The 112,653-nt window shown below is 72.6% G+C and carries 108 protein-coding genes (1 of these 108 only partly in view); 53 read left to right on the forward strand and 55 right to left on the reverse strand.

Going from position 1 to position 112,653, the window contains the following annotated elements:
* The coding region (locus tag B4915_RS00265) for a hypothetical protein (RefSeq protein ID WP_146119976.1) at window positions 1–308 on the reverse strand (308 nt) is incomplete at its 3' end.
* Window positions 309–645: 337 nt separating this feature from the next.
* Here B4915_RS00265 and B4915_RS00270 point away from each other — a divergent pair.
* The 3 genes from B4915_RS00270 (at window position 646) to B4915_RS00280 (ending at window position 4,523) form a co-directional block, all read left to right on the forward strand.
* Window positions 646–3,171, forward strand: a complete 2,526-nt coding sequence (locus B4915_RS00270) for an ATP-dependent Clp protease ATP-binding subunit (protein ID WP_105803892.1) — start codon at window positions 646–648, stop codon at window positions 3,169–3,171.
* A gap of 177 nt (window positions 3,172–3,348) precedes the next feature.
* The gene (locus B4915_RS00275; protein WP_105803893.1) at window positions 3,349–3,867 is read left to right on the forward strand and encodes an amino-acid N-acetyltransferase; all 519 of its coding nucleotides are present in this window, start codon (window positions 3,349–3,351) and stop codon (window positions 3,865–3,867) included.
* A gap of 26 nt (window positions 3,868–3,893) precedes the next feature.
* A complete protein-coding gene (locus B4915_RS00280; RefSeq protein WP_105803894.1) occupies window positions 3,894–4,523 on the forward strand; it encodes a hypothetical protein in 630 nt (209 codons plus the stop codon).
* 63 nt (window positions 4,524–4,586) lie between these two features.
* Here the strand turns inward: B4915_RS00280 and B4915_RS00285 are convergent, their stop codons facing one another.
* Entirely contained in the window at window positions 4,587–5,375 is a 789-nt protein-coding gene (locus B4915_RS00285; protein WP_105803895.1) for an alpha/beta fold hydrolase, read from the reverse strand.
* Between the two features lie 70 nt (window positions 5,376–5,445).
* On the opposite strand from B4915_RS00285, the gene B4915_RS00290 reads away from it, so the two are divergent.
* Window positions 5,446–5,901 carry a DUF3817 domain-containing protein gene (locus B4915_RS00290; protein WP_105803896.1) on the forward strand — a complete coding sequence of 152 codons (456 nt, stop codon included), beginning with the start codon at window positions 5,446–5,448 and terminating at the stop codon, window positions 5,899–5,901.
* Window positions 5,902–6,017: 116 nt separating this feature from the next.
* Here the strand turns inward: B4915_RS00290 and B4915_RS00295 are convergent, their stop codons facing one another.
* Window positions 6,018–7,577: a PucR family transcriptional regulator ligand-binding domain-containing protein gene (locus B4915_RS00295; protein ID WP_105803897.1), complete on the reverse strand. Its 1,560-nt coding sequence runs from the start codon at window positions 7,575–7,577 to the stop codon at window positions 6,018–6,020.
* A gap of 132 nt (window positions 7,578–7,709) precedes the next feature.
* Here B4915_RS00295 and B4915_RS00300 point away from each other — a divergent pair, with 132 nt between their 5' ends.
* From B4915_RS00300 to B4915_RS00315, 4 genes are all read left to right on the forward strand, one after another.
* A complete protein-coding gene (locus B4915_RS00300; protein ID WP_105803898.1) occupies window positions 7,710–8,912 on the forward strand; it encodes a CaiB/BaiF CoA transferase family protein in 1,203 nt (400 codons plus the stop codon).
* Window positions 8,913–9,019: 107 nt separating this feature from the next.
* Entirely contained in the window at window positions 9,020–10,183 is a 1,164-nt protein-coding gene (locus B4915_RS00305; protein WP_105803899.1) for an acyl-CoA dehydrogenase family protein, read from the forward strand.
* Between the two features lie 210 nt (window positions 10,184–10,393).
* Complete coding sequence (locus B4915_RS00310) at window positions 10,394–10,849, forward strand: GntR family transcriptional regulator (RefSeq protein ID WP_105803900.1); 456 nt, start codon at window positions 10,394–10,396, stop codon at window positions 10,847–10,849.
* Window positions 10,846–11,868, forward strand: a complete 1,023-nt coding sequence (locus B4915_RS00315; protein WP_245907261.1) for a CPBP family intramembrane glutamic endopeptidase — start codon at window positions 10,846–10,848, stop codon at window positions 11,866–11,868. The genes B4915_RS00310 and B4915_RS00315 overlap by 4 nt, the downstream gene beginning before the upstream one ends.
* Here B4915_RS00315 and B4915_RS00320 read toward each other — a convergent pair.
* From B4915_RS00320 to B4915_RS00340, 5 genes are all read right to left on the reverse strand, one after another.
* Window positions 11,823–12,317, reverse strand: coding sequence for a cupin domain-containing protein (locus B4915_RS00320; RefSeq protein WP_105803902.1), 495 nt, complete (start codon window positions 12,315–12,317; stop codon window positions 11,823–11,825). The genes B4915_RS00315 and B4915_RS00320 overlap by 46 nt on opposite strands.
* Complete coding sequence (locus tag B4915_RS00325) at window positions 12,314–13,228, reverse strand: ABC transporter permease (protein ID WP_105803903.1); 915 nt, start codon at window positions 13,226–13,228, stop codon at window positions 12,314–12,316. The genes B4915_RS00320 and B4915_RS00325 overlap by 4 nt, the downstream gene beginning before the upstream one ends.
* Window positions 13,225–14,487, reverse strand: coding sequence for an ABC transporter permease (locus B4915_RS00330; RefSeq protein ID WP_105803904.1), 1,263 nt, complete (start codon window positions 14,485–14,487; stop codon window positions 13,225–13,227). Before B4915_RS00330 ends, B4915_RS00325 begins: the two co-directional genes overlap by 4 nt.
* Window positions 14,484–16,124, reverse strand: a complete 1,641-nt coding sequence (locus B4915_RS00335) for an ABC transporter ATP-binding protein (protein ID WP_105803905.1) — start codon at window positions 16,122–16,124, stop codon at window positions 14,484–14,486. The genes B4915_RS00330 and B4915_RS00335 overlap by 4 nt, the downstream gene beginning before the upstream one ends.
* 128 nt (window positions 16,125–16,252) lie before the next feature.
* Window positions 16,253–17,317, reverse strand: coding sequence for a BMP family ABC transporter substrate-binding protein (locus B4915_RS00340; protein WP_105803906.1), 1,065 nt, complete (start codon window positions 17,315–17,317; stop codon window positions 16,253–16,255).
* Window positions 17,318–17,669: 352 nt separating this feature from the next.
* Here B4915_RS00340 and phoH2 (B4915_RS00345) point away from each other — a divergent pair, with 352 nt between their 5' ends.
* Entirely contained in the window at window positions 17,670–19,085 is a 1,416-nt protein-coding gene (phoH2, locus tag B4915_RS00345; protein WP_245907262.1) for an RNA 5'-3' helicase PhoH2, read from the forward strand.
* Between the two features lie 111 nt (window positions 19,086–19,196).
* Here the strand turns inward: phoH2 (B4915_RS00345) and B4915_RS00350 are convergent, their stop codons facing one another.
* From B4915_RS00350 to B4915_RS00365, 4 genes are all read right to left on the reverse strand, one after another.
* The gene (locus B4915_RS00350) at window positions 19,197–20,600 is read right to left on the reverse strand and encodes a class II fumarate hydratase (protein ID WP_105803907.1); all 1,404 of its coding nucleotides are present in this window, start codon (window positions 20,598–20,600) and stop codon (window positions 19,197–19,199) included.
* 80 nt (window positions 20,601–20,680) lie between these two features.
* Window positions 20,681–21,355, reverse strand: a complete 675-nt coding sequence (locus tag B4915_RS00355; protein ID WP_105803908.1) for a carbonic anhydrase — start codon at window positions 21,353–21,355, stop codon at window positions 20,681–20,683.
* Window positions 21,355–22,035 (reverse strand): DUF4245 family protein, encoded by a 681-nt coding sequence (locus B4915_RS00360; RefSeq protein ID WP_105803909.1) that lies wholly within the window; start codon window positions 22,033–22,035, stop codon window positions 21,355–21,357. Before B4915_RS00360 ends, B4915_RS00355 begins: the two co-directional genes overlap by 1 nt.
* A gap of 3 nt (window positions 22,036–22,038) precedes the next feature.
* The gene (locus tag B4915_RS00365) at window positions 22,039–22,290 is read right to left on the reverse strand and encodes an exodeoxyribonuclease VII small subunit (protein ID WP_105803910.1); all 252 of its coding nucleotides are present in this window, start codon (window positions 22,288–22,290) and stop codon (window positions 22,039–22,041) included.
* Window positions 22,291–22,370: 80 nt separating this feature from the next.
* Here B4915_RS00365 and B4915_RS00370 point away from each other — a divergent pair, with 80 nt between their 5' ends.
* Entirely contained in the window at window positions 22,371–23,549 is a 1,179-nt protein-coding gene (locus B4915_RS00370; RefSeq protein WP_146119977.1) for a hypothetical protein, read from the forward strand.
* Window positions 23,550–23,645: 96 nt separating this feature from the next.
* Here the strand turns inward: B4915_RS00370 and B4915_RS00375 are convergent, their stop codons facing one another.
* The 4 genes from B4915_RS00375 to B4915_RS00385 form a co-directional block, all read right to left on the reverse strand.
* Window positions 23,646–24,668, reverse strand: coding sequence for an ABC transporter permease (locus B4915_RS00375; RefSeq protein WP_105803912.1), 1,023 nt, complete (start codon window positions 24,666–24,668; stop codon window positions 23,646–23,648).
* Between the two features lie 12 nt (window positions 24,669–24,680).
* On the reverse strand, window positions 24,681–25,088 hold the full coding sequence (locus tag B4915_RS14800; RefSeq protein WP_245907263.1) for a sugar ABC transporter ATP-binding protein: 408 nt from the start codon (window positions 25,086–25,088) through the stop codon (window positions 24,681–24,683).
* A gap of 12 nt (window positions 25,089–25,100) precedes the next feature.
* Window positions 25,101–26,153 carry an ATP-binding cassette domain-containing protein gene (locus B4915_RS00380; RefSeq protein WP_245907264.1) on the reverse strand — a complete coding sequence of 351 codons (1,053 nt, stop codon included), beginning with the start codon at window positions 26,151–26,153 and terminating at the stop codon, window positions 25,101–25,103.
* Between the two features lie 72 nt (window positions 26,154–26,225).
* Complete coding sequence (locus B4915_RS00385; RefSeq protein WP_105803913.1) at window positions 26,226–27,212, reverse strand: sugar ABC transporter substrate-binding protein; 987 nt, start codon at window positions 27,210–27,212, stop codon at window positions 26,226–26,228.
* A 253-nt stretch (window positions 27,213–27,465) separates the two neighbouring features.
* Here B4915_RS00385 and B4915_RS00390 point away from each other — a divergent pair, with 253 nt between their 5' ends.
* Window positions 27,466–28,605: a class II histone deacetylase gene (locus tag B4915_RS00390; RefSeq protein WP_105803914.1), complete on the forward strand. Its 1,140-nt coding sequence runs from the start codon at window positions 27,466–27,468 to the stop codon at window positions 28,603–28,605.
* Between the two features lie 118 nt (window positions 28,606–28,723).
* On the opposite strand, the gene B4915_RS00395 is transcribed toward B4915_RS00390, so the two are convergent.
* Complete coding sequence (locus B4915_RS00395; protein ID WP_105803915.1) at window positions 28,724–29,248, reverse strand: Lrp/AsnC family transcriptional regulator; 525 nt, start codon at window positions 29,246–29,248, stop codon at window positions 28,724–28,726.
* Window positions 29,249–29,319: 71 nt separating this feature from the next.
* Window positions 29,320–30,564 (reverse strand): exodeoxyribonuclease VII large subunit, encoded by a 1,245-nt coding sequence (gene xseA, locus B4915_RS00400; RefSeq protein WP_105803916.1) that lies wholly within the window; start codon window positions 30,562–30,564, stop codon window positions 29,320–29,322.
* Between the two features lie 279 nt (window positions 30,565–30,843).
* On the opposite strand from xseA (B4915_RS00400), the gene B4915_RS00405 reads away from it, so the two are divergent.
* Complete coding sequence (locus tag B4915_RS00405) at window positions 30,844–31,878, forward strand: 4-hydroxy-3-methylbut-2-enyl diphosphate reductase (RefSeq protein ID WP_105803958.1); 1,035 nt, start codon at window positions 30,844–30,846, stop codon at window positions 31,876–31,878.
* Window positions 31,879–31,941: 63 nt separating this feature from the next.
* On the opposite strand, the gene B4915_RS00410 is transcribed toward B4915_RS00405, so the two are convergent.
* Window positions 31,942–32,259, reverse strand: a complete 318-nt coding sequence (locus tag B4915_RS00410) for a DUF6264 family protein (protein ID WP_281258175.1) — start codon at window positions 32,257–32,259, stop codon at window positions 31,942–31,944.
* On the opposite strand from B4915_RS00410, the gene B4915_RS00415 reads away from it, so the two are divergent.
* The gene (locus B4915_RS00415; protein ID WP_281258175.1) at window positions 32,260–32,577 is read left to right on the forward strand and encodes a DUF6264 family protein; all 318 of its coding nucleotides are present in this window, start codon (window positions 32,260–32,262) and stop codon (window positions 32,575–32,577) included. It abuts the gene before it with no gap.
* 63 nt (window positions 32,578–32,640) lie between these two features.
* Here the strand turns inward: B4915_RS00415 and B4915_RS00420 are convergent, their stop codons facing one another.
* On the reverse strand, window positions 32,641–33,675 hold the full coding sequence (locus tag B4915_RS00420) for a 4-hydroxy-3-methylbut-2-enyl diphosphate reductase (protein WP_105803958.1): 1,035 nt from the start codon (window positions 33,673–33,675) through the stop codon (window positions 32,641–32,643).
* A 279-nt stretch (window positions 33,676–33,954) separates the two neighbouring features.
* Here B4915_RS00420 and xseA (B4915_RS00425) point away from each other — a divergent pair, with 279 nt between their 5' ends.
* A complete protein-coding gene (gene xseA, locus B4915_RS00425; RefSeq protein ID WP_105803916.1) occupies window positions 33,955–35,199 on the forward strand; it encodes an exodeoxyribonuclease VII large subunit in 1,245 nt (414 codons plus the stop codon).
* Between the two features lie 71 nt (window positions 35,200–35,270).
* Window positions 35,271–35,795, forward strand: a complete 525-nt coding sequence (locus B4915_RS00430; RefSeq protein ID WP_105803915.1) for an Lrp/AsnC family transcriptional regulator — start codon at window positions 35,271–35,273, stop codon at window positions 35,793–35,795.
* Between the two features lie 118 nt (window positions 35,796–35,913).
* On the opposite strand, the gene B4915_RS00435 is transcribed toward B4915_RS00430, so the two are convergent.
* Window positions 35,914–37,053: a class II histone deacetylase gene (locus tag B4915_RS00435; protein ID WP_105803914.1), complete on the reverse strand. Its 1,140-nt coding sequence runs from the start codon at window positions 37,051–37,053 to the stop codon at window positions 35,914–35,916.
* 253 nt (window positions 37,054–37,306) lie between these two features.
* On the opposite strand from B4915_RS00435, the gene B4915_RS00440 reads away from it, so the two are divergent.
* The 4 genes from B4915_RS00440 (at window position 37,307) to B4915_RS00450 (ending at window position 40,873) form a co-directional block, all read left to right on the forward strand.
* Complete coding sequence (locus B4915_RS00440) at window positions 37,307–38,293, forward strand: sugar ABC transporter substrate-binding protein (protein ID WP_105803913.1); 987 nt, start codon at window positions 37,307–37,309, stop codon at window positions 38,291–38,293.
* 72 nt (window positions 38,294–38,365) lie between these two features.
* Entirely contained in the window at window positions 38,366–39,418 is a 1,053-nt protein-coding gene (locus B4915_RS00445; RefSeq protein ID WP_245907264.1) for an ATP-binding cassette domain-containing protein, read from the forward strand.
* A 12-nt stretch (window positions 39,419–39,430) separates the two neighbouring features.
* The gene (locus B4915_RS14805) at window positions 39,431–39,838 is read left to right on the forward strand and encodes a sugar ABC transporter ATP-binding protein (RefSeq protein ID WP_245907263.1); all 408 of its coding nucleotides are present in this window, start codon (window positions 39,431–39,433) and stop codon (window positions 39,836–39,838) included.
* Window positions 39,839–39,850: 12 nt separating this feature from the next.
* Window positions 39,851–40,873, forward strand: coding sequence for an ABC transporter permease (locus tag B4915_RS00450; protein WP_105803912.1), 1,023 nt, complete (start codon window positions 39,851–39,853; stop codon window positions 40,871–40,873).
* Window positions 40,874–40,969: 96 nt separating this feature from the next.
* Here the strand turns inward: B4915_RS00450 and B4915_RS00455 are convergent, their stop codons facing one another.
* The gene (locus B4915_RS00455) at window positions 40,970–42,148 is read right to left on the reverse strand and encodes a hypothetical protein (protein WP_146119977.1); all 1,179 of its coding nucleotides are present in this window, start codon (window positions 42,146–42,148) and stop codon (window positions 40,970–40,972) included.
* Window positions 42,149–42,228: 80 nt separating this feature from the next.
* Between B4915_RS00455 and B4915_RS00460 the strand changes: the two genes are divergently transcribed.
* From B4915_RS00460 to B4915_RS00475, 4 genes are all read left to right on the forward strand, one after another.
* Window positions 42,229–42,480 (forward strand): exodeoxyribonuclease VII small subunit, encoded by a 252-nt coding sequence (locus B4915_RS00460; protein WP_105803910.1) that lies wholly within the window; start codon window positions 42,229–42,231, stop codon window positions 42,478–42,480.
* Window positions 42,481–42,483: 3 nt separating this feature from the next.
* Window positions 42,484–43,164, forward strand: coding sequence for a DUF4245 family protein (locus B4915_RS00465; protein ID WP_105803909.1), 681 nt, complete (start codon window positions 42,484–42,486; stop codon window positions 43,162–43,164).
* Entirely contained in the window at window positions 43,164–43,838 is a 675-nt protein-coding gene (locus tag B4915_RS00470) for a carbonic anhydrase (RefSeq protein ID WP_105803908.1), read from the forward strand. The genes B4915_RS00465 and B4915_RS00470 overlap by 1 nt, the downstream gene beginning before the upstream one ends.
* Before the next feature lie 80 nt (window positions 43,839–43,918).
* Window positions 43,919–45,322: a class II fumarate hydratase gene (locus B4915_RS00475; protein ID WP_105803907.1), complete on the forward strand. Its 1,404-nt coding sequence runs from the start codon at window positions 43,919–43,921 to the stop codon at window positions 45,320–45,322.
* A gap of 111 nt (window positions 45,323–45,433) precedes the next feature.
* Here B4915_RS00475 and phoH2 (B4915_RS00480) read toward each other — a convergent pair whose 3' ends face one another.
* Window positions 45,434–46,849: an RNA 5'-3' helicase PhoH2 gene (phoH2, locus tag B4915_RS00480; protein WP_245907262.1), complete on the reverse strand. Its 1,416-nt coding sequence runs from the start codon at window positions 46,847–46,849 to the stop codon at window positions 45,434–45,436.
* A gap of 352 nt (window positions 46,850–47,201) precedes the next feature.
* Between phoH2 (B4915_RS00480) and B4915_RS00485 the strand changes: the two genes are divergently transcribed.
* The 5 genes from B4915_RS00485 to B4915_RS00505 all read left to right on the forward strand — a co-directional run bounded on the left by B4915_RS00485 (window position 47,202) and on the right by B4915_RS00505 (window position 52,696).
* Window positions 47,202–48,266: a BMP family ABC transporter substrate-binding protein gene (locus tag B4915_RS00485; RefSeq protein ID WP_105803906.1), complete on the forward strand. Its 1,065-nt coding sequence runs from the start codon at window positions 47,202–47,204 to the stop codon at window positions 48,264–48,266.
* 128 nt (window positions 48,267–48,394) lie between these two features.
* Window positions 48,395–50,035 (forward strand): ABC transporter ATP-binding protein, encoded by a 1,641-nt coding sequence (locus B4915_RS00490; protein WP_105803905.1) that lies wholly within the window; start codon window positions 48,395–48,397, stop codon window positions 50,033–50,035.
* Entirely contained in the window at window positions 50,032–51,294 is a 1,263-nt protein-coding gene (locus tag B4915_RS00495) for an ABC transporter permease (RefSeq protein ID WP_105803904.1), read from the forward strand. Before B4915_RS00490 ends, B4915_RS00495 begins: the two co-directional genes overlap by 4 nt.
* On the forward strand, window positions 51,291–52,205 hold the full coding sequence (locus B4915_RS00500) for an ABC transporter permease (protein ID WP_105803903.1): 915 nt from the start codon (window positions 51,291–51,293) through the stop codon (window positions 52,203–52,205). Before B4915_RS00495 ends, B4915_RS00500 begins: the two co-directional genes overlap by 4 nt.
* On the forward strand, window positions 52,202–52,696 hold the full coding sequence (locus B4915_RS00505; RefSeq protein WP_105803902.1) for a cupin domain-containing protein: 495 nt from the start codon (window positions 52,202–52,204) through the stop codon (window positions 52,694–52,696). Before B4915_RS00500 ends, B4915_RS00505 begins: the two co-directional genes overlap by 4 nt.
* On the opposite strand, the gene B4915_RS00510 is transcribed toward B4915_RS00505, so the two are convergent.
* From B4915_RS00510 to B4915_RS00525, 4 genes are all read right to left on the reverse strand, one after another.
* Entirely contained in the window at window positions 52,651–53,673 is a 1,023-nt protein-coding gene (locus B4915_RS00510) for a CPBP family intramembrane glutamic endopeptidase (RefSeq protein ID WP_245907261.1), read from the reverse strand. The genes B4915_RS00505 and B4915_RS00510 overlap by 46 nt on opposite strands.
* Window positions 53,670–54,125 (reverse strand): GntR family transcriptional regulator, encoded by a 456-nt coding sequence (locus B4915_RS00515; protein ID WP_105803900.1) that lies wholly within the window; start codon window positions 54,123–54,125, stop codon window positions 53,670–53,672. The genes B4915_RS00510 and B4915_RS00515 overlap by 4 nt, the downstream gene beginning before the upstream one ends.
* Window positions 54,126–54,335: 210 nt before the next feature.
* Window positions 54,336–55,499, reverse strand: a complete 1,164-nt coding sequence (locus B4915_RS00520) for an acyl-CoA dehydrogenase family protein (RefSeq protein ID WP_105803899.1) — start codon at window positions 55,497–55,499, stop codon at window positions 54,336–54,338.
* A 107-nt stretch (window positions 55,500–55,606) separates the two neighbouring features.
* Entirely contained in the window at window positions 55,607–56,809 is a 1,203-nt protein-coding gene (locus tag B4915_RS00525; protein ID WP_105803898.1) for a CaiB/BaiF CoA transferase family protein, read from the reverse strand.
* A 132-nt stretch (window positions 56,810–56,941) separates the two neighbouring features.
* Between B4915_RS00525 and B4915_RS00530 the strand changes: the two genes are divergently transcribed.
* On the forward strand, window positions 56,942–58,501 hold the full coding sequence (locus tag B4915_RS00530; protein ID WP_105803897.1) for a PucR family transcriptional regulator ligand-binding domain-containing protein: 1,560 nt from the start codon (window positions 56,942–56,944) through the stop codon (window positions 58,499–58,501).
* 116 nt (window positions 58,502–58,617) lie between these two features.
* Here the strand turns inward: B4915_RS00530 and B4915_RS00535 are convergent, their stop codons facing one another.
* Window positions 58,618–59,073: a DUF3817 domain-containing protein gene (locus B4915_RS00535; protein WP_105803896.1), complete on the reverse strand. Its 456-nt coding sequence runs from the start codon at window positions 59,071–59,073 to the stop codon at window positions 58,618–58,620.
* A gap of 70 nt (window positions 59,074–59,143) precedes the next feature.
* Between B4915_RS00535 and B4915_RS00540 the strand changes: the two genes are divergently transcribed.
* Window positions 59,144–59,932: an alpha/beta fold hydrolase gene (locus tag B4915_RS00540; RefSeq protein WP_105803895.1), complete on the forward strand. Its 789-nt coding sequence runs from the start codon at window positions 59,144–59,146 to the stop codon at window positions 59,930–59,932.
* A gap of 63 nt (window positions 59,933–59,995) precedes the next feature.
* Here B4915_RS00540 and B4915_RS00545 read toward each other — a convergent pair whose 3' ends face one another.
* The 3 genes from B4915_RS00545 to B4915_RS00555 all read right to left on the reverse strand — a co-directional run bounded on the left by B4915_RS00545 (window position 59,996) and on the right by B4915_RS00555 (window position 63,873).
* Complete coding sequence (locus tag B4915_RS00545; protein ID WP_105803894.1) at window positions 59,996–60,625, reverse strand: hypothetical protein; 630 nt, start codon at window positions 60,623–60,625, stop codon at window positions 59,996–59,998.
* 26 nt (window positions 60,626–60,651) lie between these two features.
* A complete protein-coding gene (locus B4915_RS00550) occupies window positions 60,652–61,170 on the reverse strand; it encodes an amino-acid N-acetyltransferase (RefSeq protein ID WP_105803893.1) in 519 nt (172 codons plus the stop codon).
* A gap of 177 nt (window positions 61,171–61,347) precedes the next feature.
* Complete coding sequence (locus B4915_RS00555) at window positions 61,348–63,873, reverse strand: ATP-dependent Clp protease ATP-binding subunit (RefSeq protein WP_105803892.1); 2,526 nt, start codon at window positions 63,871–63,873, stop codon at window positions 61,348–61,350.
* Window positions 63,874–64,210: 337 nt separating this feature from the next.
* On the opposite strand from B4915_RS00555, the gene B4915_RS00560 reads away from it, so the two are divergent.
* From B4915_RS00560 to B4915_RS00600, 9 genes are all read left to right on the forward strand, one after another.
* Window positions 64,211–64,549 (forward strand): hypothetical protein, encoded by a 339-nt coding sequence (locus B4915_RS00560; protein WP_105803918.1) that lies wholly within the window; start codon window positions 64,211–64,213, stop codon window positions 64,547–64,549.
* A gap of 71 nt (window positions 64,550–64,620) precedes the next feature.
* Entirely contained in the window at window positions 64,621–65,448 is an 828-nt protein-coding gene (locus tag B4915_RS00565; protein WP_105803919.1) for a MurR/RpiR family transcriptional regulator, read from the forward strand.
* 173 nt (window positions 65,449–65,621) lie between these two features.
* Window positions 65,622–66,368 carry a tyrosine-protein phosphatase gene (locus B4915_RS00570; protein ID WP_105803920.1) on the forward strand — a complete coding sequence of 249 codons (747 nt, stop codon included), beginning with the start codon at window positions 65,622–65,624 and terminating at the stop codon, window positions 66,366–66,368.
* Window positions 66,365–67,192, forward strand: coding sequence for a metallophosphoesterase family protein (locus B4915_RS00575; protein ID WP_105803921.1), 828 nt, complete (start codon window positions 66,365–66,367; stop codon window positions 67,190–67,192). Before B4915_RS00570 ends, B4915_RS00575 begins: the two co-directional genes overlap by 4 nt.
* A complete protein-coding gene (locus B4915_RS00580) occupies window positions 67,182–68,222 on the forward strand; it encodes an ABC transporter substrate-binding protein (RefSeq protein WP_105803922.1) in 1,041 nt (346 codons plus the stop codon). Before B4915_RS00575 ends, B4915_RS00580 begins: the two co-directional genes overlap by 11 nt.
* Window positions 68,206–69,981, forward strand: coding sequence for an ABC transporter permease (locus tag B4915_RS00585; protein ID WP_105803923.1), 1,776 nt, complete (start codon window positions 68,206–68,208; stop codon window positions 69,979–69,981). Before B4915_RS00580 ends, B4915_RS00585 begins: the two co-directional genes overlap by 17 nt.
* 7 nt (window positions 69,982–69,988) lie before the next feature.
* Window positions 69,989–71,221 (forward strand): ABC transporter ATP-binding protein, encoded by a 1,233-nt coding sequence (locus B4915_RS00590; RefSeq protein WP_105803924.1) that lies wholly within the window; start codon window positions 69,989–69,991, stop codon window positions 71,219–71,221.
* Window positions 71,218–71,811, forward strand: coding sequence for a histidine phosphatase family protein (locus B4915_RS00595; RefSeq protein WP_245907265.1), 594 nt, complete (start codon window positions 71,218–71,220; stop codon window positions 71,809–71,811). Before B4915_RS00590 ends, B4915_RS00595 begins: the two co-directional genes overlap by 4 nt.
* A gap of 46 nt (window positions 71,812–71,857) precedes the next feature.
* Entirely contained in the window at window positions 71,858–72,463 is a 606-nt protein-coding gene (locus B4915_RS00600) for a TetR/AcrR family transcriptional regulator (protein ID WP_105803925.1), read from the forward strand.
* On the opposite strand, the gene B4915_RS00605 is transcribed toward B4915_RS00600, so the two are convergent.
* Complete coding sequence (locus tag B4915_RS00605; RefSeq protein WP_105803926.1) at window positions 72,460–73,965, reverse strand: APC family permease; 1,506 nt, start codon at window positions 73,963–73,965, stop codon at window positions 72,460–72,462. The genes B4915_RS00600 and B4915_RS00605 overlap by 4 nt on opposite strands.
* A 107-nt stretch (window positions 73,966–74,072) precedes the next feature.
* Between B4915_RS00605 and B4915_RS00610 the strand changes: the two genes are divergently transcribed.
* Window positions 74,073–75,173, forward strand: a complete 1,101-nt coding sequence (locus tag B4915_RS00610; RefSeq protein ID WP_105803927.1) for a carbon-nitrogen hydrolase family protein — start codon at window positions 74,073–74,075, stop codon at window positions 75,171–75,173.
* Complete coding sequence (locus B4915_RS00615; RefSeq protein ID WP_181158405.1) at window positions 75,170–75,556, forward strand: MFS transporter; 387 nt, start codon at window positions 75,170–75,172, stop codon at window positions 75,554–75,556. The genes B4915_RS00610 and B4915_RS00615 overlap by 4 nt, the downstream gene beginning before the upstream one ends.
* 25 nt (window positions 75,557–75,581) lie before the next feature.
* Here the strand turns inward: B4915_RS00615 and cls are convergent, their stop codons facing one another.
* The 13 genes from cls to tilS all read right to left on the reverse strand — a co-directional run bounded on the left by cls (window position 75,582) and on the right by tilS (window position 89,503).
* Complete coding sequence (gene cls / locus B4915_RS00620; protein WP_105803961.1) at window positions 75,582–77,063, reverse strand: cardiolipin synthase; 1,482 nt, start codon at window positions 77,061–77,063, stop codon at window positions 75,582–75,584.
* Between the two features lie 85 nt (window positions 77,064–77,148).
* Window positions 77,149–77,328, reverse strand: coding sequence for a hypothetical protein (locus tag B4915_RS00625; RefSeq protein WP_105803928.1), 180 nt, complete (start codon window positions 77,326–77,328; stop codon window positions 77,149–77,151).
* Between the two features lie 121 nt (window positions 77,329–77,449).
* The gene (gene lysS, locus B4915_RS00630; protein ID WP_105803929.1) at window positions 77,450–78,988 is read right to left on the reverse strand and encodes a lysine--tRNA ligase; all 1,539 of its coding nucleotides are present in this window, start codon (window positions 78,986–78,988) and stop codon (window positions 77,450–77,452) included.
* A 96-nt stretch (window positions 78,989–79,084) separates the two neighbouring features.
* On the reverse strand, window positions 79,085–79,804 hold the full coding sequence (locus tag B4915_RS00635; protein WP_105803930.1) for a DUF2520 domain-containing protein: 720 nt from the start codon (window positions 79,802–79,804) through the stop codon (window positions 79,085–79,087).
* On the reverse strand, window positions 79,801–81,687 hold the full coding sequence (locus B4915_RS00640) for a PH domain-containing protein (protein WP_245907266.1): 1,887 nt from the start codon (window positions 81,685–81,687) through the stop codon (window positions 79,801–79,803). Before B4915_RS00640 ends, B4915_RS00635 begins: the two co-directional genes overlap by 4 nt.
* Window positions 81,684–82,226, reverse strand: coding sequence for a PH domain-containing protein (locus tag B4915_RS00645; protein WP_105803931.1), 543 nt, complete (start codon window positions 82,224–82,226; stop codon window positions 81,684–81,686). Before B4915_RS00645 ends, B4915_RS00640 begins: the two co-directional genes overlap by 4 nt.
* Window positions 82,227–82,239: 13 nt before the next feature.
* Entirely contained in the window at window positions 82,240–82,878 is a 639-nt protein-coding gene (locus B4915_RS00650) for a DUF3180 domain-containing protein (protein ID WP_105803932.1), read from the reverse strand.
* On the reverse strand, window positions 82,865–83,386 hold the full coding sequence (folK, locus tag B4915_RS00655; protein WP_105803933.1) for a 2-amino-4-hydroxy-6-hydroxymethyldihydropteridine diphosphokinase: 522 nt from the start codon (window positions 83,384–83,386) through the stop codon (window positions 82,865–82,867). Before folK ends, B4915_RS00650 begins: the two co-directional genes overlap by 14 nt.
* Window positions 83,383–84,741 carry a dihydropteroate synthase gene (gene folP, locus B4915_RS00660; RefSeq protein ID WP_245907267.1) on the reverse strand — a complete coding sequence of 453 codons (1,359 nt, stop codon included), beginning with the start codon at window positions 84,739–84,741 and terminating at the stop codon, window positions 83,383–83,385. Before folP ends, folK begins: the two co-directional genes overlap by 4 nt.
* Window positions 84,734–85,330 carry a GTP cyclohydrolase I gene (gene folE, locus B4915_RS00665; protein WP_105803962.1) on the reverse strand — a complete coding sequence of 199 codons (597 nt, stop codon included), beginning with the start codon at window positions 85,328–85,330 and terminating at the stop codon, window positions 84,734–84,736. The genes folP and folE overlap by 8 nt, the downstream gene beginning before the upstream one ends.
* An 18-nt stretch (window positions 85,331–85,348) precedes the next feature.
* Entirely contained in the window at window positions 85,349–87,550 is a 2,202-nt protein-coding gene (ftsH, locus tag B4915_RS00670) for an ATP-dependent zinc metalloprotease FtsH (protein ID WP_105803935.1), read from the reverse strand.
* 193 nt (window positions 87,551–87,743) lie between these two features.
* Entirely contained in the window at window positions 87,744–88,301 is a 558-nt protein-coding gene (gene hpt / locus B4915_RS00675; protein WP_105803936.1) for a hypoxanthine phosphoribosyltransferase, read from the reverse strand.
* A 38-nt stretch (window positions 88,302–88,339) separates the two neighbouring features.
* A complete protein-coding gene (tilS, locus tag B4915_RS00680) occupies window positions 88,340–89,503 on the reverse strand; it encodes a tRNA lysidine(34) synthetase TilS (RefSeq protein WP_105803937.1) in 1,164 nt (387 codons plus the stop codon).
* 282 nt (window positions 89,504–89,785) lie between these two features.
* Between tilS and ppa the strand changes: the two genes are divergently transcribed.
* On the forward strand, window positions 89,786–90,277 hold the full coding sequence (ppa, locus tag B4915_RS00685; RefSeq protein WP_105803938.1) for an inorganic diphosphatase: 492 nt from the start codon (window positions 89,786–89,788) through the stop codon (window positions 90,275–90,277).
* A 189-nt stretch (window positions 90,278–90,466) separates the two neighbouring features.
* Here ppa and B4915_RS14810 read toward each other — a convergent pair whose 3' ends face one another.
* Window positions 90,467–90,781, reverse strand: coding sequence for a M23 family metallopeptidase (locus B4915_RS14810; RefSeq protein WP_245907272.1), 315 nt, complete (start codon window positions 90,779–90,781; stop codon window positions 90,467–90,469).
* Window positions 90,718–91,827 carry a coiled-coil domain-containing protein gene (locus B4915_RS00690; protein ID WP_245907268.1) on the reverse strand — a complete coding sequence of 370 codons (1,110 nt, stop codon included), beginning with the start codon at window positions 91,825–91,827 and terminating at the stop codon, window positions 90,718–90,720. The genes B4915_RS14810 and B4915_RS00690 overlap by 64 nt, the downstream gene beginning before the upstream one ends.
* 220 nt (window positions 91,828–92,047) lie before the next feature.
* On the opposite strand from B4915_RS00690, the gene B4915_RS00695 reads away from it, so the two are divergent.
* Window positions 92,048–92,323, forward strand: a complete 276-nt coding sequence (locus tag B4915_RS00695) for a hypothetical protein (RefSeq protein ID WP_105803939.1) — start codon at window positions 92,048–92,050, stop codon at window positions 92,321–92,323.
* A 122-nt stretch (window positions 92,324–92,445) separates the two neighbouring features.
* Here B4915_RS00695 and B4915_RS00700 read toward each other — a convergent pair whose 3' ends face one another.
* Window positions 92,446–93,621, reverse strand: a complete 1,176-nt coding sequence (locus B4915_RS00700) for an acyl-CoA dehydrogenase family protein (RefSeq protein ID WP_105803940.1) — start codon at window positions 93,619–93,621, stop codon at window positions 92,446–92,448.
* Window positions 93,622–93,962: 341 nt separating this feature from the next.
* Here B4915_RS00700 and B4915_RS00705 point away from each other — a divergent pair, with 341 nt between their 5' ends.
* Both B4915_RS00705 and B4915_RS00710 read left to right on the forward strand, forming a co-directional pair.
* The gene (locus tag B4915_RS00705) at window positions 93,963–95,408 is read left to right on the forward strand and encodes an MFS transporter (RefSeq protein ID WP_105803941.1); all 1,446 of its coding nucleotides are present in this window, start codon (window positions 93,963–93,965) and stop codon (window positions 95,406–95,408) included.
* A 3-nt stretch (window positions 95,409–95,411) separates the two neighbouring features.
* Complete coding sequence (locus B4915_RS00710) at window positions 95,412–96,851, forward strand: MFS transporter (RefSeq protein ID WP_105803942.1); 1,440 nt, start codon at window positions 95,412–95,414, stop codon at window positions 96,849–96,851.
* Here the strand turns inward: B4915_RS00710 and B4915_RS00715 are convergent.
* The gene (locus B4915_RS00715) at window positions 96,812–98,452 is read right to left on the reverse strand and encodes a YibE/F family protein (RefSeq protein WP_105803943.1); all 1,641 of its coding nucleotides are present in this window, start codon (window positions 98,450–98,452) and stop codon (window positions 96,812–96,814) included. The genes B4915_RS00710 and B4915_RS00715 overlap by 40 nt on opposite strands.
* Window positions 98,453–98,602: 150 nt before the next feature.
* Between B4915_RS00715 and B4915_RS00720 the strand changes: the two genes are divergently transcribed.
* Window positions 98,603–99,016, forward strand: coding sequence for an Hsp20/alpha crystallin family protein (locus B4915_RS00720; RefSeq protein WP_105803944.1), 414 nt, complete (start codon window positions 98,603–98,605; stop codon window positions 99,014–99,016).
* Window positions 99,017–99,158: 142 nt separating this feature from the next.
* Here the strand turns inward: B4915_RS00720 and B4915_RS00725 are convergent, their stop codons facing one another.
* A complete protein-coding gene (locus B4915_RS00725) occupies window positions 99,159–100,205 on the reverse strand; it encodes a hemolysin family protein (RefSeq protein WP_105803945.1) in 1,047 nt (348 codons plus the stop codon).
* Window positions 100,202–101,569, reverse strand: a complete 1,368-nt coding sequence (locus tag B4915_RS00730) for a hemolysin family protein (RefSeq protein WP_105803946.1) — start codon at window positions 101,567–101,569, stop codon at window positions 100,202–100,204. The genes B4915_RS00725 and B4915_RS00730 overlap by 4 nt, the downstream gene beginning before the upstream one ends.
* A 176-nt stretch (window positions 101,570–101,745) precedes the next feature.
* Between B4915_RS00730 and B4915_RS00735 the strand changes: the two genes are divergently transcribed.
* Complete coding sequence (locus B4915_RS00735; protein ID WP_146119978.1) at window positions 101,746–102,171, forward strand: hypothetical protein; 426 nt, start codon at window positions 101,746–101,748, stop codon at window positions 102,169–102,171.
* A 234-nt stretch (window positions 102,172–102,405) separates the two neighbouring features.
* Here B4915_RS00735 and B4915_RS00740 read toward each other — a convergent pair whose 3' ends face one another.
* Window positions 102,406–103,794: an aspartate aminotransferase family protein gene (locus B4915_RS00740; protein WP_105803948.1), complete on the reverse strand. Its 1,389-nt coding sequence runs from the start codon at window positions 103,792–103,794 to the stop codon at window positions 102,406–102,408.
* A 19-nt stretch (window positions 103,795–103,813) separates the two neighbouring features.
* Window positions 103,814–105,298, reverse strand: coding sequence for a CoA-acylating methylmalonate-semialdehyde dehydrogenase (locus B4915_RS00745; RefSeq protein ID WP_105803949.1), 1,485 nt, complete (start codon window positions 105,296–105,298; stop codon window positions 103,814–103,816).
* 133 nt (window positions 105,299–105,431) lie between these two features.
* On the opposite strand from B4915_RS00745, the gene B4915_RS00750 reads away from it, so the two are divergent.
* The gene (locus B4915_RS00750) at window positions 105,432–107,189 is read left to right on the forward strand and encodes a PucR family transcriptional regulator (protein ID WP_245907269.1); all 1,758 of its coding nucleotides are present in this window, start codon (window positions 105,432–105,434) and stop codon (window positions 107,187–107,189) included.
* A gap of 28 nt (window positions 107,190–107,217) precedes the next feature.
* Here the strand turns inward: B4915_RS00750 and B4915_RS00755 are convergent, their stop codons facing one another.
* A complete protein-coding gene (locus tag B4915_RS00755; RefSeq protein WP_105803951.1) occupies window positions 107,218–107,853 on the reverse strand; it encodes a Maf family protein in 636 nt (211 codons plus the stop codon).
* Window positions 107,854–108,095: 242 nt separating this feature from the next.
* On the opposite strand from B4915_RS00755, the gene B4915_RS00760 reads away from it, so the two are divergent.
* The 4 genes from B4915_RS00760 to B4915_RS00775 all read left to right on the forward strand — a co-directional run bounded on the left by B4915_RS00760 (window position 108,096) and on the right by B4915_RS00775 (window position 110,704).
* The gene (locus tag B4915_RS00760) at window positions 108,096–108,419 is read left to right on the forward strand and encodes a DUF7882 family protein (protein WP_105803952.1); all 324 of its coding nucleotides are present in this window, start codon (window positions 108,096–108,098) and stop codon (window positions 108,417–108,419) included.
* Between the two features lie 54 nt (window positions 108,420–108,473).
* On the forward strand, window positions 108,474–108,773 hold the full coding sequence (locus B4915_RS00765) for a DUF7882 family protein (RefSeq protein ID WP_105803953.1): 300 nt from the start codon (window positions 108,474–108,476) through the stop codon (window positions 108,771–108,773).
* A 209-nt stretch (window positions 108,774–108,982) separates the two neighbouring features.
* On the forward strand, window positions 108,983–109,252 hold the full coding sequence (locus tag B4915_RS00770) for a GlsB/YeaQ/YmgE family stress response membrane protein (protein WP_105803954.1): 270 nt from the start codon (window positions 108,983–108,985) through the stop codon (window positions 109,250–109,252).
* 123 nt (window positions 109,253–109,375) lie between these two features.
* Window positions 109,376–110,704: a class I SAM-dependent RNA methyltransferase gene (locus B4915_RS00775; protein ID WP_425436288.1), complete on the forward strand. Its 1,329-nt coding sequence runs from the start codon at window positions 109,376–109,378 to the stop codon at window positions 110,702–110,704.
* 91 nt (window positions 110,705–110,795) lie between these two features.
* Here the strand turns inward: B4915_RS00775 and B4915_RS00780 are convergent, their stop codons facing one another.
* Complete coding sequence (locus tag B4915_RS00780; RefSeq protein ID WP_105803956.1) at window positions 110,796–111,920, reverse strand: alpha/beta hydrolase; 1,125 nt, start codon at window positions 111,918–111,920, stop codon at window positions 110,796–110,798.
* A gap of 357 nt (window positions 111,921–112,277) precedes the next feature.
* Between B4915_RS00780 and B4915_RS00785 the strand changes: the two genes are divergently transcribed.
* Window positions 112,278–112,653, forward strand: the 5' end (the start) of a protein-coding gene (locus tag B4915_RS00785) for an AraC family transcriptional regulator (protein WP_105803957.1). The gene runs 674 nt beyond the window's last position; the window shows 376 of its 1,050 coding nt (coding positions 1–376); its start codon is at window positions 112,278–112,280; its stop codon lies beyond the right edge, outside the window.

Genomic DNA, 112,653 nt, shown 5'->3' on the forward strand with positions numbered 1-112,653 from the left:
GCCGCCTGCAGCACGCCCGCGGCGACCGCGACGCCGGGCAGTCCGCTCACGGTGAGCTCCGCCCGCTGCAGGGCGACGGCGAGCTCGGCTCCGTCGGCGCCGATCGGGGCGGGCAGGGTCGTGCCGGTGAACTCGGCGGCGACGGGCACGTCGACGTTGCGCAGGATCTCCACGATGCGCATGACGCCCCGCACCGCCGTGTACGCGGCGATCGCGACTCCGCCGGCGATGAGGATCCAGACCCCCCAGGTGTCGCCGCGGCTGAGCGCCGCTTCGCGCGGGCTGGTGTCACGAGCTGCAGTGTTCACGGATCCTCCGTTCCGCGAGGCGTCCCCCGCCTCGCTTATCGATCATCGTTATTATCGTTCTTCGATAAGTTACCCGCCTCCGCGCCCCCGGTCAAGCCGCCCGGCCCCTCCGCGCCCCTCCTTCCCGTGAGCGGCGGCGCTTCTCGCGAGCGGCGGCCGTTTCCCCCGCGGAAAGCGCCGCCGCCCGTCCGCACCACCGCCGCTCGAGCGAGGCGCCGCGGGCGGGCCGGGGCCCATTACGCCCAGCACGAACAGCGCCCCGCGATCGGGGATCACGCCGTAGCCTGGATGCATCAGCGGTGTCCCCCCGTCTTCGGAGACCGCAAGGAGGTTAGAGATGTTCGAGAGATTCACCGACCGCGCCCGTCGGGTGGTTGTGCTCGCCCAAGAAGAGGCGAAGATGCTCAACCACAACTACATCGGCACCGAGCACATCCTGCTCGGCCTGATCCACGAGGGCGAGGGCGTCGCCGCGAAGGCGCTCGAGCAGCTCGAGATCTCGCTCGACGCGGTGCGCGCGCAGGTGACCGACATCATCGGCACCGGCCAGCAGCCGCCCTCGGGGCACATCCCCTTCACGCCGCGCGCCAAGAAGGTGCTCGAGCTCAGCCTCCGTGAGGCGCTGCAGCTCGGCCACAACTACATCGGCACCGAGCACATCCTGCTCGGCCTGATCCGCGAGGGCGAGGGCGTCGCCGCCCAGGTGCTCGTGAAGCTGGGCGCCGACCTCAACCGGGTGCGCCAGACCGTGATCCAGCTCCTCTCCGGCTACCAGGCCGGCAAGGAGAGCGCGACCGTGGGCGCTCCCGAGCAGCAGAGCGAGTCGAAGGGCTCGCAGGTGCTCGACAACTTCGGCCGCAACCTCACCCAGGCCGCCCGCGAGGGCAAGCTCGACCCGGTGATCGGCCGCGAGAAGGAGGTCGAGCGGGTCATGCAGATCCTCTCGCGCCGCTCCAAGAACAACCCGGTGCTGATCGGCGAACCGGGCGTCGGCAAGACCGCCGTGGTCGAGGGCCTCGCGCAGGCCATCGTGAAGGGCGAGGTGCCCGAGACGCTTAAGGACAAGCAGGTCTACGTGCTCGACCTCGGCTCCATGATCGCGGGCAGCCGCTACCGCGGCGACTTCGAGGAGCGCCTGAAGAAGGTCACGAAGGAGATCCGCAACCGCGGCGACATCATCATCTTCATCGATGAGATCCACACCCTCGTGGGCGCCGGCGCGGCCGAGGGCGCGATCGACGCGGCCAACATCCTGAAGCCCATGCTGGCCCGCGGCGAGCTGCAGACCATCGGCGCGACCACGCTCGACGAGTACCGCAAGCACTTCGAGAAGGACGCCGCCCTCGAGCGCCGCTTCCAGTCGATCCAGGTCGCGGAGCCCTCGCTGCCGCACTCGATCAACATCCTCAAGGGGCTGCGGGATCGCTACGAGGCGCACCACAAGGTGTCCATCACCGACGGCGCCATCGTGGCCGCGGTGAACCTCGCGGATCGCTACGTGCAGGATCGCTTCCTGCCCGACAAGGCCATCGACCTGATCGACGAGGCGGGCGCGCGCCTGCGGCTGTCGATCCTGTCGAGCCCGCCGGAGCTGCGCGAGTTCGACGAGAAGATCGCGGTGGTGCGCGCCGACAAGGAGCAGGCCATCGAGGCGCAGGACTTCGAGGCCGCGGCGAACAAGCGCGACGAGGAGAAGAAGCTGATCGCCGAGCGGCTGCGGCTGGAGAAGCAGTGGCGCGCGGGAGACGTGGCCACGCAGGCCGAGGTGGACGAGGGGCTCATCGCCGAGGTGCTGGCGCAGGCCACGGGCATTCCCGTGTTCAAGCTCACCGAGGAGGAGACCTCGCGCCTGCGCTTCATGGAGGAGGCCCTGCACCAGCGGGTCATCGGCCAGAACGAGGCGATCTCGGCGCTCGCGAAGACGATCCGCCGTCAGCGCGCCGGGCTGAAGGACCCCAAGCGCCCCTCGGGCTCGTTCATCTTCGCCGGCCCCACGGGCGTCGGCAAGACCGAGCTCGCGAAGGCGCTCGCGGAGTTCCTGTTCGACGACGAGGACGCGCTCATCTCGCTCGACATGAGCGAGTACGGCGAGAAGCACACGGTGTCGCGGCTCTTCGGCGCGCCCCCCGGCTTCGTCGGCTTCGAGGAGGGCGGCCAGCTCACCGAGAAGGTGCGCCGCAAGCCGTTCTCCGTGGTGCTCTTCGACGAGATCGAGAAGGCGCACCCCGACATCTTCAACTCGCTGCTGCAGATTCTTGAAGAGGGCCGTCTCACCGACGGCCAGGGGCGCGTGATCGACTTCAAGAACACCGTCATCATCATGACCACCAACCTGGGGTCCTCCGCGATCGCGGGCGGACCGGTCGGCTTCCAGCTGGAGGGCGACACCTCGGTGGGCTACGACATGATGAAGGGCAAGGTCAACGAGGAGCTCAAGAAGCACTTCAAGCCCGAGTTCCTGAACCGCGTCGACGACACGATCGTGTTCCCGCAGCTCACCAAGGCCGAGCTGCTGCAGATCGTGGACCTCTTCGTGAAGCAGCTCAAGGATCGCCTGCTGGACCGCGACATGCACATCGAGATCTCGCCGGCGGCGCGCGAGCGCCTCGCCGAGATCGGCTACGATCCGACGCTGGGCGCGCGGCCGCTGCGCCGCGCCATGCAGCGGGAGATCGAGGATCGCCTCTCGGAGCGGATCCTCGGCGCCGAGTTGCTGGCGGGGGATCTGGTGCGGGTCGACTTCGCGGACGGCGAGTTCACCTTCGTCACGGATCGTCAGTCCGAGCAGGATCGCGGCGACAGCTCGGCGTCCGCCGCGGCGGCGGTCGCGTCGACCGCTTCGACGCCGGGCGTCGGCGAGTAGCACGCAGGTCGTTTCGCGAGGGCCCCGCTGTTCCGGCAGCGGGGCCCTCGCGCGTCCGCGGTCCGCTGCGTCTCCGGCGGGCTCCGCGGTGCGTCGCCGTGCCGTGCGCGCCGCCCCGTGCCCCGGGGCCGCTCGCCGGTGGCGGTGCGGTGGGGCGTGCGAGAGTAGGCTGGGTGGATGAATTCACGCCCCGACATCCGCATCCGTCCCGCGCGCACCGCCGATGTGCCGCGCATGGTCGAGCTGATGGAGCCGCTCGTGGCGCGACGGATCCTGCTCGGCAAGGACCTCGTCGACCTGTACGCCGCGGTGCCGGAGTTCCTGGTCGCGACCGACGGCGAGGATGCGGTGGTCGGCTACGGTGCCGTGCACGTGATGTGGGATCAGCTCGGGGAGGTGCGCACCCTGGGCGTCTCGGAGGAGTGGCTGGGCCGGGGCGTGGGACACCGGCTGCTGGAGTCGCTGGAGGCGCGGGCTCAGGATCTCGGCCTGACGCAGCTCTTCTGCCTCACCTTCGAGACGGAGTTCTTCTCCCGGCACGGCTTCGAGGAGCTGAGCGAGGACACCGAGCTCGTCGCGGCCGATGTCTACGCCGAGCTGCTGCGCTCGAGCGATGAGGGCGTCGCCGAGTTCCTCGACCTCGCGCGGGTGAAGCCGAACACGCTCGGCAACACGCGCATGTTGAAGCGGCTCTGAGCGCGCTTCCGCGTTAGCCTGGCGCCATGTCGACGCTGAGGGATCCCGTAGGTCCGAAGGGACGCAAGGTCTATATGCGGCGCCGGCTGCTCGTCCTGGCGGGGCTGCTCGCGGTGATCGCGGTGATCGTGCTCGTCTTCCTGAAGCCGGGCTCGAACAGCGCCGCGCCGTCGGCCTCGGAGGTGGAGGTGCCGGGCGATCTGCCGAGCAGCGCGCCGGAGGGGGAGCCGGCTGCCGGGGACGGCGAGCAGCCGCCGGAGTGCGCCGCGGGCCAGCTGACGGTGACCCCGATCACCGACAAGTCCGACTATGCGGCGGGCGAGCAGCCGCAGCTCTCCCTGAGCGTGGAGAACACGGGCGATGCGGCGTGCTCCGCCGAGCTGGGCACGGCGGGCATGGAGTTTGCGATCACGAGCGGCGAGGACGAGGTCTGGCGCTCGAAGGACTGTCAGAAGAACCCCGAGAGCCTCCCGGTGATCCTGGAGCCCGGGAAGCCGCTCGTGAGCGAGTCGATCGCGTGGGATCGCACCCGTTCGAGCCCGGAGACCTGCGACATCACCCGCGATCCGGTGAGCGCGGACGGCGCCTCGTACCATCTGCGGGTGTCCGCGGGCGGCGTCTCGGGCTCGGGCACCGCCCAGTTCCTGCTCTTCTGACGGCAGCGGCGCCGCTCCGCGCGGCCGCTGCCGTGCAGTGCGCTCGCGTCGCCGCGCAGTGCGCTACCGGCCGGTGCCGCCATCCCGGTGCCGCGACTGCTCGGTGGCGTCGAGCTCGTCGGTGAACTCCAGGATCATCGAGGCGACCGGCTCGGGGCTCTTGATGATCGCTTCGTGACCGCGTCCCGGGATCTCGAGCATGCGCCCGTGCGGGAGCGCGGCGGCGATCTCGCCCGTCCAGTCTCGGGGACAGACCCGGTCGGTTTCGCCCCGCAGCACGAGGGCGGGGGTGCCGATGCGGGGGCAGATGTCCTCGAGGCGGTGCGCCAGCATGAATCGCAGCTTGTTGAGGAACCACGCGGGGCTCGTCTTCACGTACTCCGCGAGCCCCGTGAGCAGCACTTTGGGCCCTTCGCCTGCGGTGTCCTGGACCATCCGCAGCGCCTGCCGGATCGCGCTGCGCTCACGGCGGTTGACGGTCGGGGCGATGAGCACGAGCCCGCGCACGAGCTCGGGCTGACGGAGCGCCACCTCGGCCGCGATCTGGGTGCCCATCGAGTGTCCCACGAGCACGACGGGCTCGCGCGCCTCCTCGCGGATGAAGCGGGCGATGAAGCGGGCGCTGTCCTCGAGGCTGGTCCGCGTGCCGGGTTCGGGGGAGTCGCCGAATCCGGGCAGGTCGGGGGCGAGCACGCGGCCTCGCCCGGCCAGCCGCTCACCCACGCCGGAGAACACGACGCGGCCCATGCCGATGCCGTGGATCAGCACGAAGGTGCAGCCACCGGGGCCCGGGGTGTCGGTGAAGGCCATGCGCACGCCGTCCCGCTCGTAGCTGCGATCCCGTCCCGCCATGCCCCCACCCTAGCGCGGGGCGGGGGAGCCGCCCGGCGGGATCGCAGGAGGCGCCCGATACGGTGGAGCCATGACGCCTCGCCGCCTGTTCCGCATCTTCGCCTTCGCCGAACTGCTCACCTGGGCGGGGCTGATCGCCGCGCTGATCCTGCGCGCGAGCGGCGTGAGCGAAGCCTGGGTGACGCCCGCCGGTGGGATCCACGGCTTCGTGTTCCTCAGCTACTGCGTGGTGACGGTGCTGGTGTGGGTGGACGCCCGCTGGCGGTTCTCCTGGGGCGTGCTGGGCCTGGCGAGCGCGGTGGTGCCGTTCGCGACGCTGCCGTTCGAGCTGGTCATCGACCGCCGCGGGATGCTCCCGCGGCGCTGGCGGCTGGGCTCGGGCGGCGAGGCGCCGAGGCGCTTCCCGGAGCGGGTGCTGGCGTGGGTGCTGGGGCATCCCTGGCTCGCGCTGCTCCTCCTCGCGGTCGCGGTGACCGCGGTGTTCATCCTGCTGCTGTGGCTCGGGTCGCCCGTGCCGAAGCGCTGAGCGGCGCGGGCCGCCCCCGCTCGCCGGGCTCGGCCCGCCCCCCGCTCGCGGGGCCGTCGCCGTCTCCCGCTCGCCGGGCTCGCCCCTCGCTCGTCCGGCCGTCCGGCCGCGTGCCGCTACCGGCCCAGCTCCTCGAGCCGCAGCGCCAGCCACAGCTCGGAGCGGTCGTCCGCGCTGCCGAGCGAGCGCCCCGTCAGGCGTTCGATGCGCGAGAGGCGGTCGCGCAGCGTGTTGCGGTGGATCCCGAGCCTCGTGGCCGCGGGGCCGCGCTGACCGTCGGCTTCGAACACGGCCCGCAGCGTCTCGCGCAGGGTCTCGCGTTCCGCCGCCGTGAGGGGCGCGGCCGCGGGCTGCTCGGCCTCCCCATCCGGCTCCGGGATACGCCGGGTCTCCCGCAGCGAGAGCGGCCCCAGCACGGCCGAGCTGAGCGTCGCGCCCTCCGGGACGAGCGCCGCCGGATCCGGCGCGGCCCTCCCCGCCCGCTCCACCGCGAGCAGCGCCTCCAGCAGCGGAGCGTCCCGATCCGCCCACACCGTCTCGGGCACGCGCGGAGCGGCGTAGAGCGGGGCGGTCGTCGACAGCTCGCTGACGCGGGAGGCGGCCGAACGGCGGCTCAGGGGCAGCTCCGCGGGCGTGGCCGGCCTGCCGACCACGACGTCGAGGCCGTGGGCGGCAGCGACAGCGAGCAGGCGCTCCAGCGCCTCTGGCTCATCCGCCGCGAGCTGCCAGGCGCGGGCGAGGCCGGGCGCCGGCGGCTCCTCCTCGGCGGCGATCAGCCGGTCGAGGCCGGTGCGCGGCCGCCGCCGCCACTCGCCGACGTCCTCCGCGGTGCCCTGCACGGCGACCGCGCGCAGGCGCTCGGGCAGGCGCAGCTCGGGGTCCAGGATCGCGACCGCACCGGGCGAGACCTCTCCCCCGAGCAGCGCCGCGGTGAGCCGGCCCCAGCGTCCGCGCTCGCGGGCCGTGTCGGCGTGGTCGCTGCGCAGGCCGAGCCCCAGCACCATCGACCCTGCAGCGATCACCGCGCTGCCCTCGGGCGTGGCCGGGGCCCCTCCCGCGACGGCGAGCCGCAGGGCCCCGGCCGGGTCGAGCTCGATGTACTCGGCGCCGTCGGCGCGCTGCGCCGCCGCGAAGCCGCCGGTGCTCGCGAGGGTGCTGCCGTCGGACCCCACCACCGCGAGCTGCTTCCCCGTGGCCTGGGCGATGCTCGCCAGCACCTCCGCCGGGTCCCGGTCGCTGCGCGCCCCGTCGAGCAGCCGTTGCTGCGCCTGCAGCGCCGCCCGCGCAGCTCGCAGCTCGTCGGAGCGCAGCAGGGCCGCGATCGCCTTCGTCACCGCGATGAACGGCACGGGCAGCGGGATCTCGAAGAGCGCCACCCGGTACTCGCTCGCGGCGCGGCTGAGGGGCGGCGGGATGCGCGCGTGATTGACGCCGATCCCGAAGCCGATCGCGGCGACGCGGGCGCGGCTGAGGCTCGCGACGAAGTCCCGCCAGCGCGGGTCGTCCTCGGCGAGCGCGAGGCCAGTGGTGAGGATGATCTCGCCGCCCTCCAGGTAGGCACCGAGGTCGAGCAGCTCCGTGGTCGAGCTCCAGCTGATCTCGGGGTCGCCCGGCCCGGCCTGCACGAGGCGAAGCCCCAGATCGGGCAGGTTGAGCAGCTGGGAGAGCAAGGCCATAAGCAATTTTTGCACAGGTGCAAGCTTTGCCACTATGCAATCCCGCGAGTGGGGGAGGTCCCCGCGAACGTAGACTGGCGGAGCGGGCGAGCGCGCTGCGGATCGCCCCGGGCACGAGACGAGAGGGGCGCCGTGAACGACCGAGCCGCATCGACCGCGAGCGGCGGAGCCCTGCGCGGGATCCGCGTCGCCGACTTCTCACGGGTGCTGGCCGGGCCGCACGCGACCATGATCCTCGCCGATCTCGGCGCCGATGTGATCAAGATCGAGAGCCCCGAGGGCGACGGCACGCGGCAGTGGTCACCGCCGGTGAACGCCGTGGGGCAGAGCACCTACTTCGCGGGGGTGAACCGCGGCAAGCGCTCCGTCGTCTGCGATCTGCGGACGCCCGAGGGCCTCGCCCGCGCCGCCGAACTCGCCCGCACCGCCGACGTCGTGATCGAGAACTTCAAGCCCGGCACGATGGAGCGCTTCGGCCTCGGCTACGAGACGCTCTCCGCCGAGAACCCCGGAGTCGTGTACTGCTCGATCTCGGGCTTCGGCGACGCTGCCGGCCGCGATCTGCCCGGCTACGACCTGCTCGTGCAGGCGGTCGGCGGGCTGATGAGCATCACGGGCCAGAGCGACGCGGCCGGCGGCGAGCCGACGAAGGTGGGCGTCGCGCTCGTGGACATCCTCACCGGGCTGAACGCGGTGATCGGGATCCAGGCCGCGCTGCGTGCGCGCGACGGCGGCGCGGACATGAGCGGCAGCGGCCGCGGCCAGCACGTCAAGGTCACCCTGCTCGGTTCCCTGCTCTCCGCGCTCGCGAATCAGGCCTCCTCGACCCTGGAGACCGGGGTCGCTCCCGGCCGCATGGGCAACGCGCACCCCTCGATCTCCCCCTACGAGACGCTCGACGCCGCCGACCAGCCGGTCGCGCTCGCCGTCGGCACCGACGGGCAGTTCGCGCGGCTCTGCGAGGTGCTCGGCGTCCCCGGGCTCGCCGCGGACGAGCGCTTCGCCACGAATCCGCAGCGCGTCGCCCACCGCTCCGAGCTGCGCGCGGCCCTGGCGGAGCGGCTGCGGACGCGTCCGGCCGCCGAGTGGATCGAGGCCTTCACCGACGCGAACATCCCCGCCGGCCGCGTCAACACCATCGCCCAGGCGATCGAGCTCGCCGAGACGCTGGGGCTGGAGCCCGTCGCCGAGACCGCGGCGCTCGGCCCCGACGGCGAGCGGCACACGCTGCGCTCGGTCGCGAACCCCGTCTTCCTCTCGGCGACCCCGGCCCGCTACGCGGCCCCGCCGCCGGGCGTGGGCGAGCATCAGGACGCGAGCTGGCTGCCGCGCTGAAGCGCGACGAGCAGCCGCAGCAGCGCCCGAGCCCCGGGCGATCCGGAGCTCGCTCGCACCCCATCCCTCACCCCGAACCCCATCCTCGCCTCCGCGAAAGGACCGCCATGACCACCACCATCGACCGGCTCTTCGACGTCGCCGACTTCGTCACCGAGGAGGAGCGCGAGTGGCAGCTGCGGGCGCGGGAGTTCGCGCAGACGCGCATCCGCCCCGTCATCGACCAGGCCTTCGAGGACCGCCGCCTGCCCGTGGAGCTGCTGCCCGAGGTGGGCGAGTTCGGCGCCTTCGGCATGTACATGCACGGCTACGGCCTGAAGGGGGCCTCGTCCGTCGCCTACGGTCTCGTGGCGATGGAGTTCGAGGCGGTCGACTCGGGCTTCCGCACGGCGCTCTCCGTGCAGGGCTCGCTCGCGATGGGCGCCATCTACAAGTTCGGCTCGGAGGAGCAGAAGCAGCGCTGGCTGCCCGCGATGGGCCGCGGCGAGGCGATCGGCTTCTTCGGCCTCACGGAGCCGCAGGGCGGCTCGGACCCGAACACGATGCTCACAACGGCGCGCCGCGAGGGCGACGAGTGGGTGCTGAACGGCACGAAGCGCTGGATCGGCCTCGCGACGATCGCGCAGCTGGGCGTGATCTGGGCGAAGGACGAGGAGGGGATCGTGCGCGGCTTCGTCGTCCCGACGGAGACTCCCGGCTTCACGGCGACGGCGATCGAGAACAAGCTCTCGATGCGCGCCTCGCTGCAGACCGAGATCGAGCTCGTCGATGTGCGGCTGCCGGCCGACGCGATCCTGCCGGGGGCGAAGGGCCTGTCGGCGCCGTTCAAGTGCCTGAACGAGGCCCGCTACGGCATCGCCTGGGGCGTGATGGGCGCGGCGCGCTCCTGCCTCGAGGTGGCGGTGGAGCGGGCGCAGACGCGCGAGGTCTTCGGCACGCCCATCGGCGGCAAGCAGATCATCCAGGCGAAGCTCGCCGATATGTTCCTCGAGTACGAGAAGGGGCTGCTGCTCGCGCTGCACCTCGGGCGGCAGAAGGACGCGGGGACGCTGACGTACGGCCAGATCTCCGTCGGCAAGCTCAACAACGTGCGCGAGGCGATCAAGATCGCGGGCGCCGCTCGCGCGATCCTCGGCGGCGACGGCATCACCTCCGACTTCCCGGTGATGCGCCACATGGCCAATCTGGAGTCGGTGCGCACCTACGAGGGCACCGACGAGGTGCACCAGCTCGTGATCGGCCGCGAGCTCACCGGCATCGCCGCCTTCTGACCCCCTCTCGGCCCCCGGCCGTCCCCAATCCTCCGGCCCGGACCCCGTTCCGCCGAGTCCGTGCACTTCCGCCGAGCCCGCACTGTTCCGTGCTGCCGAGGAGTGCGGACTCGGCGGGAATGGGCGGACTCAGCGTGTGAAGCGCCCGGCGGGGCCCGGGGCTCTGCCCGGGGTGAGGCGGATAGTTCTAGCTCGTGTAGGGTTATTGACATGCTGGTGCGAGTGGACGGGGCGAGCGAGCGGGCGATCTACGCGCAGATCGCCGATTCGGTGCGGGCCGACATCGCGGCCGGCAGCATCGGCCCGGGAACGGCACTGTCGCCCGCTCGCGAGCTCGCGGCGGGCCTCGGAGTCAATGTGCACACCGTGCTTCGTGCCTACCAGCAGCTGCGGGACGAGGGGCTCGTCGAGTTGAAACGCCGCCGCGGCGCCGTCGTCACCGAGCGGGCCGCCGGGTTCACCGAGCTGCGCGAGGAGGTGTCGCGGCTCGTCGAGCGGGCCGCCGGTCTCGGCATCGGCCCGGCCGCGCTCGCCGCGCTCGTGGGCGGCGGCGCTCCGCCCGTCGCACTCGGACCCACACCAGTGCCCGTCCCCGCGTCGAGCGACGGATCCACCCCGCGGCTCGCGGCCGCCGCCCTGGCCGGCGAGCGGGAGCGTGCCGCGTGAGCGGCGAGCGGCGATTCTGCGTGGCCGGCCGCGCCGATCGGCCCGCCGGAGGCGTGCCCTGGCCGGCGGTGGCGCTGTTCGTGGTGCTCGCCTTCGGCCTTGCCTGGCTGGTGGCGCTGCCGCTGTGGACCATGGATCGCGGCACGCAGAGCTTCACGCTCGTCTTCGGCCTGCTGGCGATGGTGATGATGTGCACGCCCGCGATCGCCGCGCTGGCGGTCACCTTCGTGATGCGGGTGCCGCGGCGCGAGCGCCTGCGCTTCCTCGGCATGTGGCCGCTGCGCCCCGCGAAGCGCGTGGTGTGGTTCACGGTTGCGGCGCTCTTCGCTCCGCTGCTGGTGGGGCTCCTCGCCACGGCGCTCGCCGGCCTCTTCGGCTGGGTGCGGCTCGACGTGGCGGGCCTCTCGGGGTTCGCGCAGGCCAACGCCGCCGCGCTGCCACCCGGGGTCGACGCATCCCTGCTGCCGGATCCCTGGGTGCTCGTCGGCGTCCAGCTCGCCCTCTTCCCCGTGCTCGCCCTGATCCCGAACTCGATCCTCGGCCTCGGCGAGGAGCTCGGCTGGCGCGGGTGGCTGCTGCCCGCCCTGCGGCCGCTGGGGGTGTGGCCGGCGCTGCTGCTCAGCGGCGCGATCTGGGGCCTCTGGCACGCCCCGCTCACGCTGCTCGGCCACAACTACGGACTGACGGACTGGCGCGGTGTCGCGCTCATGACCGTGAACTGCGTGTTCCTGGGCATCGTCTTCGGCTGGCTGCGGCTGCGCTCGGCTTCGGTCTGGCCGGCCGTCGTGGGTCACGGTGCGCTCAATGGCACGGGCGGGATGATCGTGTGGTTCGCGGCGGCGGGAGAGACGATCCGGCCCGAGCTGGTCACGGTCGCGGGCGTGGCCGGCTGGATCGTGATCGGGGCGCTGATCCTGGTGCTCGCGCTGACGGGGCAGTTCGGCCGTGAGCCCGAGCTCGGCCGCAAGCCGGATCAGCCGCGGGTGAGCGCGGCGATGCGTTCCGCGGCCTCGGGATAGCGGGCCTGCAGCGCCGCCCGCTCGCCCAGCTCGAAGCCCTCCCACCGGAACGGCGGCGCCATGGTCGTGCCGAGGAGCGTCCACGCGCCCTGCGGGGAGGAGCCCTGCATCACGCCGGCGGGCACCACGAGCTGCGGGAGCTGTCCGGCGTCCGCGTCCGGGCCGAGCACGCGCTCCTCGGCACGGCCGTCGGGGTGCAGCAGGAGCAGGCGGAGGGGGGACCCCGCGTACCAGTGGTAGACCTCGGCCGCGTCGAGCACGTGCAGCGCGGAGAAGTCGGGGTCGGCGAGCAGGTAGACGATCGCGCTCGAGTGCTCGTCGAGGTGCATGCGGCGGAAGAGCCCGCCCTCGTGCTCCAGGGGTTCGAGTCCGAGGCGCTCGGCCCAGCGCGCCGCCTCCGGGGGCAGCGCCGCCCCTGGCCCGGGGCGCTCGGCTCCCGCGTCCGTCACGCCAGCGCCGCCTCGCGCGTCTTGCGGAAGCGGCGGCTCACGAGGATCAGGACGAGCAGCGTGAGCACGTAGGGTCCGGCGTCGGTGAGCTGCTGGGGCAGGCCGAAGGACTGGAGGCGGAAGCCGATGGCGTCGGCGAAGCCGAAGAGCAGCGCCGCCGCGAGCACGCCGACGGGGTGCGCCCGGGCCAGCATCACCGCGACGACTGCGATCCAGCCGCGGCCGGCCGACATGTTCTCGGTGAACTGCACCACGTTGCCGAGCGCCAGCTGCGCGCCGCCGAGCCCGGCGAGCGCGCCGGAGGCGATGACCGCGCCGAGCTGGGTGCGCTGCGGATTGACGCCCATGGTCGCCGCGGCGAGCGGCCGCTCGCCCACGCCGCGCAGCCGCAGCCCGAGCGGGGTGCGGAAGAGCACGACCCACAGCGCCGGCACGAGCAGCAGGGCCAGGTAGCCGAGGGGGGTCAGCGCGAAGAACGCGCCGATCACGGGGATGTCTGCGAGGACGGGGATCCGCCACACCGGGATCCCGTCGATGCCGGGATCCTGGAACACGCCCTGCACGTTGAAGATCGCCACGAGCAGGAAGCTCGTCATGCCCACCGCGAGGATGTTCATCGCGATCGCCAGCACGATCGGATCGCCCCGGCGATACACCGCCCCGTAGCCGAGGATCAGCGAGAACAGCGCCCCGGAGACGGTGGCGACGAGCACGCCGGCCACCCAGTTGTGGGTGAAGAACGAGGCCGCGACGCCGCAGAAGGCGCCGATGAGGATCATGCCCTCGAGGCCGATGTTGAAGATGCCGACGCGCTCCGCGAGCATGCCGCCGAGGGCGGCGAGCAGGATCGGGATCAGCGAGCGCAGCACCGAGGAGAGCAGATCCTGGTCGAACAGGTCGAGGAAGTTCATCGCCCGGACTCCTTCGGCTCGGCGGCGGTCGCGGACGCGGGGTCGGTCACGCCGGCGCCGAGCGGCTCGGGCGCGTGCGCGGCGGTCAGGGGGGAGTGCTCCACGGGGGGTTCGTCGAGCGGCGGTTCCGCCTCGGCGACTCCGGCAGCCCCGCGACCGCGCCGCCTGAATCGCGGCCAGGCGACCCGGAAGGCGAGCAGGATGATGACGAGCGCCTGGATGACGGCCGCGATCTGCGGCGACAGCCCGAGCTCGCGGCCCAGGGCGTCGCTGCCGACCATGATCGCGGCGAAGAACAGCCCGGCGATCACGATCCCGACGGGCCGGTAGAGCGCCAGCAGGGTGACGAGCAGCGCCGTCCAGGCGTAGTTCGTCTGCACGAAGTAGCCCTCGATGAGGCGCGTGTTGGGGGCGCCGACGGTGAGCAGCAGGCCGAAGAGGCCCGCGATGCCCCCGGAGAGGGTCATGGTGCGCAGTACGAGCGGCCCGGGCTTGACGCCGCCGTATCGCACGAACTCGGCGTTCTGGCCGCTCAGTCCCGACTCGAAGCCGTAGCGGGTGCGGCGGTTCATGAAGACGACCGCGACGAGGATCACGACGAGGACCACGAGCGACCAGTTGACGCTCGTGAGCACCGCGGTCAGCGGGTGCGTGGGGCCGAGGGTCCCGCGCAGCGTGTCCGCGAGCGTCGAGTCGCGGCCCACGAGCATGGAGAGCTGCACCTCGGGCCGGATCTGCGCGCTCGCGACGAGGTCCGAAGTGGGCTCGTCGAGGCGGAAGCGGATCAGCCAGGATGAGAAGTAGCGCGCCGGGTAGTTGAGCAGCAGCGTGGAGAGCAGGATCGGCACGCCGAGCAGGTTCTGCAGCACGGCCGCGATCAGCCCCCAGGCGGCGCCCACCGCGATCGCGGTGACGATCGCGAGCAGGAGGATGAGCGCGGCGGGGCCGGGCACGTAGATCGCGACGATCCCGCCGGCGAGGGCGCCCAGACCGGCCTGCCCCTCGGTGCCGAGGTTGAGCACGCCAGCGCGGAAGGCGATCGCGATGGCGATCCCGATCCCGATGATGGGGATCGCGCGCTGCAGGGTGTTCGCGAGGCCCGGGCCGCTGCCGAAGGAGCCGTTGAGCATGGCGGCGTATCCGCTCAGCGGGTCGACCCCCGCGATGAGCATGAAGCACGCACCGATGAGCAGCGCGAGCACGACCGACACGGGGATCGGTCCGGCGAGCCACCGGCCGAATCTCTGCAGAGCGCTCACCGCGCGACCTCCTTCTGCCCGGAAGCTCCGGGGTCCTGCCTGGCGGCCGGGTCGTTCCCCGCCTCCGTCGCGGCCGCCCCGAGCTCCGCACGCAGCGCCGCGGCGAAGGCACCCGGACGGTGACGCTCCTCGGGCTCGTGCCCGGCCATGTAGAGGCCGAGCAGTGCCTCGTCCGCCTCGTCCCGGGGCACCTCGGCGACGATGCGCCCCTCGAACATCACCAGGATGCGGGAGGAGAGCGACAGGATCTCGCTCAGCTCCGCCGAGATCAGCAGCAGCGCGCCGCCGCCGTCCCGGTACTCGCACAGCTCGCGGTGGATGGACTCGATCGCGCCGATGTCGACGCCGCGCGTGGGCTGCTCGGCGATGAGCAGCGGCGAGTTGTAGTCGAGCTCACGGGCGACGACCACCTTCTGCAGATTGCCACCCGAGAGCGTGCCCACCGGGGTGGCGGGGCTCGCGATCTTCACGCCGAAGCGCGCGATGAGACGCTTCGCGTGCTCGAGCATGGCGCCCCGCGAGAGCAGGCCGCGCTGCAGCAGCGGCGCGTGCCGGTGGTGGCCGAGCGCGAGGTTGTCGACGGCGTCGGCGCTGCCCGCGCTGCCGACCGCGTGGCGGTCCTCGGGAATGTAGGCGATGCCGCCGTCGCGGCGCTGCGCGATCGAGGTGCGGCTGAGATCCCGCCCCCGCACCGAGACGCTGCCGGCGCTGCTGCGGCGCATGCCGATCACGGCCTCGGCGAGCTCGACCTGGCCGTTGCCGGCCACGCCCGCGATCCCGACGACCTCGCCGGAGCGCACGAACAGGCTCGCGGCGGACACCGCGTCGCGGTCGTCCGAGCCGGGCACGCTGAGCCCCCGCACCTCGAGCACCACCTCGCCCGGTTCGCGTGCCGGCGGCGGCGTGGTGAGGTCGACATCGCGGCCGGTCATGTGGCGGGTGATCTCTGCGGGGGAGCTCTCGGCGGTGACGAGGCTCGCGACGTTGCGCCCGTCCCGCAGCACGGTGACCCGGTCCGAGATCGACATGACCTCGTTCAGCTTGTGGGTGATGAGGATGATGGTGCGGCCGTCGGCCTTGAGCGCACGCAGCACCTCGAAGAGGCGCTCGGTCTCCTGCGGCGTGAGCACCGCGGTGGGCTCGTCGAGGATGAGCACCCGGGCGTTGCGGTAGAGCGCCTTCACGATCTCGACGCGCTGGAGCACCCCGACGGGGACGGAATCGACGCGGGCCGTGGGGTCGATCGCGAGGCCGTAGCGCTCGGCGATCTCGGCGACACGGCGATTCGCCTCGCGTCGGTCGATGAGGCCGCGACGGGTCGGTTCACTGCGGAACACGACGTTCTCGGCGATGGTGAGGGAGGGGAAGAGCTTGAAGGACTGGAAGACCATGCCGATGCCGGCGTCGATCGCGTCGAGCGGGGAGGTGAACTCGCGCTGCTCGCCGCGGATGCGGATCTCGCCAGCGTCGGGCCGGTAGACGCCGGCGAGGATCGACATCAGGATCGACTTGCCGGCGCCGTTCTCGCCCATGAGGGCGTGGATCTCGCCGCTCGCCACCTCGAAGTCGACGTCGTCGTCGGCGAGCACCCCGGGGAAGCGTTTCGTGATGCCCCGCATCGAGACCTCTGCGACCATCGTGGCTCCTTCTGTTGGGGTGTGCGGCGGGGCTGGGGTGGGTGCGGCGCGCGCCGCGGCGGAAGCAGCGGGTGTGCGTGGGACGGTGCTCTCGCCCGCCCCGCGCACAGCCGCTGCCGCGTGACCTCTTAGGCGGTCGGGTCGGTGACCTCGATCTTGCCGCTGACGATGTCGTCGCGGGTCTGCTCGACCTTCTCCAGCACATCGGGGTGATCCATGACGGTGCACTGCGAGTCGGCCGCGCCCTCGGTGAGGCTGACGATCGTCATGCCCTCCTCCTTGAGGCCGAAGGAGCTCGTGGCCTCGGCAGAGGTCTTGCCCTCCATGATCTCGCCCACGACGGTCTCCACGACCTTGTCGACCGCCTTGATGGTGCCGTCGACCACGGAGCCGGGAGCCATCGGGCACTGGTTCGCGTCGACGCCGTATGCGGAGAAGCCCTTCTCGGCGGCCGCTTCCATGATGCCGCCGTTCGCGGCGGCGCCCACGGCGAAGACCTGGTCGACGCCGGTGCCGGCGAAGGCGATCGCCTGCTCCTTCGCGCGAGCGGTGTCGGCGAAGGGGTTGTCGCCGCCGATGACCTGCGGCGCGACCGTGTCGACCTCGGGGTTGGCGCTCTTGGCGCCCTCGGCGAAGCCGCCCGAGTACTTCTGGAGCAGCGGGATGTCGAGGGAGATGACCGAGCCGACCTTGTTCGCCTCGGTGAGCATGCCCGCCTCGACGCCGAGCAGGTAGGAGGGCTCCTGCTCGCGGAAGGTCGCCTGGTAGAGGTTCTCGGGGGCGTTCTCGCTGGCGGCGTCGATGAGCAGGAACTTCTGCTGCGGGTTCTGCTCGGCGAGCTCGGCGGCGATGTCCTGGAACTGGAAGCCGAGCATCACGATCACCTCGGGCGCCTTGGAGATCGCGGCCTCGACGTTCTGGCGGCGCTGCGCGTCGTCCTTCGACTCGTAGGTCTCCTGGGTGCCGTCGAACTCCTCGGCGACGTTCTCGATGCCGGTCTTGCCCGACTTGAGGAACTCGTTCTGCCCGATCGGGTCGCTCGTGATGTAGATGAAGTGCGGACCCTCGGCGCTGCCGGAGTCGGTGCCGCCGCCGTTGCCGGATCCGCCGTCCGCGCACGAGGTGAGCAGCAGCGCGGCGGAGGCCACGCCGGCGATCATGGCCGCGCGGGCGCGGCGCTGGGTGAAGAACATCGGGTTCCTTTCGGGTGGGACAGGATGCAGGGGAAAGTGCTGAGGGGCGGGGCGCCGCGAACAGGGCTCGCGAGCGTTCCGCTCCCACCGGGCCGGTGGGGTTCGCGCGCGTGCGGCTCCGCCCTTCCTCCCGAGACTCTAGGATACTGCCCCTTTCCGGGCCACCTCGTCACCGCTCGGTCACGAATCGTTCACACGATCGAGCGCGTGTCGGGGTGCGCGCTCGGCGAAGCCGGGCGTACCGTGTGAGTCACCGGGCAGGGTGCCCGGTCGATAGAGGCCCAGCCGCCTCGCAGCCGCAGGCCTCCGTCGCTGAGCCGGGGCGATCAGCCCCGGGCCAGAAGGAGCCGACGTGGCCGAGATCCAGCACCCCGAAACCGTCCAGCCAGCGGCTCCCGCCGTCGATTCCGGCCTCGCAGACGCCGCCGTCGCCGTCCCGCTCGTCGCGGATCACTGCGCCGCCGATCCGCTCGCAGAGCAGCGCCAGCGCACCTTCGTCCTCGACACCTCGGTCCTGCTGAGCGATCCATCCGCGCTGTTCCGCTTCGCCGAGCACTCGGTCGTGCTGCCCGTGGTGGTGGTCGTCGAGCTGGAGAAGAAGCGTCACGATCCCGAGATCGGCTACTTCGCCCGCCGTGCCCTGCGCATCCTCGACGAGCTGCGCCGCACGCACCTCCGCCTCGACTTCCCGGTTCCGGTGGGCGAGGCCGGCGGCACCGTGCGCGTGGAACTCAACCACAGCAACGCCGAGGTGCTGCCGAGCGGGATGCGGCTCGGCGATAACGACACCCGCATTCTCGCCGTCGCGCAGAACCTCGCCTCCGAGGGCCTCGACGTCGTCGTCGTGTCGAAGGACCTCCCCATGCGGCTGAAGGCCGCCGCTCTGGGACTCGGCTCCGAGGAGTACCGGGCGGAGCAGGCCCACGACGACGCCTACACGGGCACCGCCGGCCTCGATCTCGACGAGGAGCAGATGCGGCTCCTGTGGGAGGAGGAGCGACTCGACGGCGTCGACGCCGTATCGGGGCACCCCCGCGGCACGGGACTCGTGCTCACCTCCCCGCGGGGCTCGGCCCTGGGTCGCGTCGACGGACCGGACTCCCTGCACCTGGTGCGCGGGGACCGCGAGGTGTTCGGCCTGACCGGGCGCAGCGCCGAGCAGCGGCTCGCGATCGATCTGCTGCTCGACCCGCAGGTGGGCATCGTCTCGCTCGGGGGCAGCGCGGGCACCGGCAAGTCGGCGCTCGCGCTCGCGGCCGGGCTGGAGGCCGTGCTCGAACGGCGGCAGCACCGCAAGATCATGGTGTTCCGGCCGCTCTACGCGGTGGGCGGGCAGGAACTCGGCTACCTGCCGGGTGATCGCGACGAGAAGATGGGACCGTGGGCGCAGGCCGTCTTCGACACCCTCGGCTCGATCGTCTCGGAGAACGTGCTCGACGAGGTGATCGCGCGGGATCTCATCGAGGTGCTGCCGCTGACGCACATCCGGGGACGCTCGCTGCACGACGCCTTCGTGATCGTCGACGAGGCGCAGTCGCTGGAGCGCGGCGTGCTGCTCACCATGCTCTCGCGCATCGGCCAGAACTCCCGCGTGGTGCTTACGCACGACGTCGCGCAGCGCGACAATCTGCGGGTGGGCCGCTACGACGGCATCGCCGCGGTCATCGAGAAGCTGAAGGGGCACCGCCTCTTCGGGCACGTCACCCTCACCCGCTCCGAGCGCAGCGAGATCGCGGCGCTCGTCACCGAGCTCCTCGACACCCCGTAGCGGGGGCCGGTGCGACCCGGCCGCAGCGGCAGCCGGGCCGTGCACGCGAACGGGGGCCCGGGATCGCACGATCCCGGGCCCCCGTTCCGCGCTGTCCCGCGCCGGAGCCGCCTACTTCGCGACGCCCGGGTGCGTCATCGAGAGCAGGTCGAGTGCCTGGTCCAGATCCGCCTCGGTGACCTCGCCGCGCTCCACGTAGCCGAGGTCGATCACGGCCTCGCGGACGGTGATGCCCTTGGCGACGGAGTGCTTCGCGATCTTCGCCGCGGCCTCGTAGCCGATGAGGCGGTTGAGCGGGGTGACGGTCGAGGGGCTCATGCCCGCGAGCGCCGCCGCCCGGTCCAGATTCGCCTCGAGCCCGGCGACGGTCTTGTCGGCGAGCACGCGCGAGGCGTTCGCGAGGAGGCGGATCGACTCGAGCAGTGCGGTGCCCATCACCGGGATCTGCACGTTGAGCTCGAAGGAGCCCGAGGCGCCCGCCCACGCGATCGTCGCGTCGTTGCCGATGACGCGCGCGCACACCATCAGCACGGCCTCGGGCACGACCGGGTTGACCTTGCCCGGCATGATCGAAGATCCCGGCTGCAGATCGGGGATGTGCAGCTCGGCGAGACCCGTGTTGGGGCCGGAGCCCATCCAGCGGATGTCGTTGTTGATCTTGGTGAGCGACACGGCGATGGTGCGCAGCGCGCCCGAGGCCTCGACGAGGCCGTCGCGGTTCGCCTGCGCCTCGAAGTGGTTGCGCGCCTCCGTGATGGGCAGGCCGCTCGACGCGGCGATCTCGGCGATGACCTTCTCGGGGAAGCCGATCGGGGTGTTGATCCCGGTGCCGACGGCGGTGCCGCCCTGCGGGACCTCCGCGACGCGGGGCAGCGCCGCCTCGATCCGCTCGATGCCGTAGCGGATCTGCGCGGCGAAGCCGCCGAACTCCTGGCCGAGGGTGACGGGGGTGGCGTCCATGAGGTGCGTGCGGCCCGACTTGACGGCGGTCTTCCACAGCTCGGCCTTCGCCTCGAAGGCCTCGGCGAGGTGCTCCAGTGCGGGCTTCAGCTGCTCGATGAGCGCGCCGGTGACGGCGATGTGCACCGAGGTCGGGAAGACGTCGTTCGAGGACTGCGAGGCGTTCACGTGGTCGTTGGGGTGGACCGGCGCGCCGAGGTGCTTCGTGGCGAGCGTCGCCAGCACCTCGTTCATGTTCATGTTCGAGGAGGTGCCCGAGCCGGTCTGGTAGGTGTCCACCGGGAACTGCTCGTGGTGGTCGCCCCCGATGACCTCGTCCGCGGCTGCCACGATGGCGTCCGCGATCGCGGCGTCGAGGATCCCGAGCTCCTTGTTGGCGATGGCGGCGGCGCGCTTGATGCGGGCCAGCGCGACGATCTGGGCGGGCTCCAGGCCCGTGCCCGAGATCGGGAAGTTCTCGACGGCGCGCTGCGTCTGCGCGGCGTAGAGCGCGTTCTTCGGAACGCGCACCTCACCCATGGTGTCGTGCTCGATGCGGTACTCGATGTCGCTCACAGTCTTCCTTCGTGTCGGGGGTGGATCCGCGGTCGCTCGCAGGCGCGCGTTCGCGGCAGGCTGGGGAGGTTCGGGATCGCTCAGTCGAGCGGGGCGAGCTCGAGCTCGACGGGGCCGACGACGGTGTAGGGCACGGCGCGCCCCTCGGTCAGGCGGTACTGGCAGCCCACGATCGCGAGGCGGCCGGCGTCGACCGCGTCGCTGATCGCGCGCGAGCTGCGCAGCAGCTCGTTGACGGTGGCGGCGAGGTGGATGCGGCCGACGGCGTTCGCGTCGATCCGCGCCGGGTCGGCGTAGGGGGTGTCGGTGTGCTCGCGGAGCCAGAGCTGCTGGACCGCGGGCTGGATCGGGGCCAGCGTGTTGCGCACCGAATCGGTGGTCTGCTGCGGATCGCGGCCGGTCTGGTCGATCGCGGCCGCGACGGCGCCGCACGAGTCGTGTGCGAGCACGACGATGAGCGCCGAGCCGAGCGCGGTCACGGCGTACTCCATCGACGCCACGATCGACTCCGCGACCACGTGCCCCATGTTGCGGGCGATGAACAGGTCGCCGAGGCCGCAGTCGAAGATGATCTCGGCGGCGAGGCGCGAGTCGGAGCAGCCGAACAGGGCCACATCGGGGGACTGCGCATTGACCAGCTCGGATCGTCGTTCCACGTCCTGGTTGGGGTGGGCCGAGGCTCCGGTGACGAATCTCTCGTTGCCGGCCGCGAACGCGTCCCAAGCCTGCTGCGGGGTGATCCGGGGTGCGGTCATCACTGCTCCTTCGTGGCGTCGAGCGAGCCGGCGAGGTGCGTCGCCAGCACGCGGAGGGTTGCGGGGCTGTCGGTGCCGTAGACGAGGATCGTGTCGCCCTCCCACTCGCTCTGCATCCCGAAGAGCATGTTGCTCTCGTCGGGGTTGCGGTCGGGATGGTCGTACACGACCCAGTCGAGCCCGCCGAGCCGCTCGGTCCCCGTGGGCGCCTGCTTCTCGAGCTGCTGCGAGACCCAGGCCTCGGGTACGGGCGAGCCGTCGGCGGTGAAGGCCTGCGCGACCGCCGCATAGGCCTGCGCGCCCGTGGCGGGGTCGACCGTGGTGTAGTTGATCTGCCACCAGGTGACACCGTCGCCCTGGCGGAGCCCCGCGGACTTCGCCTTCCACTCGGCCGGCACCTCGGGTGCGGCGAGCTTGCGCCCCGCGCTCGGCGCCGCCTCGGCGGCGAGCTGCTGCACGTCGACGGAGTGCTCCGAGAAGGTGTCGGTGCCGCGGGGCACGACGAGGACCATGATGAGCACCACCGCGAGGCTCACGAGGAGCGAGAACACGAGGTTGTTGACGGTCTTGCGCTGCCGGTACATGCGGCTGTCGTGCGCCTTGCGCGCTGCGGTCTCGGCCGGGGTCTCGGGCCTGCCGAGCTCGGCGACGACGACCGGTCGCTTCTGCTGCTTCGCCATGGGCTACGCTTCGACCTCGCTCGTCGCGCCTGAGGCCTGATCGGCGGATCCCTGCCGCGCGGCCTCCAGCCGCTGACGCGCCCCGATCAGCCACTCCTCGCATCGCGCGGCGAGGGCCTCGCCGCGCTCCCACAGCTGCAGCGACTCCTCGAGCGTGGTGCCGCCCTGTTCGAGGCGGCCCACCACCTGCACCAGCTCGTCCCGCGCCTGCTCGTAGCTCAGCACGGCGGGGTCGTGGCTGTCCGTTTCTGCCATGGCCCCCAGCTTACCCCGCTGCCCCGGTCCGGCGCCGCCCCCGGGGCGGCGGGGCCGCGCGGCCGCTACACTGCTGGACGATGTTGCGTATCGTCTTCTTCGCTGCCCTGGGAATCGTCTGCGGCGGGATCGTCGCCAACCTGGTGGGGCCTCCGGGCGCTGCCGCGTGGGCCTTTCCCGTGGGGCTCACGCTGGCGATCCTCGCGGGCACCCTCGTGCTGATCGGGCGTTCGACGCGCGGAATGGGCGGCGCCGATCCCGAGGCGGTGCGCGCGGCCGTCGCGGCGGGCCGCACGGGACTCGCGCGTGTCGACGTGCTGCGGCAGACGGGCACCCAGATCAACGAGCAGCCCGTGTGCGAGCTCGAGCTCACCGTGCAGCCCGCCGCCGGGGCGGCGTACCGGCTCGCGCTGCGGCAGATCGTGCCGCTGGTGCAGATTCCCCGCTTCCAGGTGGGGGCGGTGCTGCCGGTCGCGCAGCTCGCGGACGGACAGCCGGACATCGCGCTGCTCGACGAGGCGAACGGAGGGGTCGCGGCCGCGAGGGCCGCCGCAGGCGGGATCCCGCCCGCATCGGAGGCGGGGCCCCTGCTGCGGCCGGAGCCGGGGGCGCTGCGGGCGGATGGGACGCGGCGGAAGCCGCTGCTCGGCGTGGGGCGGCGCGGACGCCCGCTGCGCTTCCTGCTCTTCGCGGTCTGCTTCGCGCTCGCCGCCTCGGCCGTCCTGCTGCCCTATCGTGCGGCGCTCGCCCAGACCATCGCGGCGCTCCCCGAGGGGCGGCTGCACGCGGATCTGCGCGAGGGGGAGGCGCTGGACGAGGCGCTGCGCAGTCTCGCCGCCGAGATCGGGCACGACCGCGTGGTGGACGTGTCCGTCTCGGCCGACTTCGTCCGCGTCGACGCGCCCGTGCAGCCGGGGGCGATCGAGACCGACTCCTGGATGTATCGCCGCGGCGTGGTCGAGCGCGAGGGACCGGCCACGATCCAGCCCCGCACCGAGGGCGAGCAGTTCGCGCTCGGAGAGGTGAACTGGTCCGCGATCTGGCCGGCGCTGCGTTCGGCGGCCGAGGAGGCCGGCGCGGAGGGCGTGGACGACGCGCTCTTCTCGCTCGGGCGCTCCTCCGAGGACGACATCGACAGTCCCGAGTTCGGCGAGGCCGTCGGAGAGGTGGAGGTGATCGCCGGCTTCACCGGTGACTACCGGAGCCTGAGCGTGCGCATGCGCGGCGACGGCACCGGGGTCGAGGTGCTGGCGGGATAGCGGCGACGCCGCGCCGGGGACGCGCCGGAGCCCCGGCGCGCTCACGGTGCTCGGTGCGGTGCGGTGCGGCCCGAGCGGGGCGGGCTCCCGGCAGGGCTACCCGGCCGGCGCGGCCTGCCGCTCGGAGGGGTCCTCGGCGACGGCCTTGCGTCCGAGCCGCGCCCACGAGCTGCGGATCATGCGCTGGATCGAGCTGTCGAGGGCCACCGCGACGATGAGCGTCGCGCCGACGAGGATCGTCTGCAGGAACGGCGAGGCCTGCATGAACACGAGCCCCGCCCGGAGCACGCGGAAGAACAGCAGGCCCGCCACGACGCCGCTGATGCGGCCGACGCCGCCCTCGAAGGCGACGCCGCCGAGCAGCACGACGGTGAGCACTTCGAGTTCGAGCCCGGAGCCGATGTTGGGGTTCGCCGACTGCACCTTCGCCGAGAGGAACAGCCCCGCGAGGGCGGCGAAGCCGCCGGTCGCCACGAAGAGCAGGAAGCGGGAGCGCTGCACGTTCACGCCCATGAGCCGCGCGGCTCGCTCGTTGCCGCCGATCGCCTTCACCGACTTGCCGAAGGTCGTGTGGTTGAGCACGTACCAGCCCAGCGCGATGACGATGAGCAGCGCGACGATCTGGATCGGGACCGGGCCGAGCTTCAGCGTGCCGATCGCGCGGAACGCCTCGGGCAGTTCGGCGCGCGGGATCGTGCGTCCGTCGGAGAGCAGCAAGGCCAGGCCGCCCCACACGCTGAGGGCGCCGAGCGTGACGACGAAGGAGTTGAGCCGCAGATACGCGACGAGGAAGCCGTTGAGCGCACCGGCCACGACGCCGGTGCCGATGGCCACCGCGAAGCCGAGCAGGGTCGATCCGGTGCCGCTCATGGTCAGGCCGCCGGTGATGGCCGCCACCGACGCCACGGAGCCGACGGAGAGGTCGATCGTCCCCGACATGATGAGGAAGGCCGCCGGGATCGCGATGAGGCCGAGCTCCGCAGCCTGCAGCAGGATGCTCTGCCCGTTCGCGAAGGAGAAGAAGTTCGGCCGCAGGATCGAGAAGACGGCGATGAGCACGATGAGGGCGAGGAAGATGCCGTTCTTGGCGGCGAAGATCTTGAGGCGTTCGGTGTTCATGGTGGATTCCGTTCAGGAGTGCGCGGGCTCGGCGAGTCCGAGGAGCGAGGAGAGCAGCTGGGCGTTGAAGGATTCCGAGCGGGGGACCGGCACGAGCCGGTCGCCGAGCACGGTGTATGCGCGATCGCACATGCTCGCGATCTCGTCCGACTCGCTGGACGCGACGATCACGGCGGCGCCGTTCGCGGCAGCCGCGCGCGCAGCCTCGACGATGTCGAGCTTCGCGCCGACGTCGACCCCCTGGGTGGGCTGGGCGAGGACGAGCAGCGTCGGCCGGGCGGGATAGAGCCAGCGGGCGAGGAGATGCTTCTGGCGGTTGCCGCCGGAGAACTGCGACACCTCCGCATCGGCGGAGGGCCCGCGGATGTCGAGACCGGCCCGGGCCCGGGCGTAGCTTCCGGCGCCCGAGCGGGAGGACACCCACCAGCCGCGCTAGGGGCCGGAGGAGTACCAGGGGAGCATGACGTTGTCGAGGGCGGTCTCGGAGGCGATCAGGCCTTCCGTGTCGCGATCCGGGGGCACGAAGAAGACGCCGCGGCGGATCGCCCTTCCCGGCGATGCGAAGCGGACCTCGGAACCGCACAGGCGATACGGCCGGGGCTCGGCGGCGGCGCCCGCGAGCTGCGCGGCGATGCCGAACTGCTCGCCCCCGGCCATGCCGAAGAGCCCGACCACCTCTCCGGCGCGGGCGGTGATCTCACCCCCGGGCAGGGAGTAGGCGACGACCTCGGGCCCCGGCTCGACGTGGGTGAAGTCGAGCGACCGCAGATCGGGGACGAGCGCCTCCGCGAGCCGCGCCGGAGTGAAGTCGCTTGCCGGGCCGTCCACCACCAGGGCGCCGCCGCGCAGCACGACGATCCGGGTGCAGACCTCCATGATGTCGGGCAGCCGGTGCGAGACGTACAGCACCGAGACGCCCTGCGCGGCGAAGCGGCGGATGAGGGCGTGCAGGGCGTCCGTCTCCGCCTTGCCGAGGGCCGCGGTGGGCTCGTCGAGCAGCAGCACTTTCATCGTGCCCGAGAGCATGCCGCGGGCGATGTCGACCAGCTGGCGCTCACCGAGGCCCAGCGCCTCCACCGGCATGTCGAGCGGAAGATCCGCGCCGACCTCGGCGAGCGCCTCGCGCGCGCGGCGCTGCCGCTCGGCCGTGCCCGGCGCGGAGCGGGCGAGGAACAGGTTCTCGAGCACCGTCATGTTCGGGGCGAGCGCGGGTTCCTGGTGGATGACGGTGATGCCGCGCTGCGCCGCCTCGCGAGGGGTGAGGCGGCCGTCCACGCGCTCGCCGTCGACGGCGAAACCGCCTGAGGTTGCGCCGATCACCCCGGTGGTGACGTTGAACAGGGTGCTCTTCCCCGCGCCGTTGTGGCCGAGCAGGCCGACGATCTCGCCGGGTTCGACGGCGAAGGTGATGTCGTCGAGCGCGCGGGTGGCGCCGAAGTCGACGGTGACGCCGTCGAAGCGGAGCCGGGGCTCGGGTGCGGTCATGGGGGGATCCTCTCGGCGGTGAGCGGCTCGGGTCTGGCGGCGGGGCGCTCCGCGGCGGAGCGCCCCGCGGGGTCACTGGTTCGCGAGGAGGAACTGCTCGGCGTTCTCGCTCGTCACCTCGGTGACCGGCACCGTGGTGTCCTCGACGGGCTCGCCCTCGGCGGCGGCGACCAGCATGCGGGCGTTGGCCTCGGCCAGCTCCCGGGCGGGGGCGATGTAGGCATAGCGCCAGAAGGATCCGGGCTCCATGATGATCTCGAGCTCGGCGTCGGTGGCGTCGAGGTTGAGCAGCAGCATGCTCTCGTCCGTGGGTGACACCCCCGAGTCGGTCAGCGCCTGGTAGGCGCCGAGGGCGGGATCGTTGGCGATCGCCAGCCACACCTTCGTGTCCGGCACGGCGTTGAGCTGATTCTGCACGGCCGCGTAGCCGTCGTCGAGGCTGAGGGTCTTGTGCTCGGTGATGTCGAGGTTCAGATCCGCGGCCTTCAGCGCGTCGAGCATGCCCTTGCCGCGCAGCCGTCCGAGGTCGGTGTCGGGCCAGCCGAGGAAGGCGACGTCGACCTGCTCGTCGCCGTAGTTCTCCTCGATCCACTCGGCCGCCTTCTCGCCGGCGAGCTTGCCGTCGGCCTCGTGGTCGAGGGCGACGGCCGCCTGCACGCCGTCCCAGCTGCTGCCGTAGCCGAGGACGGGGATCCCCGCGTCGTTCGCCTGCTGGGTGACCGCGACCATGGCGTCCGACTGCACGGGGTAGCCCATGATCGCCTTGATGTCGCCGCGCACGATCCAGGACTCCCAGTCCTGCACCTGCGTCTGCGCGTTCCACTTCGGGTCGTCGGTCACGAACTCGTATCCGGCCTCGGTGACGATGGTCTCCATGAACGGCAGCATGTCGTTCCAGATCTGGATGTCGAGACCCGCGAAGCTCATGGCGACGGCGCCCTTGGGCTCGCCGCCGTCCGAGCCGGATCCCGATCCGCCGTCGGAGCCGCAGGCGCTCAGTGCGAGTGCCGCGGCGGCTGCGACGGCGATGCCGGCGGAGATGCGTCGGGTGCGTTTCATGATGTGACTCCTTCGTCCGTGGCTCCGGCGCTGAGGCGAGAGCGGTGCTGAGCGGCCCCCACTGGCCCTCTGCGTCACCCATAAGACCACGAGGGCGCTCTATAGTCAACAGACTTTTTATTTCATTAATGTTTCGACAATTGATTTCACGTATTTGTTGTTATTCGCGAATTCTCGACGCTATGGTGTTCCGTGCCGGGGACGGTCACGAGACACGGCAGGCGCGATCCCCGCGACACGGAAGGAAACCGCAATGGAGCGCAAGACCGGCTACGTCTGGCACGAGCAGTACGCATGGCACGACACGGGAACGCACGCAGGGATCTATCCCTCCGGCGGCTACGTGCAGCCCTACCACAACTTCGAGAGCCCCGAGTCGAAGGCGCGCTTCGCCGGGCTCGTCGAGGTCTCCGGGCTGCTGGACCGGCTCGTGCGCATCCCCGCCCGGCACGTCGAGGCGGAGGACCTGCTGCGCGTGCACACCGCCGGCCACGTGGAGCGCATTCGTGAGCAGTCGGCGACCGGAGGCGACGCCGGGGACGGTTTCTCCCCCTTCGGCCGCGGCGGCTACGACCTCGCCCGGCTCGCCGCGGGAGGGACGCTGGCCGCCGCGGAAGCGGTCATGGACGGGGTGGTCGACAACGCCTACGCGCTCGTGCGCCCGCCCGGCCACCACGCCGAACCGGACCAGGGGCGCGGCTACTGCCTCTTCGCCAATGTGCCGGTGGCGATCGAGGCGCTCCGCGCGGCGGGCAAGCTCCGGCGCGTCGCGATCTTCGACTACGACGTGCACCACGGCAACGGCGCCCAGAAGATCTACTGGGAGGATCCCGATGTGCTCACCATCTCCGTGCATCAGGACCGGCTCTTCCCCGTCGACCTCGGCATGGCGGACGAGCGCGGCGCCGGCGCCGGTGCCGGCACCAACATCAATGTGCCGCTGCCCGCGGGCTCCGGGGACGGCGCCTACTGCTCTGTGGTCGAGGAGGTCGCGGGACCCGCGATCCGCGCCTTCCAGCCGGAGCTGATCCTCGTCTCGAGCGGCTTCGACCCCTCCGCCTTCGATCCGCTCGGCCGCATGAGCGTGACCTCGGACGGCTTCCGGGGGATCGCCGACCGGCTCCTCGCCATCGCCGACGAGGTGTGCGAGGGCCGGATCGTCTTCTCGCACGAGGGCGGGTACTCCGCCGTGCACGTCCCGTTCTGCGGACTCGCCGTACTGGAGTCCCTGAGCGGCGTGCGCACCGGCGTCGAGGACCCCTTCAACGTCTCGGTGGGCCAGTCGCCGACCCGCGAGCTGAGCCCCTGGCAGCGTGAGACGATCGCGCACTCGGCCGATCTGGCGCACGCACTCGGCAGGCTCATGGACTCGGGCGAGCCGGGGAAGCCCTAGCAGGACGCGCCCGGCGCCCGCTCGCCCCGTCCGCCCGGTGACCCGGCGGGCGGGGTCGCGTGCGCGCGCGTGGCTCCCCGGCGCCGGCCGCTCCGGCCCGTCTCCGGGCGGCGGCGCGCTACCGGCCGGTGCCGAGCGGGAAGATCGGCCGGTGGGTGTGCACCGAGTCGTAGAGGAAGGTCTCGATGCTGGCGACCCCGGGGATCTCCCGGATCTGGCGGTTGATCAGCGAGAACAGTCCGGAGGGGGAGGTCGCGTAGGCCTCCACGAGGATGCTGAAGCGACCGGAGCCGAGCACCACGTAGCGCACGCCGTCGAACGCCGCGATCCGATCCGCCACCGCGTCGATGTCGCCGCTCACCTCGATCTGCAGGCTCGCGATGCTCTGCAGGCCCACCGCCCGCGGGCTCGTCACGCCGATGACGCGCACCACACCGCGCTCCTGCAGCCGCTTCACACGCGCCCGGGCGCCGCCCGGGGTCAGGCCGACCTCGGTCCCGAGATCCGCGTAGCTCATTCGGCCGTCGCGTTCGAGCAGCAGGATCAGCTGCTCGTCGATCTCATCGAGCACCCACGGCTGCTCGGGCGCCTCCGGATGCGGCCGCGCCGAGTCGTCGTCGCCGGGGATGCGTGCTTTCGCCATGACATGCAGTATTGCACGGGCGGTTCCGTCGCCGTCCGGTCAGCGTCGCCGTCGCCGTCGCCGGTGCGGGATCATCCTTCCGCGGCGGCCGCGGAGGTCACCGCGAGGCGGCCTCCCGCGAGCGAGAGCCTGATCGCGGTGCCCGCCGGGGCATCCGCGGGATCGCGCAGCACCGCGCCCGGGGAGCCGTCTGCGGCGCGCAGCTGCGCGATCGCGTAGCCTCGCTCGAGCGTCGCCCGGGGAGAGAGCGCCGCCAGCCGGGCACGGCTCTCGGCAAGCGCCGCCGTGCGCTCCAGCACCGCCCGCTCGGCCAGTTCCGTGCCGCGGGCCACCCAGCGGACCAGCTCCTCCGCGCGCTCGTCGACGATGCGCTCCGGCATGGCGAGCGCCGGCCTCCCGCGCAGCTGCGCGATCCGATCCGTCTCGTGCGCGAGCAATTGTCCCAGCCGGCCGCTCATGCGGGCCCGCGCCTGATCGATGCCCGCGAGCTCCTCGCTCACGTCCGGCACGATCCGCTTCGCCGCGTCCGTCGGCGTGGAGGCACGCAGATCCGCGACCTCGTCGAGCAGCGGCCGGTCCGCCTCGTGCCCGATCGCGCTCACGAGCGGCGTGGTCGCGCTCGCCGCCGCCCGCACCACCCGCTCGTCGCTGAAGGGCAGCAGGTTCTGGAAGTCGCCGCCGCCGCGCGCCACGACGATCACCTCGACCTCGGGGTCCCGGTCGAGCGCCTCGATGCCGGCCGCCACCTCGCCCGCCGCGCGGTCGCCCTGCACCGCCGCGTAGTGCAGCTTGAAGCGCACCCCCGGCCAGCGCAGCGTCGCGTTGCGGATCACGTCCTTCTCCGCGTCGGAGTCGCGCCCCGTGACGAGCCCGATGAGCCCCGGCAGGAAGGGGAGCGGGCGCTTGCGAGAGGGATCGAAGAGGCCCTCCTGCTGCAGCTGGCGCCGCAGCCGTTCGAGGCGTTCGAGCAGCTCCCCGAGGCCCACGTGCGAGAGCTCGAAGACCTGCACGGTGAGCGTGCCGCCCTTCACCCAGAAGTTCGGCTTGACGAGCGCGACCACCCGGTCGCCCTGCGCGAAGTCGCTCGTGAGCCGCTGCGCCACGGAGCGCCACACCGTGAAGCTCACGGTCGCGTCCTGCCCGAGGTCCTTCAGCTTGCCGTAGACGTGCCCGCCGCGCAGCTGCCACTGGGTGATCTCGCCCTCGATCCAGACCTGGCCCAGGCGGTCGATCCACGCGGCGATCTTCTCGCTCATGAGGCCCACGGGCCAGGGGGTCTCGCGCGTCGCCGGGGTGGGGGATCCTGCCGCTGCCATGCCCCCAGCCTAAGAGGTCGCGCGGATAGGTGCGTCGTTGCGAGGATGTGCCGGGCTGGGCTCTGGCAAGGCGGAGGAGGAGGGCTTCACTGGTGGTGAAGACTCCGACGACAACGCAGCCAGAGCCCAGCCCGGGACACCGCAGGAGACGCGACCTATCCGCGCGACCTCTAGGGCGGATCCGGCTCGCAGGCGGCCGCGGGTAGACTGGCGGCCATGGATACAGCGGAGCGGATCCGGGAGCAGCGCTCCGTGGGCGCACCGGTCGTGAGCCTCGCGATGCCGCGCGTGCGACGCGAATCCGGCCGCCTCAAGGACGTGCCGGTGGCGGGCGAGAAGAAGGTGCTGCTCGCCGCGCCCCGCGGATACTGCGCCGGGGTCGACCGCGCCGTCGTCGCCGTGGAGCGCGCGCTGGAGCGCTACGGAGCGCCCGTCTACGTCCGCAAGCAGATCGTCCACAACCTGCACGTGGTCCGCACCCTCGAGAAGATGGGCGCGACCTTCGTCGACGAGGTCGACGAGGTGCCCGAGGGCGCCCACGTGGTGTTCTCGGCGCACGGCGTTTCGCCCGCGGTGGTCGCGGAAGCGGCGGAGCGCGGCCTGCACGCCATCGACGCCACCTGCCCGCTCGTAACCAAGGTCCACCGCGAGGCGGTGCGCTTCGCCCGGCAGGACATGGAGATCCTCCTCATCGGCCATCGCGACCACGAGGAGGTCGAGGGCACCAGCGGCGAGGCGCCCGCGCACATCACCATCGTCGACTCGCCCGAGGAGGCGGACGTGGTGGAGGTGCGGGACCCCGAGCGGCTCGTGTGGCTCTCGCAGACCACGCTCTCCGTCGACGAGACCATGGAGACCGTGCGCCGCCTGCGCGCTCGCTTCCCCCGGCTCCAGGACCCGCCGAGCGACGACATCTGCTACGCGACCCAGAACCGGCAGGTGGCGGTCAAGCAGATCGCGCCTCAGGCGGATCTCGTGCTCGTGGTGGGATCCGCGAACTCTTCGAACTCGGTGCGGCTCGTGGAGGTCGCGCTTGAATACGGGGCGAAGGCCGCCCACCGGGTCGACTTCGCGAGCGAGGTGCGGCAGGAGTGGCTCGACGGGGTGCGCACCGTCGGCGTGACGAGCGGCGCCTCGGTGCCCGAGGTGCTCGTGCAGGAGCTGCTCGACGATCTGGCCGACGCGGGCTACGTCGAGGTGCAGGCCGCGGTCACCGCCGAGGAGGACCTGGTGTTCTCGCTGCCCAAGGAGCTGCGACGCGAGGCGGGCGGGGCGATGGACGCCCGCGCGCGGGGCGGGCGCGTGCGGGCCTGAGCCCGGGACGGCGTCCCGTGAGCCGGGCCCCGCGGCTCGGCGTCCCGGATCCGAGGCCGGGAACTACTCCATTCCGCCGCTCTGCAGGTACTGCATCATGCGGTCGAGCGAGCCGGAGGGGTCGCTCTCGAGCTGCTGCATGATCTCCGGGGTGCCGGCCAGCGCGATCATCGGAATGACGAGCGCGAGCACCACGGCGATGCCGCCCGCCGCGAGCGGCACCCAGAAGGCGAGCTTGCGGGCGCGCATGCGCTGAATCGACCAGAGCAGGGTGATCGCGAAGAGCAGCAGGATCGCGAGGCCGCTCACCACGCCGAGCGTGCCCACCCACGGTGCGACCTCGGGCGAGTCGATGCCGATCATGTTCGCGGTGAGGCGCAGCTGCGCCTCACCGCGAACATGATCGGCATCGACTCGCCCGAGGTCGCACCGTGGGTGGGCACGCTCGGCGTGGTGAGCGGCCTCGCGATCCTGCTGCTCTTCGCGATCACCCTGCTCTGGTCGATTCAGCGCATGCGCGCCCGCAAGCTCGCCTTCTGGGTGCCGCTCGCGGCGGGCGGCATCGCCGTGGTGCTCGCGCTCGTCATTCCGATGATCGCGCTGGCCGGCACCCCGGAGATCATGCAGCAGCTCGAGAGCGACCCCTCCGGCTCGCTCGACCGCATGATGCAGTACCTGCAGAGCGGCGGAATGGAGTAGTTCCCGGCCTCGGATCCGGGACGCCGAGCCGCGGGGCCCGGCTCACGGGACGCCGTCCCGGGCTCAGGCCCGCACGCGCCCGCCCCGCGCGCGGGCGTCCATCGCCCCGCCCGCCTCGCGTCGCAGCTCCTTGGGCAGCGAGAACACCAGGTCCTCCTCGGCGGTGACCGCGGCCTGCACCTCGACGTAGCCCGCGTCGGCCAGATCGTCGAGCAGCTCCTGCACGAGCACCTCGGGCACCGAGGCGCCGCTCGTCACGCCGACGGTGCGCACCCCGTCGAGCCACTCCTGCCGCACCTCGCTCGCGAAGTCGACCCGGTGGGCGGCCTTCGCCCCGTATTCAAGCGCGACCTCCACGAGCCGCACCGAGTTCGAAGAGTTCGCGGATCCCACCACGAGCACGAGATCCGCCTGAGGCGCGATCTGCTTGACCGCCACCTGCCGGTTCTGGGTCGCGTAGCAGATGTCGTCGCTCGGCGGGTCCTGGAGCCGGGGGAAGCGAGCGCGCAGGCGGCGCACGGTCTCCATGGTCTCGTCGACGGAGAGCGTGGTCTGCGAGAGCCACACGAGCCGCTCGGGGTCCCGCACCTCCACCACGTCCGCCTCCTCGGGCGAGTCGACGATGGTGATGTGCGCGGGCGCCTCGCCGCTGGTGCCCTCGACCTCCTCGTGGTCGCGATGGCCGATGAGGAGGATCTCCATGTCCTGCCGGGCGAAGCGCACCGCCTCGCGGTGGACCTTGGTTACGAGCGGGCAGGTGGCGTCGATGGCGTGCAGGCCGCGCTCCGCCGCTTCCGCGACCACCGCGGGCGAAACGCCGTGCGCCGAGAACACCACGTGGGCGCCCTCGGGCACCTCGTCGACCTCGTCGACGAAGGTCGCGCCCATCTTCTCGAGGGTGCGGACCACGTGCAGGTTGTGGACGATCTGCTTGCGGACGTAGACGGGCGCTCCGTAGCGCTCCAGCGCGCGCTCCACGGCGACGACGGCGCGGTCGACCCCGGCGCAGTATCCGCGGGGCGCGGCGAGCAGCACCTTCTTCTCGCCCGCCACCGGCACGTCCTTGAGGCGGCCGGATTCGCGTCGCACGCGCGGCATCGCGAGGCTCACGACCGGTGCGCCCACGGAGCGCTGCTCCCGGATCCGCTCCGCTGTATCCATGGCCGCCAGTCTACCCGCGGCCGCCTGCGAGCCGGATCCGCCCTAGAGGTCGCGCGGATAGGTCGCGTCTCCTGCGGTGTCCCGGGCTGGGCTCTGGCTGCGTTGTCGTCGGAGTCTTCACCACCAGTGAAGCCCTCCTCCTCCGCCTTGCCAGAGCCCAGCCCGGCACATCCTCGCAACGACGCACCTATCCGCGCGACCTCTTAGGCTGGGGGCATGGCAGCGGCAGGATCCCCCACCCCGGCGACGCGCGAGACCCCCTGGCCCGTGGGCCTCATGAGCGAGAAGATCGCCGCGTGGATCGACCGCCTGGGCCAGGTCTGGATCGAGGGCGAGATCACCCAGTGGCAGCTGCGCGGCGGGCACGTCTACGGCAAGCTGAAGGACCTCGGGCAGGACGCGACCGTGAGCTTCACGGTGTGGCGCTCCGTGGCGCAGCGGCTCACGAGCGACTTCGCGCAGGGCGACCGGGTGGTCGCGCTCGTCAAGCCGAACTTCTGGGTGAAGGGCGGCACGCTCACCGTGCAGGTCTTCGAGCTCTCGCACGTGGGCCTCGGGGAGCTGCTCGAACGCCTCGAACGGCTGCGGCGCCAGCTGCAGCAGGAGGGCCTCTTCGATCCCTCTCGCAAGCGCCCGCTCCCCTTCCTGCCGGGGCTCATCGGGCTCGTCACGGGGCGCGACTCCGACGCGGAGAAGGACGTGATCCGCAACGCGACGCTGCGCTGGCCGGGGGTGCGCTTCAAGCTGCACTACGCGGCGGTGCAGGGCGACCGCGCGGCGGGCGAGGTGGCGGCCGGCATCGAGGCGCTCGACCGGGACCCCGAGGTCGAGGTGATCGTCGTGGCGCGCGGCGGCGGCGACTTCCAGAACCTGCTGCCCTTCAGCGACGAGCGGGTGGTGCGGGCGGCGGCGAGCGCGACCACGCCGCTCGTGAGCGCGATCGGGCACGAGGCGGACCGGCCGCTGCTCGACGAGGTCGCGGATCTGCGTGCCTCCACGCCGACGGACGCGGCGAAGCGGATCGTGCCGGACGTGAGCGAGGAGCTCGCGGGCATCGATCAGGCGCGGGCCCGCATGAGCGGCCGGCTGGGACAATTGCTCGCGCACGAGACGGATCGGATCGCGCAGCTGCGCGGGAGGCCGGCGCTCGCCATGCCGGAGCGCATCGTCGACGAGCGCGCGGAGGAGCTGGTCCGCTGGGTGGCCCGCGGCACGGAACTGGCCGAGCGGGCGGTGCTGGAGCGCACGGCGGCGCTTGCCGAGAGCCGTGCCCGGCTGGCGGCGCTCTCTCCCCGGGCGACGCTCGAGCGAGGCTACGCGATCGCGCAGCTGCGCGCCGCAGACGGCTCCCCGGGCGCGGTGCTGCGCGATCCCGCGGATGCCCCGGCGGGCACCGCGATCAGGCTCTCGCTCGCGGGAGGCCGCCTCGCGGTGACCTCCGCGGCCGCCGCGGAAGGATGATCCCGCACCGGCGACGGCGACGGCGACGCTGACCGGACGGCGACGGAACCGCCCGTGCAATACTGCATGTCATGGCGAAAGCACGCATCCCCGGCGACGACGACTCGGCGCGGCCGCATCCGGAGGCGCCCGAGCAGCCGTGGGTGCTCGATGAGATCGACGAGCAGCTGATCCTGCTGCTCGAACGCGACGGCCGAATGAGCTACGCGGATCTCGGGACCGAGGTCGGCCTGACCCCGGGCGGCGCCCGGGCGCGTGTGAAGCGGCTGCAGGAGCGCGGTGTGGTGCGCGTCATCGGCGTGACGAGCCCGCGGGCGGTGGGCCTGCAGAGCATCGCGAGCCTGCAGATCGAGGTGAGCGGCGACATCGACGCGGTGGCGGATCGGATCGCGGCGTTCGACGGCGTGCGCTACGTGGTGCTCGGCTCCGGTCGCTTCAGCATCCTCGTGGAGGCCTACGCGACCTCCCCCTCCGGACTGTTCTCGCTGATCAACCGCCAGATCCGGGAGATCCCCGGGGTCGCCAGCATCGAGACCTTCCTCTACGACTCGGTGCACACCCACCGGCCGATCTTCCCGCTCGGCACCGGCCGGTAGCGCGCCGCCGCCCGGAGACGGGCCGGAGCGGCCGGCGCCGGGGAGCCACGCGCGCGCACGCGACCCCGCCCGCCGGGTCACCGGGCGGACGGGGCGAGCGGGCGCCGGGCGCGTCCTGCTAGGGCTTCCCCGGCTCGCCCGAGTCCATGAGCCTGCCGAGTGCGTGCGCCAGATCGGCCGAGTGCGCGATCGTCTCACGCTGCCAGGGGCTCAGCTCGCGGGTCGGCGACTGGCCCACCGAGACGTTGAAGGGGTCCTCGACGCCGGTGCGCACGCCGCTCAGGGACTCCAGTACGGCGAGTCCGCAGAACGGGACGTGCACGGCGGAGTACCCGCCCTCGTGCGAGAAGACGATCCGGCCCTCGCACACCTCGTCGGCGATGGCGAGGAGCCGGTCGGCGATCCCCCGGAAGCCGTCCGAGGTCACGCTCATGCGGCCGAGCGGATCGAAGGCGGAGGGGTCGAAGCCGCTCGAGACGAGGATCAGCTCCGGCTGGAAGGCGCGGATCGCGGGTCCCGCGACCTCCTCGACCACAGAGCAGTAGGCGCCGTCCCCGGAGCCCGCGGGCAGCGGCACATTGATGTTGGTGCCGGCACCGGCGCCGGCGCCGCGCTCGTCCGCCATGCCGAGGTCGACGGGGAAGAGCCGGTCCTGATGCACGGAGATGGTGAGCACATCGGGATCCTCCCAGTAGATCTTCTGGGCGCCGTTGCCGTGGTGCACGTCGTAGTCGAAGATCGCGACGCGCCGGAGCTTGCCCGCCGCGCGGAGCGCCTCGATCGCCACCGGCACATTGGCGAAGAGGCAGTAGCCGCGCCCCTGGTCCGGTTCGGCGTGGTGGCCGGGCGGGCGCACGAGCGCGTAGGCGTTGTCGACCACCCCGTCCATGACCGCTTCCGCGGCGGCCAGCGTCCCTCCCGCGGCGAGCCGGGCGAGGTCGTAGCCGCCGCGGCCGAAGGGGGAGAAACCGTCCCCGGCGTCGCCTCCGGTCGCCGACTGCTCACGAATGCGCTCCACGTGGCCGGCGGTGTGCACGCGCAGCAGGTCCTCCGCCTCGACGTGCCGGGCGGGGATGCGCACGAGCCGGTCCAGCAGCCCGGAGACCTCGACGAGCCCGGCGAAGCGCGCCTTCGACTCGGGGCTCTCGAAGTTGTGGTAGGGCTGCACGTAGCCGCCGGAGGGATAGATCCCTGCGTGCGTTCCCGTGTCGTGCCATGCGTACTGCTCGTGCCAGACGTAGCCGGTCTTGCGCTCCATTGCGGTTTCCTTCCGTGTCGCGGGGATCGCGCCTGCCGTGTCTCGTGACCGTCCCCGGCACGGAACACCATAGCGTCGAGAATTCGCGAATAACAACAAATACGTGAAATCAATTGTCGAAACATTAATGAAATAAAAAGTCTGTTGACTATAGAGCGCCCTCGTGGTCTTATGGGTGACGCAGAGGGCCAGTGGGGGCCGCTCAGCACCGCTCTCGCCTCAGCGCCGGAGCCACGGACGAAGGAGTCACATCATGAAACGCACCCGACGCATCTCCGCCGGCATCGCCGTCGCAGCCGCCGCGGCACTCGCACTGAGCGCCTGCGGCTCCGACGGCGGATCGGGATCCGGCTCGGACGGCGGCGAGCCCAAGGGCGCCGTCGCCATGAGCTTCGCGGGTCTCGACATCCAGATCTGGAACGACATGCTGCCGTTCATGGAGACCATCGTCACCGAGGCCGGATACGAGTTCGTGACCGACGACCCGAAGTGGAACGCGCAGACGCAGGTGCAGGACTGGGAGTCCTGGATCGTGCGCGGCGACATCAAGGCGATCATGGGCTACCCCGTGCAGTCGGACGCCATGGTCGCGGTCACCCAGCAGGCGAACGACGCGGGGATCCCCGTCCTCGGCTACGGCAGCAGCTGGGACGGCGTGCAGGCGGCCGTCGCCCTCGACCACGAGGCCGACGGCAAGCTCGCCGGCGAGAAGGCGGCCGAGTGGATCGAGGAGAACTACGGCGACGAGCAGGTCGACGTCGCCTTCCTCGGCTGGCCCGACACCGACCTCGGACGGCTGCGCGGCAAGGGCATGCTCGACGCGCTGAAGGCCGCGGATCTGAACCTCGACATCACCGAGCACAAGACCCTCAGCCTCGACGACGGCTACGCGGCCGTGCAGAATCAGCTCAACGCCGTGCCGGACACGAAGGTGTGGCTGGCGATCGCCAACGATCCCGCCCTCGGCGCCTACCAGGCGCTGACCGACTCGGGGGTGTCACCCACGGACGAGAGCATGCTGCTGCTCAACCTCGACGCCACCGACGCCGAGCTCGAGATCATCATGGAGCCCGGATCCTTCTGGCGCTATGCCTACATCGCCCCCGCCCGGGAGCTGGCCGAGGCCAACGCCCGCATGCTGGTCGCCGCCGCCGAGGGCGAGCCCGTCGAGGACACCACGGTGCCGGTCACCGAGGTGACGAGCGAGAACGCCGAGCAGTTCCTCCTCGCGAACCAGTGACCCCGCGGGGCGCTCCGCCGCGGAGCGCCCCGCCGCCAGACCCGAGCCGCTCACCGCCGAGAGGATCCCCCCATGACCGCACCCGAGCCCCGGCTCCGCTTCGACGGCGTCACCGTCGACTTCGGCGCCACCCGCGCGCTCGACGACATCACCTTCGCCGTCGAACCCGGCGAGATCGTCGGCCTGCTCGGCCACAACGGCGCGGGGAAGAGCACCCTGTTCAACGTCACCACCGGGGTGATCGGCGCAACCTCAGGCGGTTTCGCCGTCGACGGCGAGCGCGTGGACGGCCGCCTCACCCCTCGCGAGGCGGCGCAGCGCGGCATCACCGTCATCCACCAGGAACCCGCGCTCGCCCCGAACATGACGGTGCTCGAGAACCTGTTCCTCGCCCGCTCCGCGCCGGGCACGGCCGAGCGGCAGCGCCGCGCGCGCGAGGCGCTCGCCGAGGTCGGCGCGGATCTTCCGCTCGACATGCCGGTGGAGGCGCTGGGCCTCGGTGAGCGCCAGCTGGTCGACATCGCCCGCGGCATGCTCTCGGGCACGATGAAAGTGCTGCTGCTCGACGAGCCCACCGCGGCCCTCGGCAAGGCGGAGACGGACGCCCTGCACGCCCTCATCCGCCGCTTCGCCGCGCAGGGCGTCTCGGTGCTGTACGTCTCGCACCGGCTGCCCGACATCATGGAGGTCTGCACCCGGATCGTCGTGCTGCGCGGCGGCGCCCTGGTGGTGGACGGCCCGGCAAGCGACTTCACTCCGGCGCGGCTCGCGGAGGCGCTCGTCCCCGATCTGCGGTCGCTCGACTTCACCCACGTCGAGCCGGGGCCCGAGGTCGTCGCCTACTCCCTGCCCGGGGGTGAGATCACCGCCCGCGCCGGAGAGGTGGTCGGGCTCTTCGGCATGGCCGGGGGCGAGCAGTTCGGCATCGCCGCGCAGCTCGCGGGCGCCGCCGCCGAGCCCCGGCCGTATCGCCTGTGCGGTTCCGAGGTCCGCTTCGCATCGCCGGGAAGGGCGATCCGCCGCGGCGTCTTCTTCGTGCCCCCGGATCGCGACACGGAAGGCCTGATCGCCTCCGAGACCGCCCTCGACAACGTCATGCTCCCCTGGTACTCCTCCGGCCCCTAGCGCGGCTGGTGGGTGTCCTCCCGCTCGGGCGCCGGAAGCTACGCCCGGGCCCGGGCCGGTCTCGACATCCGCGGGCCCTCCGCCGATGCGGAGGTGTCGCAGTTCTCCGGCGGCAACCGCCAGAAGCATCTCCTCGCCCGCTGGCTCTATCCCGCCCGGCCGACGCTGCTCGTCCTCGCCCAGCCCACCCAGGGGGTCGACGTCGGCGCGAAGCTCGACATCGTCGAGGCTGCGCGCGCGGCTGCCGCGAACGGCGCCGCCGTGATCGTCGCGTCCAGCGAGTCGGACGAGATCGCGAGCATGTGCGATCGCGCATACACCGTGCTCGGCGACCGGCTCGTGCCGGTCCCCCGCTCGGAATCCTTCAACGCCCAGCTGCTCTCCTCGCTCCTCGGACTCGCCGAGCCCGCGCACTCCTGAACGGAATCCACCATGAACACCGAACGCCTCAAGATCTTCGCCGCCAAGAACGGCATCTTCCTCGCCCTCATCGTGCTCATCGCCGTCTTCTCGATCCTGCGGCCGAACTTCTTCTCCTTCGCGAACGGGCAGAGCATCCTGCTGCAGGCTGCGGAGCTCGGCCTCATCGCGATCCCGGCGGCCTTCCTCATCATGTCGGGGACGATCGACCTCTCCGTCGGCTCCGTGGCGTCGGTGGCGGCCATCACCGGCGGCCTGACCATGAGCGGCACCGGATCGACCCTGCTCGGCTTCGCGGTGGCCATCGGCACCGGCGTCGTGGCCGGTGCGCTCAACGGCTTCCTCGTCGCGTATCTGCGGCTCAACTCCTTCGTCGTCACGCTCGGCGCCCTCAGCGTGTGGGGCGGCCTGGCCTTGCTGCTCTCCGACGGACGCACGATCCCGCGCGCCGAACTGCCCGAGGCGTTCCGCGCGATCGGCACGCTGAAGCTCGGCCCGGTCCCGATCCAGATCGTCGCGCTGCTCATCGTCATCGCGCTGGGCTGGTACGTGCTCAACCACACGACCTTCGGCAAGTCGGTGAAGGCGATCGGCGGCAACGAGCGAGCCGCGCGGCTCATGGGCGTGAACGTGCAGCGCTCCCGCTTCCTGCTCTTCGTGGCGACCGGCGGCTTCGCCGCCCTCGCGGGGCTGTTCCTCTCGGCGAAGGTGCAGTCGGCGAACCCCAACATCGGCTCCGGGCTCGAACTCGAAGTGCTCACCGTCGTGCTGCTCGGCGGCGTCGCCTTCGAGGGCGGCGTCGGCCGCATCAGCGGCGTCGTGGCGGGCCTGCTGTTCTTCCGCGTGCTCCGGGCGGGGCTCGTGTTCATGCAGGCCTCGCCGTTCCTGCAGACGATCCTCGTCGGCGCGACGCTCATCGTCGCGGTGGCCCTCGACAGCTCGATCCAGCGCATGATCCGCAGCTCGTGGGCGCGGCTCGGACGCAAGGCCGTCGCCGAGGACCCCTCCGAGCGGCAGGCCGCGCCGGCCGGGTAGCCCTGCCGGGAGCCCGCCCCGCTCGGGCCGCACCGCACCGCACCGAGCACCGTGAGCGCGCCGGGGCTCCGGCGCGTCCCCGGCGCGGCGTCGCCGCTATCCCGCCAGCACCTCGACCCCGGTGCCGTCGCCGCGCATGCGCACGCTCAGGCTCCGGTAGTCACCGGTGAAGCCGGCGATCACCTCCACCTCTCCGACGGCCTCGCCGAACTCGGGACTGTCGATGTCGTCCTCGGAGGAGCGCCCGAGCGAGAAGAGCGCGTCGTCCACGCCCTCCGCGCCGGCCTCCTCGGCCGCCGAACGCAGCGCCGGCCAGATCGCGGACCAGTTCACCTCTCCGAGCGCGAACTGCTCGCCCTCGGTGCGGGGCTGGATCGTGGCCGGTCCCTCGCGCTCGACCACGCCGCGGCGATACATCCAGGAGTCGGTCTCGATCGCCCCCGGCTGCACGGGCGCGTCGACGCGGACGAAGTCGGCCGAGACGGACACGTCCACCACGCGGTCGTGCCCGATCTCGGCGGCGAGACTGCGCAGCGCCTCGTCCAGCGCCTCCCCCTCGCGCAGATCCGCGTGCAGCCGCCCCTCGGGGAGCGCCGCGATGGTCTGGGCGAGCGCCGCACGATAGGGCAGCAGGACGGCCGAGGCGGCGAGCGCGAAGCAGACCGCGAAGAGCAGGAAGCGCAGCGGGCGTCCGCGCCGCCCCACGCCGAGCAGCGGCTTCCGCCGCGTCCCATCCGCCCGCAGCGCCCCCGGCTCCGGCCGCAGCAGGGGCCCCGCCTCCGATGCGGGCGGGATCCCGCCTGCGGCGGCCCTCGCGGCCGCGACCCCTCCGTTCGCCTCGTCGAGCAGCGCGATGTCCGGCTGTCCGTCCGCGAGCTGCGCGACCGGCAGCACCGCCCCCACCTGGAAGCGGGGAATCTGCACCAGCGGCACGATCTGCCGCAGCGCGAGCCGGTACGCCGCCCCGGCGGCGGGCTGCACGGTGAGCTCGAGCTCGCACACGGGCTGCTCGTTGATCTGGGTGCCCGTCTGCCGCAGCACGTCGACACGCGCGAGTCCCGTGCGGCCCGCCGCGACGGCCGCGCGCACCGCCTCGGGATCGGCGCCGCCCATTCCGCGCGTCGAACGCCCGATCAGCACGAGGGTGCCCGCGAGGATCGCCAGCGTGAGCCCCACGGGAAAGGCCCACGCGGCAGCGCCCGGAGGCCCCACCAGGTTGGCGACGATCCCGCCGCAGACGATTCCCAGGGCAGCGAAGAAGACGATACGCAACATCGTCCAGCAGTGTAGCGGCCGCGCGGCCCCGCCGCCCCGGGGGCGGCGCCGGACCGGGGCAGCGGGGTAAGCTGGGGGCCATGGCAGAAACGGACAGCCACGACCCCGCCGTGCTGAGCTACGAGCAGGCGCGGGACGAGCTGGTGCAGGTGGTGGGCCGCCTCGAACAGGGCGGCACCACGCTCGAGGAGTCGCTGCAGCTGTGGGAGCGCGGCGAGGCCCTCGCCGCGCGATGCGAGGAGTGGCTGATCGGGGCGCGTCAGCGGCTGGAGGCCGCGCGGCAGGGATCCGCCGATCAGGCCTCAGGCGCGACGAGCGAGGTCGAAGCGTAGCCCATGGCGAAGCAGCAGAAGCGACCGGTCGTCGTCGCCGAGCTCGGCAGGCCCGAGACCCCGGCCGAGACCGCAGCGCGCAAGGCGCACGACAGCCGCATGTACCGGCAGCGCAAGACCGTCAACAACCTCGTGTTCTCGCTCCTCGTGAGCCTCGCGGTGGTGCTCATCATGGTCCTCGTCGTGCCCCGCGGCACCGACACCTTCTCGGAGCACTCCGTCGACGTGCAGCAGCTCGCCGCCGAGGCGGCGCCGAGCGCGGGGCGCAAGCTCGCCGCACCCGAGGTGCCGGCCGAGTGGAAGGCGAAGTCCGCGGGGCTCCGCCAGGGCGACGGTGTCACCTGGTGGCAGATCAACTACACCACGGTCGACCCCGCCACGGGCGCGCAGGCCTATGCGGCGGTCGCGCAGGCCTTCACCGCCGACGGCTCGCCCGTACCCGAGGCCTGGGTCTCGCAGCAGCTCGAGAAGCAGGCGCCCACGGGGACCGAGCGGCTCGGCGGGCTCGACTGGGTCGTGTACGACCATCCCGACCGCAACCCCGACGAGAGCAACATGCTCTTCGGGATGCAGAGCGAGTGGGAGGGCGACACGATCCTCGTCTACGGCACCGACAGCCCCGCAACCCTCCGCGTGCTGGCGACGCACCTCGCCGGCTCGCTCGACGCCACGAAGGAGCAGTGATGACCGCACCCCGGATCACCCCGCAGCAGGCTTGGGACGCGTTCGCGGCCGGCAACGAGAGATTCGTCACCGGAGCCTCGGCCCACCCCAACCAGGACGTGGAACGACGATCCGAGCTGGTCAATGCGCAGTCCCCCGATGTGGCCCTGTTCGGCTGCTCCGACTCGCGCCTCGCCGCCGAGATCATCTTCGACTGCGGCCTCGGCGACCTGTTCATCGCCCGCAACATGGGGCACGTGGTCGCGGAGTCGATCGTGGCGTCGATGGAGTACGCCGTGACCGCGCTCGGCTCGGCGCTCATCGTCGTGCTCGCACACGACTCGTGCGGCGCCGTCGCGGCCGCGATCGACCAGACCGGCCGCGATCCGCAGCAGACCACCGATTCGGTGCGCAACACGCTGGCCCCGATCCAGCCCGCGGTCCAGCAGCTCTGGCTCCGCGAGCACACCGACACCCCCTACGCCGACCCGGCGCGGATCGACGCGAACGCCGTCGGCCGCATCCACCTCGCCGCCACCGTCAACGAGCTGCTGCGCAGCTCGCGCGCGATCAGCGACGCGGTCGACGCCGGCCGCCTCGCGATCGTGGGCTGCCAGTACCGCCTGACCGAGGGGCGCGCCGTGCCCTACACCGTCGTCGGCCCCGTCGAGCTCGAGCTCGCCCCGCTCGACTGAGCGATCCCGAACCTCCCCAGCCTGCCGCGAACGCGCGCCTGCGAGCGACCGCGGATCCACCCCCGACACGAAGGAAGACTGTGAGCGACATCGAGTACCGCATCGAGCACGACACCATGGGTGAGGTGCGCGTTCCGAAGAACGCGCTCTACGCCGCGCAGACGCAGCGCGCCGTCGAGAACTTCCCGATCTCGGGCACGGGCCTGGAGCCCGCCCAGATCGTCGCGCTGGCCCGCATCAAGCGCGCCGCCGCCATCGCCAACAAGGAGCTCGGGATCCTCGACGCCGCGATCGCGGACGCCATCGTGGCAGCCGCGGACGAGGTCATCGGGGGCGACCACCACGAGCAGTTCCCGGTGGACACCTACCAGACCGGCTCGGGCACCTCCTCGAACATGAACATGAACGAGGTGCTGGCGACGCTCGCCACGAAGCACCTCGGCGCGCCGGTCCACCCCAACGACCACGTGAACGCCTCGCAGTCCTCGAACGACGTCTTCCCGACCTCGGTGCACATCGCCGTCACCGGCGCGCTCATCGAGCAGCTGAAGCCCGCACTGGAGCACCTCGCCGAGGCCTTCGAGGCGAAGGCCGAGCTGTGGAAGACCGCCGTCAAGTCGGGCCGCACGCACCTCATGGACGCCACCCCCGTCACCCTCGGCCAGGAGTTCGGCGGCTTCGCCGCGCAGATCCGCTACGGCATCGAGCGGATCGAGGCGGCGCTGCCCCGCGTCGCGGAGGTCCCGCAGGGCGGCACCGCCGTCGGCACCGGGATCAACACCCCGATCGGCTTCCCCGAGAAGGTCATCGCCGAGATCGCCGCGTCGAGCGGCCTGCCCATCACGGAGGCGCGCAACCACTTCGAGGCGCAGGCGAACCGCGACGGCCTCGTCGAGGCCTCGGGCGCGCTGCGCACCATCGCCGTGTCGCTCACCAAGATCAACAACGACATCCGCTGGATGGGCTCCGGCCCCAACACGGGTCTCGCCGAGCTGCACATCCCCGATCTGCAGCCGGGATCTTCGATCATGCCGGGCAAGGTCAACCCGGTCGTGCCCGAGGCCGTGCTGATGGTGTGCGCGCGCGTCATCGGCAACGACGCGACGATCGCGTGGGCGGGCGCCTCGGGCTCCTTCGAGCTCAACGTGCAGATCCCGGTGATGGGCACCGCACTGCTCGAGTCGATCCGCCTCCTCGCGAACGCCTCGCGCGTGCTCGCCGACAAGACCGTCGCCGGGCTCGAGGCGAATCTGGACCGGGCGGCGGCGCTCGCGGGCATGAGCCCCTCGACCGTCACCCCGCTCAACCGCCTCATCGGCTACGAGGCCGCGGCGAAGATCGCGAAGCACTCCGTCGCCAAGGGCATCACCGTCCGCGAGGCCGTGATCGACCTCGGCTACGTGGAGCGCGGCGAGGTCACCGAGGCGGATCTGGACCAGGCACTCGACCTGCTCTCGATGACGCACCCGGGCGTCGCGAAGTAGGCGGCTCCGGCGCGGGACAGCGCGGAACGGGGGCCCGGGATCGTGCGATCCCGGGCCCCCGTTCGCGTGCACGGCCCGGCTGCCGCTGCGGCCGGGTCGCACCGGCCCCCGCTACGGGGTGTCGAGGAGCTCGGTGACGAGCGCCGCGATCTCGCTGCGCTCGGAGCGGGTGAGGGTGACGTGCCCGAAGAGGCGGTGCCCCTTCAGCTTCTCGATGACCGCGGCGATGCCGTCGTAGCGGCCCACCCGCAGATTGTCGCGCTGCGCGACGTCGTGCGTAAGCACCACGCGGGAGTTCTGGCCGATGCGCGAGAGCATGGTGAGCAGCACGCCGCGCTCCAGCGACTGCGCCTCGTCGACGATCACGAAGGCGTCGTGCAGCGAGCGTCCCCGGATGTGCGTCAGCGGCAGCACCTCGATGAGATCCCGCGCGATCACCTCGTCGAGCACGTTCTCCGAGACGATCGAGCCGAGGGTGTCGAAGACGGCCTGCGCCCACGGTCCCATCTTCTCGTCGCGATCACCCGGCAGGTAGCCGAGTTCCTGCCCGCCCACCGCGTAGAGCGGCCGGAACACCATGATCTTGCGGTGCTGCCGCCGTTCGAGCACGGCCTCCAGCCCGGCCGCGAGCGCGAGCGCCGACTTGCCGGTGCCCGCGCTGCCCCCGAGCGAGACGATGCCCACCTGCGGGTCGAGCAGCAGATCGATCGCGAGCCGCTGCTCGGCGCTGCGCCCGGTCAGGCCGAACACCTCGCGGTCCCCGCGCACCAGGTGCAGGGAGTCCGGTCCGTCGACGCGACCCAGGGCCGAGCCCCGCGGGGAGGTGAGCACGAGTCCCGTGCCGCGGGGGTGCCCCGATACGGCGTCGACGCCGTCGAGTCGCTCCTCCTCCCACAGGAGCCGCATCTGCTCCTCGTCGAGATCGAGGCCGGCGGTGCCCGTGTAGGCGTCGTCGTGGGCCTGCTCCGCCCGGTACTCCTCGGAGCCGAGTCCCAGAGCGGCGGCCTTCAGCCGCATGGGGAGGTCCTTCGACACGACGACGACGTCGAGGCCCTCGGAGGCGAGGTTCTGCGCGACGGCGAGAATGCGGGTGTCGTTATCGCCGAGCCGCATCCCGCTCGGCAGCACCTCGGCGTTGCTGTGGTTGAGTTCCACGCGCACGGTGCCGCCGGCCTCGCCCACCGGAACCGGGAAGTCGAGGCGGAGGTGCGTGCGGCGCAGCTCGTCGAGGATGCGCAGGGCACGGCGGGCGAAGTAGCCGATCTCGGGATCGTGACGCTTCTTCTCCAGCTCGACGACCACCACCACGGGCAGCACGACCGAGTGCTCGGCGAAGCGGAACAGCGCGGATGGATCGCTCAGCAGGACCGAGGTGTCGAGGACGAAGGTGCGCTGGCGCTGCTCTGCGAGCGGATCGGCGGCGCAGTGATCCGCGACGAGCGGGACGGCGACGGCGGCGTCTGCGAGGCCGGAATCGACGGCGGGAGCCGCTGGCTGGACGGTTTCGGGGTGCTGGATCTCGGCCACGTCGGCTCCTTCTGGCCCGGGGCTGATCGCCCCGGCTCAGCGACGGAGGCCTGCGGCTGCGAGGCGGCTGGGCCTCTATCGACCGGGCACCCTGCCCGGTGACTCACACGGTACGCCCGGCTTCGCCGAGCGCGCACCCCGACACGCGCTCGATCGTGTGAACGATTCGTGACCGAGCGGTGACGAGGTGGCCCGGAAAGGGGCAGTATCCTAGAGTCTCGGGAGGAAGGGCGGAGCCGCACGCGCGCGAACCCCACCGGCCCGGTGGGAGCGGAACGCTCGCGAGCCCTGTTCGCGGCGCCCCGCCCCTCAGCACTTTCCCCTGCATCCTGTCCCACCCGAAAGGAACCCGATGTTCTTCACCCAGCGCCGCGCCCGCGCGGCCATGATCGCCGGCGTGGCCTCCGCCGCGCTGCTGCTCACCTCGTGCGCGGACGGCGGATCCGGCAACGGCGGCGGCACCGACTCCGGCAGCGCCGAGGGTCCGCACTTCATCTACATCACGAGCGACCCGATCGGGCAGAACGAGTTCCTCAAGTCGGGCAAGACCGGCATCGAGAACGTCGCCGAGGAGTTCGACGGCACCCAGGAGACCTACGAGTCGAAGGACGACGCGCAGCGCCGCCAGAACGTCGAGGCCGCGATCTCCAAGGCGCCCGAGGTGATCGTGATGCTCGGCTTCCAGTTCCAGGACATCGCCGCCGAGCTCGCCGAGCAGAACCCGCAGCAGAAGTTCCTGCTCATCGACGCCGCCAGCGAGAACGCCCCCGAGAACCTCTACCAGGCGACCTTCCGCGAGCAGGAGCCCTCCTACCTGCTCGGCGTCGAGGCGGGCATGCTCACCGAGGCGAACAAGGTCGGCTCGGTCATCTCCCTCGACATCCCGCTGCTCCAGAAGTACTCGGGCGGCTTCGCCGAGGGCGCCAAGAGCGCCAACCCCGAGGTCGACACGGTCGCGCCGCAGGTCATCGGCGGCGACAACCCCTTCGCCGACACCGCTCGCGCGAAGGAGCAGGCGATCGCCTTCGCCGGCACCGGCGTCGACCAGGTCTTCGCCGTGGGCGCCGCCGCGAACGGCGGCATCATGGAAGCGGCCGCCGAGAAGGGCTTCTCCGCATACGGCGTCGACGCGAACCAGTGCCCGATGGCTCCCGGCTCCGTGGTCGACGGCACCATCAAGGCGGTCGACAAGGTCGTGGAGACCGTCGTGGGCGAGATCATGGAGGGCAAGACCTCTGCCGAGGCCACGAGCTCCTTCGGCCTCAAGGAGGAGGGCATGACGATCGTCAGCCTCACCGAGGGCGCGGCCGACTCGCAGTGCACCGTCATGGATCACCCCGATGTGCTGGAGAAGGTCGAGCAGACCCGCGACGACATCGTCAGCGGCAAGATCGAGGTCACCGACCCGACCGCCTAAGAGGTCACGCGGCAGCGGCTGTGCGCGGGGCGGGCGAGAGCACCGTCCCACGCACACCCGCTGCTTCCGCCGCGGCGCGCGCCGCACCCACCCCAGCCCCGCCGCACACCCCAACAGAAGGAGCCACGATGGTCGCAGAGGTCTCGATGCGGGGCATCACGAAACGCTTCCCCGGGGTGCTCGCCGACGACGACGTCGACTTCGAGGTGGCGAGCGGCGAGATCCACGCCCTCATGGGCGAGAACGGCGCCGGCAAGTCGATCCTGATGTCGATCCTCGCCGGCGTCTACCGGCCCGACGCTGGCGAGATCCGCATCCGCGGCGAGCAGCGCGAGTTCACCTCCCCGCTCGACGCGATCGACGCCGGCATCGGCATGGTCTTCCAGTCCTTCAAGCTCTTCCCCTCCCTCACCATCGCCGAGAACGTCGTGTTCCGCAGTGAACCGACCCGTCGCGGCCTCATCGACCGACGCGAGGCGAATCGCCGTGTCGCCGAGATCGCCGAGCGCTACGGCCTCGCGATCGACCCCACGGCCCGCGTCGATTCCGTCCCCGTCGGGGTGCTCCAGCGCGTCGAGATCGTGAAGGCGCTCTACCGCAACGCCCGGGTGCTCATCCTCGACGAGCCCACCGCGGTGCTCACGCCGCAGGAGACCGAGCGCCTCTTCGAGGTGCTGCGTGCGCTCAAGGCCGACGGCCGCACCATCATCCTCATCACCCACAAGCTGAACGAGGTCATGTCGATCTCGGACCGGGTCACCGTGCTGCGGGACGGGCGCAACGTCGCGAGCCTCGTCACCGCCGAGAGCTCCCCCGCAGAGATCACCCGCCACATGACCGGCCGCGATGTCGACCTCACCACGCCGCCGCCGGCACGCGAACCGGGCGAGGTGGTGCTCGAGGTGCGGGGGCTCAGCGTGCCCGGCTCGGACGACCGCGACGCGGTGTCCGCCGCGAGCCTGTTCGTGCGCTCCGGCGAGGTCGTCGGGATCGCGGGCGTGGCCGGCAACGGCCAGGTCGAGCTCGCCGAGGCCGTGATCGGCATGCGCCGCAGCAGCGCCGGCAGCGTCTCGGTGCGGGGGCGGGATCTCAGCCGCACCTCGATCGCGCAGCGCCGCGACGGCGGCATCGCCTACATTCCCGAGGACCGCCACGCGGTCGGCAGCGCGGGCAGCGCCGACGCCGTCGACAACCTCGCGCTCGGCCACCACCGGCACGCGCCGCTGCTGCAGCGCGGCCTGCTCTCGCGGGGCGCCATGCTCGAGCACGCGAAGCGTCTCATCGCGCGCTTCGGCGTGAAGATCGCGAGCCCCGCCACCCCGGTGGGCACGCTCTCGGGTGGCAATCTGCAGAAGGTGGTCGTCGCCCGTGAGCTCGACTACAACTCGCCGCTGCTCATCGCCGAGCAGCCCACGCGCGGCGTCGACATCGGCGCGATCGAGTCCATCCACCGCGAGCTGTGCGAGTACCGGGACGGCGGCGGCGCGCTGCTGCTGATCTCGGCGGAGCTGAGCGAGATCCTGTCGCTCTCCTCCCGCATCCTGGTGATGTTCGAGGGGCGCATCGTCGCCGAGGTGCCCCGGGACGAGGCGGACGAGGCACTGCTCGGCCTCTACATGGCCGGGCACGAGCCCGAGGAGCGTCACCGTCCGGGTGCCTTCGCCGCGGCGCTGCGTGCGGAGCTCGGGGCGGCCGCGACGGAGGCGGGGAACGACCCGGCCGCCAGGCAGGACCCCGGAGCTTCCGGGCAGAAGGAGGTCGCGCGGTGAGCGCTCTGCAGAGATTCGGCCGGTGGCTCGCCGGACCGATCCCCGTGTCGGTCGTGCTCGCGCTGCTCATCGGTGCGTGCTTCATGCTCATCGCGGGGGTCGACCCGCTGAGCGGATACGCCGCCATGCTCAACGGCTCCTTCGGCAGCGGCCCGGGCCTCGCGAACACCCTGCAGCGCGCGATCCCCATCATCGGGATCGGGATCGCCATCGCGATCGCCTTCCGCGCTGGCGTGCTCAACCTCGGCACCGAGGGGCAGGCCGGTCTGGGCGCCCTCGCCGGCGGGATCGTCGCGATCTACGTGCCCGGCCCCGCCGCGCTCATCCTCCTGCTCGCGATCGTCACCGCGATCGCGGTGGGCGCCGCCTGGGGGCTGATCGCGGCCGTGCTGCAGAACCTGCTCGGCGTGCCGATCCTGCTCTCCACGCTGCTGCTCAACTACCCGGCGCGCTACTTCTCATCCTGGCTGATCCGCTTCCGCCTCGACGAGCCCACTTCGGACCTCGTCGCGAGCGCGCAGATCCGGCCCGAGGTGCAGCTCTCCATGCTCGTGGGCCGCGACTCGACGCTCGCGGACACGCTGCGCGGGACCCTCGGCCCCACGCACCCGCTGACCGCGGTGCTCACGAGCGTCAACTGGTCGCTCGTGGTCCTCGTCGTGATCCTCGTCGCGGTCGTCTTCATGAACCGCCGCACCCGCTACGGCTTCGAGTCGGGACTGAGCGGCCAGAACGCCGAGTTCGTGCGATACGGCGGCGTCAAGCCCGGGCCGCTCGTACTGCGCACCATGACCCTCTCCGGGGGCATCGCGGGCCTCTTCGGCCTGCTGCTCACCGTCGGCGCCCCCAACACGCGCCTCATCGAGGGCTACTTCGTGCAGACGAACTACGCCTGGACGGCGCTGCTCGTCACCCTGCTGGCGCTCTACCGGCCCGTCGGGATCGTGATCGCCGGGCTGTTCTTCGCCGCGATCATGGTCGGCAGCGACGCCCTGGGCCGCGAGCTCGGGCTGTCGCCGCAGATCGCGGCCGTCATCCAGGCGCTCGTCATCATCCTGCTCGCCTTCCGGGTCGCCTGGCCGCGATTCAGGCGGCGCGGTCGCGGGGCTGCCGGAGTCGCCGAGGCGGAACCGCCGCTCGACGAACCCCCCGTGGAGCACTCCCCCCTGACCGCCGCGCACGCGCCCGAGCCGCTCGGCGCCGGCGTGACCGACCCCGCGTCCGCGACCGCCGCCGAGCCGAAGGAGTCCGGGCGATGAACTTCCTCGACCTGTTCGACCAGGATCTGCTCTCCTCGGTGCTGCGCTCGCTGATCCCGATCCTGCTCGCCGCCCTCGGCGGCATGCTCGCGGAGCGCGTCGGCATCTTCAACATCGGCCTCGAGGGCATGATCCTCATCGGCGCCTTCTGCGGCGTCGCGGCCTCGTTCTTCACCCACAACTGGGTGGCCGGCGTGCTCGTCGCCACCGTCTCCGGGGCGCTGTTCTCGCTGATCCTCGGCTACGGGGCGGTGTATCGCCGGGGCGATCCGATCGTGCTGGCGATCGCGATGAACATCCTCGCGGTGGGCATGACGAGCTTCCTGCTCGTGGCGATCTTCAACGTGCAGGGCGTGTTCCAGGATCCCGGCATCGACGGGATCCCGGTGTGGCGGATCCCCGTCCTCGCAGACATCCCCGTGATCGGCGCGTTCTTCGCGCTGACCCCCCTCGGCTACCTGGCCCTGCTGCTCGTGCCGGCGCTGTGGGTCGTGCTCTTCCGCACCCCGCTCGGGCTGCGGCTGCGCGGCGTGGGCGAGCGGCCGCTCGCCGCGGCGACCATGGGCGTCAATCCGCAGCGCACCCAGCTCGGCGCGGTCATCGCCTCCGGCGCGCTCGCCGGGCTCGGCGGCGCGCAGCTGGCGCTCGGCAACGTGGTGCAGTTCACCGAGAACATGTCGGCCGGCCGCGGCTGGATCGCAGTCGTCGCGGTGATGCTGGCCCGGGCGCACCCCGTCGGCGTGCTCGCGGCGGCGCTGCTCTTCGGCTTCGCCGACGCCATCGGCTTCCGCCTCCAGTCCTTCGGCCTGCCCCAGCAGCTCACCGACGCCGGACCCTACGTGCTCACGCTGCTCGTCCTGATCCTCGTGAGCCGCCGCTTCCGCAAGACGCGCGAGGCGGCGCTGGCGTGACGGACGCGGGAGCCGAGCGCCCCGGGCCAGGGGCGGCGCTGCCCCCGGAGGCGGCGCGCTGGGCCGAGCGCCTCGGACTCGAACCCCTGGAGCACGAGGGCGGGCTCTTCCGCCGCATGCACCTCGACGAGCACTCGAGCGCGATCGTCTACCTGCTCGCCGACCCCGACTTCTCCGCGCTGCACGTGCTCGACGCGGCCGAGGTCTACCACTGGTACGCGGGGTCCCCCCTCCGCCTGCTCCTGCTGCACCCCGACGGCCGTGCCGAGGAGCGCGTGCTCGGCCCGGACGCGGACGCCGGACAGCTCCCGCAGCTCGTGGTGCCCGCCGGCGTGATGCAGGGCTCCTCCCCGCAGGGCGCGTGGACGCTCCTCGGCACGACCATGGCGCCGCCGTTCCGGTGGGAGGGCTTCGAGCTGGGCGAGCGGGCGGCGCTGCAGGCCCGCTATCCCGAGGCCGCGGAACGCATCGCCGCGCTCACCCGCGGCTGATCCGGCTTGCGGCCGAGCTCGGGCTCACGGCCGAACTGCCCCGTCAGCGCGAGCACCAGGATCAGCGCCCCGATCACGATCCAGCCGGCCACGCCCGCGACCGTGACCAGCTCGGGCCGGATCGTCTCTCCCGCCGCCGCGAACCACACGATCATCCCGCCCGTGCCATTGAGCGCACCGTGACCCACGACGGCCGGCCAGACCGAAGCCGAGCGCAGCCGCAGCCAGCCGAAGACGATGCCCAGGAACACGCAGTTCACGGTCATGAGCGCGACACCGCGCCAGTCCGTCAGTCCGTAGTTGTGGCCGAGCAGCGTGAGCGGGGCGTGCCAGAGGCCCCAGATCGCGCCGCTGAGCAGCAGCGCCGGCCACACCCCCAGCGGCCGCAGGGCGGGCAGCAGCCACCCGCGCCAGCCGAGCTCCTCGCCGAGGCCGAGGATCGAGTTCGGGATCAGGGCGAGCACGGGGAAGAGGGCGAGCTGGACGCCGACGAGCACCCAGGGATCCGGCAGCAGGGATGCGTCGACCCCGGGTGGCAGCGCGGCGGCGTTGGCCTGCGCGAACCCCGAGAGGCCCGCCACGTCGAGCCGCACCCAGCCGAAGAGGCCGGCGAGCGCCGTGGCGAGGAGCCCCACCAGCAGCGGAGCGAAGAGCGCCGCAACCGTGAACCACACCACGCGCTTCGCGGGGCGCAGCGGCCACATGCCGAGGAAGCGCAGGCGCTCGCGCCGCGGCACCCGCATCACGAAGGTGACCGCCAGCGCGGCGATCGCGGGCGTGCACATCATCACCATCGCCAGCAGGCCGAAGACGAGCGTGAAGCTCTGCGTGCCGCGATCCATGGTCCACAGCGGCAGCGCCACCAGCCAGGCAAGGCCGAAGGCGAGCACCACGAACAGCGCCACCGCCGGCCAGGGCACGCCTCCGGCGGGCCGATCGGCGCGGCCGGCCACGCAGAATCGCCGCTCGCCGCTCACGCGGCACGCTCCCGCTCGCCGGCCAGGGCGGCGGCCGCGAGCCGCGGGGTGGATCCGTCGCTCGACGCGGGGACGGGCACTGGTGTGGGTCCGAGTGCGACGGGCGGAGCGCCGCCGCCCACGAGCGCGGCGAGCGCGGCCGGGCCGATGCCGAGACCGGCGGCCCGCTCGACGAGCCGCGACACCTCCTCGCGCAGCTCGGTGAACCCGGCGGCCCGCTCGGTGACGACGGCGCCGCGGCGGCGTTTCAACTCGACGAGCCCCTCGTCCCGCAGCTGCTGGTAGGCACGAAGCACGGTGTGCACATTGACTCCGAGGCCCGCCGCGAGCTCGCGAGCGGGCGACAGTGCCGTTCCCGGGCCGATGCTGCCGGCCGCGATGTCGGCCCGCACCGAATCGGCGATCTGCGCGTAGATCGCCCGCTCGCTCGCCCCGTCCACTCGCACCAGCATGTCAATAACCCTACACGAGCTAGAACTATCCGCCTCACCCCGGGCAGAGCCCCGGGCCCCGCCGGGCGCTTCACACGCTGAGTCCGCCCATTCCCGCCGAGTCCGCACTCCTCGGCAGCACGGAACAGTGCGGGCTCGGCGGAAGTGCACGGACTCGGCGGAACGGGGTCCGGGCCGGAGGATTGGGGACGGCCGGGGGCCGAGAGGGGGTCAGAAGGCGGCGATGCCGGTGAGCTCGCGGCCGATCACGAGCTGGTGCACCTCGTCGGTGCCCTCGTAGGTGCGCACCGACTCCAGATTGGCCATGTGGCGCATCACCGGGAAGTCGGAGGTGATGCCGTCGCCGCCGAGGATCGCGCGAGCGGCGCCCGCGATCTTGATCGCCTCGCGCACGTTGTTGAGCTTGCCGACGGAGATCTGGCCGTACGTCAGCGTCCCCGCGTCCTTCTGCCGCCCGAGGTGCAGCGCGAGCAGCAGCCCCTTCTCGTACTCGAGGAACATATCGGCGAGCTTCGCCTGGATGATCTGCTTGCCGCCGATGGGCGTGCCGAAGACCTCGCGCGTCTGCGCCCGCTCCACCGCCACCTCGAGGCAGGAGCGCGCCGCGCCCATCACGCCCCAGGCGATGCCGTAGCGGGCCTCGTTCAGGCACTTGAACGGCGCCGACAGGCCCTTCGCCCCCGGCAGGATCGCGTCGGCCGGCAGCCGCACATCGACGAGCTCGATCTCGGTCTGCAGCGAGGCGCGCATCGAGAGCTTGTTCTCGATCGCCGTCGCCGTGAAGCCGGGAGTCTCCGTCGGGACGACGAAGCCGCGCACGATCCCCTCCTCGTCCTTCGCCCAGATCACGCCCAGCTGCGCGATCGTCGCGAGGCCGATCCAGCGCTTCGTGCCGTTCAGCACCCACTCGTCGCCCTCGCGGCGCGCCGTTGTGAGCATCGTGTTCGGGTCCGAGCCGCCCTGCGGCTCCGTGAGGCCGAAGAAGCCGATCGCCTCGCCGCGGCCCATCGCGGGCAGCCAGCGCTGCTTCTGCTCCTCCGAGCCGAACTTGTAGATGGCGCCCATCGCGAGCGAGCCCTGCACGGAGAGCGCCGTGCGGAAGCCCGAGTCGACCGCCTCGAACTCCATCGCCACGAGACCGTAGGCGACGGACGAGGCCCCCTTCAGGCCGTAGCCGTGCATGTACATGCCGAAGGCGCCGAACTCGCCCACCTCGGGCAGCAGCTCCACGGGCAGGCGGCGGTCCTCGAAGGCCTGGTCGATGACGGGGCGGATGCGCGTCTGCGCGAACTCCCGCGCCCGCAGCTGCCACTCGCGCTCCTCCTCGGTGACGAAGTCGGCGACGTCGAAGAGCCGGTCGATGGTGGTGGTCATGGCGGTCCTTTCGCGGAGGCGAGGATGGGGTTCGGGGTGAGGGATGGGGTGCGAGCGAGCTCCGGATCGCCCGGGGCTCGGGCGCTGCTGCGGCTGCTCGTCGCGCTTCAGCGCGGCAGCCAGCTCGCGTCCTGATGCTCGCCCACGCCCGGCGGCGGGGCCGCGTAGCGGGCCGGGGTCGCCGAGAGGAAGACGGGGTTCGCGACCGAGCGCAGCGTGTGCCGCTCGCCGTCGGGGCCGAGCGCCGCGGTCTCGGCGACGGGCTCCAGCCCCAGCGTCTCGGCGAGCTCGATCGCCTGGGCGATGGTGTTGACGCGGCCGGCGGGGATGTTCGCGTCGGTGAAGGCCTCGATCCACTCGGCGGCCGGACGCGTCCGCAGCCGCTCCGCCAGGGCCGCGCGCAGCTCGGAGCGGTGGGCGACGCGCTGCGGATTCGTGGCGAAGCGCTCGTCCGCGGCGAGCCCGGGGACGCCGAGCACCTCGCAGAGCCGCGCGAACTGCCCGTCGGTGCCGACGGCGAGCGCGACCGGCTGGTCGGCGGCGTCGAGCGTCTCGTAGGGGGAGATCGAGGGGTGCGCGTTGCCCATGCGGCCGGGAGCGACCCCGGTCTCCAGGGTCGAGGAGGCCTGATTCGCGAGCGCGGAGAGCAGGGAACCGAGCAGGGTGACCTTGACGTGCTGGCCGCGGCCGCTGCCGCTCATGTCCGCGCCGCCGTCGCGCGCACGCAGCGCGGCCTGGATCCCGATCACCGCGTTCAGCCCGGTGAGGATGTCCACGAGCGCGACGCCCACCTTCGTCGGCTCGCCGCCGGCCGCGTCGCTCTGGCCCGTGATGCTCATCAGCCCGCCGACCGCCTGCACGAGCAGGTCGTAGCCGGGCAGATCGCGGCCGGCAGCGTCGCCGAAGCCCGAGATCGAGCAGTACACGACTCCGGGGTTCTCGGCGGAGAGCGTCTCGTAGCCGAGGCCGAAGCGCTCCATCGTGCCGGGCTTGAAGTTCTCGATCACGACGTCGGCGGTGCGGGCGAGTTCGGCGGCGCGGGCGAGGCCCTCGGGCGTCCGCAGATCGCAGACGACGGAGCGCTTGCCGCGGTTCACCCCCGCGAAGTAGGTGCTCTGCCCCACGGCGTTCACCGGCGGTGACCACTGCCGCGTGCCGTCGCCCTCGGGGCTCTCGATCTTGATCACATCGGCGCCGAGATCGGCGAGGATCATGGTCGCGTGCGGCCCGGCCAGCACCCGTGAGAAGTCGGCGACGCGGATCCCGCGCAGGGCTCCGCCGCTCGCGGTCGATGCGGCTCGGTCGTTCACGGCGCCCCTCTCGTCTCGTGCCCGGGGCGATCCGCAGCGCGCTCGCCCGCTCCGCCAGTCTACGTTCGCGGGGACCTCCCCCACTCGCGGGATTGCATAGTGGCAAAGCTTGCACCTGTGCAAAAATTGCTTATGGCCTTGCTCTCCCAGCTGCTCAACCTGCCCGATCTGGGGCTTCGCCTCGTGCAGGCCGGGCCGGGCGACCCCGAGATCAGCTGGAGCTCGACCACGGAGCTGCTCGACCTCGGTGCCTACCTGGAGGGCGGCGAGATCATCCTCACCACTGGCCTCGCGCTCGCCGAGGACGACCCGCGCTGGCGGGACTTCGTCGCGAGCCTCAGCCGCGCCCGCGTCGCCGCGATCGGCTTCGGGATCGGCGTCAATCACGCGCGCATCCCGCCGCCCCTCAGCCGCGCCGCGAGCGAGTACCGGGTGGCGCTCTTCGAGATCCCGCTGCCCGTGCCGTTCATCGCGGTGACGAAGGCGATCGCGGCCCTGCTGCGCTCCGACGAGCTGCGAGCTGCGCGGGCGGCGCTGCAGGCGCAGCAACGGCTGCTCGACGGGGCGCGCAGCGACCGGGACCCGGCGGAGGTGCTGGCGAGCATCGCCCAGGCCACGGGGAAGCAGCTCGCGGTGGTGGGGTCCGACGGCAGCACCCTCGCGAGCACCGGCGGCTTCGCGGCGGCGCAGCGCGCCGACGGCGCCGAGTACATCGAGCTCGACCCGGCCGGGGCCCTGCGGCTCGCCGTCGCGGGAGGGGCCCCGGCCACGCCCGAGGGCAGCGCGGTGATCGCTGCAGGGTCGATGGTGCTGGGGCTCGGCCTGCGCAGCGACCACGCCGACACGGCCCGCGAGCGCGGACGCTGGGGCCGGCTCACCGCGGCGCTGCTCGGGGGAGAGGTCTCGCCCGGTGCGGTCGCGATCCTGGACCCCGAGCTGCGCCTGCCCGAGCGCCTGCGCGCGGTCGCCGTGCAGGGCACCGCGGAGGACGTCGGCGAGTGGCGGCGGCGGCCGCGCACCGGCCTCGACCGGCTGATCGCCGCCGAGGAGGAGCCGCCGGCGCCCGGCCTCGCCCGCGCCTGGCAGCTCGCGGCGGATGAGCCAGAGGCGCTGGAGCGCCTGCTCGCTGTCGCTGCCGCCCACGGCCTCGACGTCGTGGTCGGCAGGCCGGCCACGCCCGCGGAGCTGCCCCTGAGCCGCCGTTCGGCCGCCTCCCGCGTCAGCGAGCTGTCGACGACCGCCCCGCTCTACGCCGCTCCGCGCGTGCCCGAGACGGTGTGGGCGGATCGGGACGCTCCGCTGCTGGAGGCGCTGCTCGCGGTGGAGCGGGCGGGGAGGGCCGCGCCGGATCCGGCGGCGCTCGTCCCGGAGGGCGCGACGCTCAGCTCGGCCGTGCTGGGGCCGCTCTCGCTGCGGGAGACCCGGCGTATCCCGGAGCCGGATGGGGAGGCCGAGCAGCCCGCGGCCGCGCCCCTCACGGCGGCGGAACGCGAGACCCTGCGCGAGACGCTGCGGGCCGTGTTCGAAGCCGACGGTCAGCGCGGCCCCGCGGCCACGAGGCTCGGGATCCACCGCAACACGCTGCGCGACCGCCTCTCGCGCATCGAACGCCTGACGGGGCGCTCGCTCGGCAGCGCGGACGACCGCTCCGAGCTGTGGCTGGCGCTGCGGCTCGAGGAGCTGGGCCGGTAGCGGCACGCGGCCGGACGGCCGGACGAGCGAGGGGCGAGCCCGGCGAGCGGGAGACGGCGACGGCCCCGCGAGCGGGGGGCGGGCCGAGCCCGGCGAGCGGGGGCGGCCCGCGCCGCTCAGCGCTTCGGCACGGGCGACCCGAGCCACAGCAGCAGGATGAACACCGCGGTCACCGCGACCGCGAGGAGGAGCAGCGCGAGCCAGGGATGCCCCAGCACCCACGCCAGCACCCGCTCCGGGAAGCGCCTCGGCGCCTCGCCGCCCGAGCCCAGCCGCCAGCGCCGCGGGAGCATCCCGCGGCGGTCGATGACCAGCTCGAACGGCAGCGTCGCGAACGGCACCACCGCGCTCGCCAGGCCCAGCACGCCCCAGGAGAACCGCCAGCGGGCGTCCACCCACACCAGCACCGTCACCACGCAGTAGCTGAGGAACACGAAGCCGTGGATCCCACCGGCGGGCGTCACCCAGGCTTCGCTCACGCCGCTCGCGCGCAGGATCAGCGCGGCGATCAGCCCCGCCCAGGTGAGCAGTTCGGCGAAGGCGAAGATGCGGAACAGGCGGCGAGGCGTCATGGCTCCACCGTATCGGGCGCCTCCTGCGATCCCGCCGGGCGGCTCCCCCGCCCCGCGCTAGGGTGGGGGCATGGCGGGACGGGATCGCAGCTACGAGCGGGACGGCGTGCGCATGGCCTTCACCGACACCCCGGGCCCCGGTGGCTGCACCTTCGTGCTGATCCACGGCATCGGCATGGGCCGCGTCGTGTTCTCCGGCGTGGGTGAGCGGCTGGCCGGGCGAGGCCGCGTGCTCGCCCCCGACCTGCCCGGATTCGGCGACTCCCCCGAACCCGGCACGCGGACCAGCCTCGAGGACAGCGCCCGCTTCATCGCCCGCTTCATCCGCGAGGAGGCGCGCGAGCCCGTCGTGCTCGTGGGACACTCGATGGGCACCCAGATCGCGGCCGAGGTGGCGCTCCGTCAGCCCGAGCTCGTGCGCGGGCTCGTGCTCATCGCCCCGACCGTCAACCGCCGTGAGCGCAGCGCGATCCGGCAGGCGCTGCGGATGGTCCAGGACACCGCAGGCGAAGGGCCCAAAGTGCTGCTCACGGGGCTCGCGGAGTACGTGAAGACGAGCCCCGCGTGGTTCCTCAACAAGCTGCGATTCATGCTGGCGCACCGCCTCGAGGACATCTGCCCCCGCATCGGCACCCCCGCCCTCGTGCTGCGGGGCGAAACCGACCGGGTCTGTCCCCGAGACTGGACGGGCGAGATCGCCGCCGCGCTCCCGCACGGGCGCATGCTCGAGATCCCGGGACGCGGTCACGAAGCGATCATCAAGAGCCCCGAGCCGGTCGCCTCGATGATCCTGGAGTTCACCGACGAGCTCGACGCCACCGAGCAGTCGCGGCACCGGGATGGCGGCACCGGCCGGTAGCGCACTGCGCGGCGACGCGAGCGCACTGCACGGCAGCGGCCGCGCGGAGCGGCGCCGCTGCCGTCAGAAGAGCAGGAACTGGGCGGTGCCCGAGCCCGAGACGCCGCCCGCGGACACCCGCAGATGGTACGAGGCGCCGTCCGCGCTCACCGGATCGCGGGTGATGTCGCAGGTCTCCGGGCTCGAACGGGTGCGATCCCACGCGATCGACTCGCTCACGAGCGGCTTCCCGGGCTCCAGGATCACCGGGAGGCTCTCGGGGTTCTTCTGACAGTCCTTCGAGCGCCAGACCTCGTCCTCGCCGCTCGTGATCGCAAACTCCATGCCCGCCGTGCCCAGCTCGGCGGAGCACGCCGCATCGCCCGTGTTCTCCACGCTCAGGGAGAGCTGCGGCTGCTCGCCCGCCGCATAGTCGGACTTGTCGGTGATCGGGGTCACCGTCAGCTGGCCCGCGGCGCACTCCGGCGGCTGCTCGCCGTCCCCGGCAGCCGGCTCCCCCTCCGGCGCGCTGCTCGGCAGATCGCCCGGCACCTCCACCTCCGAGGCCGACGGCGCGGCGCTGTTCGAGCCCGGCTTCAGGAAGACGAGCACGATCACCGCGATCACCGCGAGCAGCCCCGCCAGGACGAGCAGCCGGCGCCGCATATAGACCTTGCGTCCCTTCGGACCTACGGGATCCCTCAGCGTCGACATGGCGCCAGGCTAACGCGGAAGCGCGCTCAGAGCCGCTTCAACATGCGCGTGTTGCCGAGCGTGTTCGGCTTCACCCGCGCGAGGTCGAGGAACTCGGCGACGCCCTCATCGCTCGAGCGCAGCAGCTCGGCGTAGACATCGGCCGCGACGAGCTCGGTGTCCTCGCTCAGCTCCTCGAAGCCGTGCCGGGAGAAGAACTCCGTCTCGAAGGTGAGGCAGAAGAGCTGCGTCAGGCCGAGATCCTGAGCCCGCGCCTCCAGCGACTCCAGCAGCCGGTGTCCCACGCCCCGGCCCAGCCACTCCTCCGAGACGCCCAGGGTGCGCACCTCCCCGAGCTGATCCCACATCACGTGCACGGCACCGTAGCCGACCACCGCATCCTCGCCGTCGGTCGCGACCAGGAACTCCGGCACCGCGGCGTACAGGTCGACGAGGTCCTTGCCGAGCAGGATCCGTCGCGCCACGAGCGGCTCCATCAGCTCGACCATGCGCGGCACATCGGCGGTGCGCGCGGGACGGATGCGGATGTCGGGGCGTGAATTCATCCACCCAGCCTACTCTCGCACGCCCCACCGCACCGCCACCGGCGAGCGGCCCCGGGGCACGGGGCGGCGCGCACGGCACGGCGACGCACCGCGGAGCCCGCCGGAGACGCAGCGGACCGCGGACGCGCGAGGGCCCCGCTGCCGGAACAGCGGGGCCCTCGCGAAACGACCTGCGTGCTACTCGCCGACGCCCGGCGTCGAAGCGGTCGACGCGACCGCCGCCGCGGCGGACGCCGAGCTGTCGCCGCGATCCTGCTCGGACTGACGATCCGTGACGAAGGTGAACTCGCCGTCCGCGAAGTCGACCCGCACCAGATCCCCCGCCAGCAACTCGGCGCCGAGGATCCGCTCCGAGAGGCGATCCTCGATCTCCCGCTGCATGGCGCGGCGCAGCGGCCGCGCGCCCAGCGTCGGATCGTAGCCGATCTCGGCGAGGCGCTCGCGCGCCGCCGGCGAGATCTCGATGTGCATGTCGCGGTCCAGCAGGCGATCCTTGAGCTGCTTCACGAAGAGGTCCACGATCTGCAGCAGCTCGGCCTTGGTGAGCTGCGGGAACACGATCGTGTCGTCGACGCGGTTCAGGAACTCGGGCTTGAAGTGCTTCTTGAGCTCCTCGTTGACCTTGCCCTTCATCATGTCGTAGCCCACCGAGGTGTCGCCCTCCAGCTGGAAGCCGACCGGTCCGCCCGCGATCGCGGAGGACCCCAGGTTGGTGGTCATGATGATGACGGTGTTCTTGAAGTCGATCACGCGCCCCTGGCCGTCGGTGAGACGGCCCTCTTCAAGAATCTGCAGCAGCGAGTTGAAGATGTCGGGGTGCGCCTTCTCGATCTCGTCGAAGAGCACCACGGAGAACGGCTTGCGGCGCACCTTCTCGGTGAGCTGGCCGCCCTCCTCGAAGCCGACGAAGCCGGGGGGCGCGCCGAAGAGCCGCGACACCGTGTGCTTCTCGCCGTACTCGCTCATGTCGAGCGAGATGAGCGCGTCCTCGTCGTCGAACAGGAACTCCGCGAGCGCCTTCGCGAGCTCGGTCTTGCCGACGCCCGTGGGGCCGGCGAAGATGAACGAGCCCGAGGGGCGCTTGGGGTCCTTCAGCCCGGCGCGCTGACGGCGGATCGTCTTCGCGAGCGCCGAGATCGCCTCGTTCTGGCCGATGACCCGCTGGTGCAGGGCCTCCTCCATGAAGCGCAGGCGCGAGGTCTCCTCCTCGGTGAGCTTGAACACGGGAATGCCCGTGGCCTGCGCCAGCACCTCGGCGATGAGCCCCTCGTCCACCTCGGCCTGCGTGGCCACGTCTCCCGCGCGCCACTGCTTCTCCAGCCGCAGCCGCTCGGCGATCAGCTTCTTCTCCTCGTCGCGCTTGTTCGCCGCGGCCTCGAAGTCCTGCGCCTCGATGGCCTGCTCCTTGTCGGCGCGCACCACCGCGATCTTCTCGTCGAACTCGCGCAGCTCCGGCGGGCTCGACAGGATCGACAGCCGCAGGCGCGCGCCCGCCTCGTCGATCAGGTCGATGGCCTTGTCGGGCAGGAAGCGATCCTGCACGTAGCGATCCGCGAGGTTCACCGCGGCCACGATGGCGCCGTCGGTGATGGACACCTTGTGGTGCGCCTCGTAGCGATCCCGCAGCCCCTTGAGGATGTTGATCGAGTGCGGCAGCGAGGGCTCCGCGACCTGGATCGACTGGAAGCGGCGCTCGAGGGCGGCGTCCTTCTCGAAGTGCTTGCGGTACTCGTCGAGCGTGGTCGCGCCGATGGTCTGCAGCTCGCCGCGGGCCAGCATGGGCTTCAGGATGTTGGCCGCGTCGATCGCGCCCTCGGCCGCGCCGGCGCCCACGAGGGTGTGGATCTCATCGATGAAGATGATGATGTCGCCGCGGTTGCGGATCTCCTTCGTGACCTTCTTCAGGCGCTCCTCGAAGTCGCCGCGGTAGCGGCTGCCCGCGATCATGGAGCCGAGGTCGAGCACGTAGACCTGCTTGTCCTTAAGCGTCTCGGGCACCTCGCCCTTCACGATGGCCTGCGCGAGGCCCTCGACCACGGCGGTCTTGCCGACGCCCGGTTCGCCGATCAGCACCGGGTTGTTCTTGGAGCGGCGCGAGAGGATCTGCATGACCCGCTCGACCTCCTTCTCGCGGCCGATCACCGGGTCGAGCTTGCCCTCGCGGGCGGCCTGGGTGAGGTTGCGGCCGAAGTTGTCGAGCACCTGCGAGCCCTTCGACTCGCTCTGCTGCTCGGGAGCGCCCACGGTCGCGCTCTCCTTGCCGGCCTGGTAGCCGGAGAGGAGCTGGATCACGGTCTGGCGCACCCGGTTGAGGTCGGCGCCCAGCTTCACGAGCACCTGGGCGGCGACGCCCTCGCCCTCGCGGATCAGGCCGAGCAGGATGTGCTCGGTGCCGATGTAGTTGTGGCCGAGCTGCAGCGCCTCACGGAGGCTGAGCTCGAGCACCTTCTTGGCGCGCGGCGTGAAGGGGATGTGCCCCGAGGGCGGCTGCTGGCCGGTGCCGATGATGTCGGTCACCTGCGCGCGCACCGCGTCGAGCGAGATCTCGAGCTGCTCGAGCGCCTTCGCGGCGACGCCCTCGCCCTCGTGGATCAGGCCGAGCAGGATGTGCTCGGTGCCGATGTAGTTGTGGTTGAGCATCTTCGCCTCTTCTTGGGCGAGCACAACCACCCGACGGGCGCGGTCGGTGAATCTCTCGAACATCTCTAACCTCCTTGCGGTCTCCGAAGACGGGGGGACACCGCTGATGCATCCAGGCTACGGCGTGATCCCCGATCGCGGGGCGCTGTTCGTGCTGGGCGTAATGGGCCCCGGCCCGCCCGCGGCGCCTCGCTCGAGCGGCGGTGGTGCGGACGGGCGGCGGCGCTTTCCGCGGGGGAAACGGCCGCCGCTCGCGAGAAGCGCCGCCGCTCACGGGAAGGAGGGGCGCGGAGGGGCCGGGCGGCTTGACCGGGGGCGCGGAGGCGGGTAACTTATCGAAGAACGATAATAACGATGATCGATAAGCGAGGCGGGGGACGCCTCGCGGAACGGAGGATCCGTGAACACTGCAGCTCGTGACACCAGCCCGCGCGAAGCGGCGCTCAGCCGCGGCGACACCTGGGGGGTCTGGATCCTCATCGCCGGCGGAGTCGCGATCGCCGCGTACACGGCGGTGCGGGGCGTCATGCGCATCGTGGAGATCCTGCGCAACGTCGACGTGCCCGTCGCCGCCGAGTTCACCGGCACGACCCTGCCCGCCCCGATCGGCGCCGACGGAGCCGAGCTCGCCGTCGCCCTGCAGCGGGCGGAGCTCACCGTGAGCGGACTGCCCGGCGTCGCGGTCGCCGCGGGCGTGCTGCAGGCGGCACGACCACCGCGCCGTTCTCATCCACGCTGATTCACGTCGGCGGCCCCATATTTGTATTGGAGACAGGGGCGGGGCTCACAGCCGGATCCCCCACAGGACGCGTGCCCGCCGCGGGGTCGGCGCTGGCGCTGATCCGGGCCTACGCCGCGGCCCTCGGCGCCAGCGAGGGCGCGGTGGCTCGGGCGATCCTGGCGCAGCCGGCCGAGATCCCGCAGTGGTCCACCCAGCAGCTCGCGAACGCCGCCGGAACCTCCACCGCAACGGTGATCCGCGCCTGCCAGCGGCTCGGCTTCCGAGGCTTCCAGCACCTGCGCCTCGAACTCGCCCGCGAGAGCGCCCCCGCCGCCGCGGCGCCGGCCGGAGACCGCGTGGACCTCGTCTTCGAGGCGGCGGTCGCCGCGCTGCAGAGCGGGCGGATCGCCGTCGACCGGAACGCACTCGGCCGGGCCGCCGACGCCCTCGCCGGCGCGCGGCGCGTCGTCTGCACCGCCAACGGCTTCTCCGCTCCCCCGCTGCAAGACGCGGCGATGCGGCTTGCCACCGTCGGCCGCCCCGTCGAGGCGCCCGTCGACATCCTCGCCCAGCAGTTCGCCGCGCACACCCTCGGCCCGGGCGACGCCTGCCTGGCGCTCAGCCACTCCGGGGCGAATGCCCACACCCTCGCCGCGGTGCGCGCGGCGAGGCGGCGCGGTGCGCGCATCGTCGCCGTCTGCAGTTACGCGAGCGCGCCGCTGCCCGAGCTCTCGGACATCGCGATCGCCACCGGTGCACTCGGCTCGCCGCACACCGTCGACCCCTTCTTCAGCCGGGTCGGGCACGCCGTGCTGCTGCAGGCGCTCGTCGGCGAGATCGCCGCCCGCGTCGAACCCGCCGACACCTGGGAGATGCGCGAGGTGGTGGCCGGGGCCCTCACGGACGCGGCCGGCTGAGCCGTCGCCGGGGCGGCCCGCCACCGCCCGTGAGCGGATCGCGAATCCTTCCTCCGGCCGTCACGCGGCGGCCCCGCGCCATTCACCGGGGCGTCATCCGGCGCCGGGATGCTCGGTGTGTAACCGCATTTCACGCCCGGTGTAACGGGCAGGGCAGACAGGGGGACGCCGCAGTGCAGCTCATCCGACTCGACGGCAGCTACAACGCGCGCGGCATCGGCGCGCCCGAGCGGCCGTGGCTGGTGCGCAGCGCCGCGCTCGACGGGCTCACGGCGAGCGGCGAGCGGACCCTGCGCGGCCTCGGCGTCGACCTCGTGATCGACCTGCGCGAGCCGCAGGAGCACGGGGCCCGCGCGCACGGGCTCGCGGTGCGCGAGCTGCCCCTCTACGGCGAGGCGCCACCGCGAGCCGGAACCCTCGAAGACGTCTACGCCCGGCTGATCCGGGATCGCGGGGAGCGGCTCGCCGCGGCCGTGGCCGCCATCGCCGAGCATCCGGGCACGGTCGCGGTGCACTGCACGGCGGGCAAGGATCGCACCGGCCTGGTCGTGGCGCTGGCACGGCTCGCCGCGGGAGAGGCCCGCGCCGAGATCCTCGCCGACTACGCGGCCTCGGGCGTCGCCGTGCGCGCCGCGCGGTCGGCGCTCGTCGCGGATCAGATCGCGCCGCTGCGGCTGAGCCGCGAGGCCCGGCGCGAGGCCGAGCGGCTGCACCTCGACAGCCCCGCCGCCGCACTGGGCCTCGCGCTCGAACAGCTGGACGCGCTCGGCGGCGCCGAGCGGTACCTGCTGCGCCACGGCGCGACCCCCGCGCAGCTCGCCGAGCTCGCCGCGCGGGCCGCGGAGGCGGCATCTCACGCGGCACCGGACCGGCCGGTGCCCGCAGCACGGGCGGCCCGGACCGCGGAGCCGGTGCGGTGAGCCGCGAGTCGGGCCGCTTCACGGTGCTGCACCTGAGCGATGTGCACGCGACCGAGAGCGGGCTGCTCTATGACGCGGTCGACGGCATCGGCCGCATGGCCCGGGTCGGCGACTACGCCTCCGCCGCCGGAGTGACGCCGGAGGCGGTCGTCGTCACCGGCGACCTGGTGCAGCGCGGTCACACCGCCGCCTACCCCGCCGTGGCCGATGCGTGCCGCGGACTCGCCGAAGCGATGGGCGCGCCCGTGCTGACCGTGCTCGGCAATCACGACGACCCCGCGGCCGCCCGCGCGCTGCCCGGCCACGGCGAGCGGCACTACGGCAGCAACACGATCGACGGCTTCCGCATCGTCCGGCTCGACTCGCACACGGGCGCCCTCGACGCCGAGCAGACGGAGTGGCTCGCCGCCGAGCTCGCCGCGCCCGCAGAGCACGGGACCGTCATCGCCCTCCACCACGCCCCGCTCGGATCGCCGCTGCCCGCGCTCAGCCGGCAGGGTCTCGCCCATCCCGAGGCGCTGCTCGGCATCCTGGAGCGCTCCGACACCCGCGCCATCCTCGCCGGGCACTTCCATCACCCCCTCACCGCCAGTGTCCGGGGGATCCCGGTGTTCGTCGCCCCCTCCCTCGCCTACCAGCAGGTGATGAACGCCGGGCCGCACGCCGTCGCCGGCCACGACGCACCCATGTTCTCGCTCGTGCAGTTCACGGGCGAGGGCGTCACCTCGACGGCCGTGCCGCTCGCCGCCCCCGATCCGCTCTTCACCCGACCACTCGACCCACCGCTCTTCCATTCCCGACAGAAAGCGAACCATGTCTCGTAACCGCTCCCTCGGCGCGATCTCCGCGCTCTCGCTCACCGCGCTCGCACTCGCCGGCTGTGCCTCGCCGGACGCCGCAGCCACCGACTCGGCCGACGGCGGAGGCACCGCTGGCACCGGGCCGTCGACCATCACGCTCTACACCTCGGAGCCGCAGGAGAAGATCGACGAGCTGGTCGCCGCGTTCGCCGAGCAGCAGCCCGAGATCACCGTCGAGGTGTTCCGCGCCGGCACGGGCGACCTCACCGCGCGCATCGCCGCCGAGGAGAAGTCCGGCGAGATCGGCGCCGACCTGCTGCTCGCCGCCGACGCGGGCACTTTCGAGAACTACGCCGAACGCGATCTGCTGCTCGAGTACCGCTCGCCGGAGGCCGAGGCCATCGATCAGGACCTCGTCGACCCCGAGCACTTCTACGTGGGTACGCGCCTGCTGCCCACGGTGATCGCGATCAACACGAACGTCGTCTCCGACGCCCCGGGGTCTTGGCAGGATCTCACCGATCCCGCCTACTCCGGCAAGATCGCCATGCCGAACCCCGATGTCTCGGGCGCTGCGGCCTACAACGCGGCCGTCTGGCTGTACGAGCCGGCGCTGGGACCGGAGTGGCTGGAGGCCCTCGCCGCCAACGAGCCGCTCATCGCCGAGAGCAACGGGCCCGTCTCGCAGGCGGTGGCGGACGGCAGCCGTCCCGTCGGCATCGTGGTCGACTCGCTCGTGCGCGACCTCGCCGCGGCGGGGTCGCCGATCGCCGCCGTCTACCCCGAGGAGGGCGTGCCCTTCGTCTCGCAGCCGGTGGGCATCTTCGCCGGCACGGACGAGCCCGAGGCGGCGAAGCTGTTCGTGGACTTCCTGATCAGCCAGGAGGGACAGGAGATCGCCGCGAGCCAGTCCTACCTGCCCGTCCGGGACGACGTGGACTCCCCCGCTGGCGCTCCCGCGCTCGCCGACATCACACTGCTGAAGCCCGATCTCCAGACGATCCGGGACTCGCAGGCCGAGGCGGTCGAGACCTTCAATGGCCTCTTCCAGTAGCCTGCTCGCGCCGCCGCGGCCGCGGTCGTCGGCGTCCGCGCCGGCGCCCGCACCCGCGGGGCGGATCACGCCCGATCTGCCCCGCGGGACCGGCGGGACCGGCGGGGCGCCAGGCGGCGGCAGCGCGCCCGCCGCCCGGCGCGCTGCCGCCGCACGCTGGGACGGCCTCACCGCGACGCGGATCGTGCTGTGGGGCGCGGTCGCGGCGCTCGTGCTCGTGCCGCTCGGGGCCATCGTGTCCCTCGCCGTCTCCGGCAGCGGCTGGGCGGAGCTCGCCTCGCCCGAGGTGCTCGCCGCCACCGGCAACTCGCTCGTCTCGGCGGGGGTCTCCGGCGTGCTCGCCGTGCTCGTGGGCACGGGCCTCGCGCTGCTCCTGGAGCGGACGGATCTGCCGGGCCGGCGCGCCCTGCGCCTGCTGGCACTCAGCCCGATGCTCATGCCGCCCTTCGTCGGCGCGATCGCGTGGCTCAGCCTGCTCGGGCCGTCCTCCGGCCTGAACACGCTGTGGACCGGCTGGTTCGGCGCCCCGCTGTGGAATCTCTACGGCGGCGAAGGCGTCGTCTTCCTGCTCACGCTGCACAGCTACCCGGTCGCGATGATGATCGTCACCGCGGCGCTGCGCCGCGTGCCCGCCGATCTGGAGCAGGCCGCCCGCATCGCGGGCTCCTCCGCCCCGCGCGCGCTGTGGGAGGTCACGACGCCGCTGCTGCGGCCCGCGATGCTCTCCGCCTTCGCCCTCGTCGCCGTCTCCAACCTCGCCGACTTCGGCATCCCCTCGATCATCGGCCTGCCCGAGCGCTACACCACGCTCTCCACGCTGGTGTATCGCTTCCTGCAGTCGGGCACGGTCGAGGATCCCCTCGCCGTCGTCTCGGCCATCGGCTTCGTGCTGCTGCTCATCGCACTGCTCGGGGTCGTCCTCGACCTGCTGCGCACCCGCAGCCGCGTCGAGCTCGACGCCCAGGCGGGCGCCCCCGCCCCGCTGCCGCTGGGCCGCGCGCGGGGGCTCGTCGCGGCGCTCACCGCCGCGGCCGTGCTCGCCACGACGCTGCTGCCCCTCGTGACGCTCGCCATGCAGGCGCTGCTGCCCGCGCCGGGCGTGCCGTTCACGCCGGAGACCGTGACGCTCGAGAGCTTCGAGCGCGCGCTCACCGCCTCGGGCACGCTCACGGGCATCGGCAACTCGCTGATGCTCGCCACGCTGGCCGGGGTGATCTGCGGCGTGCTCGGCCTGCTCATCGGCGCGGTCGTGGCCCGCACACGTGCGCGCGGCAACGGTGCGCTGCTGGGCGTCGCGCTGCTGCCCCAGGCGATCCCCGGCCTCGTGATCGCGGTGGCGTGGCTCGTGATCGCGCCGCGCGTGGGACTCGCGAACACGCCCTGGCTGATCCTCTGCGCCTACCTCACCTCCTTCCTCGCGCTGGTCGTGCAGTCGGTGCACGCACCCCTCGCGGGAACGCCGGCCACGGCGGAGGAGGCGGCGCGCGTCTCGGGCGCGTCCCGGCTGCGCGCTCTGTGGGACATCTCCTGCCGCATGGCCGTGCCCGCGGCGATCTCCGGTGCGGTCCTCGTGGGGCTCACCGCGGTCCGCGAGCTGACGCTCTCGGTGCTGCTGCTCTCGCCGGGGTCCCAGACCCTCGGCGTGGTCATCTTCAATCTGCAGCAGGCGGGCGCGTACAACGCCTCCTCTGCGCTGTCGCTCATCGTCGCGGTGGCGGGGCTCGCCGGCCTCGGTCTCACCGCCCGCGCCCAACCTTAGGAGCCCCGTGTCATCGGTCACCCTGTCTTCGCTCAGCCTCGCCTACCCCGGCGGGCACCTCGGCCTCGCCGATGTGGACCTCAGCATCCGGGACGGCGAGTTCGTCGCGCTCGTCGGCCCCTCGGGCTCGGGAAAGACGACGCTGCTGCGCGCGGTCGCCGGCTTCGTCACCCCGACGAGCGGCACCGTGCGGATCGGCGACGCGCTGCTGGCCTCGCCGGGGCACAGCACGGAGCCGGAACGGCGGGGGCTGGGGATGGTGTTCCAGCAGCACGCCGTGTGGCCGCACTGGACGGTCGGCCGCAATGTCGAGTACCCGCTGCGCCGCGCGGGCGTGGAGCGCGCGGAGCGCCGCCGCCGCGTGGCCGAGGCCCTCGAGCTGGTGGGCCTCGGCGGCATGGAGCGGCGCAACCCGGCGACGCTCTCCGGCGGTCAGCGGCAGCGGGTGGCGATTGCGCGGGCCGTGATCGGGCGGCCGCGCGTGCTGCTGCTCGACGAGGCGCTCTCCGCACTGGACGAGCCGCTGCGGGATCGCTTGAGGCTGGAGCTCCGGGCGCTCACCCGCAGCCTCGGACTCACGGTGCTGCACGTCACCCACGACCGCGGCGAGGCGCTGGCGCTGGCCGACCGGGTCGCGGTGCTCGACGGCGGGCGCCTCCAGCAGTTCGGCACTCCGGCGGAGTTGCTGGAGGCGCCGGCCTCGCCGTTCGTGGCGCGCTTCGTCTCCGACGCCGCGCTGGTGCGGGGCAGCATCGACGCGAGCGGTTTCAGGGCCGCGGGACACGCGCTGCGGGTGCCCGCCGGGCGGCTCGTGCACGGCGGGCGGCGCTCGTCCGCGGGCGCGTCTCCGGCGCACGGCGAGGCGGAGATCGCGATCCGGCCCGAGCACCTGCTCGCGCGCCCGGATCCGGCGGGCCCGGGGCTCGTCACCTCCTCGCTCTTCGGCCGGGACGGGGACGAACTGGTGGTCGAGTGGGCGGGGCTCGCCCTGCGCAGCCGCGCGAGCGGCGTGCGCTGCGCAGAGGGAACGCGGGTCTCGCTGAGCGTGGAGCACGCGACGGTCTTCCCCGCGCCCGCGGCTCGCGAGGCCGGGGCCGGGGCCGGCCCGCTCCCGGACGGGGCGCAGGCGGCGGACCCGGATCCCGCCGGAACCGCGGAGCGCGGCGGCAGCGGGCCCGGCGGCGCGGCCGGCGACGGGCCCGCGCGGCACGGTGCGGCGGTCGATACGCTGGAGCGATGACCTCCTCGATGCTGAACGACGCGGCGATCGCGGTGGTGCGCCACGGCGAGACGGACTGGAACATCGGACGGCGGATCCAGGGGCGCACCGAGGTGCCGCTCAACGAGCGGGGCCGGGCGCAGGCGCGCGAGGCGGCGGGGCTGCTCGCGACGGCGGGCGCGTGGCGCGGGATCGTCGCCTCGCCGCTCGGGCGCGCGGCCGAGACGGCGCGGATCATCGCCGCCGAGCTCGGACTCGCCGGCCCCGTGCTCGACCCGGAGCTGCTGGAGCGAGATTTCGGCCCGGCCGAGGGCCTGCTCGTGCCGGAGGCGCACGAGCGCTGGCCCGGGCTGAGGGTGCCCGGCGCGGAGTCGCTCGAGACCCTCGCCGAGCGCGGCTCCCGCGCGCTCCTCCGTCACCTGCGCGAGCAGCCCGACACGATCGTGGTCGCACACGGTGCCCTGATCCGCGCCGCCCTCACCGTCCTCGGCGGGGAGCCCGCGCCGCGCATCCTGAACGGCGAGGCCTGGCTCCTGGAAGCCGCGCCCGGCGCCGCCTCCGAGACCCGGGTGAGCCGGCTGGGTGCGCCCGCCTTCCAGCATCCCGCCTGAGCGCGCCCGGCCGCGGAGCGCGGAGCGCGATCGTTATGCTGAGGGGATGAGTACCGGAGGGCGTGCGGCGCAGGAGGCGCCCGGCACGCGGCAGCGGATCCTGCGCGAGGCGTCCCTGCTCTTCTGGCGTCACGGCTACCGGGGCACCAGCACGCGGCAGATCGCGGACGCCGTGGGCGTGCAGCAGCCGAGCCTGTTCCACTTCTTCCCCTCGAAGCGCGCCATCATGGAGGAGCTGCTCGCGCTCAGCCTCGACGAGACGCTCGTGGGCGCTCGCGCCGCGCGCGCTGCAGACGGGCCGGTCGCGGCCCGCCTGCAGCGCTACGTCTTCGACGATCTGCTCGTCATCCACCGGGGCGAGGTCGTGCTCGCGGGGGCCCACGCCTCCGACGTCGTGCACGAGCCCGGCTTCGAGGCGTGGGCCGCGAAGCTCGAGGAGCTCGCCGCGATCCTGCAGGGGCTTGTGGCCGAGGGCGTCGCCGCGGGCGAGTTCCTGCCCATCGACCCGGTGCTCGCCCAGGAGATGATCGCGGGAGTCACGATCAGTCACATCACCATGACCGCCTCCGGGCGACCGCCGGCGTCGCCCGAGGAGCTCGCGGAGCAGGGCGCTCGCTTCCTGCTGCGCGGGCTCACCGGACGACCCGGCTAGGCTGCGCCGCCCGTCCCGGAGACGGCGCCCTCCTCGGCGAGGGGGCGCAGCCGCCGCTCGGGCCGCGCGGCGAAGATGACGACGAGCGTGATGGCCGCCACGACGCTGAACACGAGCACCACCGCCCACACCTCAAAGACCGTCGCACTCGGGGACGCCATCTCGGGACGCGGCCACGCGATGTTGACGACCTCGAAGAGGAGCCAGGCGAGCGCGATCCCCACCACCGTCCGGAACCAGCGCTCCGCGCGCGGTGAACCGAGCGGACGCCAGCGGCGCGTGAGCATCGCGAAGGCGGTGGCGGCCACCACGAGCAGGAAGGTGATGTAGAGCCCTCCCGTGCCGAAGGTGATCATGGTGCCGATCGCGCTCGGGTTGAGCCCGAGCAGCAGTCCGGCGCCGGATAGCACGGTGACCACGGCCATCGCGCGCACCGGGACGGCGCTGCGCTCGGCGACGCGATCCAGCCCGAGACGGGGTGGCAGCACCCGCTCACGGGCGGCGGCGAAGACGACGCGCCCGAGGTAGGTCTGCATCGACAGCACGCAGGCGATGAAGGTGACGCAGATGAGCAGCAGGAACGGGAGGCGCGCCCACTCCCCGAGGTTGCCGAGCACGGCGTCGAGGATCGGATCGGCGACCTCTCCCGCGGTCACCGCGCTCAGCTCCCGCTGGCTGAGGATCACGGCGACCGCGACGACCATGACGACGAGGCCCACCACGGCGGTGGCGGAGACGATGGCGCGCGGCACGCTGCGCCCGGCGTCGACGGTTTCCTCGGCCACCGAGGCCCCCGCATCGAAGCCGACGAAGGCCCAGCCGCACACGGCGAAGGCTGCGAGGACCGCGCCGACGGTCGCGGCGCCGCCGGTCGCCATCGAGCCCTCGGTGCTGAACAGCGCGCCGAGCTCCTGATTGCGGAAGCCGATGATGAGGACGAGGCCGAGGCCCAGTGAGGCGATGATCTCGCAGACGATGCCGAGGTTGACGAGCGCGCGGGTGACGCGCACCCCGAAGGCGTTGACGATCAGCGCGAGCAGCAGCAGCACGGCTCCCCAGAGCACCTGCTCGCCGCCGGAGACGGCCCGGCCGAGCAGCAGCAGCGAGAGCCACGGCGCCGCGAGGTAGGCGACGGTGGTGAGCGCCGCGGAGACCGCGACGATGTAGATGACGCTGGTGAAGACGGCGTAGCGGGGGCCCACGAGCCGCCTCGTCCACTGCAGCGGCCCGCCGGCGATCGGGTAGCGCCCGGCCAGCACCCCATAGACACCGGCGGTGCAGAGCTGGAGGAGCAGGCACGCGCCCAGCACCCACACCCAGCTCGGCCCCACGGCGCGCGTGCCGAGCGGGACGATGGCGTAGAGCCCGACGACCGGAGCGACGGTGGCGACTCCGATGGAGAAGGTGGACCACAGGCCGAGTCCCCGCCGCAGCACGGGCTGATATCCGAGCCGTTCGAGTCCCTGATCCGCGCTCTCGGTCGTCGTCGACGAGGCTGTCATGATTCGCTCCTTTGCGCGAGTTCGCTGTCGACCTATCGATCGATAGGCTTTTCGAGTAACCTACACACACGTCCCCCCGACCGCAAGCAGGAACCGAGGAATCTCCGATGACCACCCGAATCGCGATCGTGCAGCGCCCGGCGAAGCTGCTCGATCTCCCCGCCTCGCTGGAGCTCGCCGCCGCCCACATCGCCGAGGCGGCCGGCGCCGGAGCCGAACTGATCGTGTTCCCGGAGACCTGGCTCACCGGCTACCCCGGCTGGGCCTTCGCCCACGCCGAGTGGGGCAGCGCCCTGGCGCGCGAGCTCTACGCCGAGCTGCTCGCCGCGAGCCCCGTGCTCCCCGGCGGGATCGGCCAGCTCACGCGGGCCGCGGCAGAGCACCGCGTGTCCGTCGTCATCGGCCTCAACGAGCGGGCGCACCCCGCCGGGGGCACGCTGTACAACTCGCTCGTGACGATCGGGCCGAGCGGTGAGATCCTGAACGTCCACCGCAAGCTCACCCCGACGCACGCGGAGAAGCTCGTCTGGGCGCCCGGCGACGCCGCCGGGCTGCGGGCGGTCGAGCTGCCGGCCGGCCGCGTCGGCGGGCTGATCTGCTGGGAGCACTGGAACCCGCTCGCCCGCGCCGCCATGCACGCCGAGTACGAAGACATTCACGTGGCCGTCTGGCCCGACATGACCGAGGAGCACCTCACCGCCTCGCGCAGCTACGCCTTCGAGGGGCGGTGCTTCGTCATCGCCGCCGGCCTCCTCCTCCGTGAGGCCGACCTCCCCGAGCGCCTGCGCGAAGGCTATCTGGCGGCGATCGGCGACGGCCTGACCGCGCCACCCGAGGGAGGCTACTTCGGCGGGGGCTCTGCGGTGATCGGCCCCGACGGCGAGTGGGTGCTCCCGCCGCAGCACGGCGTCGACCGGATCCTCTACGCCGAGCTCGACACCGAGCGGCGCGCCGGCATGCACCTCGACCTCGACGTCGCGGGCCACTACGCGCGCCCCGAACTGCTGCGCCTGCAGATCGACCGCAGCAGGCCGACCGGCGTCGAGGAGCTCCGGGCGCCCGCACCCGGATCCCCGGGTGCCGCGAGGGCCGCGGCCGTGCCGGGCGCCTCCTCCCGCCCCCGCACCCCAGAGGCGAGCGGCCCGGTCGCCGTCGCCGCGCATGGCACGCCGACGGCGCCCTCCCACGACCGGGGAGCGCAGCCGTGACGGCGGCCTGGCTCGTCGGCATCGGCCTGATCTCCGTCGCCCTCGGCGCGCTCTCGGGTTTCGCCCTGACGGCGGCCGTGGACTTCCCCGACTCGCTGCGACGCTTCCACGTGGTCGACCCGCGCCGGATCCGGCAGGCCCACCTCGACTGGATCATCATGGGCATCATGCTCATCGTCGTCGGCCTCGCGGTGCCCGGGCTGCCGTGGCCGATCACGGCCGCGGTGGCCGTCGGCGGCGTGGTCAACCCCCTCACCTTTGTGCCGATGATCTTCTCGAAGACGGTCATCCAGCGGCGCTGGTTCATGGCGGTCTCCTACGCCTCATTCACCACGCTGACGCTCGGCCTCATCGGGGCGGCGATCTGGCACTTCGCCGCCTAGGACCGGCCTCACCTCGGCGCGGCGGCTACTGCAGCGCCGAGGTGAGGCGGGCGAGACCGTCGAGCAGCTGCGCCGGGAGCGGCTGCTTCAGCCACTCCTCGAGCGTCAGCTCCCGCGAGTTCGCCCGGTAGTAGTCGTTGACGTCGTCGAGCTCGCGCACGAAGCGCTCGCCGTGCACCACCATCGAGATCTCCATGTTCAGGCCGAAGGAGCGCTGGTCCATGTTGGAGGAGCCCACCACCGCGACCTCGTCATCGACCGTGAAGTGCTTGGAGTGCAGGATGTACGGCGGCCGGAACATCCAGATCCGCACCCCGGCCCGCAGCAGCTCCTCGTAGTAGGAGCGCTGCGCGTGGTAGACCACGGCCTGATCGCCGATCTCCGAGACGAACAGCTCCACCTCGACGCCGCGCGCCGTCGCCGCGCGGAGCGCGTTCATGATCGAGCCGTCGGGCACGAAATACGGGCTCGTGATGCTGATGCGCCGCTGCGCCGCGTAGAGCAGCGCGACGAAGACCTGCAGATTGTTCTCGTTCGCGTAGCCGGGGCCGCTCGGGACGATCTGGCAGTCGAGCTCACCCGGCCGCTCCGCCTCGAACTCCGCCTCCGCGAGCTGCGGCAGGTACTCGCCGGTCTCCAGGTACCAGTCCCCCTGGAAGACCGCCTCCAGGCCGAGCACGATCGGCCCTTCCACCCGCACCATGAGGTCCTTCCAGTGCAGGCCGCGCCGCCGGTTCGACGGCTTGTTGTAGCTGGAGTCGACGAGGTTCTGCGAGCCCATGAATCCCACGCGCCCGTCGACCACGAGCAGCTTGCGATGATTGCGCAGATCCGGCCGCTGATACTCACCGCGCCAGGGACGCACGGGCAGCATGTACGCCCAGCTCGCACCCATCCCGGTGAGGCTGCGCGCGGTGCGCCGGGTGCCGGGATTGCGCACCGCGGAGATGTGGTCGAGCAGCACGCGCACCTGCACCCCGCGCGCCACCGCCTCGCGCATCGCGCTGAACAGCTCGTCGGTGGTGCGGTCGTGCACGAGGATGTAGAACTCGACGTGGACGTAGTCCTTCGCATCCCGGATGGCCTCGGCCATGCGCGCGAAGGAGAGCTCGTAGTCGATGGTGATCGTCGCCGTATTGCCGCGCAGCATCGGCTGGGCGCCGAGCGTGCGGCCCAGTTTCACGGCGTTCGCGACCCCCTGGCTCAGACGCGCCTCCGGCGTCACGAGGCTGCGCTCCTCGCGCTCCGCGATCTGCGCCACGAAGTGGTTGATCGCCTCCTGCTTCTGCTCGCGCTTGCGCGGCAGGCGTTTGCTGCCGATGACCAGGAAGAGCAGCAGGCCGGGGACCGGGAACAGGAAGATGGCCATGAGCCAGGCCATCCCGGCCGTCGGACGGCGATTCCGGGGGACGACGAAGAGGGCGACGATGCGGATCACATTGTCGATGATGAGGAAGGACAGCGTCCAGACGTAGGGCCAGTTGACCTGAAGCCAGCCGAGGTCCACGCGCACCCCCTCTTCCGGTCACGAGCGATCGATGCCGCGCAGCGGCTGCACTCACTCTACCGGGAAGCGGGACCCGACCCGGGGCTCACGGCTCCTCGCGCGCGGGAAGCCCCGCCCGCTCGCGCTCCTCGTCCTCGATCCGCTGATACACGCGGCGCTCGGTCCGGTCGGCGCGCAGGATCAGGCGCAGCACCATCCAGAAGAAGAGCCCGATCAGCACGGTCGGCGTCAGCGACCACACCGCGTTCAACCACCAGCTGTCCATAGTGAGGCCAGTCTACCCGTCGCGCCCCGGCCCTTCCTGAGGGCCGGGCGGTACGCGGGCTCCGGCCGGCGCTCCCGTGCGGAAGGCACCGACGGGCGCCGCCCCGCCCAGCGGCGGGCGGCTACTTGACGAGCGGGAAGAGGATGGTCTCGCGGATCCCGAGCCCCGTCAGCGCCATGAGCAGCCGGTCCATCCCCATGCCCATGCCGCCCGAGGGCGGCATGCCGTGCTCCAGGGCCCGCAGGAACTCCTCGTCCACCCCCATCGCCTCGTCGTCCCCGCGCGCCGCCTCGGCGGCCTGCTGCACGAAGCGCTCGCGCTGCACGACCGGGTCGACGAGCTCGGAGTAGCCGGTGGCCAGCTCGAAGCCGCGGACGTAGAGGTCCCACTTCTCCACGACCCCGGGAATGGAACGGTGGTGACGGGTGAGCGGGCTCGTCTCGACCGGGAAGTCCATGACGAAGGTGGGGCGCGTGAGTCCGTCCTTCACGAAGTGCTCCCACAGCTCCTCGACCAGCTTGCCGTGATTGGGCAGCTTCACCTCGACGCCCTCGGCCTCGGCGATGGCCTGCAGCTCGGCGACGGGCGTCTCGGGCGTGATCTCGCGGCCCGCGGCCTCGGAGAGCGTGCCGTACATGGAGATGCGATCCCACTCGCCGCCGAGGTCGAAGAGGGTCCCGTCGGCCCAGCGCACCACGTGAGTGCCTTCGCGCTCGCTGCCCGCGTTCGCGGCGAGCGCGGCGTTCTGCACGAGCGCCTGGGTGAGGTCGGCGATGCCCTGGTAGTCGGTGTACGCCTGGTAGGCCTCGAGCATGGCGAACTCGGGGCTGTGCGTGGAGTCCGCACCCTCGTTGCGGAAGTTGCGGTTGATCTCGAAGACCCGTTCGAGACCTCCCACCGCGGCGCGCTTCAGGTACAGCTCGGGCGCGATCCGCAGGTAGAGCTCGGTGTCGAAGGCGTTGGAGTGGGTGACGAAGGGCCGGGCCGAGGCGCCGCCGTGCATGGTCTGCAGCATAGGGGTCTCGACCTCGATGAAGCCGCGCTCGGCGAAGGTCTGCCGGAGGCTCGCCATGGTGCGGGCGCGGGTGACCACGTTGATGCGCGCCTGCTCGCGCTGGATCAGGTCGAGGTAGCGCTGACGCACGCGCGTCTCCTCGCCCAGCTCGGCGTACATGTTCGGCAGCGGCGCGAGGGCCTTTGCCGCGATCCGCCACTCCCGCACCATGATCGAGAGCTCCCCGCGGCGACTCGACACGACCTCGCCGCTGACGAAGAGGTGGTCGCCGAGGTCGACGAGCTCCTTGTAGCGCGCGAGCGACTCCTCGCCGACCTCGGCGAGGCTCACCATCGCCTGGATGCGGGTGCCGTCGCCGGCCTGCAGCGAGGCGAAGCACAGCTTGCCGGTGTTGCGCTGGAACACCACGCGCCCCGCGACGCCCACCGTCTCCCCCGAAGCGCTGTCGGGCGTCTCCTCCAGGTGCCCCCACGCGGCGCGCACCTCCGGGATGGTGGTGGTGACGGGCACCGCGACGGGGTAGGCGCCCCCGGCGAGGTCGGCGTCGGCGTTCAGCCGCTCGCGCTTCTCCAGGCGCACGCGCTTCTGCTCGAAGATCTCCTCCGCGGAGGTCTCGGGGGCGTCGGCTGCGGTCTGCTCGCTCATGGCTGGGGGTTCCTCACGGTTTCAGGCGTACCGATCCAGTCTACGAGGTCGCACCGGCGGAGCGCGCCCGCGCTCACCGGGGGCGCGTCGCGCAGCTCAGGCGAGCGCGTCGCCCTCCGGGCCCGCCGACGATCCCGCAGCCGCGCTCAGCTCCTCCTCGACGGCGGCGCGCACCACGCCGCCGACGACCCGGTCGGGACGTTCGATCCCGAGCGCACGCAGTCCCTCGGCGGCCTGCCGCACGACCGCGCGCGAGAACTCCGTCGCGGCGGCGAGCGCCTCGGCGTAGGCCGGCCGGTCCGCCTCCGCCACGATCACGGGTTCGGCGCCCATCTCGACGGCGAGCGCCTGCCCGATGGGCAGCACCGGGGCCGGCGCGGTGACGGCGACGGTCGCCCCCGCGAGCCTCCCCAGGTCGAGGCTGGTGCCCGTGAACACGACCGCCGGGTGCAGGGCGAGCGGGATCACGCCCGCGGCGACTGCGGAGCCGAACACGTCCGTACCGTGCTCCGGCGAGGTGTGGATGACGAGCTGACCCGGCTGCCAGGCTCCGGTCGCGGTGAGACCGCCGACGAGCCCGGGAAGCTCCGAGCCGGGGATCGCGAAGAGCACGAGCTCGGAGCGGCGCACCACCTCCGCGGGTTCGAGGATCGGCACACCCGGCAGCATGCTCTCCGCGCGTTCCCGGCTCTCGGAGCTGATCGCGGTGATGCCGGTGAGCGCGTGACCCGCTCCGGCGAGCGCGCGGGCGAGCACCGGCCCGACGCGGCCCGCACCGATCACGCCGACGCCGAGGCGCGACTCGGCCCGGTTCACGGGCCGGCCCCGGGGGACGGCTCGCGGTGGCCGTGGGCGGGCGCCGACGGGCCGGGCACCGCGGGAGCAGGAGCCGAAGAGCCGGGCTCCGACGGGCCGGGCGCCGCGGGAGCTGGAGCCGCGGGAGCTGGAGCCGCGAGGGCAGGAGCCGCCGGAGCAGGATCTGCGTGGCCGCGATCCTGGACCGTCTCGCGCGCCTCGGCCCCCTGCACGCGCAGCACGGTCGCCGTCAGCTCGTCGAAGAAGCGGCGCGCAGCGGACAGCTCGATCCCGCGCATCTGCATGACGACCGGGCCGAGCACCGTGTGCGCCTGGATCGATGCGAGACCGAGGAAGCGGTGCGCGAGGGGGCGGCGCAGTTGCACCGACTGGGCCCGTACGACGGGCATGACGGCGAGCGAGCGGGTGAGCACACCGCGCCGCACCCGCAGGGAGGCGTTCTCGGTCTCGGCGTCCGCGATGCGCACCCCCGCGCGATGACGCCCCCACCACAGCACCCATCCCGCGCGCGGCCCGGCCGCGAGGTAGCCCGTCCCGGCGCCGCTGAGGCCGTCGCGAAGACCGGCGATCTCGTGGGCCTCGTCGCCCGAGCCGGGCAGGAGGGTTCCGAAGACGCGGAGCACATCGGCTTCGACGCCGACGGGCAGGACCACGTTCTGGGTGCTGTTCTGACCGGCCTGCGCGACGGAGTGCCCGGCGGTGGTGACGCGCACCCGCCACCAGCCCAGCGGGCGCCACAGCAGCGGCTGCCGGGCTTCGACCGCGTGGATGCGGCCGAAGGGAATCGACTCGGTCGTGGTGGCCGTCAGGCCCGAGCCGGTGCGGATCGAATCGCGTCCGCCGGAGAGCACGAAGTTGAAGCCCCGGTTGAACTGGCTGAACACGACGCTCACCATGACGATGAGCAGCGGGATGGCGCCGAAGATGAGCGCGGGTTCGAGGATCGCGCCGCAGGTGACGATGCCGACGAGGATGAGTGCGACGATGACGGTCTCCCAGCCGAGGGCGATGCTCCCGATCAGCCTGCCGACGGGGACGCGCACGAGGGCCTGCGCGGCCGCGGCCTCCGGATCGATGTCGATGTCGGCGAAGTCCTGCGCGCGCCGCGACAGCGGATCGCTCGCCTCCGCGTAGGCGCGGCCCGCGAAGTCGGTGGCGGCGGGCGCCGTGACCAGCCCGGGTGCGGTCCCCGACGCTTCGGGATGCTCCGCGGCCTGGGCCGGGCGGCCGGTGCTCCGCTCCTCCCGCCGGCGCGCCGCGCGCCGGATGATCTGCTCCCGGACGAGCTTCGCGTCCCGGTGCCCGAGGAAGGCGAGCTCCACCTTGCCGCCCTGCCCCGCCGTCACCACCTCGATCTTCGTGAGGCCGAGCGCGCGGGCGAGCAGCGAGCGCTGCAGGTTGACGCTCTGGATGCGCTCGAGCGGCGCGCGCCGGTGCGTGCGGAAGAGCACGCCCCGCCGAGCCTCCACCGCCTCGGGTGTGATGCGGTAGGTGGAGAAGCGCCAGGCGATCCACGAGAGCAGCACGATGAGCAGGATCACGGCTGCCGCGATGCCGAGCGCGGCGAGGATCAGTCCTTCCCGGGCGAGGTAGTCGACGAAGTCGACCAGGTCGCCCTCGCGCGAGTACTCGGCGCGCACCCGCGGATCGTCGTGGAGCACGCCTCCGACGAAGAACAGCTCGACGAAGCGGTCGCGGAAGTTCGCGATGACGAAGCCCCCGATGACGAGCAGCACGAGGCCGCCGCGCAGCAGCGGGGACAGCGGATGCAGCTTGCGCCAGCCCTCCGCGTCCGCGGCGCCGGGGAGGGCGGCGTCGGAGGGCGCGGGGAGTGCGGGGTCCGGCGTGCCGGGACGGGCGGGCGCCTCGTCGCGCTCGCTCACAGGCCGGACCTCCGGGTCTCGGCCAGTTCGACGAGGCGGTCGCGCAGGGCCTCGGCGTCCTCGAGCCGCAGCCCGGGCAGCTGCACCCCGGTGGAGGCGGAGGCGGTGACGAACTTCAGCGTGGCGAGCCCGAGGGCGCGCAGCAGCGGGCCCCGGGTCACGTCGACGAGCTGAAGCCGGCCATAGGGTACGGCGACGATGCGCTCGAAGAGGATCCCGCGGCGGAAGAGCAGGTCGTCCTCGCGGAGGATGTAGCCGATGGCCCGCACGCGGCGGAAGGCGAGGAGCGCGTTCACGAGGAGCGCGGCGATGACGACGCCCAGGCCGATGTAGGGCCCGAGCGGCACCTCGCGGCCGCCCACGAGCGTGAGGACGACGAGCGCCGCGGCGGCGACGAGCACGAGGAGCAGGTTGAGGCCCAGATCGGCCCACGCGTAGGAGGGCGAGACGCGGTGCCAGGCGACGCCCCGGTTGGGCCAGCCGGGTTCCCCGCCGCCGTGGGCGGGTGCCGTGGTGTGCTGCGCTGTGGTTTCGTCCATCACGCCGTCCAGCCTAGTCACCCGGCCACGGAGCGGCGATGCGTGCCGGGCCGCGGGCGGGGGCCGGCCCGCACCGGCCCTTATACACCTCTGACGCCGCCGGCGGTAAGCAGGGGGTGGAGCTTCGTGGTGGCCGGCCCAATCTCAGGAATGCGGCCTGGTCGGCCGGTCCCGGCTCGCCCGGGGTTTCCGCGGGCTCTTCGTCGTCGGCGCCCGGCGGGATCCGGCAGCAGCGCTCGGCGAAGACGGCGCAGCCGACGAGCACGGCGCCGCCGAGGAGGGTGAGCGCCATCGGCAGCCAGGTGGCGGGCGGCGGGGCCACCGAGCGGCCGAGCACGGCGAGGGCGAGTCCTCCGCCGAAGCCGCCGAGCCCGGCCCCGACGAGCTGCCCGGCCCGGGAGGCCGCCAGGAGCCGCACGGCGTGGAAGGGGTCGACGGCGCCGGTTCCCCGTTTCAGGGAGCGGCGCAGGCGGATGCCGAGAGCCGCGAGCACGGCGCCGATGAAGATGAGCGAGACGGGCAGCGAGAGGGGCGGCACGAGCGTGGGGGCGCCACGGCCGGAGAGCGCGAGCTGCACCAGGATTCCGAGCGCGGCACCCACGGCGGCCACGGCGAGCGTGACGATCGGGTTGCTGCGCTCAAGCCTGCGCATCGCCGGGCTCCGCGAATGGGGCGGTGGTGTCGCCGATGCGCGCGAGCAGGGCGTCGACGCGGCCGTGCCCCATGAGCACCGCGTCGGGATCGAGCGCGAGCCAGGGGGCGAGCACGAAGTCGCGCTCGTGGGCCCGGGGGTGCGGGATCGTGAGCCGTTCGTCGCGCACGACGCGACCGCCGTAGAGGATGAGATCGATGTCGAGCGTCCGGTCGCCCCAGCGCGCGTCGCGCACCCGCCCGTGGTCGGCTTCGAGGCGCTGCGTGAGGTCGAGGAGCTCGTGCGGGGTGAGCGCCGTCTGCGCGCTGGCGACGCCGTTGAGGTAGCGGGGTGCCTCGGGGTCGGGGCCGCGTTCGGTCAGCGCGATGGTCTCGCGCAGCGGGGAGGCCGAGAAGTCGCGGATGCCGGGCGCGGCCGCGAGCGCGCGCTGCGCCGCACGGATCGTCTCGCCGCGATCGCCGAGGTTGGCCCCGAAGGCGAAGAGCACGGGCACGATCTGCGCGATCACGATTCGCGCCGATCGCCGCGGCGGGGTGGCTCCGTCCGGCCCGCGGGGCGCGGGTCGGGCGCCTCCCGGACCACCGTCACCGAGACGTCCCCGAAAGCGGCCGGGATCGGGGCATCCGGCTTGTGCACCGTGATCGTGGCGCGACGCACCCCCGCAAAGCCGAGGGCGAGCTGGGCGACGCGCTCGGCGACGGTTTCGATGAGGTCGACCGGGTCGCGGCGCACCGCCGCGACGATGGCCTCGGCGAGCTCCCCGTAGTGCACGGTCCGGCTGAGCTGGTCGCCGGCTGCGGCGGCGCGCAGCTCGACCGCCAGCTCGGCGTCGACGAGGAAACGCTGGCCCTGCTCCCGCTCGAAGTCGAAGACGCCGTGATGGGCGAAGACCTCGAGCCCGGTGAGCGTGATGCGGTCGGGGGCTGGGGCTTCCGGGGGCGCGCCGTCTTCCCCGCCTCCGTCATGGACGCGCGCCGACTGGAAGGCCCTGCCGATCGCGAGCGCCTGCACGGTCCCGGCGACGTCGTGAACGCGCACGCCCCAGGCGCCGGCTCCCGCGGCGAGGGCGCTGGTGACCGATGTCGCCAGGTCTCTGGGATGCCCGCTCGCCCCAGGGGCCGTCGCTCGTGAGGCCGCGGGAAGGCCGTCCAGGGCGTCGGCGATCATCCGCTTGCGCGAGGCCCCGATCAGCACGGGGTAGCCGAGCCCGGTGAGCTCGTCGAGGCGCGCCAGCAGCTCCCAGCACTGCGCCCCGGTCTTGTCGAAGCCGAGTCCGGGGTCGAGCACGAGCCGGGAGCGGTCGATGCCCGCCGCGAGCGCGGCGCGCGCGCGCTGCGCGAGTTCCTCGCGCACCTCGGCGACGACGTCGGCGTAGTCGGAGCGCCCGTGCGCCGGATCGGGAACGCCGCGCCAGTGGCCGGCGATGAAGCGGACTCCGCGCTCGCGCGCGGCAGCGGCGGCGACCCCCAGCATGGCTGGGTCGTGGGTGCCCCCGGAGACGTCGTTGATGTAGCGGGCGCCCGCGGCCACCGCCGCTTCGGCCGTCGCCGCGTGGATGGTGTCGACGGAGACGTCGATCCCCTGGGCGGTGAGCGCTTCGATGACGCCGAGCACCCGTCGCTGCTCCTCGTCCACGGGCACGGGCTCAGCGCCCGGGCGCGTCGACTCGCCGCCGACGTCGATGACGTGCGCGCCTTGCGCCGCGAGCTCGGCTCCGCGTGCGACGGCCTCTTCGAGCCGCTCGTAGCGCCCGCCGTCGCTGAAGGAGTCGGGCGTGACGTTGAGCACGCCCATGACGAGCGTCCGGGGGTCCCGCGCGGATCCTGAGCCGTGGTCGCCTCGCGGGCGCGTGCGCTCAGGCATGCGCGCCCGCCCAGCCGGCGCCGCCCCCCAGCAGCGCGAACACCCCGGCCTGCTCTGCGGGGTCGCCGAGCACGCCTCGCGCGGCCACGGTCACGGCGAGCGCCTCACCCTGGCGCACTCCGCGGTCGGCGACGCAGCCGTGGCTCGCCTCGAGCACCACGAGCACGCCCCGCGGGGCGAGCCCGTCGTAGAGGGCCTGGGCGATCTGCTCGCCCAGCCGCTCCTGCACCTGCGGGCGCGCCGCCAGCATCTCGACGACGCGAGGGATCGCGCTGAGGCCGACGACGCGCTCGCCGGGGCGGTACGCGACGTGGGCGCGACCGCGGAAGGGCAGCAGGTGATGCTCGCAGACCGAGCGCAGCGCGATGTCGCGCACGAGCACGAGCTCGCCGGTGTCGGCCCCGACGGGCACCGAATCGGCCAGGAGCCCGAGCGGGTCCTTGCCGACGCCCGCGAAGAACTCGGCGTAGGAGTCGGCGACCCGCCCCGGCGTCGCGGCCAGCTCCGGGCTGTCCGGGTCGGCCCCGATGGCGCTCAACAGCTCCCGCACCGCGGCTGCGATGCGCACGCGGTCGATGCTCTCACCCATCTCGCTCACCCCGTTCCGCTATCGGCCGGCGTCTCGATCGTCCGGATCCGGCACGCCCAGGTTGCGCGGGGGCCGGCTGCTCTCGCCAGGCGCGAGCGGCGCGCCACGCCTCGGCTCCGAGGGGACGGAGCCCTGTTCCGGGCCGGAGACGGAGGGCGCGCCGGGCTCGCCGGCGGTCTCCTTCGCGCCCGCGCCCGCATCGCCCGCGTCCGCATCGCCCGCGCCCGGCTCGCCGGCGCCGCCCGCCGGCGTGGCCGCGGATCCCGCGACGGTGACGTCGTCGGTCCGCACCACCGCCGGCACCTCGATCGGGGGCCGGGTCGACACCGGGCGGTCTCCGTGCGAGAGCCAGATCTCGCGCTCGGGCAGCTTCTGCACGCCGCGGAAGATCTCCGCGATCTGCAAGTGGTCCAGCGTCTCCTTCTCGAGGAGCTCGCGCGCCAGCTCGTCGAGGATGTCGCGGTTCTGCACCAGGGCCCGGTAGGCCTCGTTGTGGGCCTGCTCGAGCAGTGCGCGCACCTCGGCGTCGATCGTCTCGGCCACGCCCTCGGAGTAGTCGCGGCTCTGCCCGAACTCGCCGAGGAAGGCCCCCGGCTGCGCCTGGCCCAGTTTCACGGGCCCGACCGTCGCGGACATGCCGTAGTCCGTCACCATCTTGCGCGCCGTACCCGTGGCCTTCTCGATGTCGTTGCCCGCACCGGTGGTGGGGTCGTGGAACACGAGCTCCTCGGCGACGCGCCCGCCCAGCGCGTAGGCGAGCTGATCCTGCAGCTCGTTGCGCGTGACCGAGTACTTGTCCTCGAGGGGGATGACCATGGTGTAGCCGAGCGCGCGACCGCGCGGGAGGATGGTGATCTTCGTCACCGGGTCGGTGTGGTTGAGGGCGGCCGCCACGAGCGCGTGCCCGCCCTCGTGGTACGCCGTGATCAGCTTCTCCTGATCCTTCATCACCCGCGTGCGCCGCTGCGGCCCCGCGATCACGCGGTCGATGGCCTCGTCCAGGGCGCGGTTGTCGATGAGCTGCGCGTTGGAGCGCGCCGTGAGCAGCGCGGCCTCGTTGAGCACATTCGCCAGATCGGCTCCGGAGAAGCCGGGCGTCTTGCGGGCCACGACCTCCAGGTCGACGTTCTTCGAGAGCGGCTTGCCCTTCGCGTGCACCTGCAGGATCTTGAGGCGGCCCGGCATGTCGGGGGCGTCGACGCCGATCTGACGGTCGAAGCGACCGGGGCGCAGCAGCGCCGGGTCGAGCATGTCCGGCCGGTTCGTCGCGGCGATCAGGATCACGTTCGTCTTCGGGTCGAAGCCGTCCATCTCGACGAGCAGCTGGTTGAGGGTCTGCTCGCGCTCGTCGTGACCGCCGCCCATGCCCTGGCCGCGCCGCTGCCCGACCGCGTCGATCTCGTCGACGAAGATGATCGCCGGGGCGTTGGCCTTCGCCTCCTTGAACAGGTCACGCACGCGGCTCGCGCCCACCCCGACGAACATCTCGACGAAGTCGGAGCCGGAGATCGAGTAGAACGGGACGCCGGCCTCGCCCGCGACCGCGCGCGCCAGCAGCGTCTTGCCCGTCCCGGGAGGGCCGTAGAGCAGCACGCCCTTCGGGATGCGGGCGCCCACGGCCTGGAAGCGCGAGGCGTCCTGCAGGAAGTCCTTGATCTCGTGCAGCTCTTCCACGGCCTCATCGGCGCCCGCCACATCGGCGAAGGTGACCTGCGGCATGTCCTTGGAGACGAGCTTGGCCCGGTTCTTGCCGAACTGCATGACGCCGCGCCCGCCGCCCTGCATCGAGGACAGCATCCACCACAGCAGCAAGCCGATGAGCAGCAGCGGCAGCAGGAATCCGAGCAGCGACCACAGCGGACTCGGCTGCGGCACCTGATCGTTGTAACCGTCCTTCAGCTTCGCATCGTCGACGGCGTTCACCACGTCGAGGCCGCGCTGGGACACGTAGTAGAAGAACACCTCGTCGCTGCCGGCCTTCGTGTCGGCCTCTGCGAGCTTGAGGTTGACGCGCTGATCCCCGTCGATGATCTCGGCCTGGGTCGCCTTGCCCTCGGCGAGCATCTGCATCCCGCGTTCCGTGGTGACCTCGCGCGTGTTGCCACCCGAGAGCAGGGACCACCCGAGCAGCACGATGAGGGGTGCGAGGATCAGGTAGAGCAGCGGCCCGCGGAAGAGCTTTCGGCTCTTCGAGGCACTCTTCGATGCGTTCTCTGCCAAGTCGGGGCCTTTCACGATGGGCGTGCCGCTGTTCGTGCGACGAATGCAAGCGTAACGAATGCCACTGACATCGCACTGGGTCGGAGCCGCTTGTCCGCTCACGGCGCAGTCGCGCGCCGCGGAGCCGGCCAGGCGGCGAGGGCCGGCGGCCGGTCACGCGTCCCGCGCGGAGCGGCGGGAAACCGGGGCGCCGCTACTCGCCGCCGTACACGTGCGGCGCCAGCACTGCGACGTCCCGCAGGTTGCGGTAGTCCTCCGCGTAGTCGAGGCCGTAGCCCACCACGAACTCCACCGGGATGTCGAAGCCGACGTAGGCGACGTCCACGTCGACCTTCAGCGCCTCCGGCTTGCGCAGCATGGTGCAGATGCGCACCGAGCGCGCGCCGCGGCTCTCCAGGTTCTCCTTCAGCCACGAGAGCGTCAGGCCCGAGTCGATGATGTCCTCCACGATCAGCACGTCGCGCCCCGTGATGTCGGCGTCGAGATCCTTGAGGATCTTCACGACTCCGCTCGACTTCGTGCTCGCACCGTACGACGAGACGGCCATCCAGTCCATCTGCGCGTGGAAGCGCAGCTCCCGGGCGAGGTCCGCCATCACCATGACCGCTCCCTTGAGCACGCCGACGAGCAGCGGCGGCTCCTCCGCGTAGTCGGCCTCGATCTGGCGTGCCATCTCGGCCAGCCTGGCGTGCAGCTCGGCCTCGGTGTGCAGTACGACGGAGAGATCATCCCCCAGCTGTTTCGCGTCCATGGGTCCATTCTTCCACTGCCGTCAGCACCGCACGAACGTCACCGCCGCGGGCGTCCCGCGATCGCCCGGTCCCGCGGCGAGCCGCGCTGACCGCGCAGTACCAGCACTGCACCCGTTCCCCGGCCGCCGCGCTCCCGGCTCACGACGAGCCCGGGCACGAAGGCCGGCCCCTGCCCCCGCCACTCGCTCACGAGGGCGAGCACGGCGGCGACGTGCTCACGGCTCAGCCACACCCCGAAGCGGCGCGCGGCGAGGATACGGATCGCGCGGGTTCGCAGCGCGGGCGGCTGGGCGGCGAGCGCGGAGACCGGGATCGCGAGCGCATCGGGATCGGGAGGCGCCGATCCGGGATCGGACGCCGGCGCGCGTCCCCCGGATCGTTGCGCGGCGGCGAGCGCGAGCAACTCCGCCGCGAGCGCCTCGGCGAGCGCGTCGAGCGCCTCGGCGTCCTCCCGGGCGAGGTCGGCGGTGCGCGCCAGCGCCGCCGCGACGCCCGGCCCGAGCTCGGCCTCCAGGACCGGCAGCACGCGCCGCCGCACCCGCACGCGCGCGAAGGCTGCGTCTTCGTTGTGCGGATCCCGCCAGGGGTCGAGGCCGAGCTCGGCGCAGGCCGCCTCGGTGGTGCCGCGCGTGATGGGCGGCGTGGCAGCGAGGAAGGGGCGCAGGATCAGCGCCCCGCCGCGGAGCGCCCGGCGTTCCGGGATCCCGGCCAGGCTGCGCAGCCCGGAGCCCCGCGCGAGGCCGAGGAGCACCTGCTCGGCCTGATCGTCGCGGGTGTGCCCCGTCAGCACGGCCGCGGCCCCCTGCTCGGCGGCGGCGTCGTCGAGGGCGGCGTACCGCGCCTCCCTGGCGGCGGCCTCTGGTCCCCCGCCCTCCTCCCGGACCACGACCCGCCGCAGCAGCACGGGCGCGAGCCCCAGCGCGGCGGCCCGTTCCGCCGCCGCAGCCGCCACCTCGGCCGAGCCGGGCTGCAGCCCGTGATCCACGATCACCGCCCCCGCCCGGAGCCCGCTCCGCGGCGCTTCGAACGCCGCCGCCGCCGCGAGCGCCAGGGAGTCCGCGCCGCCCGAGAGCGCCACGAGCAGGAGCGGAGCCTCAGCAGGGGCGCCGGATTCCGCGCTCTGCGCCCCCGCCTCCTCGCGCAGCGCAGCGCACGCGCGACGCACCGAGAGGCGCGTCGCGAGCACCGCCTCCTGCACCATGCCCCCACGCTACCCCGTCCTGACGCGGCTACGTCCGCGTCATCCGAACGGAGAGGTGTAAAAGGCGTCAGATGTGTAGAAGGGACAGGGAGGAACGCACCCCGGTGACCTCGTGCGAGCCGCATTCTCCCCCTCTCGGGCGGTATGCGGGCAGGGAAGAGGGGAGCACAGAGGGAGAGGAAAGGAAGGCGCAGGGGGTCCGGTACCCTGGGACCGGCAACGCACACCCGGGACGGGGCGGCACAGCCCCGCTTCGACCGACCGACAGAAAGAGGAGCGCGCATGGCCGCTGCATTCGACGCCGTCATCGAGATCCCGAAGGGGAGCCGCAACAAGTACGAGGTGGACCACGAGACCGGTCGCGTGTATCTCGACCGCGTGCTGTACACCGGCTTCGTCTACCCCACCGACTACGGCTTCTTCGAGGAGACGCTCGGCGAGGACGGCGATCCCCTCGACGTGCTCGTGCTGCTCGACTACCCGGTCTTCCCCGGCGTGGGCGTGAAGGTGCGGCCCGTCGGCGTGCTCAAGATGAGCGACGAGGCCGGCGGCGACGACAAGGTCATCGCGGTGCAGCACAAGGATCCGCGCTGGCAGCACATCCAGGACGTCGCCGATATCCCCGAGTACACCCGCAAGGAGATCGAGCACTTCTTCGAGCACTACAAGGATCTCGAGCCCGGCAAGTGGGTCAAGGTGGACGCCTGGGGCTCGGCGGCGGACGCGGAGCGGCTCATCACCGAGGCGCAGGAGCGCCTCGCGAACCAGCACTGAGGCATAGGCGGGACCCGGCCTGCCGGGTTCCGCCGCGCAGGAGCGCCTCGCGGACCAGCACTGAGGCATAGGCGGGACCCGGCCTGCCGGGTTCCGCCGCGCAGGAGCGGCTCGCGAACCAGCACTGAGGCGAACGCGGAAGGGGGCGGGGATCTCGCGATCCCCGCCCCCTTCCGCGTTCCCGGTCGCCTAGAAGTTGATGTAGAACGCCGGGTTGACGAAGCCGTACCAGCCGTTGTCCTGGTTGGGCCGCATTTCGAAGTGCAGGTGGCAGCCCGAGCTCATGCCGGTGCTGCCGACGTAGCCGACGACCTGGCCGGCGGCGACCCACTGGCCGGGGGCGACACTCGCCCACTGGATCATGTGGGCGTAGCGCGTCTGCCAGCCGTTGGGGTGGTTGATGGTCACCATGTTCCCGCCCCCGCCGGAGTCCCAGTAGGTCATCGCGACGCTGCCCTCGGCGGCGGCGACGATCGGGGTGCCGCAGCCGGTGGCGAGGTCGATGCCGGTGTGGTTGGGGCGCCCGGGGGGCGCGAATCCCTCGGAGACGTAGTAGCCGGAGGTGGGGATGGTCCAGCCGTTGGAGGTGCCGCCTCCGCCGCCGCCGCCGCCGCCACCGCCGCCGCCGGGCGGGGGCGCCACGGGGCCGCCTCCGCCGCCGCCACCGCCACCGCCGGCCGCGGCCTCCTCCTGGCGGAGGTGCCGCCTCCGCCGCCGCCACCGCCACCGCCGGCCGCGGCCTCCTCCTGGCGTCGCCGCTCCTCCTCCTGGCGCAGGCGCTCCTGCTCGCGGCGCTGTTCCTCCTCGATGCGGAGGCGCTCCTCGTATCCGTCGACGGTCTTCGCGGTCTTGTCCTTGAGGGCTTCGAGCTTCACCTCGAGATCGCGCTGCTGGGCCTCCTGCTCGCGCACGAGCTCGCCCTGGTCGGTCACGGCGACGGCCGCGGCCGCCTCCTTCTCCTGCTTGTCCTGCCGCAGCGCTTCGCGTTCCACCTTCGCCGCCTCGGCCTGCTGGCCGAGGGAGTTGGCCGTGTTGCGCGCCTGCTCGGCTTCCTCGGAGATCTGGGTGTTGCGCTCGGTGGCCTTCGACATGGACGCCATGCGCTCGAGGAGGGCGTCCGCGGTGCTGCCGTCGGAGTCGAGGAAGAGCTCCATGCTGCGGTCGACTCCGCCGGAGCGGTACATCTGGGCGACGATCACGCCCGCCCGGTCGGCGGCCTCATCGGCTTCCTTGCTCGCCGCTTCCGCCTGCTGCTGCAGGGTCTCCGCCTTCTCGGACGCCGCGGCCAGCGCGGCTTCGGCTTCCTGCAGTTCCTGAATGGTGGTGCTGTGGAGGTTGCGCAGCCGCTCAAGCTCCTTCTGGCCGTCGGCGATGAGCGCCTCGATCTCCTTGATCTTCTTATCGGCGGCGGCCTGGTTCTGCTTGGCGGCCTGCACGTCTTCCCAGGTGGGCAGGTCGAGGGCGTGCGCGGGCTGGGCGGCGAGTGGCCCGCCGACGAGCAGGCCGGCGGCGATGACGCAGCATCCGAGCACCCCGATGGTGCGTTTCACTGCTCCGCTTCTCCGCTTTCGCATCCTCCGCGACTCCCCTCGGGCAAGAATGGTCCACGCATACGCTAGCACTGCCCGCGGAAAGGCCGGGCGGCAGCGCCGGGGCGGCGCGGATCGGGCGGCTCGCGGAGCGGCCGGATGAGCCGAGCCCCGTGTCCGCGCCGCTTCGCCTATCATTGGTGTTGGAACTTCACGTGTGCCGAATGAGCGAAGGATGGATATGTCCGAATCGAAGCTGTCAAGTGACGCCCAGCACAGCGACTCCTCCGAGCAGTCGCGGCCGCTGTTCGCGCAGGCGCTGCGCCCGCAGGTCTCGGCGGGCAGCGTCGTCATCTACGTGATCGTGATGGCGCTCCTGCTCGGCGGCTTCTATCTCCTGGCCTCCGCGTTCAGCGTGGCGGTCGGCACCTGGCTTTTCGTGGGAGGCCTCGCGGCGGTGACCCTCGCGTTCTGGATCGCCTTCGGCCTCGTGTCGAGCCTGGACCGCGCGGACTGAGCGCCGAACTCTCCGGTGCTTCGGCCCCGCGGCGCTGTGCGTCGCGGGGCCGAAGCGTGTCCGGCGGGCTCCTTTCGGCACCCAGGCGTCACCGGGCCTCGCCTCGGCGGGAGGCGAACGGCTCAGTCCTCGTCGAGGAGGGCGGCGGCGAAGAGCGGCCGGGCTGCGTCGGCGCCCGGCGGGTGGAAGAGTCCGGCGGTCACGTCCCGGAGGAGGCGGCTCACCTCGCTGTCGGCGTCGAAGCCCCGGCCCCCCGCGCAGGCGAGGGCCGTCTCCGCGGTGCGGCGGGCGGCGTCGCCGGCGGCGATGCGCGCGGCGATGAGCCGGAGGGGCCAGCCGGCTCCGTGATCGACGAGCTCGTCGAAGTCGCGGGTGCAGGCGTCGAGCTGGGCGGGGACGGACAGGAACTCGCGGTGGGCATCGGCGAGCCTCGCCCGCATCTCGGGGACTTCGGCGAACGAGGTGCCGTGCCGCGACGAGGAACGGGCTCGCAGGCCCGCTGCTGCGAGTTCCAGCGCGCGCCGCGCCGCGCCCGCGTACACGGAGCCGACGAGCAGCTGGAAATTGGCGGCGATGCTGAACACGAGGAGGTCCGGCTGCGGGCCCGGCGGGATCCGCCGGACGACGCGCTCCGCGCGCAACGGGGTGCGGTCGAGGGCGGTGGCGCGGCTCTCGGAGGCGCGCATGCCGAGCACGTTCCAGTGCCCGGATACGGTGATGCCCGGCGCGTCGCGCTCGACGAAGCCGAAGACGAGTTCGGGCCGCTCGGCCTCCGAGGCGTCGAGTCCGTGCACGATCAGCCGCGTCCACGCGGGTGAGAGCGAAGTGAAGATCTTGGTGCCGGAGAGCAGGTAGCCGCCGTTCGCCTGCGGTTCCGCAACCGTCGTGGAGCCCTGCAGCACCCAGTCGTTGCCTGGCTCGCTGATCCCGAAGGCGAAGATCTCGCCGGCGACGGCCTCTTCGAAGACGCTCGTGAGGGAGTGGTCCCCGCGCTCGCACATGGCGCGGGCCACGCCGGTGCAGAGCAGGTGCATGTTGACGGCGAGGGCGGTGGCGGGTGCGGCCGCGGCGAGGCGCTGCTGCAGGCGAGACACCTCGTGCAGGGTGAGGCCGCCGCCGCCGAAGCGCTCGGGCACGAATGCCGTGAGGTAGCCGCGCTCTCGGAACTCTGCGAGGTCTTCGGCGCAGAAGCGGTTCTCGCGGTCGTACACCGCCGCCCGTCCGCGCACGCGCGCGATGAGCTCGTCGGGCAGGTATCGCTCGGCCAGCTGTGCGTGCCGTTGCTCCCGGTCCGCCATGGTGTCCTCCCTCGGGCCGATGCCGGGCCGTTCCCGGCGTCATCGACAATCTAGCGCGGAGCGCGGGCCGGTGATCGCCCTACCCGCACCACGGGCTTGCGCGGGGGCCTCCGGACTGGTGAACTCTCTGGTGCGGGGCGAACATCCACGCGCCGCACCAGTGACGACCGCAGCACCCCGCGGTCGCGAGACGCCGGCGACCCCACAGGGCCGTCGCAGAAGGAGTACGCATGCGTGCCGCATCGTCGCCGTACCACGACGCACCCTCGCAGCAGCGCCTCGGCTTCGAGGCCGCACCGCACCCGTCTCCTATACACATCTGACGCTGCCGACGCTATGCAGTGCCGCACCGCCCGCCCGCGCGGATCCCGGCCCGGCAGCTCACGGCGACGCCGCCCCGCGGACTCGCGGCGGCCCCGCCCCCCACGCCCGCTGCGGCAGCGTCGCCGCCGCTCCCCGAGCCGGTGACCCGGCCCCGACTGCGCGTCGCGCTCACCGCGACCACGCTCTTCACGCTGCTCGTCTCCGCGAATCTCGCCACGCCGCTGTTCCCCCTGCTCGAGGCCGAGTTCGCGATGGGAGCCCTCGGCACGACGCTCGCGCTGTCCAGCTACGTGCTCGCCCTGATCACGGGGCTGCTGCTGTTCCGCCGCTTCGGGGATACGGCCAACCGGCGCACCGTGATGCTCGCCTCGCTGCTCGCCGTGACCCTCGCCACCGCGGCCCTCGCCGTGGCGCCGTCGCTCGGCTGGTTCTGCCTCGCCCGCGCGGTGCAGGGGGCGGGGATCGCCTGCGCAACGGGCTCCGGCTCGGGCGCGCTGCGGGCGCTCATGCCGGCGCGGCCCGGGCTGGTCGCGAGGCTCACGCTGCTCGCCACCTCGGGCGGCGTCGCGGCCGGACCCGTCATCGGCAGCCTGCTCTCGCTCACCGGCGATCCCATCGTCACGCCCTTCGTGGTGCTGGCGGTCGCGCTCGCGCTCCTGATGCCGCTGATCGTGGGGGTGGCGCCCCACGGCGAGTGCGTGCCGCCGGACCCGCGGATCGCGCTGGTCGACGCCCCCGCCCGGCACGCCTCCCGTCGCGAGCGCGCCCGGCACGCGCCCGGCTCGCCGCGGTCGGCCCGGGCACCGCGACCGCGAGCGCCCCGTGATCCGGCCGCGGCACGCGCCCTGCGGCTCGCCGCGGCGATCGGCTTCGTCAGCTTCGCGGTGTTCGGCTTCTGCCTGTCGCTCGCCCCGTCGCACTTCGCCGCGATCGCCGGCACCGATGCGCGCCCGGTCATCGGACTGCTGTGCGCGATCACCCTCGGCGCCTCCGCCCTCGTGCAGCTCGTGCCGCTCGGGGGCGCGTGGCGGGCGCCGCTCGGCCTGGGCGCGCTGGCGGTCGCGCTGCTCGGGCTGGCCGCCGCGGACGCGGTGGGCTCCACCTGGTTCCTGGTGCTCGCGAGCGCCACCGCGGGGATCGGCCAGGGCGTGGCGTTCCAGGCGGCGTTCACCGCGGCCACGGCCGCGGTGCCGCCCTCCCGCCACGCCGGCACGGTCGCCCTGATCTACACGGTCACCTACCTCGGCAGCTCGGCGCCGCTGCTCGGCCTGGGCGCCCTCGCCGACCGGACGGGGCTGCCCGTGGCGGTGTCGGTGTTCGCGGTCGTGCTCTCGCTCTCCTGCGTCGTACTCGCCGTCCTCGCCGCGCGCACGGTGCGCACGGCCGGCCTTGCCGGCGTCACGGCCGTGGCCGCCGGGCGCGCCGCGAGCGGCCGCGGATCTACCCGGGAACGGTACGCTTGACGGGTGGGTGATGCGGGGAGGGGCAGGAGGCGCCTCTCGCGCACCCCGCCCCGCTGGGTCACGGTCGCGGCGCTCGCCTACGCCGGTCTCTGCGCCTCGTTCATGTTCACGCTGCTCGTGCCGCTGCAGGCCGAGCTTCCGGGGCTGCTGCACGCCTCCCGGGAGGATACGAGCTGGGTGGTGACGATCACGCTGCTGGTGGCGGCGGTGGCGACCCCGATCTCGGGGCGGCTGGGCGACATGTACGGCAAGCGCCGCGTGGTGCTGGTGCTGCTGGGGCTCCTCGTCGCCGGCTCGGTGATCGCGGCGCTGTCGGCCTCGATCGTGGGGATGCTCATCGGCCGCGCCCTGCAGGGCGCGGTCACGGGCGTGATCCCGCTCGGGATCGCGATCATGCGCGATGTGCTGCCACCCGCGCGATTGAGCACGGCGGTCGCGCTGATGAGCGCGACGATGGGCGTGGGCGGGGCGGCGGGCATGCCGCTCGCAGCCTGGCTGGCGCTCCACGCGGACTGGCACGCGCTGTTCTGGCTCGCCGCGGGCCTCGGCACGCTGGGCCTGCCCCTGCTGCTGCTCGCGGTACCGGAGGACGTGCTGCGCGCGCCGGGGCGCCTCGACCTGCCGGGGGCGGCGGGTCTGGCACTCGGCCTCACGGGCATTCTGCTGTTCGTCTCGCGCGGGGCGGAGTGGGGCTGGGGTTCGGCCGCGACGCTCAGCAGCGGACTCGGCGGGGTCGCGGTGCTGCTGCTGTGGGGCTGGTACCAGCTGCGCACGGGCGAGCCGCTGCTCGATCTGCGCGTGGCCGCGCGCCCCGCGGTGCTGCTCACGAACGTCGCGGCGATCGGCATGGGCTTCGCGCTGTTCTCGTCGAATGTGACGTTCCCGCAGCTGCTTGAACTACCGGCGGAGACCGGCTCGGGCTTCGGGCTCGACATGATGCAGGCCGCCCTCGTGGTGGCGCCGGCCGGCCTGGTGATGATGGTGATCTCGCCGCTCTCGGGCTGGCTCGAACGCACCATCGGCCCCCGGCCGCTGTTCACGACGGGCACTGCCGCGATCGTGCTCGCCTACGCCTGCATGCTGCTCTGGTCGAGCGAGGTGTGGCACGTCTTCGCGGCGAATCTGCTGATCGGCGTCGGGATCGGCTTCAGCTTCGCGGCGATGCCGATGATCATCATGCGCTCGGTGCCGGCGAGTGAGACGGGCGCCTCGAACGGCCTGAACGCGCTGTTCCGCTCGGTGGGCACCTCGAGCGCCTCGGCCGTGATGGGCGGCGTGCTCGCGGCCATGAGCTCGGACTTCGAGGGGCACGCGGTGCCGAGCCGCGCGGCCTTCGAGCTGTGCTTCTGGATCGCGATCGCCGCCGCCGCGATCGCGCTGCTGCTGTCGCTGCTGGTGCCGCGTCAGCCGGGCTCGGAGGCGCGGCCGTCGCTCCCCGCCTGATCCGGCGTCCGCATCGCCGGCTCGCGCCGGCCGCGCGATTCCCTCTCCGAATCGGACGGCTCCGCGCCGGTCGCAGCGGGCCCGGGGTCCGTCCAGCGGGGCGCGGCCTCCTCGGCTCGTGGCAGGAAGAGGGTGGCGAGCGCCGTGGTGATGGGGACGGCGAGCACGAGGCCGACGCTGCCGCAGAGGGTGCGCACGATCTCGGTCGCGATGTCCTCGTGGGTGAGGAGCGAGAGCAGGGGACGCTGATACAGGGTGAGCAGGATCAGCACGCTGAGCGCGGCGCCCGCGTACGCGAAGAACACCGTGTACACGGTCGACGCGATGTGGTCGCGACCGATCCGCATGGCCCGCGCGTACACCTCGCGCCGTGACAGGGCGGGCGCGGCCGCGTGCAGCTCCCACACGGCCGAGGCCTGCGTGATCGTCACGTCGTTGAGCACGCCGAGCCCGGCGATGATGATCGCGCAGCTCAGCAGGCCGCGGAAGTCGATCTGCCCGGCCGCGCCCGCCAGCACGCTGCCCGCTTCGTCGCCGATCCCGCTCAGGCGCGTCATGCTGACGGCGGCGAGGGAGATGGCCGCCATGAGCAGGATCCCGCAGAGGGTGCCCAGCAGCGCGGCCGTGGTGCGCAGCGAGGGGCCGTGCACGAAGTAGAGGGTGGCGAACATGATCGCGCTCGATCCGACGACGCCGATCAGCAGCCCGGGCCCGCCCGTGAGCAGCGCGGGCAACACGAAGGCCAGCAGCACCCACGCCGCGACTCCGAGCGCCGCGAGTGCGAGCAGGCCGCGCCAGCGGCCGACGGCGACGACCACGGCCGCGAACAGCGCGGCGCCGAGCGCCAGGGCCCAGCCCCGGAAGACCCCGGTCGCGGAGTAGCTGCGCGCGGGCTCGGAGCTGCCGGCCGCGTGTCCCGCCTCGGATCCGGATCCGGATGCGCCTCCGGGGCCGGCATCGCTGCCTTGCCCGTCCTGCACTGCCGGCGGGAGCGACGGCACGGCCAGGAGCTCGAGGTGGTCGCCGGTGCGCAGGCCCGCCGCGGCGAGCGGACCGCGCAGCTGCAGCTGCACGTAGCGGCCGGAGTCGGGACCGGTGAGCAGGCCGACGCCCGCCGTGAGGCACTCCGCTTCCGGCGAGCCGGCTGCGCCCGGCTCGGAGGCGGTTCCCGCGCCGGCGTCCGGTCCGGACGGCGCCTCGGAGGACCCGGCGCCGGGTGCGCCGGCGCCGTCCTGGCCGGGTACCGCGCAGCCCTCCTGCAGGCGGAGCAGCTCGCCGCGTTCGAAGCTCGCGCCCTCGGCGATGTAGTTCGAGCGCTCTGCGGATCGTGCGAGTTCGGCGCCGTCGGGCCAGAGGGCGAGCAGGCCCCACAGCGTCGCGCCGGCGAGCCCGATGAGCGTGAGGAGCGCCGCCAGGCGCACCCCGCGCGGCGCGGCGATCTGCGGCGCCGGCCCGCGGCCGTGCCCGCGGCCGTGCCCGTGACGCCTCTCCGGCGCGCGCCCCGGCTCGCCCGCAGCGGTGGGGATGCCTCGCCACCCGGTGACGGCGCTCCCCGCACCGGTCCGCAGCCGCTCGCGCGCCCGTTCGATAACGCTTCTCATTATGCAGATCATCATAGCGAGCCTCGCCCCGCTCGCTCACCGCGAACATCATCTGGCACTCGCGCACGGAGAGTGCTAATCTAGCCTCAGAGTTGAGCGACATGGACTCAACTTTGAGAATTGCGTCCCGACGAGAAGAAAGGTGCAGCAATGGCCCAGTTCAGCCCCATCCGCGACATGGAACGCCTCGCCGAGGCGCTCATCGAAGGCCCCGGCCGCGGCCCCCGGCAGATGCCGATGGATCTCTACCGCGACGGCGACCGCTACGTGCTCACCGCCGACCTGCCGGGCATCGACCCGGGCTCGGTCGACGTCGACGTCGACGGGCAGCTGCTCACGATCCGCGCCGAGCGCACCCTCCCCGAGCAGGAGAACGTGAAGTGGATCACCCGCGAGCGCACCCCCGGCAGCTTCCTGCGCCAGCTCAGCCTCGGCCAGGGCATCGACACCGAGAACATCACCGCCAGCTACGACAACGGCGTGCTGAGCGTCACGATCCCGGTCAGCGAGCGGGCGAAGCCGCGCAAGGTCGAGGTCACGACCGGCAAGACCCTCGAGGCCTAGAGCCGCGCACTGCGGCCCGTCCGCCCCGGCCAGACGGCGCCCCGGCACCTCTCAGCGAGGGGCCGGGGCGCCGTTTCGCGTCGGGGTGCGCCGCGCGCAGCATCAGGCGCAGCGCGCAGCGCACCGCACGACGCACACAGCATCAGGCGAAGTGCGCGGTGTCCCGCACCTCGCCGACCAGTTCCTCGACGATGTCCTCCAGGAACAGGACGCCGGTGGCCCGCCCGCCCGCCTCGCACACCCGAGCGATGTGCGAGCCGCTCGCGCGGAGCACGTCGAGCGCATGCTCCAGCTCGTCGTCGGCGCAGACCTCGGGCAGCTCCCGCACCAGCTCCGGCGGCACCGGCCGGTCCGCCTCGCCCGGGCCGGCGAGGCCCAGGATGTCCTTGATGTGCACGTAGTGCTCGGGGACGCCCCCCTCCGAATCCAGCACGTAGCGGGAGTAGCCGTGCGCGGCGACCGCCTCCTGCGCCTGTCGCGGCGTCGCAGCCGCGGGTAGCCGCACCAGCGCCGCGAGCGGCACCTCGACGTCGCTCACGCGCTTCTCGGTGAACTCGAAAGCCGCCGTCAACGTGCCCCCGGTGTCCTCCAGCGTGCCCTCCCGGGTCGACTGCTCCACGATCGTCGCCACCTGGTCGATGGTGAACGCCGTGTTCGCCTCGTCCCGCGGCTCGACCCGCACCGCGCGCAGCGTCATATTCGCCACCCAGTTGAGCGAGCCGATGACCGGCCGCACGATCCGCGAGACGAACACGAGCGGCGGGGCGAGGATCAGCGCCGCGCGATCCGGCACCGAGAAGGCGAGGTTCTTCGGGACCATCTCGCCGAACACCACGTGCAGGAAGGTCACCAGCACCAGCGCCACCACGAAGGCGGCGATCGACACGGCCTCCGCGGTGAGCCCGGTCCAGGCGAGCAGCGGGATCTCGAGCAGGTGGTGGATCGCGGGCTCCGAGACGTTCAGGATCACCAGCGAGCAGACGGTGATGCCGAGCTGCGCCGTCGCGAGCATGAGGGTCGCGTGCTCCATCGCCCACAGGGTGGTCTGGGCCGCCCTGCTGCCCGCTGCGGCGCGCGGCTCGATCTGGGAGCGGCGCGCCGAGATCACGGCGAACTCGGCGCCGACGAAGAAGGCATTGACCGCGAGCAGCACGAACAGCCAGATCAGGCCCGGAAGATACTCGCTCACCGCTTCGCCCCCCGCTCGAAGGCCTCGAGCACGCGCTCGCGCGGCTCCCCGAACGCCGGATCGGATGCCGGATCGGCGGAGGTGTACCTCAGCCGCGTGATCCGCGACCCCTCCATCTCCTCGATGCGCAGGGTGCCGTGCTCCAGCGGGAGCTCCTCCCCGAGGTCGGGGATGCGCTCCAGCAGGTCGAAGACGTACCCCGCGACGGTCTCGTATTCCTCGCCCTCCGGCACGCGCACGCCGATGCGCTCCCACACCTCGTCCGGACGCAGGGAGGCGGGGAAGAGCACTTCCCCGGCGCCGCGCACGATCTCCTCCTCGGGCACGTCGTGCTCGTCGTTCACCTCGCCGAGCAGCTCCTCGACGAGGTCTTCGAGCGTCACGACGCCCGCGGTCCCGCCGTACTCGTCGACGACGACCGCGAACTGGAAGCCGCGGTGCCGCAGCACCTCCATGAGGGACGCGACGCCGGCCGTCTCGGGCACGCGCACGGCCTCGGCCATGAATTCCGTGACCGGGGTGAAGTCGCGGCGCTCGAAATCGACCGCGAAGGCCGACTTCACGTGCACCACTCCCAGCACCTCGTCGACCGAGTCCCCCACCACGGGAAAGCGCGAGAGCCCCGTCTCAGCGGCCAGCGCCACCACTTCGGCGGCCGTGGCGGTGCGCGGCAGCATCTCGGCGAGCACGCGCGGCGTCATGACCTCTTCCGCGGTGTGCGAGGAGAAGGCGAGCGTGCGGTGCAGCATCGCGGCGTCGTCGTGATCGAGGGAGCCCTCCAGCGCCGAGCGGCGGACGAGGAAGCTGAGCTCCTCGGCGGTGCGCGCGCCCGAGAGCTCCTCCTTCGGCTCGATGCCCATCGCGCGGATCAGCCGGTTCGCGGTGCCGTTGAGGACGGCGACCACCGGGCGGAACACGAAGCTGAAGGCGATCTGCAGCGGAATGACCACCTTCGAGGTGGCGAGGGGCACGGCGAGCGCGAAGTTCTTGGGGATCAGCTCGCCGAGGATCATCGAGAACAGGGTCGCGAGCACGATCGCGACGACGGCGCCCGCGCCCGGCACGACGGCCGCGGGCACGCCGAGAGCCTGCAGCGGCTCGCGGAGCAGTGCACTGATGGCGGGCTCGAAGGTGTATCCGGCGAGCAGCGTGGTCAGCGTGATGCCGAGCTGCGCGGCCGACAGGTGCGTGGAGGTGATCTTCAGCGCGGCGATGGTGGGGCCGAGCCGCCGTTCACCGCGGGAGCGCCGCTGCTCCAGTTCCGCGCGGTCGAGGTTCACCAGTGCGAACTCCGAGGCCACGAACACGCCGGTGCCGATGGTGAGCACCACTCCGGCGAGGATCCCCCACGCTTCCGCTGTCATCGCTCACCCCCAGCCGCAGCTGAACGGGTGAGCCTGGGACTATGACCGCTACTATCGTCCATGCGCAGCACGTTAGCGGCGAAAACCGGGAATCCGCCTATACGCCGTGCAATTGTGGACGATGCGCGGCAGTGCCCCCGGGGGCCTTCCGCCGCGAGCACGAGACGAGGATCCGGGTGAACACGATCGACGCGCTGGGAGCCATCGGCGAGGTGCTGTCGTGGCTGGGGTTCGGGATCGGCCTCCCGGCCCTCGCGCTCGGCCTGCTGCTGCGCGCCGGGGACGGCCGGTGGCTGCCGGTCGAGGCGGTGCTCGTCGAGGACGGCGCCGTGGCAGCCGGGCGCAGGGTGCGTGTCCGCTGGTACGCGGGCGACGACTTCCACGAGCGCACGCTGCGCCCCGAGGAGCTGCGCCTGTGGCGGGGGCGCGAAACCGTGCGCGCCTATGCGAGCGAGCGGCGCCCCGAGCGCCTGCGCCCCGAGCGCCTGCGCCCCGAGCCGCGACGGCCCCTCGCCCACGCCCTCACGCTCGCCGGCCTCACGCTCACCGCGGTCGGCGTGGTCGCCGCCGCGCTCTCGTTCCTCCCGCTGCTCGCCGCCTGAGCCGCACCGCGGCCCAGCCCGGGCCGCGGGCCCGCATGCGCCAGCGTGTACCTTTCCGCCGGCGTGTACCTTTTTCGCCGGCGTGTACCTTGCGCACGGTATTTTCGGTACACGCCGGCGAAAAAGGTACACGCCAGCGAGCCGCGGCGCAACGGACGCGGCAGCCGACGGGGCAGCGGACGCGGCAGGGCCCCGCTCCGGAGACCGGAGCGGGGCCCTGCGCGAGGTGCGGGGTTACGCGGCCGCGTAGCCGTCCGCGACGTCGAGCGCCGCGTCGATGATGTCGAGGCCGCGCACGAGATCCTCCTCGCTGATGATCAGCGGGGGCGCGATCTGCAGCCGGTTCCCCGCGGCGAACGGCCACAGGCCCGCCTGCTTGCAGGCCGCCACCACCGCGTTGAACGGGGCCGCAGCCTCGCCCGCCGCGTTGAAGGGGATGAGCGGTTCGCGCGTGGCGCGATCCCGCACCAGCTCGATCGCCCAGAACAGGCCGGTGCCGCGCACCTCGCCCACCGAGGGGTGCTTCTCGGCCATCTCGCGCAGGCGCGGCTCCACGATCCGCGAGCCGAGATCCTTCACCCGCTGGAGAATGCCCTCCTCCTCGAAGATGTCGAAGGTGGCGACGCCGGCGGCGGCGCCCAGGGGGTGCCCGCTGTACGTCAGCCCGCCGGGGAAGGGGCGCTCGGCAAAGGTGTCGTGGATCGCCTCGGAGATCACCACGCCGCCCAGCGGCACGTACCCCGAGTTGACGCCCTTCGCGAAGGTCACGAGATCGGGGCGCACCTCGAAGGCCTGGAACGCGAACCACTCGCCGGTGCGGCCGAAGCCGGCCATCACCTCGTCGCAGATCAGCAGGATCCCGAACTCGTCGCACAGCTCCCGCACGCCGGCGAGATAACCGGGCGGCGGCACCAGGATGCCGTTCGTGCCCGTGACGCTCTCCAGGATGATCGCGGCGATCGTGCTCGCGCCCTCCAGTTCGATCGTCGCACGCAGGTGCGCGAGCGCGCGCTCGGTCTCCTGCTCCGGGGTCTCGGCGTAGAACGCCGAGCGGTACAGGAAGGGCCCCTGGAAGTGCACCACGCCCGCGTCGAGCGTGCCGTTCGCCCAGCGGCGAGGCTCGCCCGTCAGCGTGATCGCCGTCGCGGTCGAACCGTGGTAGGAGCGGTAGCGCGCAAGCACCTTCTGGCGGCCGGTGTGGTGGCGGGCCATGCGCACCGCGTACTCGTTCGCGTCGGCGCCGCCGTTCGTGAAGAACACCGAGCGCGCCCCCTCGAAGGAGTGCTCCACGATGCGCTTGGCCAGCTCACCGCGCACGTCGTTCGCCATCGCGGGCTGGATCGTGGCGAGGCGCCCCGCCTGATCCTGGATCGCCTTCACGAGCCCCGGATGCTGATGCCCGAGGTTCAGGTTGACGAGCTGCGAGGAGAAGTCGAGGAACTCGTTCCCGTCGTAGTCCCAGAACCGCACGCCCTCGCCCTTCGCGATCGGCAGCGGGTCGATCTTCGCCTGCGCCGACCAGGAGTGGAAGACGTAGTCGCGGTCGTTCTTGCGCACCTCGCGCTGGGCCTCCGTGTCGCCGAAGCTCTGCTCGGCGCCGTGCAGGTCGATGTAGTCGGCCATGATGCGTTCCTCTCCGGCCTCAGCTGTTGCTCGGGAAGCCGAGGTCGACCTTCGACTGCTCCGGCTTGGGCCAGCGCGTCGTCACGACCTTCGAGCGGGTGTAGAAGTGGATCGACTCGGGACCGTAGATGTGGGCGTCGCCGAAGAGCGAGTCCTTCCAGCCGCCGAAGGAGAAGGAGCCGACCGGGACGGGGATCGGGACGTTGATGCCGACCATGCCCGCCTCGACCTCGAACTCGAACTGGCGGGCGACGCCGCCGTCCCGGGTGAAGATCGCGGTGCCGTTGCCGAACTGGTGCTCGTTGATGAGCTGCACGCCCTCCTCGTAGCTGTCGACGCGCACGACCGCGAGCACCGGGCCGAAGATCTCCTCGCGGTAGACCTTGCTGTCGGTCTTGACGTGGTCGAGCAGCGAGACGCCCGTGAAGAAGCCGTTGCCCTCGAACTGCGCCTCGCGGCCGTCGACGACGACGGTGGCGCCCTCGGCGGCGGCACCCGCGACGTAGGACTCGACGCGCTCCTTCGCCTCCTTCGTGATGAGCGGGCCCATCTCGGAGGCGGGGTCGGTGCCGTCGCCGATGGTCAGCTTGCCCATGCGCTCGGCGATCTTCGCGACGAGCTCGTCGCCGACGCCGCCCACGGCGACGACCACGGAGACCGCCATGCAGCGCTCGCCGGCCGAGCCGTATGCCGCCGAGACCGCGGCGTCCGCCGCACCGTCAAGATCGGCGTCCGGCATCACGATCATGTGGTTCTTGGCACCGCCGAGCGCCTGCACCCGCTTGCCGTTCGCGGCCGCGCGCTCGTAGATGTACTTCGCGATGGGGGTGGAGCCGACGAAGCTGATCGCCTTCACGTCGCGGCTGTCGAGCAGGGTGTCGACGGCCACCTTGTCGCCGTTGACGACGTTGAGCACGCCGTCGGGCAGGCCCGCCTCGCGGAAGAGGTCGGCGATGAAGATCGAGGCGGAGGGGTCGCGCTCGGAGGGCTTGAGCACCACCGTGTTGCCGCAGGCGATCGCGCTCGCGATCATCCACAGCGGCACCATCACGGGGAAGTTGAAGGGGGTGATCGCCGCGACGACGCCGACCGGCTGCTTGATCGAGTGGACGTCCACGCCGGTGGAGACCTGCTCGTCGCGCTCGCCCTTCAGCAGGTGCAGCAGGCCGGAGGCGAACTCGACGTTCTCGAGGCCGCGGGCGATCTCGCCGGCCGCGTCCGAGAGGACCTTGCCGTGCTCGCTGGTGACGATCGCGGCGAGCTCGGGGGTGCGCTGCTTGAGGAGCTGGCGCAGGTTGAAGAAGATGTCCGCCCGCTTGGTGAGGCTGGTCTTCCGCCACATCGGCAGGGCGGCCTTCGCGGCGGCGATGGCCTGCTCGACGGTGGCGACCGAGGCGATCGCGAGCTCGTGCTGCTGCTCGCCGGTGGCCGGGTTATAGACCGGCTGGGTGCGCTCGGCGTCGGTGACGCGCTCGCCGCCGATGACGTGGGGAATGAGTGCCATCCGTGAATCCTCTCGAAACAATCAATATGTTCGGGATCATGGGATCCCGCTCTCTGCAAGTATTCCAATGCTCCAAGCGAGCCACCACCGGCACAGTATCGCGATCTGCGCCATTCCTCGTACACTCTGTACGATGGCTGCGGCTCGCGGCGGCCCGAAGGAGGAACACGTGGCGGAAGGCATCGGGATCGCGGAGGTGCTCGCACTGCCCGAGCTGCTGGCGGGCGAGCCGGAGGTGGTCGCGGGAGCGCAGGGGCTGGGACGGGAGGCCCGCTGGGCGCACGTGGTCGCGGGCGTCGAGGGCGTGCAGCTGCTCGACGGGGGCGAGCTGGTCCTCACCACGGGCACGGGCTGGTCGCGCGACGCGGCCGCGCTCACGGCGCTCGCGCGGGCGCTCGTCGCCGCGGATCCCGCCGCGGTGGTGCTCGAGCTCGGCCGCAACTTCCGCGAGGCCCCCGCGCCGCTCGTCTCCGCCTGCGAGTCCGGCGGCATCCCGCTGATCGTGCTGCGCCGCGAGGTGCGCTTCGTGCAGCTGACGCAGCGCATCCACCAGCGGGTCCTCGCCGATCAGAGCGAGGCGCTCGCCGCGCGAGCCGAGGTGCACGCCATGCTCACCGAGCTGGGGCTCAACCGCAGCCCCGTCGACTACGTGATCGAGCGGCTCGCGGACACGCTCGCGGCGCCCGTGGTGCTGGAGGACTCGGCGGGACGCGTGGTCGCCTGGTCCGATTCCGGCGCGGCAGGACCGGCGGGAGCCGCGGCCCCGCAGGATCGCGGGCGGATCGCGGGCGACGGCGCGGGCGGCTCGGCACCCGAGTCCGTCGTCCCGCGCAAGGCGGCCGCCGCGCACGCCCTCGCCGAGTGGGCCGAAGGGCCGCCCGCCGCCCTGCCCGCCGGATCGGAGCAGGTGCCAGTGGAGGCGCAGGGCCGCCGCTGGGGGCGGCTCACCGCCCTGCCCGGCCCCGCGCACCCGGCCGGCCGCCGCACGGTGCTCGAGCTCGGCGCCTTCGCGCTCGCGCTCGGCAGGCTCGCCGACCCCGAGGGCGAGCAGTGGCTGCAGCTCAGCTCGAAGCGCGTTTTCGACATGCTGCTCGGCGGCCGCTACCGCCGCGCCGAGGAGCTCGCGGTGCAGCTCGCGGCGAGCGGTCTGCCGGTGCGGGACCGGGCACTGCTCGGGGCGACCCTGCAGGGCATCGGCGACTTCGCCCCGGGCGGTGGCCACGAGGGCCCGCTGGAGCAGGCGCTGCTGCAGACGGCGCTCCGGCGCGCGGTCTCCCCCGACGGCCGGGTCCTGCTCGCCCCCGATCGTGCGGCGGAGCCGCCCACGCTGCTCGCCCTGCTCTCCTTCCCGGCCGGCGATCCGCGCGCCTCCGATCCGGCGGCCTTCGCGGCGCGGCTGAACCGGGAGCTGGGCATGTTGCTCCCCGCCACCACCCCGGCCGCCTGGCGTGCCCACCTCGCCCTCGGGCCGGCGGGGACGCGGGTGCGGGCGCTCATCACCTCGCTCGAGCAGGTGCGCGCGGCCGGCACCCTCGACCCGGTGGCCGAGACCGGCAGGGTCACGGTGCAGCAGGCGGAGCGGCAGCCGCTCGCCTATCTGGTGCGCGGGCTCTCCGGCACGCCAGAGGTGCAGGACTTCGCGGCCGACGCGCTGGGCCCGCTGCTCGCGCACGACGCCGCGAGCGGTCCCGGTCACAGCGGAGACCTCGTCGAGGTGCTGCGCGCGTACCTCGCGCACCCCACCAACCGCTCGCTCGCGGCGCAGCGGGCCCGCCTCTCACGCTCGGTCTTCTATCAGCGGCTGGCCCTCATCGAGGAGCTTCTGGACGTGGACCTCGCCGACGGCACCGTGATCGCCACCCTCGCCGTCGCCCTCCTCGCTCGCCGCTGACCGGCCGCCGCCGGCCATCCGCCGGCGCTCAGCGGTTCCAGAGAGCGGGATAGGGGTGGCCGAGCTCCGCGACGAGGCGGCGCAGGGCGGGCAGGGAGAGGCCGATCACGCAGCTCGGCGCGCCCTCGATGCGCTCGATGAAGGCGCCCGCCAATCCGTCGATCGCGAAGCCGCCGGCGAGCTCCAGCGGCTCGCCGCTCGCCACATACGCCTCCAGCTCGGCGTCCGCGAGATCCGCCGAGAGCGTCACCCGCGCCGTGTCCACCGATCCTGCGGCGCCCCGCGTCTCGCCGCCGCGGTGATCGATGAGCCAGTGCCCCGAGTGCAGCACCCCGGTGCGGCCGCGATGCTGCTTCGCGCGCGCCAGGGCGACCTCCGGCAGATGCGGCTTGCCGAGGATCTCTCCGTCGAGCAGGAACATCGAGTCGCCCCCGAGCACCAGTCCGTCGATCTCCGCGCCGTGGCGGCGCACCACGTCCTCCGCCTTCAGCCGCCCGAGGTGCTCGGTGAGCTCGGGAGCCGTGAGCGGGCGCCCCAGCTCCGCCTCGCGCTCCCGCACCGCCGCCTCCTCGTCGACCTCGGGCGAGTAGCAGAGGGGTTCGATGCCGGCGCCGCGCAGCACGGAGAGGCGGGCAGGAGAGGTCGAGGCGAGGTACAGGCGCATGGGGGCGATTCTACGGCGCAGCCCGCGTCCGCCGCCGGACGGCGAGCGGGGTGTGCGGGCGCGCCTCGCGCGGCGCCCCCCGGCGCTGCGGCTCCTGCCGGGTCGCGAATCATATCGGACCGGAGGCAGCGCCCGGCACGGAATCCGCGCACGCGAATGCAGCTGTCGCGGATCGTCCGCTGCGCGCCGTCAGGGCGGGTCATGATTGGCGCCGGTCCAGCAGGGGTGCGATGATGTGCAGCATGGGACATCTCGTCTACGCCGGTTCGGCGGAGTATCAGGTCGAGGATCGCGCACTCGCCCACCTCAAGGTCGCCGTCGGCATCAAGCTGCGTCGCAAGGAGTGCTTCTTCCTCAGCTGGTCGAACCCCGTGGAGCGCGGCAGCGGCCGCGTCTCGCTGTGGCTCTCACCGGCGATCCCGCTCGTCTTCCGCTTCTCGGGCAGCCGCCCGCCCGAGCTCAACCAGACCTGGATCAACGTGCTCGGCGAGCTCTCGCACACCCCGCGCGGGCTCGTCCTCATGTCTGAGAAGGAGGCCGAGGCGCACGCCGCGCAACGGTCGTGATCCCGGGGCAGGACCCCCGCCCCGGACCACCGAGACCCCGCCCGAGGAGGCACCATGGGAACCCTGCACTACGACTCATCGCACCGCTTCCAGTTCGACGATCGCACGCTCGCGCACCTGCGCGCCGTGATCGTCTCGAAGCTCGGCCATCAGGAGAGCCTGCTGTTCACGTGGACGTCGAAGGACACGCAGCGCAGCATCTGGCTCCACCCCACCATCCCGGTGCAGTTCGAGTTCGACGAGGGCGAGGTCCCGCCACTCAACCGCGCCTGGCTCGAAGAGCTCACGGCGACGGCGAACGCCCCCGCCGGGCTTCGCCTGCTCCCCGAGCCCGCGGAGCCCGAGCAGCACTAGCGCGCCCGGGCGGCTCCCGCGGTGCCCACCGCACCGGGAGCCCCCCCGCGCGGCATTCGCGTGGCATTCCCGCGCGGGCATACACCGAGCCGCGCGACCGCGCAAGGCCCTGCCGGGACACGCCGGCCGGCGCATAGTCTGGCCATGAGATCGGCGGGCCCCCACTCCCTCTCGGGCGGCGGGGACCGCCCCGACAGTAAGGAGTTCTCATGGGCATCCTCGCGTTTCTCGTGCTCGGACTGATTGCGGGCGCAATCGCAAAGGCGATCCTTCCCGGCCGGCAGGGCGGCGGCTGGATCGCGACCCTCGTGCTCGGCGTGGTCGGGGCGCTGCTCGGCGGCTGGCTCGGCTCTCTCATCTTCAACGTCGACCTGGGCGGCTTCTTCTCCATCGAGACCTGGCTGCTCGCGATCGGCGGCTCCATCGTCGTGCTCCTCATCTACGGTCTGATCGTCGGCCGGGGCCGACGCGAGGCATAGCGAGCACGATCCGAACGTCGGCGGCCCGACTGGGGAGCGGGCCGCCGTCAGCCGGACACCCCCTCCGGCATTCTGCGCGGGGAGCGCAGAGCGGCGTGCGGGCGTGATGGGAGAATGGGGGACATGTCATCACGCGCGCACGCCTCATCCCCTCAGCTCGAGCCCGGCACCACCGTCGAACTGGAGGTCACCGGGATCGCGCACGGCGGGGTGAGCGTCGCACGCCACGAGGGCCGCGTCGTCTTCGTCGCCGACGCCATCCCGGGAGAACGGGTCCGCGCCCGCGTCACCGAGGCACGGAAGAAGTCCTTCGCGCGGGCCACCGCCGTCGAGGTGCTCGACGCCTCGCCCGACCGGCGCGAGCACGTCTGGGCGGAGGCCTCCGTCCAGCGCGATCCGGAGCACCGCGCAGGGGGCGCCGAGTTCGGGCACATCGCCCTGGCCCGGCAGCGGGCCCTGAAGGGCCAGGTCCTCGCCGACGCGATGCAGCGCTTCGGAGGGGTGCAGCTCACCGTGGAGAACGACGCCGAGCTCGAGGACACCCTGGCGGAGCTCGTGGAGGCGGCGCCGGGCGACGAGGAGGCGAACGGGCTCGGATACCGCACCCGGGTCCGCCTGCACGTCGACCCCGAGACCGGCGCAGTGGGGCCCTACGCCGCGCGGAGCCGCCGGGTCGTTCCCGTCGCCTCGCTGCCGCTCGCCGACGAGCGCATCGCGCAGATCGCCCCGCTCGACGAGACGATGCCCGGCGTGAGCACGGTCGACCTCGTCGCCCCCTCCGCCGACGACCCGCGCATGCTGCTGGGTCTCGCCGGCGAGCGGGGCCGCGCCGGCGAGCACGACGCGGTGCACGAGCTCATCGAGGATCGGGGCTTCCAGGTGCGCGCCGGCGGCTTCTGGCAGGTGCACCGGGAGGCGCCCGCGGTGCTCTTCACCGCGGTGCGCGATGCGATCGACGGGCTGATCTCGGCCGGCCGCTTCGACCCGGCCGCTGGCAATCTGGACCTCTACGGCGGGGCCGGCCTGCTCGCCGCCGCCATGGCCGAGGCGGCGGGGCCGGGCCTGAAGGTGACGACCGTGGAAGCCGCCCCCAGCGCCACCGACGACGCGGCCGAGAACCTCTCCGAGCTCGTCGGCGCGCTGGCGCTCACGGCGCGGGTGGACCGGCACCTCGCGGAACTGCTCGGCGCGGCCGCGCCGGTGCGGGAGCGGCTGCGCCGCGGAACCGTGGTGCTGGATCCCCCGCGTTCGGGGGCGGGCGGCGCGGTGACGGCTCAGCTCGTGGAGCTCGCCCCCGCGAATATCGTGTACGTGGCGTGCGATCCCGTGGCGCTCGCCCGCGACACGCGGAGCCTGCGCGAGGCCGGCTATGAGCTGACCGGCCTGCGCGCCTTCGACATCTTCCCGCACACCCACCACTTCGAGTCGCTCGCGGTGTTCGAGCGCGCCTGATCCGGGATCGGCCGGCGAGGCGCCGGCCGCAGCACGGCCGCTCGGCCGGACCCCGGGCCCGCCCGCGGTGCGGCCCCTCCGAGGACGGGCGTCAGCGCGGGGGCGGCAGCGCGTCGGCGAGGGCCCGCACCGACGCCGCGAACGCACGGCTGCTCTCGCGGCCCACGCCGCTCGCGTTGACGAAGGCGTGGATGTGACCCTCGACGAGCTGGGTGGTGACCGGCACCCCGGCCGCGGCGAGCTTCCCGGCGTAGGCCAGGCCCTCGTCGCGCAGCACGTCGAAGCCCGAGACGGCCACGTGCGCCGGCGGGTGCCCCGTGAGCTCGCCGAGCAGTGGCGAGGCGAGCGGGTCGCGCGCATCCGCCTCGTCGCGCAGGTAGTGTCCCCGGTACCAGTCCATCTGCCGCTCGGTGAGGAAGAAGCCTTCGGAGAAAAGCCGATAGGAACGGTGTTTCGCGGAGAGGTCGGTGACGGGGAAGAAGAGCAGCTGGAAGTCGGGCGGGCCCGCCTCGTCGGAGAGCGTCGCGGCGCACACCGCGGCGCTGAGGTTGCCACCGGCGCTGTCCCCCGCCACAGCCACCCACGTGCCCCATTCCGGGTGTGACCGCACCCAGCGGTAGGCATCCACTGCGTCCTCGACCCCCGCAGGGAAGGGATGCTCGGGGGCGAGCCGGTAGCCGACGGAGATGACCGTCACGTCGCTGCGTGCCGCGATGAAGCGGCACGCGGAATCGGCCGAGTCGATGCTGCCGACCACCCACCCGCCGCCGTGGAAGTAGACGACGGTGCCGCGCGACGGGCGGGTCGGATCGGAACGGTAGACGCGCGCCGGCACGGTGCCGCCGCGCGTCGGAAGCGTGATGTCCTCGACGAAGCCGAGCGGCCAGTCGCCTCCGAACAGCCGGGCCTCGGCGTCGATCCGGGCACGCGCCCGGCCGAGCGGCAGTCGCGAGAAGTCGCTGTCCGGCACGGCGTTGAGGAGGCGGAGCACCATCTGCACCTCGGTGAACAGGCGCTGCCCGTCGATCACCACGGGCCGCCCGGCAATGAGGCGCTGGACGGCTTCGGGGAGCCTCCCGAGCACGCGGACGACCGCGCGGGTCGCGCGCTCGGCACGTGGGGGGCGGGCCTGCTCGCCGGCCCGGCGGGGCACCGCTACGGCGGCGGTTGCCGCGGGACGAAGAGGTTCGGCGTGGCCGGTGCGGCGCGGGGTCATGGGCATCCTCTCGACGTCGTCGTCGCGGGCGGGCGCGGGGGCCGCGCTGCGATCACCCTACGCGGTGCCGCGTGGGGAGCCGGATGACGCCGGCAGCCGATGTGCGGACCGCACCGGCCAGCCAGGGCGTGTCTGTGAAATCCTGCGCCTACTGCGCGGCCCTTGGCGGCCCGTCTTGCCGCGTTGTCGTCGTCGGCTCCTGGCGCAGCGGCGCCACCGCGGCCGACCGCGGCACGCGATGCGTGCCGCGCCCAGCCGGCCGCGCCAGCAAAGCCTCCTCCTCCGCCTTGCAATTCGGGCCGCCAAGACCCTGCTCGCAACGGCGAAGATTTCACAGACACACCCTAAGCTGGCCAGATGCACCCGGTACCGCCGGCGACGCCGGAGCCGCCACCGACCGAGCCGTCCTCGGCGATCGTCGCACCGCACATCATCCGCTATCTGGTGCTGGTCGCCGAGGAGCGGGGCGTGTCCCTGGACCGGGCGCTGCGATCCGTGTCGCTCAGCCGCGCCACGCTCGACTCGCCCGCGCTGCGGGTGTCGTACCGGCAGGGGCGGGTGGTGATCGGGGCGGCGCTGCGAGAGCTGGGCGTGCCCGCCCTCGGCCTGCTCGTCGGGGCCCGGCAGCCCATCACCGCCTCCGGCGTGCTCGGCCTCGCGATGATGGCGAGCGCGACGCTCGAAGAGGCGGTGACGGTCGGCATGCGCTTCCAGGGCCTGGTGGGATCGATGG

The sequence above is a fragment of the Leucobacter massiliensis genome (assembly GCF_002982315.1).
In the GTDB taxonomy this organism is placed as follows: domain Bacteria; phylum Actinomycetota; class Actinomycetes; order Actinomycetales; family Microbacteriaceae; genus Leucobacter; species Leucobacter massiliensis.

Coding starts and splice junctions, on each gene's coding strand:
- B4915_RS00270 (WP_105803892.1), top strand. CDS start 646: ATGTTCGAGAGATTCACCGACCGCGCCCGTCGGGTGGTTGTGCTCGCC.
- B4915_RS00275 (WP_105803893.1), top strand. CDS start 3,349: ATGAATTCACGCCCCGACATCCGCATCCGTCCCGCGCGCACCGCCGAT.
- B4915_RS00280 (WP_105803894.1), top strand. CDS start 3,894: ATGTCGACGCTGAGGGATCCCGTAGGTCCGAAGGGACGCAAGGTCTAT.
- B4915_RS00285 (WP_105803895.1), bottom strand. CDS start 5,375: ATGGCGGGACGGGATCGCAGCTACGAGCGGGACGGCGTGCGCATGGCC.
- B4915_RS00290 (WP_105803896.1), top strand. CDS start 5,446: ATGACGCCTCGCCGCCTGTTCCGCATCTTCGCCTTCGCCGAACTGCTC.
- B4915_RS00295 (WP_105803897.1), bottom strand. CDS start 7,577: ATGGCCTTGCTCTCCCAGCTGCTCAACCTGCCCGATCTGGGGCTTCGC.
- B4915_RS00305 (WP_105803899.1), top strand. CDS start 9,020: ATGACCACCACCATCGACCGGCTCTTCGACGTCGCCGACTTCGTCACC.
- B4915_RS00310 (WP_105803900.1), top strand. CDS start 10,394: ATGCTGGTGCGAGTGGACGGGGCGAGCGAGCGGGCGATCTACGCGCAG.
- B4915_RS00325 (WP_105803903.1), bottom strand. CDS start 13,228: ATGAACTTCCTCGACCTGTTCGACCAGGATCTGCTCTCCTCGGTGCTG.
- B4915_RS00335 (WP_105803905.1), bottom strand. CDS start 16,124: ATGGTCGCAGAGGTCTCGATGCGGGGCATCACGAAACGCTTCCCCGGG.
- B4915_RS00340 (WP_105803906.1), bottom strand. CDS start 17,317: ATGTTCTTCACCCAGCGCCGCGCCCGCGCGGCCATGATCGCCGGCGTG.
- B4915_RS00355 (WP_105803908.1), bottom strand. CDS start 21,355: ATGACCGCACCCCGGATCACCCCGCAGCAGGCTTGGGACGCGTTCGCG.
- B4915_RS00360 (WP_105803909.1), bottom strand. CDS start 22,035: ATGGCGAAGCAGCAGAAGCGACCGGTCGTCGTCGCCGAGCTCGGCAGG.
- B4915_RS00365 (WP_105803910.1), bottom strand. CDS start 22,290: ATGGCAGAAACGGACAGCCACGACCCCGCCGTGCTGAGCTACGAGCAG.
- B4915_RS00370 (WP_146119977.1), top strand. CDS start 22,371: ATGTTGCGTATCGTCTTCTTCGCTGCCCTGGGAATCGTCTGCGGCGGG.
- B4915_RS00375 (WP_105803912.1), bottom strand. CDS start 24,668: ATGAACACCGAACGCCTCAAGATCTTCGCCGCCAAGAACGGCATCTTC.
- B4915_RS00380 (WP_245907264.1), bottom strand. CDS start 26,153: ATGACCGCACCCGAGCCCCGGCTCCGCTTCGACGGCGTCACCGTCGAC.
- B4915_RS00385 (WP_105803913.1), bottom strand. CDS start 27,212: ATGAAACGCACCCGACGCATCTCCGCCGGCATCGCCGTCGCAGCCGCC.
- B4915_RS00390 (WP_105803914.1), top strand. CDS start 27,466: ATGGAGCGCAAGACCGGCTACGTCTGGCACGAGCAGTACGCATGGCAC.
- B4915_RS00395 (WP_105803915.1), bottom strand. CDS start 29,248: ATGGCGAAAGCACGCATCCCCGGCGACGACGACTCGGCGCGGCCGCAT.
- xseA (WP_105803916.1), bottom strand. CDS start 30,564: ATGGCAGCGGCAGGATCCCCCACCCCGGCGACGCGCGAGACCCCCTGG.
- B4915_RS00405 (WP_105803958.1), top strand. CDS start 30,844: ATGCCGCGCGTGCGACGCGAATCCGGCCGCCTCAAGGACGTGCCGGTG.
- B4915_RS00420 (WP_105803958.1), bottom strand. CDS start 33,675: ATGCCGCGCGTGCGACGCGAATCCGGCCGCCTCAAGGACGTGCCGGTG.
- xseA (WP_105803916.1), top strand. CDS start 33,955: ATGGCAGCGGCAGGATCCCCCACCCCGGCGACGCGCGAGACCCCCTGG.
- B4915_RS00430 (WP_105803915.1), top strand. CDS start 35,271: ATGGCGAAAGCACGCATCCCCGGCGACGACGACTCGGCGCGGCCGCAT.
- B4915_RS00435 (WP_105803914.1), bottom strand. CDS start 37,053: ATGGAGCGCAAGACCGGCTACGTCTGGCACGAGCAGTACGCATGGCAC.
- B4915_RS00440 (WP_105803913.1), top strand. CDS start 37,307: ATGAAACGCACCCGACGCATCTCCGCCGGCATCGCCGTCGCAGCCGCC.
- B4915_RS00445 (WP_245907264.1), top strand. CDS start 38,366: ATGACCGCACCCGAGCCCCGGCTCCGCTTCGACGGCGTCACCGTCGAC.
- B4915_RS00450 (WP_105803912.1), top strand. CDS start 39,851: ATGAACACCGAACGCCTCAAGATCTTCGCCGCCAAGAACGGCATCTTC.
- B4915_RS00455 (WP_146119977.1), bottom strand. CDS start 42,148: ATGTTGCGTATCGTCTTCTTCGCTGCCCTGGGAATCGTCTGCGGCGGG.
- B4915_RS00460 (WP_105803910.1), top strand. CDS start 42,229: ATGGCAGAAACGGACAGCCACGACCCCGCCGTGCTGAGCTACGAGCAG.
- B4915_RS00465 (WP_105803909.1), top strand. CDS start 42,484: ATGGCGAAGCAGCAGAAGCGACCGGTCGTCGTCGCCGAGCTCGGCAGG.
- B4915_RS00470 (WP_105803908.1), top strand. CDS start 43,164: ATGACCGCACCCCGGATCACCCCGCAGCAGGCTTGGGACGCGTTCGCG.
- B4915_RS00485 (WP_105803906.1), top strand. CDS start 47,202: ATGTTCTTCACCCAGCGCCGCGCCCGCGCGGCCATGATCGCCGGCGTG.
- B4915_RS00490 (WP_105803905.1), top strand. CDS start 48,395: ATGGTCGCAGAGGTCTCGATGCGGGGCATCACGAAACGCTTCCCCGGG.
- B4915_RS00500 (WP_105803903.1), top strand. CDS start 51,291: ATGAACTTCCTCGACCTGTTCGACCAGGATCTGCTCTCCTCGGTGCTG.
- B4915_RS00515 (WP_105803900.1), bottom strand. CDS start 54,125: ATGCTGGTGCGAGTGGACGGGGCGAGCGAGCGGGCGATCTACGCGCAG.
- B4915_RS00520 (WP_105803899.1), bottom strand. CDS start 55,499: ATGACCACCACCATCGACCGGCTCTTCGACGTCGCCGACTTCGTCACC.
- B4915_RS00530 (WP_105803897.1), top strand. CDS start 56,942: ATGGCCTTGCTCTCCCAGCTGCTCAACCTGCCCGATCTGGGGCTTCGC.
- B4915_RS00535 (WP_105803896.1), bottom strand. CDS start 59,073: ATGACGCCTCGCCGCCTGTTCCGCATCTTCGCCTTCGCCGAACTGCTC.
- B4915_RS00540 (WP_105803895.1), top strand. CDS start 59,144: ATGGCGGGACGGGATCGCAGCTACGAGCGGGACGGCGTGCGCATGGCC.
- B4915_RS00545 (WP_105803894.1), bottom strand. CDS start 60,625: ATGTCGACGCTGAGGGATCCCGTAGGTCCGAAGGGACGCAAGGTCTAT.
- B4915_RS00550 (WP_105803893.1), bottom strand. CDS start 61,170: ATGAATTCACGCCCCGACATCCGCATCCGTCCCGCGCGCACCGCCGAT.
- B4915_RS00555 (WP_105803892.1), bottom strand. CDS start 63,873: ATGTTCGAGAGATTCACCGACCGCGCCCGTCGGGTGGTTGTGCTCGCC.
- B4915_RS00580 (WP_105803922.1), top strand. CDS start 67,182: ATGTCTCGTAACCGCTCCCTCGGCGCGATCTCCGCGCTCTCGCTCACC.
- B4915_RS00585 (WP_105803923.1), top strand. CDS start 68,206: ATGGCCTCTTCCAGTAGCCTGCTCGCGCCGCCGCGGCCGCGGTCGTCG.
- B4915_RS00595 (WP_245907265.1), top strand. CDS start 71,218: ATGACCTCCTCGATGCTGAACGACGCGGCGATCGCGGTGGTGCGCCAC.
- B4915_RS00600 (WP_105803925.1), top strand. CDS start 71,858: ATGAGTACCGGAGGGCGTGCGGCGCAGGAGGCGCCCGGCACGCGGCAG.
- B4915_RS00605 (WP_105803926.1), bottom strand. CDS start 73,965: ATGACAGCCTCGTCGACGACGACCGAGAGCGCGGATCAGGGACTCGAA.
- B4915_RS00610 (WP_105803927.1), top strand. CDS start 74,073: ATGACCACCCGAATCGCGATCGTGCAGCGCCCGGCGAAGCTGCTCGAT.
- B4915_RS00625 (WP_105803928.1), bottom strand. CDS start 77,328: ATGGACAGCTGGTGGTTGAACGCGGTGTGGTCGCTGACGCCGACCGTG.
- lysS (WP_105803929.1), bottom strand. CDS start 78,988: ATGAGCGAGCAGACCGCAGCCGACGCCCCCGAGACCTCCGCGGAGGAG.
- B4915_RS00645 (WP_105803931.1), bottom strand. CDS start 82,226: ATGGACGAAACCACAGCGCAGCACACCACGGCACCCGCCCACGGCGGC.
- B4915_RS00650 (WP_105803932.1), bottom strand. CDS start 82,878: ATGCGCAGGCTTGAGCGCAGCAACCCGATCGTCACGCTCGCCGTGGCC.
- folP (WP_245907267.1), bottom strand. CDS start 84,741: ATGCCTGAGCGCACGCGCCCGCGAGGCGACCACGGCTCAGGATCCGCG.
- folE (WP_105803962.1), bottom strand. CDS start 85,330: ATGGGTGAGAGCATCGACCGCGTGCGCATCGCAGCCGCGGTGCGGGAG.
- hpt (WP_105803936.1), bottom strand. CDS start 88,301: ATGGACGCGAAACAGCTGGGGGATGATCTCTCCGTCGTACTGCACACC.
- tilS (WP_105803937.1), bottom strand. CDS start 89,503: ATGGTGCAGGAGGCGGTGCTCGCGACGCGCCTCTCGGTGCGTCGCGCG.
- ppa (WP_105803938.1), top strand. CDS start 89,786: ATGGCCGCTGCATTCGACGCCGTCATCGAGATCCCGAAGGGGAGCCGC.
- B4915_RS00695 (WP_105803939.1), top strand. CDS start 92,048: ATGTCCGAATCGAAGCTGTCAAGTGACGCCCAGCACAGCGACTCCTCC.
- B4915_RS00700 (WP_105803940.1), bottom strand. CDS start 93,621: ATGGCGGACCGGGAGCAACGGCACGCACAGCTGGCCGAGCGATACCTG.
- B4915_RS00715 (WP_105803943.1), bottom strand. CDS start 98,452: ATGAGAAGCGTTATCGAACGGGCGCGCGAGCGGCTGCGGACCGGTGCG.
- B4915_RS00720 (WP_105803944.1), top strand. CDS start 98,603: ATGGCCCAGTTCAGCCCCATCCGCGACATGGAACGCCTCGCCGAGGCG.
- B4915_RS00730 (WP_105803946.1), bottom strand. CDS start 101,569: ATGACAGCGGAAGCGTGGGGGATCCTCGCCGGAGTGGTGCTCACCATC.
- B4915_RS00740 (WP_105803948.1), bottom strand. CDS start 103,794: ATGGCCGACTACATCGACCTGCACGGCGCCGAGCAGAGCTTCGGCGAC.
- B4915_RS00745 (WP_105803949.1), bottom strand. CDS start 105,298: ATGGCACTCATTCCCCACGTCATCGGCGGCGAGCGCGTCACCGACGCC.
- B4915_RS00750 (WP_245907269.1), top strand. CDS start 105,432: ATGGCTGCGGCTCGCGGCGGCCCGAAGGAGGAACACGTGGCGGAAGGC.
- B4915_RS00755 (WP_105803951.1), bottom strand. CDS start 107,853: ATGCGCCTGTACCTCGCCTCGACCTCTCCTGCCCGCCTCTCCGTGCTG.
- B4915_RS00760 (WP_105803952.1), top strand. CDS start 108,096: ATGGGACATCTCGTCTACGCCGGTTCGGCGGAGTATCAGGTCGAGGAT.
- B4915_RS00765 (WP_105803953.1), top strand. CDS start 108,474: ATGGGAACCCTGCACTACGACTCATCGCACCGCTTCCAGTTCGACGAT.
- B4915_RS00770 (WP_105803954.1), top strand. CDS start 108,983: ATGGGCATCCTCGCGTTTCTCGTGCTCGGACTGATTGCGGGCGCAATC.
- B4915_RS00775 (WP_425436288.1), top strand. CDS start 109,376: ATGTCATCACGCGCGCACGCCTCATCCCCTCAGCTCGAGCCCGGCACC.
- B4915_RS00780 (WP_105803956.1), bottom strand. CDS start 111,920: ATGACCCCGCGCCGCACCGGCCACGCCGAACCTCTTCGTCCCGCGGCA.